Below are 90,334 nucleotides of genomic sequence, written 5' to 3'. Positions count from 1 at the left end.
CCTGCGGGCCAAGCGCGGCGAGAGCGCGACCTTCGCTGCTTTCCTCGGCCGCGCCCACACCGCGGGGGTGGACGTGGACTGGAACGCCTTCTACGCCAACACCGGTGCCCAGCAGGTGGATCTGCCCACCTACGCCTTCCAGCGCGAGACCTACTGGCTGATGCCGTCGGCGCAGGGTGATGTCGCGGCGGCGGGTCTCGACCAGGTCGACCACCCCGTCCTGGCCGCGGCCGTGCAGCTGGGCGACCGCGACGAGTGGCTGTTCACCGGCCGCTTCTCCGCCGAGTCGCAGCCGTGGGTGCGCGACCACGTGGTGCTGGGCGCGGTGATCGTGCCCGGTACGGCATGGGTGGAGCTGGCGTCGGTCGCCGGTCGCCGGGTGGGTGCGCCGGTGGTGGACGAACTGGTGATGGAGTCACCCCTGCTGCTGGAGGAGGATTCCGCGGTCCAACTGCGGGTCTCGGTCGGCCCGGCCGGTGAGGACGGCCGCCGCGAAGTGGCGATCTTCGCCCGCCCCGAGGCCGGAGACGGCGAGCAGGGTGACCTGATCTGCCACGCCCGAGGATGGCTGGCCGCGGAGGACACCACACCGGTGTCGTCGTGGCGCCCGGAAGCGTGGCCGCCCGCCGGTGGTGTGGAGATGACCGCGGACGCGCTGTACGCGGGCATGTCCGAGCTCGGGTTCGACTACGGACCGCTGTTCCAGGGCGTGCGTGCGGCGTGGCAGGCCGACGGCGTCTGCTACGCCGATGTCGCCCTGCCCGGCGACACCGGCGGCGAGGGCTTCGGTATCCACCCGGCGCTCTTCGACGCCTCCCTGCACGCGGGTCTGCTCCAGGACGACGGCCCGCGCGACACGGCCTTCCTGCCCTTCTCCTGGTCCGGGGTGCGCACCGGGCACCGCGGTCTGTCCCGGGTGCGTGTCCGCATGCGCCGGGTGGACGAGACGGCCTTCGGCCTCGATGTCGTCGGCGAGCACGGCGAACCGGTGCTGAGCCTGGCGCGGCTGGATATGCGTCCGGTCGACCCGGCCCAGCTGGAGCGGCTGCGGCACGGCGGCCGGCAGTCGGTCTACCGGCTCGACTGGGCCCCGGTCGCGATCGGGGCGGGGCAGCCCGTCCGAGCGGCCGTGCTCGGCGAACTGGCCGCCACGGGCGAACGGTTCCCGGACCTGGCCGCGCTGGAGACGGCCCTCGCCGACGGCAGCCCGGCGCCGCAGCTGGTGCTGGCCGCCGTCGACACCCCGGACGCAGACGTGCCCGGGGCAGCCAGGACCGCAGCCGCCGAGACGCTGAGCCTGGTACAGCGGTGGCTGGCCAGCGAGTGGCTGGGGGACACCCGGCTGGCCGTGATGACCCGGCGTGCGGTCTCCGTCGCCGGTGAGACGCCGGACATCGCCCAGGCGGCGGTCTGGGGTCTGCTGCGCAGCGCCCAGTCCGAGCACCCGGACCGGTTCGTCCTGGTCGACCTGGACGGCGACGAGCCGGACTGGGGCGCGTTGCTCGACGGGGACGAGCCGCAGCTCGCCGTGCGCGGGGAGCAGGTGTTCGCGCCGCGTCTGAGCGCGGCCACCGCTCCCGCCGACGACGCATGGCGGCTGTCCGTCACCCGCGAGGGCTCCCTCGAGGACGTGGAGATCGTGTCCTGCGACGCCCGCCGTCCGCTCGCCGCCGACGAGGTGCGGATCGGGGTCCGCGCGGCGGGGGTGAACTTCCGCGATGTGCTGATCGCCCTCGGTGTGTACCCCGACGATGTGCCCCTGGGCGCCGAGGCGGCCGGTGTGGTGCTGGAGGCCGGCTCGGACGTCACCGATGTCGCGCCCGGCGACCGGGTCTTCGGCATCGTGATGGAGTCCTTCGGCCCGGTGGCCGTCGCCCCCCGGGCCCTGGTGGCCCCGATGCCGGACGAGTGGTCCTTCACCCAGGCGGCGTCCGTGCCGGTGGCCTACGCGACCGCCTACTACGGCCTGGTGGATCTGGCCGGACTGCGCGCGGGGGAGCGGGTGCTGGTGCACGCCGCCGCCGGTGGCGTGGGCACGGCGGCCGTACAGATCGCCCGGCACCTCGGCGCGGAGGTCTTCGCCACGGCCAGTCCGGCCAAGCAGGACATCGTGCGGGCCGCCGGTGTCGCGGCCGACCACATCGCCACCTCGCGGGACACCGGATTCCGGGACGTGCTCCTGGACGTCACCCAGGGCGCCGGGGTGGATGTGGTGCTGAACTCCCTGGCGGGCGAGTTCGTCGACGCCTCCCTGGACCTGCTGCCGCGCGGCGGCCGGTTCGTGGAGATGGGCAAGGCCGACATCCGCGACGCGGAGGCGATCGCGGTGGAGCGCGCCGATGTCGCCTACCGGGCGTTCGACCTGTGGGAGGCGGGGCCACGGCGGCTGGGCGAGCTGCTGTCCGAGATCGTGGCCCTGTTCCGGCAGGGGGCGCTCGCGTTCACGCCGATCCGCACCTGGGACGTGCGGCAGGGCCGTGAGGCGCTGCGCCACCTGCGCGAGGGCCGCAACGTCGGCAAGGTGGTGCTGACCGTTCCGGCGCCCCTGGGGCCGGAGGGCACCGTGGTGGTCACCGGTGGTACGGGTGGTCTGGGCGCGCTGTTCGCCCGCCATCTCGCCGCCGCCCACGGTGTGCGCGACCTGCTGCTGCTCAGCCGCCGTGGCCCGGAGGCCGAGGGAGCCGCCGCGTTGGTGGCGGAGCTGGCGGCTCAGGGGTGCCGTGCCCGGGTCGTGGCATGTGATGTGTCCGACCGGGAACAACTGGCCGCCGCGCTCGGCTCGGTCGAGCGTCCGGTCAGCGCGGTGGTGCACGCGGCCGGTGTCCTCGACGACGGAGTGGTCGAGTCACTGTCGCCGGAGCACATCGAGCGGGTGATGCGGCCGAAGGTGGACGCGGCGTGGCATCTGCACGAGCTGACCGCCGGCGCGGACCTGTCGGCGTTTGTGCTGTTCTCGTCGGTGGCGTCGTTGATGGGCAGCCCCGGCCAGGCCAACTACGCGGCGGCGAACGCGACCCTGGACGCGCTGGCCGCGTCCCGCCGGGCCGCGGGCCTCCCCGCCACCTCCCTGGCGTGGGGTCTGTGGTCGGAAGCCGCGGGGATGGCCGCCGGGCTGGACGAGGCCGAACTGGCCCGTCTGGAGACGATGGGCATGAGCGCGCTCACCGCCGAGACCGGTCTCGCGCTGTTCGACCAGTCGCTGGATGTGGACGCGGCCGTGGTGGCCCCGGTTCGGCTGGAGACGGCCGCGCTGCGCGCCCAGGCCCGCGCCGGGATGCTGCCGCCGCTGTTGCGGGGGCTGGTCCGGACCCCGGCGCGGGTGGTCGAGGCGGGCGCGGGTGCGCTGGTCCAGCGGCTGGCCGGGGTGCCGGAGGCGGACCGGGAGCGGATCGTGCTCGACCTGGTCCAGACGCAGGTGGCGTCGGTACTCGGACACGCCTCGGCCGCGTCCGTCGACCCCGAACGGGCCTTCAAGGAGCTCGGCTTCGACTCCCTGAGCGCGGTGGAACTGCGTAACCGGCTCACCCAGGCCACCGGTGTGCGGCTGCCCGCCACCGTGGTGTTCGACCACCCCAGCCCGGCGGCCATCGCCCGCCATCTGCTGCCGGAGATCGTTCCGGACGCCGCCGCCACACCGCGGTCCGAGGAGGACGAGATCCGCGCGCTGCTCGTGTCGATCCCCATCGACCGGCTGCGCCGGGCCGGACTGCTCGGCACCCTGCGCGAACTGGCCGACAGCGACCCGCCGGAGGCGGTCGGCGAGGACGGGGACACCGCGTCGTTCGAGGACATGGACGCGGAGGCCCTGATCCGGATGGCTCAGGAGGACCTCGCATGACCCCGGCCGGGAACGCCGTCGCCGCAATGAGCTTGGAGTTGAAGGAATAGACATGGCCACCGATCAGAACCAGCTCGTCGAGGCGCTCCGGAAATCCCTCAAGGAGACCGACCGGCTCCGTCAGCTCAACAAGCGACTGCTCGCAAACGCCAGTGAACCACTCGCCATCGTCGGTATGAGCTGCCGCTACCCCGGTGGCGTCAGCTCCCCCGACGAGCTGTGGGAGCTCGTGGCATCGGGGCGCGACGCCGTCAGCGGGCTGCCCACCGACCGCGGCTGGGACCCGGAGCGGATCTACGACCCGACCCTGCGCCGGCCCGGCGCCGTGTCCACCAGCGGCGGTGGCTTTCTCGACGAGATCGCCGAGTTCGACTCAGAGTTCTTCGGGATCAGCCCGCGCGAGGCCCTGGCCATGGACCCGCAGCAGCGACTGCTGCTGGAGGCGTCATGGGAGGCGTTCGAGCACGCGGGCATCGATCCGACCTCGCTGCGCGGCAGCGACACCGGAGTCTTCTGCGGCGTCGGCACCAGCGACTACTGCACAGCGCCCGCGGGCAGCCTGCCCCAGATCGAGGGCATGCAGCTGACCGGTGGCGCGGCGAGCGTGTCCTCCGGCCGTATTTCCTATGTGTTCGGCCTGGAGGGCCCCGCGGTGTCCGTCGACACCGCGTGCTCCTCCTCCGCGGTCGCCCTGCACATGGCCACGCAGGCGCTGCGCGCCGGTGAGTGCTCCATGGCCCTCGTCGGTGGTGTGACCGTCATGTCCGGCCCCTTCCTGCTGGCGGAGTTCAGCCGTCAGCAGGCGGTGTCACCGGACGGCCGGTGCCGTGCGTACGCGGCGTCCGCCGATGGGACGGGGTTCTCCGACGGGCTCGGCCTGGTGGTGCTGGAGCGGCTGTCCGACGCCCGGCGCAACGGGCGGGCGATCCTCGGTCTGATCCGGGGCACGGCGGTCAACCAGGACGGTGCGAGCAATGGTCTGACGGCGCCGAACGGTCCGTCGCAGGAGCGGGTGATCCGTCAGGCGTTGTCCAACGCCGGGCTGTCGCCGTCCGAGGTGGACGCGGTCGAGGGCCATGGCACCGGCACCGTGCTGGGGGACCCGATCGAGGCCCATGCGCTGCTGGCCACCTACGGCCGCGAGCGGGACGGGGATCCGCTGTGGCTGGGGTCCATCAAGTCGAACATCGGCCACACCTCCATGGCCGCGGGCGTGGCCGGTGTCATCAAGATGGTGATGGCGATGCGGCACCGGGTGCTGCCGCGGACCCTGCACGTGGACGCGCCGTCCCCGCACATCGACTGGGAGGCGGGTGCGGTCGCGCTGCTGGCCGAGGCGCGGGAGTGGACCGCGGGGGAGAAGCCCCGTCGTGCCGCGGTGTCCTCGTTCGGCGTCAGCGGCACCAACGCGCACATCATCCTGGAGGAGGCACCGGCCGAGGACCCCGCCGGGACCGCCGCCGAGCCGCGGCCGATGACCGCCGTCCCCGTGACGGTGTCCGGCCGGACCGCGGCCGCGATGCGCGCCCAGGCCGACCGGCTCCGCGCGCACGCGCTGGCGCGCCCGGACCTGTCCCTGGCCGACCTCGGCCTCTCCGCGGCCACCACCCGGGCCCAGCTGGAGCACCGCGGTGTGGTGGCCGCCGCCGACCGCGACCAGCTGCTGTCCGGGCTGGCCGCCCTGTCTCTCGGCGAGCCGTCGCCCGTGGTCGTCGAGGGCCGTGCCACACCGGGCGCCAAGCCGGTGTTCGTGTTCCCCGGACAGGGTGCGCAATGGGTGGGCATGGCGGTCGAACTGCTCAACTCCTCCCCGGTGTTCGCAGCCGAGATCGCCGCCTGTGGCGAGGCGCTCGCCGAGTTCGTGGACTGGCGCCTCGAGGACGTCCTGCGTGGTGCGCCGGATGCGCCGTCCCTGGAGCGGGTCGACGTGGTGCAGCCCGCCCTGTTCGCGATGATGGTGAGTCTGGCGGCGCTGTGGCGCTCCTGCGGTGTGGAGCCCTCCGCGGTGGTCGGCCACTCCCAGGGCGAGATCGCCGCGGCGTATGTGGCCGGTGGTCTGTCGCTGCGGGACGCGGCCCGGATCGTGGCGGTGCGCAGCCAGTTGGTGCGCGACCGCCTCGCCGGGCTCGGCGGCATGATGTCGGTCGCGCTGCCGGTGGAGCGGGTCGAGGAGCTGATCGCCCCGTACCAGGGCCGGATCTCGGTGGCGGCGGTGAACGGCCCGGCGGTGGTCATCGTCGCCGGTGAGCCGCAGGCGCTGGACGAGGTGCTGGCCGCGTGCGAACGGGACGACGTCCGGGCGCGCCGGGTCAAGGTGGACTACGCGTCGCACTCGGCTCAGGTGGAGGCCATCGAGGCCGAACTACGCGAAGCCCTCGCCCCCGTGGCGCCCATGAGCGGGCGCGTCCCGTTCCACTCCACCGTCACCGGCGGCCTCCTCGACACCACCACGATGGACGCCGCGTACTGGTACACCAACCTGCGCGGCCAGGTCGGGTTCGAGCCCGCCATCCGCGCGCTCCTCGACAACGGTGCCGGGTGCTTCCTGGAGATGTCCCCCCACCCCGTGCTCGCCATGGCCGTGGAGCAGACCATCGCCGCCCACGGCCCGGCCCACCGGATCGGAGTGGTCGGCTCCCTGCGCCGCGACGAAGGCGGCCTGGCCCGCTTCCTGCTCTCGCTGGGCGAGGCGCACACCGCCGGGGTGAAGGTCGACTGGGCCGCCTGCTTCGCCGACTCCGGCGCCCGGCAGGTCCCGCTGCCCACCTACGCCTTCCAGCACAAGCGCTACTGGCTGGACGCCACCGGCCTCGCCGACGCTTCCGCGGTCGGCCTCGGCCGTGTTGAACACCCCGTCCTGGCGGCCGCCGTGCGGGTGGGCGACCGCGACGAGTGGGTCTTCACCGGCCGTGTCTCCCACCAGGGGCAGCCGTGGATCCGCGACCACGCTCTGTTCGGCACGGTCACCCTCCCCGGCGCCGCGCTGATGGAACTGGTCCTGTCCGCGGGCCGCCACGTGGGCTGCGACCTGATCGAGGAGCTCAGCCTCGACGCTCCGCTCGTCCTGGCCGCCGACATCGATGCAACGGTGCAGGTCACGCTCGGCCCGGCCGACGCCGACGGCCGCCGTGAAGTGGCGGTCTACGCACGGCCGGACACCGGCGACGAGCAGTCCACCGAGGCCGTCTGCCACGCCCGCGGCCGGATCGCCCCCGATGCCGAACCACGCTCCGCCCGGCTGGGCGAGTGGCCGCCCGCCGCGGCCGAGCCGATGTCGGTGGACGCCCTGTACGCCGCCCTGGCCGAACTCGGCCTCGACTGCGGTCCGGTGCTCCAGTGCGCGCAGTCGGCGTGGACGCTCGACGGCGAGGTGTACGCCGAACTCGCCCTGCCCGACGGCACCGAGCCCGGCGGATTCGCCATCCACCCGGCCCTGCTGGAGTCCGCGCTGCACACGGCCCCCCGGCCCGCCGCCGACAAGGCACCGTCGGTGGTGTCCTGGTCGGGCGTGCGACTGGCGGGCGCCCCGGTTTCCCGGGCGCGGGCGCGGATCGTACCCGTGGGCGAGGGCACCCTGCGTCTCGATCTCTTCGACGCCGAGGGCGCGCTCGTGGCACATATCGACCGGATCGTCGTACGGGCCGCCGACCCCGCCCGGTTCGGGGAGCTGCGCCGTGGTCAGAACGCGCTGTTCCGCCTGGACTGGATTCCCGTGACGGCCGGTGCGGCCAAGCCGGTGCGGATGGCCGCGCTGGGCGAGGTGGCCGGAGTGGCCGATGCCCACCCCGATCTCACCGCGCTCGAGCGCGCCGTGGCGGAGGGCGCGCCCGTCCCGCGGGCGGTTCTGGCCGCCATCGACGCCCCCGCCGGGGAGACGCCCGCGTCGGTGCGAGACGCTGCCGCGCGGTCCGTTTCCCTCGTACGGCAGTGGCTGGCCGCCGAGTCGCTGGGCGACGCCACACTGGCCGTGGTCACCCGCGGTGCCGTGGCGGTCGCGGACGAGGTTCCCGACGCCGCGCAGGCCGCGGTGTGGGGCGTCTTCCGCACCGCGCAGTCCGAACACCCGGGGCGCTTCCTGCTGGTGGACACGGACGCCGACGGAGAGCCGGACTGGGGGCCGCTGCTCGGCCTCGGCGAGCCGCAGTTGGCCGTGCGCGCCGGCAAGGCGCTGGCTCCCCGGCTCGCTGCCCGGGTCCCCGGCGGATCGGCGGAGCGGCCGGAGCCCCTGAACCCCGACGGCACCGTGCTGATCACCGGTGGCTTCGCAGCTCCGTTCGCCGAGCACCTCGTCACCCACCACGGCGCCCGCCACGTGGTGGTGGCCGCCCCCGGCGGCCAGGCCGACAAGCTCACCGCCGAGTTGGTGTTCCTCGGTGCGCGGGTGCGCGTCGTGCCCTGCGACATCACCGACCGGGACCACCTGGCCGCGCTGCTGGGCTCCCTGGAGCATCCGCTGACCGCCGTCGTGCATACCGCGGTGGTGCCCGGCGGGGGCCTGCTCGAGACCCTCTCCGACGAGCGGCTGGAGACGGCGCTGCGGGCCACCGTGGACACCGCCTGGCATCTGCACGAACTGACCGCGGACGCGGACCTCTCCGCCTTCGTGGTGTTCTCCTCCTTCGAGAGCCTGGTCGGCATCCCGGGCCAGGCGGCCACCTCCGCGGCGGACGCCGCCCTGGCGGCGCTCGCGAGCGCCCGCCGCGCGGCCGGGCTCCCCGGCACCGCGCTCGCCTGGGGCTTCTGGGCCGACGGCCGCGGCATCGACGCAACCGGCGTGGCCGACCCCGCGCTCGTCGCCCAGGCCGGAATCCTCCCGCTGCCCACCGAGCTCGGACTCGAGCTCTTCGACCGCGGTCTCACCGCGGACACACCGCTGCTGGCCCCGGTCGAGCTGGATCCGGCGGTTCTGCGCGAGCAGGCCCGCGCCGGTCTGCTGCCCGCCGTGCTGCGCGGACTCGTCCGGGTGCCCGCCCGGCGTGCCACGTCCGGCGGCACCCTGGCGCGGCGTCTGGCCGAGGTGCCGGAGGCCGAGCGCGAGGGCGTGGTGCTCGAACTGGTCCGGACACAGGTCGCGTCCGTGCTCGGCCACGACTCCGCCGACGAGGTCGACGGCGAACGCGCCTTCAAGGAGCTCGGCTTCGACTCCGTCAGCGCGGTCGAACTGCGCAACCGGCTCTCGCAGAGCACCGGGGTGGCGCTGCCGGCCACCGTCGTCTTCGACCACCCCACCCCGCAGGCCGTCGCCCGGCTGCTGCTCCAGCAGGTCGACGGCCCGGCCGACACCGACCTCCCGGCCACGCCGAAGCGGCGCGGGGCGGTGGACGAGCCGCTGGCGATCGTCGGCATCGGCTGCCGCTACCCCGGCGGTGTCACCTCGGCCGAGGACCTGTGGCAGCTCGTGGCCGACGGCCGCGACGTGATCGGCCCGCTGCCCGGCGACCGCGGCTGGGACCTGGAGCGGCTCTACAGCCCGGACCGCGAGCAGGTCGGCACGACCTACTCGTCCGGCGGCGGATTTGTCGCGGGCATGGGTGACTTCGACGCCGAGTTCTTCGGCATCAGCCCGCGCGAGGCCATAGCCATGGACCCGCAGCAGCGGCTGCTGCTCGAGACCTCCTGGGAGACCCTGGAGCACGCCGGGATCGACCCGACATCCCTGCGCGGCACCGACACCGGCGTCTTCGTCGGCATCACCGGCTCCGACTACAGCATGCTGGTGCCCACCGAGTACGAGGGCTACCGCGTCACCGGCACCATGTCGAGCGTCGCGTCCGGCCGTATCGCCTACACCCTGGGCCTGGAAGGCCCCGCGGTGTCGGTGGAGACCGCCTGCTCCTCCTCCGGGGTCGCGCTGCACATGGCGGCGCAGGCGCTGCGCGGCGGCGAGTGCTCGCTCGCGCTGGCGGGCGGCGTCACGTTCATGACGACGCCGATCACCATGACCGAGTTCAGCCGCCAGGGCGCCAACTCCCCGGACGGCCGGTGCCGTGCGTACGCGGCGTCCGCCGACGGGACGGGGTTCTCCGACGGGCTCGGCCTGGTGGTGCTGGAGCGGCTGTCCGACGCCCGGCGCAACGGGCGGGCGATCCTCGGTCTGATCCGCGGCACCGCGATCAACCAGGACGGTGCGAGCAATGGTCTGACGGCGCCGAACGGTCCGTCGCAGGAGCGGGTGATCCGTCAGGCGCTGGCGAACGCCGGGCTGGCGCCGTCCGAGGTGGACGCGGTCGAGGGCCATGGCACCGGCACCGTGCTGGGGGACCCGATCGAGGCCCATGCGCTGCTGGCCACCTACGGCCAGGAGCGCGACGGGGATCCGCTGTGGCTGGGGTCCATCAAGTCGAACATCGGCCACACCTCCGGGGCGTCCGGAGTCGCCGGGCTGATCAAGATGGTGATGGCGATGCGGCACGGGGTACTGCCGCAGAGCCTGCACGTGGACGCGCCGTCCCCGCACATCGACTGGGAGGCGGGTGCGGTCGAGCTGCTGACCGAGGCCCGGGAGTGGACCAGCCCGGGCCGTCCCCGCCGGGCTGGCGTGTCCTCCTTCGGTGTCAGCGGCACCAACGCGCACATCATCGTGGAGGAAGCGCCCGCCGAGCCCCCGGCGGCGGCAGTGGAGACCGCTGCCCCCGCCACGCCGGTGCTGCTCTCCGCGCGCACCGAGGCGGCCGTACGCGCCCAGGCCGAGCGGCTGCGGAGGCATCTGCTGGAGCACCCCGGGCTCTCGCTGTCCGACCTCGGCCACTCCCAGCTGACCTCGCGGGCGTCGCTGGAGCACCACGCGGTGCTGGTGGCCGCCGACCGCGAGGCACTGGTCCATGAGCTCGCCGCGTTCGCCGTGGGCGAGGTGACCGAGCAGACCGCCTTCGGCCGCCCCGCCACCACCGCCAAGCCGGTGTTCGTGTTCCCCGGACAGGGCGCGCAGTGGGAGGGCATGGCAGTCGAACTGCTGGACTCCTCCCCAGTGTTCGCCGCCGAGATCGCCGCGTGCGGTGCGGCGCTGGCGGAGTTCGTGGACTGGCGCCTGGAGGACGTGCTGCGTGGCGCCCCGGACGCCCCCTCCCTGAAGCGCGTCGATGTGGTCCAGCCCGCGCTGTTCGCGGTGATGGTCGGCCTGGCGGCGCTGTGGCGTTCCTACGGTGTCGAACCGTCGGCCGTGGTCGGCCACTCGCAGGGCGAGATCGCCGCCGCGTACGTGGCCGGTGGTCTGTCGCTGCGGGACGCGGCCCGGATCATCGCGGTCCGCAGCCGGATCGCCCACGAACAGCTCATGGACACCGGCTGCCTGGCATCGCTCGCCCTGCCGGTCGAGCGGGTCGAGCAGCTGATCGCGCCCTACGGGGACCGGGTGACCGTGGCGGCCGTGAACGGTCCGGCGGCAGTGATCGTCGCCGGTGACCTGGACTCGATCGCCGCCCTGCTCGAGCAGTGCGACCGCGAGGACATCCGGGCCAAGCGGGTCCCGGCCACCTTCGCCTCGCACTCGCCGCATGTGGAGGTGGCCCGCGCCGAGATGCTGGAGGCACTCGCCCCGGTCGAACCGCGCGGCGGCGGCGTCCCGCTGTACTCCACCTCACTCGGCGCGTTCGTCGACACCGCCACCATGGACGCCGCGTACTGGTACGGCAATCTGCGCAACCCGGTCGGCTTCGAGCCCGCCATCCGCGCGCTCATCGAGAACGGCGCCGGGTGCTTGCTGGAGATGTCCCCGCACCCGGTGCTGGGTGTGGCGATGGAGGAGACCGTCGCCGCCACCGGCAAGGCCCGGGTCGGCGTGGTCGGCTCGCTGCGCCGCCACCACGGGGGAATGAAGCGGTTCCTGCTCTCCCTCGCCGAGGCGCATATCGCCGGGGTGAAGGTGAACTGGGCCGTCTGCTTCGACGGTTCCGGCGCCCAGCGGGTGCCACTGCCCACGTACGCCTTCCAGCGCAAGCGGTACTGGCCGAGCACAAGCCCGGCCACCGTGGGGGACCCGGCCGTCTCCGGTCTCGACCGCGTCGAGCACCCGGTCCTGACGGTGGGTATGCAGCTTGCCGACCGGGACGAGTGGGTGCTCACCGGCCGGCTGTCCCACGAGTCCCAGCCCTGGCTGCGCGACCACGCCGCCTTCGGGCTCCCGGTCGCGCCCAGCACCACGCTGGTCGAGCTGGCGTTGGCCGCGGGCCGCCGGGTCGGGGCGCCGCTGCTCGACGAGATGGTGTTCGAGGCACCGCTGCTGCTGCCCGACGGCGCGGCGTTGCAGATCCAGGCGATCGTGGGTGCTCCCGGAGCCGACGGCCGCCGCCCGGTGGCGGTCCACTCGCGCCAGGACGGTGACCAGCGCGCCGAGTCCACCCGCCACTGCACGGGCTGGCTGACGCCGGACACCGAACCGGCCGTGGGCCGGGCGGGCCAGTGGCCGCCCGCCGGGGCCGAACCCGTGTCGGTGGACGGGCTCTACACCGCGCTGGCCGGCCTCGGCCTCGACTGCGGCCCGGCGCTGCACGGGGTGCGGGCGGTGTGGCGCTCCGGCGGCGAGGTGTATGCCGAGCTTGCGCTGCCCGAGGGCATCGGCACGGCGGACTTCGGCATCCACCCGGCCCTGTTCGAATCCGCCCTGCACACCGGCCAGTTGGGCTTCGCGGAGCAGGACACGCCGAAGCTGCCGGTCTCCTGGTCCGGGGTGCGGCTGGCGGCGACCGGCGCCACCGGCGGCCGCGCGCACCTCACCTCCGACGGTGACACCCTGCGGCTCGAGGTGTTCGGCGAGGATGGCGCGCTGGTGCTCGGCGTGGACCGGATCGCCTTCCACGAGGTCGATCCGGCCCATCTGGAGGAGCTGCGCCGCGGCCAGAGTTCGCTGTACCGCGTGGACTGGGCTCCGGTCGAGCTGGGCGCCGCCACCCCGGTGCGGCTGGCCGCGCTGGGTGCGGTGGCCGGGGGAGTGGCGGACCGGTACGCCGATCTGGCCGACCTGGAACGGGCCGTGGACGGTGGCGCGGCAGTACCGCAGGCCGTGCTCACGGTGATCGACACGCCCGCCGGGGACGGTCCGGCGGCGGTGCGGGGCGCGGCCGAGGCGGCCACGGCCCTGGTGCGGCGCTGGGTGGACCACGGGCCGTCCGCCGAGGCGGTGTTGGCCGTGGCGACACACCGCGCGGTCGCGGTCCGGGACACGGAGGTCCCCGACCCGGCGCAGGCGGCGGTGTGGGGCGTACTGCGGGCCGCGCAGTCCGCACACCCGGGCCGGTTCCTCGTGGTGGACACGGACGGGGACGCCGCGCCCGAGTGGGGCGCTGTGCTCGGCGCCGACGAGCCGCAACTCGCCCTGCGCGCAGGGCGGTTCCTGGCACCGCGGCTGGCGCTGGTACCGGTCGGGTCCGCCGACCGGGCGCTGCCGGTGGACTCCGACGGCACTGTGCTGATCACTGGTGGGGCGACCCCTCCGGGCGCGTCGCTGGCCAGGCATCTGGCCGCCCACCACGGGGTGCGGGACCTGCTGCTGCTCGGCGAGCCCGGCGCCGCCGCGGACGGGCTGGTCGCGGAGCTGGCGGAACTCGGTGCGCGAGCGCGTGTCGAGGCGTCCGTCCCCGATCGGCTGGCCGAGGTGATCGGGTCCCTGGAGCGGCCGCTCACCGCGGTCGTCCACACCGGGGGCGAGCCCGAGGGACTGGAGCTGGCCTGGCGGCTGCACACGCTGACCGAACGGGCCGACCTCGCCGCCTTCGTGGTGTTCTCCTCGTTCTCCTCGTTTGCCTCGTTCTCCTCCCTCGGCGGCGGCGCGGCCCAGGACCCGGCGGCCGACGCGGCCACCGAAGCACTGGTCCGCGCACGCCGCGCGGCCGGACGCGCGGGCACCGCGCTGGCGTGGGGGCCGTGGGAGGGCGAGGGCGCGTCCCCCGGGACCGCCGAACTGCCCGTCGGGCGCGGACTGGAGCTGTTCGACCAGGCCCTCGCCGCCGACGCCGCGCTGCTGGCGCCGGTGCAGCTGGATCTGGGCGCGCTGCGGGCGACGGCGCGCGAGCGCACCCTTCCGGCGCTGCTGCGCGGTCTGGTCCGGCTGCCCGCCCAGCGTGAGGCGGGCGGCGGGTCGCTGGCCCAGCGACTGACGGGTGTCTCCGAGGCGGATCGTGAGCGGGTCGTGCTGGAACTGGTCACGGCGCATGTCGCGGCCGTGCTCGGCCACGGCGCCGACGACCGGATCGACGTCGAGCGCAGGTTCAAGGAACTGGGCATGGACTCGATGAGCGCGGTGGGCCTGCGCAACCGGCTCTCGCAGGCCACCGGTCTGCGGCTGCCCGTCTCGTTCGTCTTCGAGCACCCCACCCCGGCGGAGATCGCCAGGCAGCTGCTCAAGCAGGTCGGCTCGGGGGCGCCGGACACCGGGGCGGCCGAGCCCGCGGGGGAGACGATCAGCCTGCGGCTCCGGGAGGCCGCCGGGAACGGGACGCTGCCGGAGGCGCTGCGACAGCTGCTGGACGCCGCGGACGGCAGGCCGGTCTTCTCCTCTTCCGCCGAACTGCCCGACAGCGACGGGCGGTTGGCGCAGCTGGCCTCCGGGCCGGGCCGCGTGAAGATCGTCTGTGTACCGTCCTATGTCTACGTGGTCGGCTCCGGCCAGGAGCAGTTCATGCGTCTGGCCGACCGCTTCGAGGGGGTGCGGGACGTCCACGTCTGCTCCCTGCCGGGCTTCGGGACCGAACTCTCCCCGAAGTCCCGGGAGGCCGCCGTGGAGGTCCTGGAGGGCGCGATCCGCGCGGCCGTCGGCGATGCCCCGTTCATCCTGGTCGGCTATTCGATGGGCGGTGTGGTGGCGCGCTCGCTGGCCGAGCGTCTGGAGTCCTCCGGCGCCGCGCTCACCGGAGTCGCCATGATCGACACATTGGCGCTCGACGGCGACGAGGTCGAGACGGGCCGGGCGTTCGCCGCTCTGCTGGCTCAGATCCTCACCCAGGAGCGGCGCGCGGTCTCCATCGACGACGCGAGCTGGCTGTCCATGGGCGCCTATCTGCGTCTGTTCACCGGTCTCCGGCCGGAGTCGGTGTCCGCCAGGACCCTGATGGTCCGGGCGGCCGAACCACTCGGCGCCGCAGCGGTGCCGGACGGCCCGCGGTGGGAGGCCACCGACGACCATGTCGAGGTCGCCGCCGACCACTTCGCCCTGATCGAGACCGCCGCCGCGGACACCGCGGACGCGATCGAAAGGTGGATCGAGGAATGAGCAGCGACCGAGTACGCCGGGGGATGTCCATCGCGGTCGTCCTGGTCGGGGTGTTCATCTCCGCGGTGGACATGCTGATCGTGAACATCGCCTTCCCGAGCATGCAGGAGTCCTTCTCCTCGGCGAGTCTGACCGATCTGTCGTGGGTGATGAGCGCCTACGCGATTACCTTCGCCGCCCTGCTGCTGCCCAGCGGCCGCTGGGCCGACCGGTCCGGGCGCAAGCGGGTCTTCCTGCTGGGCCTGGGGCTGTTCACCGCGGTGTCGGCCGCGTGCGCGGCGGCGCCGAACCTGGAGGTGCTCGTGATCGCACGGGCCCTCCAGGGCGTCGGCGCCGCGCTGATGGCGCCCAGTTCGCTGGGCCTGCTGCTCGGGCTGTTCCCGCCCGCGCGGCGCGGTATCGCCATCGGACTGTGGACCGCGGTCGGCGGTGTCGGCTCCGCCGCCGCGCTGCCGCTCGGCGGTCTGCTGGCGGAGATCGACTGGCGGTGGGTCTTTGTGGTCAACCTGCCCCTCGGCGCGGCCGCGTTGCTGATCGGCGGATGGACGCTGCGCAGATCCGCCACCGAGGGCGGTCCGGTCCCGGATCTGCTCGGTATCGCGGTGCTCGCGGCCTCCGTCGCCGCCATCGTCGCCACCATCTCCCAGGGGCAGGTGTGGGGGTGGGGCAGCGCCCAGGTCATCGGTCTGTCGGTGGCCGGCGCGATCGGCCTCGTCTGCACCGTGCGCCGTGGTCTGCGCCATCCCGCGCCGGTCATCGAACCCGCCATCCTCCGGATCAAGCCCGTGGCCCTGGGCAATGTCGCCACCGGTTGCTTCTTCGTCGGCGTCGGCGCGATGGCCATGTCCACGATCCTGTTCCTCACCCAGGTCTGGCGGCATTCGACCCTGCGCGGCGCCCTGGAGATCGCGCCGGGCCCGGTGTCGGCCACCGTGTTCGCCGTGCCCAGCGGCATCCTGGCGGTCCGCTACGGGGCACACCTGGTCGGTCTGGTCGGCGGTGTCTTCTTCGCCGCGGGCGGTCTGTGGTGGACGTTCGCGCTGGACGCCACCCCGGACTTCACCGGCCACTTCCTGCCCGGCGCGATTATCGGCGGGATCGGCTTCGGCCTCATTCTGCCGCCCCTGGCCGCGGCGGCGACGCTGTCCCTGCCACCGGAGCGCGTGGCCACCGGCACCGGGATGTCCTCCATGTCCCGTCAGATCGGCATGGCCATCGGTGTCGCCGTGATCGCGTCGGTGCTCGACGGTGTGCCGGACCTCGACGACTTCCGCACCGCGTTCCTGATCATGGCCGGCGCCGGCCTCGTCAGCGGGCTCGCCCTGTTCGCGATCGGCCCGGTGAGACCGTCCGCCCCGCCCGGTACGGGCGGAGACAACCAGTCAGAGCACGTGACCCAAGCGGCAACGAGATAAGGAAGCAAGGTAAATGGACCACTCCAGCAACGCTCACGACGCGGCGGTCGCATCCGGGGGCAAGTGCCCGATAGACCACTCCTCGCCCGCCCCGAAGGAGGTCATCCCGTCCTCCGCGCTGCCCGCGGTGGACATGGCGCGTATGCGGCAGGTGCTCAGCATCTGGGCCCGCCCGGAGCCCTTTCTGAAGAAGGCCCGCGCCACGCACGGCAGCCGGTTCCGCGTGACGATCATTCCCGGTGTTCCGCTGTACGTGATCTCGGCACCGGAGGACGTCAAGCAGATGTTCCTGGCGCCCCGGGACGTGCTGCACACCGGTTCCAGCAACACCCCCATCGAGAAGTGGACCGGTCGACACGGTCTGGCCTGGCTGGACGAGGAGGAGCACACCGCGCGGCGGCGCAGTGTGATGCCGAGCTTCCGCGGTGACGCGCTCAAGCGCGTGGAGAAGGAGGTGTACCGGCTGGCCAAGGAGACGGTCGCCTCCTGGCCGCGCGAGCGAGCCTTCGCGGTCCACCGCTTCGCCCACCACTACACCACCAAGGTGATCCTCGAAGTGCTCTTCGGCGAGCACCGTCCCTCGAGTGAGGACGAGATGTTCGAGGAGGTGATGAAGATGCTGGAGTTCAACTCCCGGCCGTCGACCATGAAGCCGTTCCACATGCTGCCGGAGCGCAAGATGAAGAGGATGCGGCTGTTCCGGCCCAATGGCGTCAATGAGTTCCTGACCCGCCGTGCCCGGATCCACGCGATGGTGGACTCGGCCATCGAGGAGCGCGAGCGGTCCGGCGCGTCCGGCGACGACCTGCTGGGTGTGATGCTGGGCATCACCAACGCGGATGGCACCAAGCCCAGCCGGGTCGAGATGCGCGACGAGATCATGACCCAGTTCCTGGCCGGTACCGAGACCACCGCCTCGGCCATCTGCTGGGCGCTGGAGTTCCTCACCCACGCTCCGCACGTGGTCGAGCGGCTGCGCGAGGAGATGGCGGAGGGTGCGGGCGATACGTACCTGACCGCCGTGGTGCACGAGGTGCTGCGGCTCGGCCCACCGATCCAGCAGATCGTTCCCCGCGAGGTGGTCAAGCCGATCGAGATCGGCGGTGTGCGCTACCAGTCCGGCGACCGGCTGTGGGCCAGCGCCTACCTGCTCAACCGGGACGAGCACAACTACCCGCAGCCCGATGAGTTCAAGCCGGAGCGCTTCCTCGGCGTCAAGCCCGCCTCGCACACCTGGATCCCGTTCGGCGGCGGCCACACCCGGTGCCTGGGCGACCGGATCGCGCTGATGGAGCTGAAGGCCACCCTGACCGAGATCCTGACCACCTGTGACGTCGAGCGTGCCGACGCCAAGCCGGAGTCGGCGCACAGCCGGACGGTGGTCAACATCCCGCGGAACGGCGCCCGCATGGTGTTCCGTCCGCGCAAGGTGACGGCCGGACTGGGCGCTCGTTGAGACCCGGGGGCCAGGCACCCCGGGTAGGTTGGTTCCGCCGCGCGCGGCCGGGGTTCGCCCCGGGGGTCCGCTCGCGACGCATGTGACATGGAGGTTTGCATGAGGCTCCCGAACACCGCGTTCACCGAGCGGCCGTGGCGGATCCACGAGTTCATCGGGGACTTCGAGGTCGAGGACGTTTGGGACCTGGACACCCCCGGAGGCCCCGACGATCTGGCGCTGCTGGTACGGCAGTTCGACGGTGACGGGTCCGACTTCACACCGTCGCCGATGTACAAGCTGCTGTTCGCGATCCGCTGGCGGCTCGGCGCCCTCCTCGGCTGGGACAAGGAGAAGCACGGCGTCGGCCCGCGCGACCCCTCCCTGCGGGACCGGCTGCCGGACGATCTGCTGGGCGGGCCGCGCGGCCCGGACCTGAAGACAGTGCCGATGAAGTCGGTCTTCCAGACCTCCGACGAGTGGGTGACCGAGGTCGTCAACAAGACCGTGCACGCGGCGATGCACATCGGCTGGGTGGACGACGGAAACGGCAGGCATCATGCGCAGATGGCCGTGCTGGTGCGGAAGAAGGGCCTGCTGGGGAAGGTCTATATGCCGGCCATCCTGCCCTTCCGGCGTATCTTCGTGACACCCTCCCTGGTCAGGGCGATCGGCCGGTCGTGGCACACGAGCACGTCCCGATGACACGCGCACACGAGCACATCCCGATGACACGCGACTGACAGCGCCCGAACGAGGTGGCCGCGCCGGATCCCGGCGCGGCCACACCCATGTGTGCGGCGGGACGACCGGCCGCCCCCGCTCCTGTCTCGCCGCGAACTCGCGCAGGGATCTGCGCCATGCATGCGAAAAAACGCCCCCTGGCGTATCCACGGGACCGGTTCGCGGATCGTGTAGTCAAAGGGGTAAGAGAGGGCTGGAGCTCTATGGTCGGGAACAAGTGCGGGCAGGGGCTCACCGGTGTGGGTCAGGATGCCGTCGCCGTCATCGGAATGTCGTGCCGGGTCCCCGGCGCCGAAAATGTGCGTTCCTTCTGGACGTTGCTGAGGGAGGGCGAGCACGCGATAGCGGACGGGCCCGCGGACCGGTGGCCCACGGACATCCCGGAACTCGCGCGGCACCCTCAGGGGGGTTTCGTCGACCGTGTCGGTGACTTCGACGCGGACTTCTTCGGCATCTCCCCGAGAGAGGCCGCGGTGATGGACCCGCGCCAGCGCATGGTGCTCGAGCTGGGCTGGGAAGCCCTGGAAGACGCCTCCCTCCCGCCGGAGAGCCTGCGCTCCAGCGCCACCGCGGTGTTCCTGGGCGCCACCGGTGACGACTACGCCTCCCTGGCGCACCGGCACGGCGGCGACGCGCTGTCCCACCACTCCATCGCCGGGCTGAGCCGCGGCCTGATCGCCAACCGGGTCTCCCAGCAACTTGGCCTGCACGGACCGAGCCTGACGGTGGACACCGCGCAGTCCTCCTCCCTCGTCGCGGTGCACATGGCCGGTGAGAGCCTGCGCTCGGGAGCGGCGCGCCTGGCGCTGGCCGGTGGTGTCCATCTGAACCTGGTGCCGGAGAGCACCATCGCCTTCGCCCGCTCCGGAGCGCTGTCGCCCGACTGCCGCAGCCACACCTTCGACGCCCGCGCCAACGGTTTCGTCCGTGGTGAGGGCGCGGGCGTGGTCGTGCTCAAGCGCCTGGCCGACGCGGTCGCCGACGGCGATGACGTGTACTGCGTACTGCTCGGTGGCGCCGTCAACCACGACGGACCGGGCGCGCTGACCGTGCCCAGCGCCGAGGCGCAGAGCGCGCTGCTGCGCGAGGCCTACCGCGAGGCCGGGGTGGCCCCCGGGCGGGTGGGCTATGTCGAACTGCACGGCACCGGCACCCGCGCGGGCGACCCGGTCGAGGCGAGCGCCCTGGCCGCGGTCTTCGGCGAGGGCCGCGACGCCGCGCGGCCGCTGCTGGTCGGATCCGTGAAGACCAACATCGGCCATCTCGACGCGGCCGCGGGTGTCCTGGGCCTGATCAAGGTCGCCCTGTCGATGCGGCACGGTCTGCTGCCCGCCAGCCTCAACTACCGGGAACCGAACCCGGACATCCCCCTGGAGCAGTGGAAGCTGCGGGTCAACGCCGCCGCCGCGCCGTGGCCGGACGCCCCCCGGCTCGCCGGTGTCAGCTCCTTCGGCATCGGCGGCACCAACTGCCACCTCGTCGTCGCCGCCCCCGAGCCGGAGCCCAAGCCCGAGCCGGAGCCGGACGCGGAGCCCGCTCCCGGCACCACGGTGCCGGTGCTGGTGTCCGCCCGTACCCCCCAGGCGCTGCGGGCCCAGGCCCGGCGGCTGCACGACTGGGTACGCGACGACCCCGCGCTGCGCCCGCTGGACGTGGGCCACTCCACGGCGACCACCCGGTCCTCGCTGAAGAGCCGGGGTGTGGTGCTCGCCGCCGACCGGGATGAACTGCTGGACGGCCTGGCCGCGTTGGCGGAGGGCAGGCCGTCGGCGCGGGTTGTCACCGGTACCGCCGCCGAGGGCGGCCGAGTGGTGTGGGTGTTCTCCGGCCAGGGCGCGCACTGGGTCGGCATGGCCAAGGGCCTGTGGGAGGCGAACGAGGTGTTCGCCGCCCGTATGGACCAATGCGAGGACCTGCTACGAGAGTTCGGCGGCTGGTCGCTGCGCGAGGTGCTCGGCGACGAGACCGCCCTCAAGCGCATGGACGTCGTACAGCCCGCGTTGTTCGCGGTCATGGTCTCGCTGGCCGAGGTGTGGCGTTCGGCGGGCCTGGAGCCGGACGCGGTCATCGGCCACTCCCAGGGCGAGATCGCCGCCGCCACCGCGGCGGGCATCCTCTCCCTGGCCGACGGCATCCGTCTGATCGTCGCCCGCGCGCGGATCATCACCGAAAAACTGTCCGGACGGGGCCTGATGGCCGTCTTGGACCGGCCCGCCGACCAGATCGACCAGTCCCGGGTCTCCGTCGGCGCGGTGAACTCGCCCGGCACCGTGGTGATCTCCGGTGACCCCGACGGCGTCCGCGCGGCCGTCGCCGACTGCCACGCAAGGGAGATCCGCGCCCGGATCGTCCCCGTCGACTACGCCTCCCACTGCGACCACGTGGAATCGATCCGGGACGAGGTGCTCAGCGGTGTGGCGGGCGCCGCGACCACCGACACCGGGGTGGCCTTCTACTCCACGGTCGTCGCCGGCCGGGTCGACCCCACCACGCTGGACGCCGATTACTGGTACCGGAACCTGCGCGAGCCGGTGCGCTTCGCCGACACCGTCCAGGCGCTGTCCGCCGACGGATACGGCGTGTTCGTGGAGGTCAGCCCGCACCCGGTGCTGACGATGCACATCGCGGCCACGGAGGGCTCCGCCGTGGTGCAGCCCACGCTGCGCCGCGACGAGGAGGAGACGCACCGCCTCCTGCTGTCCATGGCCGAGCTGTACACCCGGGGCGTGGACCTGGACTGGAGCGGAGTGTTCACCGGCGCCCGGCGGGTGCCGCTGCCGACCTACGCCTTCCAGCGCGAGACCTACTGGGTCGACGGGGCCGTCGTCCAGGCGCCCCGCACGCCGACGGCCCCCGCCGCCGCGGCGCCCGGGACCGCTCCCGCCAACCCCGGGATGTCCGAGCAGGAACTGTGGGCGCTGGTGCGCGGTGAGGCGGCGGTGCTGCTCGGCCACCCGGACACCGCGCGGATCGGCACCGACAACACCTTCAAGGAGCTCGGCTTCGACTCGGTGACCGCCGTGCAGCTGCGCGACCGGCTCAACACCGCGACCGGCTTGCAGATGCCCGCCTCACTGGCCTACGACCACCCGACCCCCGCCGCGGTGGTGCGGCATCTGCGCGAGCAGTTCACCGGGCCGGGGGAGGACGCGGCCGCCGCGCGGACCGTTCCCGTCTCCGCCGCCGACGACCCGATCGCGATCGTCGGCATGAGCTGCCGGCTGCCCGGCGGCGTCACCACCTCCGAGGAGCTGTGGCGCCTGGTCGCCGACGGGGCCGACGCCATCACCGGCTTCCCCGAGGACCGGGGCTGGCAGGTCGATGCGGGCGCCGACTTCGTTCCCGCCGGAGGCTTCCTGGACGGCGCCGCCGACTTCGACGCGGGCTTCTTCCGCATCAGTCCGCGCGAGGCCCTCGCCATGGACCCACAGCAGCGACTCGCCCTGGAAGCGGTGTGGGAGGCGCTGGAGCACGCGGGCCAGGACCCCGCCGCACTGCGCCGCAGCGCCACCGCGGTGTACCTGGGCGCCATGGCCCAGGACTATCTGCCGCGCCTCCAGGAGGTGTCCGGCAATCTCGCGGGCCATGCGCTGACCGGTGGCTCCGGCAGTGTGGTGTCCGGCCGGATCGCCTACTCCCTCGGCCTCGAGGGACCGGCCGTCACCGTCGACACCGCCTGCTCCTCCTCCCTGGTCGCCGTGCACCTGGCCGCCCAGGCACTGCGCTCCGGCGACTGCACCCTCGCCGTGGCGGGCGGCGTCACCGTGATGTCCACCCCGGGCATGTTCGTCGAGTTCGCCCGGCAGGGCGGGCTCGCCGCCGACGGCCGCTGCAAGGCGTTCTCCGACGATGCCGACGGCACCGGCTGGTCCGAGGGTGTCGGTGTGCTGGTGCTGGAGCGGCTGTCCGACGCGCGCCGCAACGGCCGCCGCGTCCTGGCCGTGCTGCGCGGCAGCGCGGTCAACCAGGACGGTGAGAGCAACGGCCTCACCGCGCCCAACGGCCCCTCTCAGGAGCGGGTGATCCGCCAGGCCCTCGCCTCGGCGGGGCTGTCCCCGGCCGAGGTCGACGCGGTGGAGGCACACGGCACCGGCACCGGCCTCGGCGACCCGATCGAGGCGCAGGCGCTGCTGTCCGTCTACGGGCAGGACCGCGAGGACCCGCTGTGGCTGGGGTCGTTGAAGTCCAACATCGGACACACCCAGGCCGCCGCGGGCGTCGCGGGCGTGATCAAGATGATCATGGCGATGCGTGAGGGTGTGCTGCCCAGGACCCTGCATGCGGAGGTGCCCTCGAGCCGGGTCGACTGGTCCTCCGGCGCGGTCCGGCTGCTGGCCGAGCAGCGCGACTGGCCGGGGGCGGACCGCCCACGGCGCGCCGGAGTCTCCTCGTTCGGAATCAGCGGCACCAACGCCCACGTGATCATCGAGCAGGGCGACCGCGTCGAGTCCGACGCGCCGTCCGCCACCGCGCCGCGGGGCGCGATGGTGTGGCCGGTGTCGGCGCACAGCGCCAAGGCGCTGGCCGGGCAGGCCCGCAAACTGGGCGCCGCGCTCGCCGCCGGCACCGCCGCACACCCGGCCGACGTGGCCGTGTCCCTGGCCACCCGGCGCTCCGCCTTCGACCACCGTGCCGTGGTCATCGGCGCGGACCGGGAGGAACTGCTCGCCGGACTGGACGCCCTGGCCGACGGCCGTCGCGAGTCCGGTGTGGTCACCGGCCACGCCTCGGCGCCGCCGAGTGTCGGCGTCCTGTTCTCCGGCCAGGGCAGCCAGCGCCTGGGCATGAGCCGGGAGTTGATCGAGACCTTCCCGGCCTTCGCCGACGCCTGGCGCGAGGTCTGCGCTGTGCTCGACCCCCTGCTGGAGCGCCCCGTCGACGCGGTCGTCTCGGCCGAGCCCGGGTCCGCGGAGGCCGGGCTGCTCGACGAGACCGCGATGACCCAGCCCGCGCTGTTCGCCTTCGAGGTGGCCGCCTACCGGCTGCTGACGTCCCTCGGGGTCGAACCCGCGGTGCTCGTCGGCCACTCCATCGGCGAACTGGCCGCCGCGCATGTGGCAGGAGTGTTCTCCCTGGCCGACGCGGCCCGTCTGGTCGCCGCGCGCGGACGCCTGATGGGGGCGCTGCCGCGCGGCGGGGCCATGGTGGCCGTGCAGGCACACGAGGACGAGGTCCGGGCCGCCCTGGCCGGACACGAAGAGGCCGTCTCCATCGCCGCCGTCAACGGCCCGGCCGCCGTGGTGATCTCCGGCGTGGAGGACGTCGTCACCGAGGTCGCCGCGGCCCTGGCCGCCGACGGACGCAAGACCACCCGGCTGCGTGTCTCGCACGCCTTCCACTCGCCGCTGATGGACCCCATGCTCGACGAGTTCCGGGCCGTCGCCGAGTCGGTCTCCTACGCGCCCGCGCGCCTGGCGGTCGTCTCCAACGTGACCGGCGCCATCGCCGAGCCGGGCGAGCTGGAGCAGCCCGGGTACTGGGTGCGCCATGTGCGCGACGCCGTGCGCTTCGCCGACGGGGTGGCCGCCGCCGTGAAGGCCGGGGCCGAGGCGCTGGTCGAGGTCGGCCCCGACGGTGTCCTTTCCGCCATGGCCGCCGAGACCCTCACCGACGCCAACCTGACGGCGATTCCCCTCGTCCGCAAGGGGCGTCCGGAGGCGCGTGCGGCGGCGGAGGCCCTGGCCCGTATGCACACCGCTGGTGTCCCGGTCGACTGGCAGGCTTACCTGGACGCCGTCGGCGCCGTGGGCCGCCCCGTCGACCTGCCCACCTACGCCTTCGACCACCAGCGCTACTGGGCGCAGCCGGCCAAGCCGCAGGGCGATGTCGCGGGCGCCGGTCTCGAGCCGGTCGGACATCCCTTCCTCTCCGCCGCCACCGAACTCGCCGTCGGCGACCAGGTGGCGTTCAGCGGACGGATCGACCTCGTCGCCGAGACCTGGCTGACCGACCACGCCATCTTCGGCAACGCCGTGTTCCCCGGCACGGCCGTGGTGGAGATGGCGCTGCGCGCGATCGAGGGAACCGACTGCCACGCCATCGAGGAACTGACCCTCCACGCACCGCTGACCTTCGCCGACGGCGCCGTACAACTCCAGGTCGTCGTGGGCGAGGCGGAGCAGAAGACGGGCAGGCGCCCCATCGGCGTCTACTCCCGTCCTGCCTCCGGGGTGTCCAGCGCCTGGATCCGGCACGCCGCCGGGCATGCGGTCACCAAGGCTCCCGCCCGCGCGGCCACCGAGGACGTCTGGCCCCCGCGGGACGCCATCCCGGTGGACCTGTCCGGCTTCTACCCGGAGCTGGTCGGCCGGGGCTACGGCTACGGTCCGGCCTTCCAGGGGCTGCGCTCGCTGTGGCGGCTCGGGGACGAGGTCTACGGCGAGGTCCAGCTGCCCGACCAGGTACCGCACGCCAAGGGCGGATTCGCCGTGCACCCTGCCCTCTTCGACGCCGCGCTGCATCCGATGCTGGCGCTGATGGTGTCCGACGACCCGGCACAGACCGTGCTGCCCTACTCCTGGGCCGGAGTTGTCTGCCACGCGCCCGCCGGAAGCCGTCTGCGGGTCCGCGTCGCCCGGATCAGCGACACCGAGGTGTCGCTGTCGATCAGCGGTACCGACGGTGCGCCCGTGCTGACCGTGGAGTCCCTGGCCGTGATGCCCGCGTCGGCGGACCAGCTCGCCCGAGGCTCCCTCGCCGACTCCCTGTTCGCGCTGCGCTGGTCGCCTGCTGAGCAGCACCCGGAGCGCCCGGCCCGCACGGCCGACATCGCGCATATCGAGGCGAACGGGCAGGGTGACGCCCCCGTGACGGCGCGGGCGCGCGCCCGCGAAGCCCTGGAGCTGGTGCGGCGGCGGCTGGACGCCCCGCACGACCGCCCGCTGGCCATCGTGACCACGAACGCCGTGGCGGCCCTCCCCGGAGAGACGCCCGATCTGGCCCTCGCGGCGGTGTGGGGCCTGGTGCGCTCCGCGCAGACCGAACACGACGGTCAGTTCGTCCTGGTGGACACCGACGGCAGTGAGGAGTCGCTGCGCGCGCTGGAGACCCTGGACGCCCGGCTGCCCCAGCTCGCGCTGCGCCGGGGCAAGCTCTACGCACCGGGACTGGTCTCCTCGCACGCCTCGACCACCACCCGGCAGACCTGGGACCCGGACGGCACGGTGCTGCTCACCGGCGCCACCGGGGGTCTGGGCGCCCTGCTCGCCCGGCACCTGGTCACCGAACACGGAGTGCGCAACTTGCTGCTCCTCAGCCGCTCCGGCGCGGCCGGACCGGCCGCCGAGCTGACCGAGCTGGGGGCCAACGTCACCCACGCGGCCTGCGATGTCTCCGACGCCGGGGCGCTGGCGGAGCAGCTCGCGAGGATTCCGCGGGAGGCGCCGCTCACCGCCGTCGTGCACATGGCGGGCGTACTCGACGACACCACCGTGGAGTTGATGACACCCGAGCGGATCGACCGCGTGTTCGCGCCCAAGGTCGACGCCGCATGGCATCTGCACGAACTCACCAAGGACATGGACCTGTCGGCCTTCGTGCTGTACTCCTCCGTCGTGGGTGTGGTCGGCAACGCGGGCCAGGCCAACTACGCGGCGGCCAACGCCTTCCTCGACGCGCTGGCCGAACACCGTGCCGGGGCCGGACTGCCCGCGCTCTCGCTGGCCTGGGGCCCGTGGGAGCTCGGCATGGCGAGCACCCTCGGCCAGTCCGACCTGGCGCGCTTCCGGCGCCACGGCATGACGCCCCTGACGGCGGCGCGGGGCACCGCCCTCTTCGACGCCGCTCTCGCCGCGGACGAGACGCTGCAACTGCCCGTGCAGATCGAGCGGGCCGCCCTGTGGCAGGACACCGTGCCCGCGCTGCTGCGCACCCTGGTGCAGCCCGCGCTGCCCGCGGCCTCCGAGCGGCCCGTCGCCGCCGAGGAGAGCGGGGAGTCGCCCATGGCGGGCAAGCTGGTCCGCCTCTCGCCGGAGGAGCAGCGCGAGGAACTGGTGGCCCTGCTGCTGGAGACCGCGGCCGTGGTGCTCGGCTATCCGTCCGCCGACGACATCGATGCCGAGATGTCGTTCCAGGAGATCGGTTTCGACTCCCTCAGCGGTGTCGAGTTCCGCAACCAGGTCAAGCAGGACACCGGAGTCCATGTCCCGGCCACGGTGATCTACAACTATCCGACGCCCGCCGCGCTGGCGGTACGGCTGCGGGAACTGCTGTTCCCCGAGCCGGAGCAGGTGGTCGAGGAGACCGCCGACCTGCCGGACGACGCGCTCGACGGACTGGACGAGATCGATGACCTCGACATCGAGGCACTCGTACAGCGGGCGAATTCCGAATGAGCACCGCGTGCCCTCGTGTGCTGACCTCGACAAGGGTGGAGAGATGAAACCGGAAGACCTGAAGGCGGTTCGCGCATTCGTCAAGGAGTGTCTGGCCGGCCCACACACGGAGACGGACGCGCTCGAGGACAAGCCCTCGGACGTCTACGAGAAGTTCCGGGAGACCGGACTGGCCAACTGGTGGCTGCCGGAGGAGCTCGGCGGCCGCGGCCTCAGCCTCGAGGACAGCGTCGAGATCGTCAACGAGATCGCCTACGGCGACGCCGGAGTGGCCTTCACGCTCTTCATCTCGGTACTCGGCACCAGCATCGTGCAGCTGTACGGCTCCGAGGAGCTCAAGGCCCGCTATCTCAAGCCCATGGCCGAGCGGGGCTCCTTCTGCGCGACACTGGGCAGTGAACGGAACGCGGGCAGCGAACTCGGCAAGACCGAGACGGTGGTGGCGACCGAGGGCGACGAACTCGTCGTCACCGGTGAGAAGTTCTTCTCGACCAACACCGACTTCGCCGACTTCCTCGTCGTGATCGCCCGGTCGGCCGAGGACTCCGAGGCATACCACGCCGTGCTGATCCCGCGCGACACCCCCGGTGTCGAGATCGTGAAGCGCTGGGACGTCATCGGTCTGCGCGCCTCGTACACCTACCAGGTCAGCCTGAAGGGCTGCCGGGTGCCCGCCGCCAACCGCCTCGAGGGGTCGGGCCTGCGGCTGCTGGAGATCGGCCTCAACGCCAGCCGCATCCTCATCGCCGCCACCGCGATCGGGGTCGCCCGCCGCATCCGCGACCACTGCATGACCTACGCCAAGACCAAGCCGCTGCGCGACGGCCTCCTCGTGGAGAGCCCCGTGTTCGCCCAGCGGCTCGGGCAGATGGAGATGCAGATCGACGTCATGAAGAGCCACTGTCTGCGCGCCGGCCGCGACTATGACGCGATCATGGCCGCCCCCGGCGCCGCCGCGAGCTTCCACCGGCAGGGCACCCTCAAGTCCGCCCTGACCGCCAAGATGTTCTGTGGCCAGGCCGGCTGGGACGTGGCCAGTGTGGGGTCCGAGATGTTCGGCGGGCTCGGCTACACCCACGAGATGCCCATCGGAAAGCTGATGCGCGACATCCGCTACGTCTCCCTCGTGGAGGGCGGTGACGACGTCCTGCGCGACCTGGTCTTCAACCGCTATGTGATCCCGGTGCCGCGCCGCTCCTAGGAACACGCGACCACCGGGCCCGGTGTGACACGCTGCCGTTGTGGCGCGTTGCACCGGGCCCTGTCGTGTACGGGATGTCAGGGGATCTCGGCCTCGAAGAGGGCGCCGCAGCCGTGGACGGTGAGCTTGTGGTCGGGGAAGCGGGCGGCCAGCTCGGTGCGCAGGTCCTCGAGGCTGTCCTCGGAGTTGTTCATCAGGCCGCGCTTGTTCCACATCCGGAAGTTCACCCGCGCGGCGGTCCCCACCGGTACCCCCTGGGTGAGCACCGTGGCGCCGAAGAGCCGCCCACCCGGCCGTACACAGGCCGCGACATGGTCCAGCACTTTCGCCTTCTCACGGATGCTGCCGGGAATGCAGTGCAGCAGGAAGTTCATCGACGCCGAGCCGAAGGTCGCCTCGGAAAGCGGTAGCGGTTCCAGCGCGTTGGCCCGGACCGTGGTGACGTCGAAGCGGGCCAGCCGACGGGCCGCGTGACGCAGCGAGTGCTCGTTCAGATCGGCCAGGGTGATGGACTGCCCCGGATGGGTGCGGCAGTTGTCCAAGAAGTAGCCGGTGCCCACGCCGAGGTCCAGATGCTCGGGGGAGACGTTGCGGTCGAACATGGCGACCACTTCGGACACCGGGACGCGGAAGAGGAACCGGCAGTTGATCTTGAAGGCCATCAGGTCGTAGAGGGGCAGTGTCCACGGCCCGTACATGGCCTGGCCGGCGTGCACCTTGTCTGAATGGGGCGAGGTGGTCACGTGGAACCTCCGGCCGACGGGGGCGAATGCGTCAGACCATGACTATACGGGGCGGGAGTGGCGTGCCCCACAGGGCAGTTGGGCAAGCGGCGCGCCGAACGGCATAGGCGCCGCCACTCATGGACAACTCAACCGCCCCGGCTCAACTGCACCATGAATACCGGGAGGTGTCTCGGAATTCTCACAGGCTATCCGAGGGTGATGATATGAGTATTGAAAGCTCAAGTGACACCTTGCCGGTCGATGGCCAGACTGGGAGGCACCTCGGCGGTGCGGCAGAGAAATTCCGCCGATGCACCCAACTTTCCACGGAGGCAAGCCATGTCCTGTTCCATTGATACCCGGAAGGCCCTGGAGTTCCTCCAGACCAGCGGACTCGTCCATCTCGAAATACCTCTGGAGCAACTGGTCCGCGCGACCACGACACTCGATGAGGTCGCGGGATATGTGTTGGCGTGGGAGAAGTACGTGCTCGTTGTCGCGGCCGAATGCGACGAGACAGCCGCGGCCGAGCAGTAGGGGCGACCTCGCGGCTTCCGCGGCCGCGCGAGGCCGACCCCATGGACACAGAATGACGAGGGGGCAGTTGTGGCACCGATGAACGCGGGGAGCGAGCTGCCCCCACCGTGGTGCGCGGTCGAAGAGCGAGCGGTCTCCTGGCTGGCCGCGCACCACACCCGGTTCGACCCGGACACCGCTGAAGAGCGATCCGTTCTCTTCGCCCGCAAGGCGCTGGTGGAGATGGCGCTGCTGGTCGGACTGCGCGCCCGGCTGGACCCCGCCCCTTTCGACGAGGACTATCAGCGGCTGTTCGACCGGATGGGTGCCGTCGCGAAGCGTCCGTCCTATCGGGAACTCGTCGGCCGGGATGAGCGCGCACTTCTGCTGTACGCCGGCACGCACGCGGCGCTCCGGTTGTGCGGACAGCACGACGAAGAATTCCACCACCTCATCGAGCAATCCGTGGCAGGTCGCTATGCGACCTCTTTCGAGCGCATCCCTTATCGGCAGCTGGATCTGCTGCACACCATGGAACTGGCCGGAGTCGAAAACCGGCTGCCCGCGGTCGAGGAGATTCTGCCCTTCACGCTGTTCTGCGCGGACCCATCGGTCCTCAGGCTCGGGGACCGCGATATCTACGCGATCACCCACACGATCTTCTACGCCACCGACTTCGGATTGCGCGTCCCGAAGTGGCGCGCCGATTTCGATCTGTCCAGCGCCATCGAACTGCTCGAAGCGCTGTGTCTGCTGTGCCGGCGCCGAGGGAACGCGGACCTCGTCGCGGAGCTGCTCTGTTCTCTGCTGTGCCTGGGCATCCGCGATTCGGCGGAGGCGGAGCGGGCCTGGGCCTTTCTCGCCGAGGTCCAGGAACCCGACGGCCGGGTCGCCGGTCCGGAAGGGATCGTCCACCCGGGGCTCGAAGGCGGCGACGAGGAGTACCGCTCCTGGGCCACCGCGTACCACACGACCATCGTCGCGGCGCTCGCCGGACTGCTCGCCAGAAGCTCGTCCGTCATCCGCCGTCAGCGGCCGTCACCCCCGGCGGCGCCCGATGCCGCACCGACCGCAGCCGCCCTTCGCCGGGCCACCGGCTGGCTCGCCGAAGCCGCCGTGACCGCCGACCTCGAGGCGGCTCTTCCCGCGGCGGCCGCTGCCGCACGTGGCGCCCGTTCGCTTCGTGAACCCGCACTCGCCCACTCCGCGCTCGCCTCGGTCGTCAAACGCGTCGAAGCCGAGCCGGGGCCGTCGTTGTGGCAACGCATCGGAGCCGACGTGGTGTTCGAGTGCGCCCACGGACTGAGGGCGACCTCCGGCGGCTGTGCGACGCTGGACCGCTTCCTCGACGACACCGCCACCGCGCTCTCCGGCCTCACGGCCATCCCCGCGGCCGCGGCCGGTGGTGTGGTGCAGCTGATGCGACTGGACCGGCTCTCCGAGGAGACCGCGCGCTCCCTCATCGACTCCGCGGACCCGGCACCACTGATGGCGGAGGGCAGCCCGCCCGCGATGACCGCGAGGGGGCTGGTCCAGTACGCCGGGGACGATCCGAGCCGTTTGTCCTCCCGCGGCTCCTCGGCCCATGCCGTCGCCGAACGACTGGCCGCGGCCCTTCCGGCCGCCTGCAAGGACTACAAGCTGGACGAAGTGGCCGTGCTCCTCCAGAGCCTGGCGCTGCTCGGCTGGGCCGGCCACCGTATCGTCCGCGACGGCCTGGAGTTCCTGCTGCGTCAGCAGAGCCCCTCGGGGGCCTTCGGCTATCCGGCCGTGGACGACCCCCAGCAGCGCGCAAGCCTGCGACGGCGGTGGACACAGAGCTGTGTGGTCGCCCTGTCCTCACCATGAGGTGGGCGGTTTCCGCTCAGCGCAGCTTCCGGCAGTACAGGGCGTCCGGGGTGCGGGACGAACCCAGGCGCCCGGTGTAGGCGATCCCGGCGGCGTACTCGTTGTCCGCACACTGCCCCTTGTAGTGGCCGTCCGCGAAGTCACCGCCCTTGGGAGCCGTCCCCCGGCTGTCGCCCCGGTCGAACCACACCGTGCGGCCGCCCGCACCGAGCTTCCCGGGGGAAGCGGCCACGCACAGGGCGGCCGACACCGCCGAGCCACGGACGCTGTAGCCCATCAGGAACTGACCGTCCGCACACTGGAGTTTGGTGTATCCGGACGCCCAGTCCTGGCCCGCCGCCACGTGCCGCTGATCCGTGACGACCTCGTGTCCACCGGAGGTGTCCGCCAGTGAAGCGGCGGACACGTCCGAGCACAGTCCGCGGTTGCCGGTGTGGCTCAGCCCCATCAGCCGCTGCCCGTCGGGGCAGGCGGCCTTGCGCGCCCCGCGGTCCCAGTCCGGCTCGGGCAGCGCGCGCATCCGCCGGGAGGCCACGAAGTCCCCGTGGTCTGGGCTGAGCATCGACCAGCGCGCCACCGGATCGATATGACCCGTCCGCCCCTCGGCGTTGATCAGCCGGGTCCAGGCCCCGGCCCGCCAGTCGTCCCCGTCGTACAGGCCCATACGGTGGCCCGCGGCGTCCCAGTGCAGCAGCCCCCAGCCGTTTCCCTTGCCGTTCTCGTGCAGTCCGACGAGTGGCCAGTAGGCGAAGTCCACGTCCGCGCGGATGAGTTCATCGACGAAGTTCTCGAACCAGGCCCGCTGCTTCGCCCCGGTCTCCTCGCGTCCTCCGATGCCGAACTCACTGATCCAGACGGGAGCCGTGAAGTGACGGTCGGATTCGGAAGCCACGTAGAACGCCTGGCGCTTGAGTGTGGCGGTCAGTTCCGCCGGGCTGAGATCACGGTAGCGAGGGTCGCTGGTCTCCCCGATGCCGGTGGCGCCGGTGTGGCGCGGACCGGTGTAGTCGTAGAAGTGCGCCGAGTAGACCAGCTTGCCGGAGTCGACGAGCGTGTGCGACAGCCGGCGCACGGGCTCCAGGGTGGGCCGCTCGTGGGGGAGGCCGTCAACGGGTATGCCGGTCCAGTTGATCCCCTCGACGATGATCAGCAGATTCGGGTTGGCCTCGGTCAGGATGCGGTCACCGGCGCGCTGGGAGGCGGCGTACCAGTCATGGTTGTCGCCGAGGCCCCAGTTGGGGTCGTCCCATACGGAGCGGCGCACCTCGTTGTAGAGATCGGCGCCGACCACGCGCTTGTTGTCCCGGTAGCGGCGCGCCATGAACAGCCAGTCGCTCTCCCAGGTGGCCGCGGACTGGCTCGCGTTCCAACGCTCGTTGCCGTCCACCGCGCAGCACCACCGTGTGGTGTTGGTGTGGTTGTTGAGGATCACAGCCAGACCCGCGCCGGTGAGTTCCCGTACCACCACGTCGTACACCTCGAGCGGCGTGCTGCCGCGCAACTCCGGATTGGCGGCGACCGAGTCGTCCGTCACGGGGCGGGTGTCATGGATCATCTCGTTGGAGAACGGCAGCCGGATGCTGTTGATGCCCAGTTCCTGGAATCCGGAGATGATCTCCTTGATGGACGCTCGGTCGAGACCGAGTGGCATCCGGCCGGAGTTCTCGCCCGAATGGTGATTGGCGTCCTCGTCCGGACTGCCGGATCCCGTCCATGTGCCGCTTGCGCCATGCCAGTTGCCCGACTTCAGCTTGAAGCGGTTGCCGTCGGCGTCGACGATCCAGCGGCCCCGGGTGCTCAGCGGGCCCTTCCAGTCGGCCGCCGCCGCGGTGTGGGCCGCCTTCCCCGCTGCCGGAGCGGCCCGCTGCCCCGGTTCCCGCTGGACGGCCGTGGCATCCGGCGCCGTCAGGCAGAGCAGCAGGAGGACGGTGGCCAGTAACGGTCTGACGAGGGATCCGTTCACGAAACTCCGTCCCAGGGTGGGTGAGTGCTGAGAGCGACGACTGCGTCATGATGACCGCTGCCACCGCAATCGGCCAGCCCTCCGTTGAGCCAACGCGTGTTCTGTGGGGTTTCTCCTACTCGCCGGTCACCTCTCTCCCGCTACGGGCGCCGCCGCCCGCGCGATCGCCACGGCCACTCCCGCTGAGCACCATGTGGTATCCATCCTTGTTGTCGCTTTTGTTGTAGTTTCTTCGTGAGCGGGATGGAGTCGGGGACATGGCGTTCGCGAAGTCGGCCGGTGGTGACGAGCCATCCGCGTCCAGGGGGTCACTGGTTCCGCTGCTGGCCGTGTGCGCCGGGTACTTCATGGTGATCCTGGATGTGACGGTCATCAACGTCGCCGTACCGGTGATCGGCCGGGAGCTGTCGGCCTCACTCACCGGCATCCAGTGGATCACCGACGCATACACCCTGGTCTTCGCCGGTTTCCTGCTGACCGGCGGCGCGCTGGGCGACAGACTGGGCAACCGCCGTATCTTCTGCGCCGGCGTGGCCGTGTTCACCGCCGCCTCGGCCGCGTGCGCGTTCGCGCCGAGCGCCCCCTTCCTGATCGCCGCCCGGGTGGTGGAGGGGCTGGGCGCGGCGTTGATCGTGCCCGGTTCGCTGGCTCTTCTCCAGCAGGCGTATCCGGATCCCCGCGCCCGCTCGCGGGCCTTCGGGCTATGGGGTTCCGTGGCAGGCATCGCGGCCTCGGCCGGGCCGCTGCTGGGCGGGCTGCTGGTCTCCACGGTGGGCTGGCGGTGGGTGTTCCTCATCAATCTGCCCGTCGGGATCGCCTGTCTGGCGCTGACACTGCGCCATGTGGCGCCCTCCCCGCGGCTCACCACCCGGGCCCTGGACTGGCCGGCACAGTGCGCGGTCGTGGCGGCGGTGGCCCTGCTGACCGCCGCGCTCAACGAGGCGGGCCGACGCGGATGGTCCGATCCGGCCGTCCTCGCCGGAGTGGGTCTTTCGGTGCTGGCGGCCGTGGCCTTTGTGGTGCGCGAGCGGCTGGCCCGCGCTCCCGCCCTCCCTCCGAGCCTGCTGCGCTCACGGGCGCTGGGCGGTGGCGCCGTCATCGGCCTGCTGTTCAACTTCGGCTTCTACGGCATGGTGTTCACCGCCAGCCTGGACTTCCAGCACCAGCGCGGCCTCAGCGCCCTCGCCACCGGGTTGGCGCTGTTCCCCGCGGTGGCGATGACGATGTTCGCCTCCGTCCTGTCCGGGCGGCTGACCCGGAGGACCGGGGATCGTCCGCTGGTGATCAGCGGCATGCTGCTGGCCGCCCTGGGTCTTGGCGGCTGGGTCGCCGCGGGCGACGATCCCGCCTACCCGCTGCTCGTGGCCCCGATGATGGCAGCGGGATTCGGCACCTCCTTCGCCCTCACCGGTTCCACCTCCACCGTCATGGGCGCCGCACCCCCGGCGTACGCGGGCACCGCCTCCGCCCTGTTCAACACCACCCGGCAGCTCGGCAGCGCCACCGGCGTGGCGCTCGGCGGCACCCTGCTCGCCACGGCCACCGACTACGGCGCGGGGCTGCGGGTCAGCATGGCCGTCGGCGCACTCGCCTACCTGATCGCCGCGGGTCTCGCGGGGTGGTGTGTGCCGTCCAGGAGCGGGAGCGGGGCACGCGCCGGGCACTGACGTGGTTGCCGTATAAGGTGACCCGAAGGTCGTCGGCCACGGAACCTCTGGCGCGGAGGGATCGGAGAGACACGTGCAGGACGCCATCCCCGTCGAGCACTCGACCGGCCCCGACGCCGCGCTGCGGAGTCGGCTCGCCGGTGGGCCCAACGCGCTGTTCGCCTACGGCACCCTCCAGTTCGAGGCCGTACTCACACCGCTGCTCGGACGGATGCCCCAGAGCTCACCCACGACCGCTCCCGGCTGGCGTGCCGCCGCTCTCGAACGACGTGTCTACCCCGGACTCGTGCCCGCTTCCGGTGCCGCGGCACCCGGTCTGCTGCTCACCGGGCTGAGCCCCAGGGAGTGGGAGATCCTCGACGCGTTCGAGGACGACGAGTACGAGTTGCGCCAGATCACCCTGGCCTCGGGGGACCGCGGATGGGCCTACCTCTGGCGCGAGGGCGAGGTCCGGGCGGAGACCTGGGACGCCGACGACTTCGCGGCCCGCCACCTTCCCGCATTCGCCGCCTTGTGCGCCCGGATCGCCCCGGACCTGGCCGCCGACGACAACCGCCCCGGCACAAGGCCGTCCCCGTAACGGCAACGTCCAGGCCGGCCCGTCACCGGGCCGGCCTGGACGTGGAGTGGTGGGATCAGACCAGGTCGAAGCGGTCCAGGTCCATGACCTTGGCCCAGGCGGCGACGAAGTCCTTCACGAACTTCTCCTTCGTGTCATCGCTCGCGTAGACCTCCGCGAGCGCGCGGAGTTCGGAGTTCGAGCCGAAGACCAGGTCGGCGCGGGTACCGGTCCAGGTGACCGCGCCGCTCGCGTCGCGGGCCTCGAACTCGTCCTGCGCCTCCGAGGTGGACTTCCAGGTCGTGCCCAGGTCGAGCAGGTTGACGAAGAAGTCGTTGGTCAGGGTGCCCGGACGGTCGGTGAGGACACCGTGCTTCGAACCGCCGTGGTTGGCGCCCAGCACGCGCAGACCACCGACGAGGACGGTCATCTCGGGGCCGCTCAGGGTGAGCAGGTTGGCCTTGTCGAGCAGCAGGTACTCGGCCGGCAGGCGGTTGCCCTTGCCCACGTAGTTGCGGAAGCCGTCGGCGGCCGGCTCCAGCGCGGCGAAGGACTCGACGTCCGTCTCCTCCTGCGCGGCGTCCACCCGGCCCGCCGAGAACGGCACCTCGACCTCGACACCGCCGTCCTTGGCCGCCTTCTCGACGGCCGCGTTGCCCGCGAGCACGATCAGGTCGGCCAGGGAGACCTGCTTGCCGCCCTTGGCGTTGAAGGACTCCTGGATGCCCTCCAGCGTGCGAAGCACCTGGGCGAGCTCGTCCGGGTTGTTGACCTCCCAGCCGCGCTGCGGCTCCAGGCGGACGCGGGCGCCGTTGGCACCGCCGCGCTTGTCGCTGCCGCGGAAGGACGAGGCCGAGGCCCAGGCCGCGGAGACCAGCTGCGAGACGGTCAGGCCCGAGGCGAGGACCTGCTCCTTGAGCGCGGCGCTGTCGGCGGCGTCGATGAGCTCACCGGTGCGCTGCGGCAGCGGGTCCTGCCAGAGCAGCACCTCGGAGGGCACCTCGGGGCCGAGGTAGCGGACGACCGGACCCATGTCGCGGTGCGTCAGCTTGTACCAGGCGCGGGCGAAGGCATCCGCGAACTGCTCGGGGTTCTCGTAGAAGCGGCGCGAGATCTGCTCGTAGACCGGGTCGAAACGCAGCGACAGGTCGGTGGTGAGCATCATCGGGAGGCGCTTCTTCGACGGGTCGTGCGCGTCGGGGATGATCGCCTCGGCGTTCTTCGCCACCCACTGGTTGGCGCCGGCCGGGCTCTGGGTGAGCTCGTACTCGTACTCGAAGAGGTTCTTGAAGAACTCGTGGCCCCACTGGGCCGGGGTGCTGGTCCAGGTCACCTCGAGGCCACTGGTGATGGCGTCGGCGCCCTTGCCGGTGTTGTACGTGCTCCGCCAGCCGAGGCCCTGCTCCTCCAGGCCGGCGGCCTCGGGGTCGTCGCCGACGTGGTCGGCCGGGCCGGCGCCGTGGGTCTTGCCGAAGGTGTGACCACCGGCGATCAGGGCGACGGTCTCCTCGTCGTTCATCGCCATGCGGCGGAACGTCTCACGGATGTCGCGGGCCGCGGCGATCGGGTCCGGGTTGCCGTTGGGGCCCTCCGGGTTGACGTAGATCAGACCCATCTGGACCGCGCCGAGCGGGTTCTCCAGCTCGCGCTCGCCGCTGTAGCGCTCATCGCCGAGCCAGGTGGTCTCGGGGCCCCAGTAGACGTCCTCCTCCGACTCCCAGACGTCCGCACGGCCACCGGCGAAGCCGAAGGTCTTGAAGCCCATCGTCTCCAGGGCGACGTTGCCGGTGAGGATCATGAGGTCGGCCCAGGAGATGGCCTGGCCGTACTTCTTCTTGACCGGCCACAGCAGACGGCGGGCCTTGTCCAGGTTGCCGTTGTCCGGCCAGCTGTTCAGCGGGGCGAAGCGCTGCTGACCGGCCCCGGCGCCACCGCGGCCGTCGCTGATGCGGTAGGTGCCCGCGCTGTGCCAGGCCATCCGGATCATCAGCGGGCCGTAGTTGCCGAAGTCGGCCGGCCACCAGTCCTGCGAGGTGGTCAGCACCTCGGCGATGTCCCGCTTCACGGCCGGGAGGTCGAGGCCCTTGAACGCCTCGGCGTAGTCGAACTCCGCACCGAGGGGGTTGGCCACGGCGGGGTTCTTGGCGAGGATCTTCAGGTTCAGCCGGTCCGGCCACCACTGGCGGTTTCCGCCGCCCTGCGTCGGGTGCGGGGCACGCCCGTGTGCGACCGGGCAGCCACCTCCGCCTTCCGTCTTCGCGTCTACGACGATTGCGTCATGGTTCTCAGACATGGGAATCCTTCCGGACCAGGCGGATCACGGTGCTCATGAACTGCGGATGGTGGAACGGTCGGGGCACGGCCCCGGGAGATGGCCTCGGCCTCGTCGATCGAGGGGACGATCGGGAAGCCGTGGTTCGTCGGACGCGGTAAGGCAGAGGTCCTCGTGTACGACGTGGAGGGAGACGCGGGAGGCCTTCACCGGAGGGCCTGCACCGCGGAGCCGCTCGGCGGTGGTCCCGTCACGTCTCTGTCTCCTGTCGTACTGGAGTCTTCCTGTCTCTTGGCTCTCGCCGGAACCGATCCTACGATGGACAGAATCTAAGTCAAGAAGTGCGCCAAACCCATATCCGATCGGATCCCGGATGTCCATTGGTAAACTTCGGGAGTCCCACCGAACCTGAATAGGTGAACCGATATGAGTGACCTGCTGGAGCGACTGCGAGGGCGTGGCTGGCGGATGACCTCCCAGCGACGTGTCGTTGCGGAGGTCCTCGACGGCGATCATGTGCATCTCACGGCCGATGAAGTGCACGCCCGTGCGGCAGATCGGCTGCCCGAGATCTCCCGCGCGACCGTCTACAACACCCTGGGGGAGATGGTCTCGCTCGGTGAGGTCATAGAGGTCTCCACCGACGGCCGCGCCAAGCGCTACGACCCCAACGCACACCACCCGCACCAGCACCTGGTGTGCTCCGGCTGCGGCACCATCCGCGATGTCCATCCGACCGGCGATCTGCTGGCCGGTCTCCCGGCGGAGGAACGGTTCGGCTTCACCGTGTCCGCGGTCGAGGTCACCTACCAGGGGCTGTGCCCGTCCTGCGCCTAGGCAGGCGGGCGGTCGTTCACCGTCCGGTGCGTCCGGTGCGTCCGGTGCGTTGATCGGCCGCAAGCCATGCCCCCGGACGGACGGGTGCCCGGGACATCGCCAACGCGGGCCGCGGCCCCGCCCGTTGACACACAGGTGTCCGGGCAGGGCCGTGTACGGGGACGGCGGACGTCATGCGCCCCGTCAGGCATCACGCCGGTTGGTCAGGACCATCGCGACGACGAGTGCGACGACCGTGGTGACCGCGAAGTAGCAGAGCCCCGGGACCGGTGCCAGATCGGTGGAGGACGGTGACACCTGGAGGATCTGCCGTCCGGCCTGGGTCGGCCACCACTTGAGCAGGGCATCGCCGAGCATGTGGAACACCGTGGGAAGGATGAAGGTGATGCTGACGGCGGCCGTGATGCCGCCCGCGGAGGCGCGCAGCACCAGGCCCAGGGCGAGCGAGAACACCCCGAGCAGGGCCAGATAGCAGCCTCCGCCCACCAGTGCACGCAGCACCGCGTCCTCCGACAGGGACGGGACCGGGACACCCGACCCCAGCGTGAGGGTCCCGGCGGCGAAGGTGGCGAAGACGATGGCCGTTCCCGCCACCAGGGAGACGGTGAAGACGACCAGGGCCTTGGCGGCCAGCAGCCGCAGGCGGTCGGGTACCGCCGTGAACGTACTGCGGATCGAGCCGGTGCCGTACTCCGACGTGGCCGTCAGCACGCCGAAGACGCAGATCGCCATCTGTCCGAGCGAGAGACCCACGAGGATCTTCTCCATGACGAACGCCGTGGTGTCCTGCGGAAGCGCCTCGCGGCCGCCGATCATGCCGATGCCGATGCTGATGCAGGCGGCGGCCGCCAGCGTCCACCACGTCGACCGGATCGACCGCATCTTGATCCACTCGAAGGCGACCGCATCGGCGAATCGCGGCTGCATGCTCCGGTTGTCACCCGGCAGCGCACGGGGGACCGCTCGGTGTTCCGCCCCGGCGGTATGCGTCCTGACCATGTTCATACGGCAACTCCGTTGTGCTCGGCGGCTCCGCGCCGCCCCACCCGGTACTCGACGGCATCCGCGGTGAGCTCCATGAAGGCTTCCTGGAGTGACACCCGCTGTGGTGCCAGCTCATGCAGCCACAGGCCGTTCTGCCCGGCCAGTTCCCCGATCCGCCGGGCGTCGAGCCCCTTCACGATCAGGGGAGGTTCCTCGACCGCATCGTGCCCGCGCTCGCGCTCGCGGTCCACGAGGGCGTCGACCGTTGCCCCGCTGCTCCGCAACACGGACACCAGTTGCGCCGTGTGCGGTGTACGCACCACAACACCGTTGTGCGAACTGCGCGCCAGGAAGTCGGCCATCGAACTGTCGGCCGCCAGACGGCCACGGCCGATGACGATCAGATGGTCCGCGGTGTCCTGCATCTCGCTCATCAGATGGGAGGAGACCAGAACGGTCCGGCCGTCGTCGGCCATGCCGCGCATGAACTCGCGCACCCACTGGATGCCCTCCGGATCCAGGCCGTTGACCGGTTCGTCGAGGATGATGACCTCGGGGTCCCCCAGCAGCGCGGCCGCGATGCCCAGACGCTGGCCCATGCCGAGCGAGAAGCCACCGACCCGCCGCCGGGCGGGGTCGGTCAGGCCGACCAGCTCCAATACCTCGTCAACTCGCCGCTTGGGGAGGCGGTTGGAGGCAGCCAGCCCCCGCAGATGCTCGCGCGCGGTACGCCCGCTGTGCACGGCCTTCGCCTCCAGCAGCGCACCGGCGGTGCACAGTGGACGGGCGAGCTCCCGGTAGGGGCGGCCGCACACCGTCGCCGTACCGGAGGTCGGCTGGTCCAGGCCGACGATCATCCGCAGTGTGGTGGACTTCCCGGCCCCGTTCGGCCCGAGGAAGCCGGTGACGAGTCCGGGCCGGACCGTGAAGCTCAAGTCGTCCACGGCGATCTTGTCGCCGTAGCGCTTGGACAGTCCCTTTACTTCGATCATGTGGGTTCCTTTCGCGGCGCCCCTCTGGGGACGGGAATCACGCTAAGTCGCCCCGCTCCGGGGCCGCGTCAGTCCAAAGCGCCGCTCTCGGTACGCCGCGGGTATCAGCGGAGGGCCCGCCGTGCTACCTGAGAGGTAGCGGACGTTCGGCGTCGAATCGGGCACCGTGTCCTCGCCCATCGAGGTGTCCTCCGGTCGGACACAGACGGAAGAGAAGGCGGCCGTACGCCTCAGGTCGCATACGACGTGGTGGCTTCAGTAGTCGCAGCCGTTGAGGCCCCGGTAGAGAAAACGGGTCAGGGCCTCGATCAGCTGTGTGTCGTCGAGGTCGATCTCGCCCTGCTGCCGGCTCTCCAGGGCGGTGTCGAGCATCGCGAACGCGATCCGCAGAGAGTTCTCCGGTGATGCGGGCAACTGCCGTCCGGCGGTGGCGACGCTGGTGATGTGATCCAGGATGTCGCTCAATGCACTGCTGCGGAACTCGGCAAGGCGTGCCGCGAACTGCTCGCTCACCAGAAGGGCCTGCTGCATGGCGCGCACGGTCTCGGAGTGACGGCGGTAGACGCTGATGTAGGCGGCCACATGGAAGCGGATGGCATCCGGGTCGGTGAAGTCCGCCGAGTGGTCGGCGTCGTGGGACATCATGTCGCTGTCGGCGCCCATGTCTGCCATGAGGGCTTCGAGGAGCGCTTCCTTGCTGCTGAAGTGGCTGTAGAAGGAGCCCGTGGAGCGGCCGGCCTCGGCGGTGATGTCTGTGATCTTCGTGTTCAGATAACCGCGCTCGGCGAAGACCCGCTTCGCCGCGGCCTTCAGGGCGGCCTCCGTTTCCGCGGCCTTCTCCTTGCGTCCCACAGTCACCTCCTTGTGCCGAACCGTATCAACCGGCAAGATGAATCCTGATTCAGTGAATGGAGATTCACCTATGACAGTTGTGCTCATCGCCGGAGCGGGCCCCACCGGTCTGACACTGGGTATCGAGCTGGCTCGGCGCGGAGTGGACATCCGTGTCGTCGAGCAGAGGGACACCTTCTTCGCGGGCTCGCGCGGCGACAGCCTCCAGCCGCGCACCCTGGAGGTGTTCGAGGACCTCGGTGTGCTCGACGAGGTTCTGCGGCAGGGGTGTCCGCTGCCGACGATGCGCGTTCATCTCGACGGGGCCCATGTGATGGACCGGCGGATGGCCGAACCCCTCGAGCCGACCCCCGATGTGCCCTACCCGAACGCCTGGACCCTCGGCCAGTCGCAGACGGAGGGCATCCTGCGCGACCGCCTCGCCGAGCTCGGCACCCGTGTCGAACTCGGCACGGCGCTCACCGGCTTGACCCAGGACGGGCACGGCGTAACGGTGCGGCTGTCCACGGGCGAAAGCGTGCGCGCCTCCTACCTCGTGGGCGCCGACGGCGGACGCAGCACCGTGCGCAAGGCGCTGGCGGTGAGGATGGACGGCACCACGGACGAGTCGCTACGGGTGCTCATCGGGGATGTGGCCGCCGACGGGCTGGACCACGCGTGGGGCTACTGGTTCTGCCGCGCCGAGAACCCGCGCGACGGCGTGGCCATGAGTCCGCTGCCCAGCACACCGGGGCTGTTCCAGTTCAACACTCCGCTGGCGGACGACGACACCAACGCTTCGCTGCGCACCCTCCAGCGCAGACTGGACGCGCAGTCAGCGGACGTCCGGTTGACCCGCCTTGCCTGGGCGACGGTCTGGCGGCCCAACATCCGGCTGGCCGAGCGTTTCCAGGTGGGCCGGGTGTTCCTCGCGGGCGATGCGGCCCATGTGCACCCGCCGACCGGCGGACAGGGGCTGAACACCGGCGTGCAGGACGCCTACAACCTCGGCTGGAAACTGGCCGACGGCTCACCCGCCCTGCTCGACACCTACGAGATCGAGCGGCGCGCCACGGCCGCCCGCGTACTGGAGCTGTCCACCCGGCTGCTGGAACGCCACAAGGAGGGCGCCGAGGACGCCCACCGCCGTGACGCGAGCACCCGCCAGCTGGATGTGTCCTACCGGACGACCCAGGGGCGTATCGTCGCGGGCGACCGGGCCCCGGACGCCCCGGTCACCGGCGCCGACGGGCGGGCGCTGCGCCTCTTCGACCTCTACCGCGGGCCCCATGCCACCCGCCTCACCTTCGGCGCGCCCGGCCCGGACGAACCGCACTCCTGGACCGTTCTCCCCCCGGGGCGGTCCGCACCCGGCCGGTACGTCATGGACAGCCACGGCCACGCGCGCCGCCTACGACGCCATGGACGGAACCTCCGTTCTGGTGCGCCCGGACGGCTACATCGGCCGCATCGGGCCTCACGGCTCGTAATCCTCCATCAGCCGGCTGATGACCTGGTGCAGGACATCCGCTCGCCGCCGGTCCTCCCGCTGATCGCGCAAGGCGCGTTCGGTGGTCCGGAGCATGCGCCAGGCTGCCGCGTCCTGGTCCATCACCTCGTCCACGAGCGGGGAGGAGACCAGGTCCAGGCACTCGGCCAGCCGGCGCCGGGTGGCGGGGGAGGGTGCGGTGGCCTCGGGCTCCGCGAAGCCGTCGGTCAGGTAGCGGGCGGGATCGGTGAGGCTCCAGCCCGCCACCGCGCCCTCCTGTACGAGGAGGGTCACATCGGGGGCGATGCCGATCCGGGCGTCCAGCGGCCGGTCGAGCACACCGAGGTCCCTCACACACCTCAACTCGGCGGCTTCGGGGTCGCAGCAGAACACCGTCGTCTGCGGCAGGGCGAAATTCTCGGCGGTGTCCGCGCGCAGCCCGCCCGGCAGCGGGTCCGGCCCGTCGGGCACCCGGCGGCAGGAGTCGGCGGGAGCGGACTGCGGGGGCACGGAGAACGTGGCGTGGGACAGCTCCCGGCCGGCCTGGTCGAACCGGAACTCATCGTCCTCCGACCACAGCCACGGTGCGCTGCCGAAAGTGTGCGCCAGTTGCCGCTCACGCCCTTCCGGGTCCGTATATCCGGCGACGATCACCTGGGGACCGGAGAAGTCGAAACGCGGTGCGAAGGTCAGCGGAGTTCGCGTCGTTTCGGCACTCATGGTGTCACCGACCGAGAATTTCACCATGGGTCGCCTCATTTGATCTGCTTCGCGGGGTTCAAATATCCACCCTTCGTGTTCGGAATCTTACCGTTCACGATGTCGTCGTGTGAGATAGGGGTTCCGGGGTCGTCCGGTGATCCGCCCGTCGCGTCGACCCCGCTGGTTCCCTTGCGGCCGGACGGTCCGTAGCCCGTGATGACGTCGCCCGCACCGGCGCCGGCTCCCTTGGTGACCACGATGTCGTCGCCCTGCCGGAAGATGAGGTTTCCCTTCTGGCCTTCGGAGAGATAGACCGCGTCCGGATTCTTCAGAATTTCCAGCACGCGTTCGTCGTTGTCGAAGTGCGGATGATAGTTGCTGGCCTTTCTCATCTTGCCCTGTGCGGCACTGTCGATGATCTTGTCCGCCGCGCCCTGGGCCTTCGCGGTCGGGCACTTCGCGAGGCCGAGCGGGTCGCTCCAGGTGTGCGGGTTGTGGACGTAGGCGCCGGGGTTGGGCGCCGGACCGAGGCCGAGCGGATCGGTGGTGACGTAGCGGGCGGTTTCCGGGTCGTAGTGGCGGAAGTAGTTGTAGTGGAGGCCGGTTTCGGCGTCGGCGTACTGGCCGGGGAAGCGGAGCGGGCACTCCACGTCGCCGGACGGGGCGGGGAGCGGTGTGCCCCATACGGTGGTGCGGAGTTGCCAGTCGAGGGTGCCGTCGGGGGTGACCAGTTCGGTGGGCATGCCGACCAGGTCCGTGATGATGGCGTGGAAGCGCGCGTCGTACTCGGACTGAGGTACGTCGGCGAGGGCGAGAACCGCGTTGGCGCTCCCGGGAACGGCCTCAGCTGTCCGGTGTGTGGTCTGCGCTACCGGGCGATGGGTGAGCGGGGCGTAGTCCCACGTCGTCACCGTGCCGCCCGAGGTGATCTGTTCCACCAAGTGGGCGCTGTCCCAGGTGAAATGGACTTCCTCGGCGACCGTACCGTCGTCCAGGAGGTGGCGTTTCGCGGTGCGGCGGCCGAGCGGGTCGTAGGTGTAGCACCAGCGGTCGCCCTGCGGGGTGGTGACCTCGGTGAGGCGGTCGTGGGTGTTCCAGGTGTAGGTCCAGGTGCGGGTCCGGCCGTTGAGGAGTCTGCGGGTCCTGCGGATGAGGCGGCCCGCGGCGTCGTGTTCATAGCTGGTGCGGCCCGCGTGGCGGATGAGGGTGCCGTGGTAGGCGCGGTCACCGGACGCCGCGTGGTCCGGAGCGGTGGCGTGTGTCTGGTTGCCCGCGCTGTCGTAGGCGTACTTCTCGGTCCAGCCGTGTGCCTGGACCCCGGTCACCCGCCCCATGCTGTCGACGGTGAAGTCACGGGTTCCAGTCGTGAGTTCGCGGATCTGTGTGACGTAGCCGTCGGTCCGGTAGGTGTAGCTGCGGTGCTGGAGAAGGCCCTCGGGTGAGGTGGTGAGGCTCTGCGAGGTCAGGCGGCCCACCGTGTCCCAGCCCTGAGCCAGGGTGACCGCTCCGGTGGCGCGCTGTGTCTCCCGGCCTGCCGCGTCATAGGTGAAGGAGAGGGTGTTGCCGCCGGTGGTGAGCGTGGACGGGTACCCCGTCGCCTCCCATGACCAGTCGGAGGTGCGGGCCGAGGGGGTGGTACGCCGGGTACGTCTGCCCAGGGCGTCATAGGTGTGTCTGATGGTGCGGCCGTTGAGGGTTTCCGCGATGAGGCGGCCGAGCGGGTCGTGTTCCCGGGTGAGCTCGGTCGTGGGGTTGGCCGCCTGGATCAGAGCGCCGTTGGCGTCGTAGGCGAAGGTGGTCTCTTCGCCGGTGCTCTCGTCGTGCTGGGCGAGGACGCGCCCGGCGGTGTCGAGGGTGTAGCGCAGTGTTTCGCCCAGTGCGTTGGTCCGTGCGGTGAGGCGGCCCGCGGCGTCACGGGTGTAGGTGCGGGTGGCGCCGTTGAAGTCGGTCTCGGCGACCAGATGGCCTGCCGGATCGTAGTCGTAACGCCACTGGCGGCCCTGGGGGTTGGTGACGGTGGTCAGGCGAAGTTCGGTGTCGTAGCCGAAGGTGTAGCGGGCGCCGTCGGGGTCGGTGCGGGTGACCGGCTGGTCGAAGTAGGTGTGGGTGTAGGTGGTGGTGTGTCCGGCCTGGTCGGTGTGGTGGGCGAGGTTGCCCTCGGTGTCCCACTGCCACACCTCGCGGGCGCCATCGGGGGTTTCGCGCCAGGCGGGTCGGCCTTCGATGGTCCAGCCCTGCCGGGTGGTCCCACCGAGCGGGTCGGTAATCGCGGTGATCTGGCCGTGGGGGCCCCGGCCGACATGGGTGGTCCGGCCGAGGGGGTCGGTGACGGTGACCGGCAGACCGGCGCCGTTGGTGGTCACCTCGATGGTGTGGCCCAGCGCATCGGTGATCGCCGAGAGGTGACCCTTGTTGTCGTATGTGTAGTAGGTGGTGGCCCCGCTGGGGTCGGTGGTGGAGGTGTGCGCCCCGCGTGCGTCATAGGTGTGGCGCCATACCGCGCCGCCCCGTTCATGGATCTCCAGCGGCAGGCCCCACGCGTTGCGGACGGCTCTGCTGACGGTGCCGTCGGGGTGCTCGATGGTGGTCAGGCGGTCGTGGTTGTCGTAGTGATAGCGGGTGGTGTGGCCCAGTGGGTTGGTGATGGCGATGGGGTGGCGGTTGTTGGTGTCCCATTCGGTGTGGGTGGTGTTGCCCAGCGGATCCGTCTCCGCGATCACCTTGTAGGCGTTGTTGTGGGCGTAGGTGGTGGTGTTGCCGAGAGAGTCGGTGTAGCGGGTGGTGCGGCCGTCGGTGCTGTAGTGGAGCCGGCCGGAGAGGGTGCCGTCGGGGCCGATGCCGCGCAGGACGCGGCCGCGGTGGTCGTAGACGTAGGCGTAGGTGGTGCCGTTGCGGTCGGTCCAGGACGTGATGCGGTGTGCGTCGTCGTACTGGTAGCGCAGTGGTTTCCCGGTGGAGTTGATGATCTCGCTGAGGTCTCCGGCCTGGTTGTAGCCGTAGGAGATCAGGGTGGTGCTGTGCTGGTGGTCCTCGCCGTGGAGCATGCGCAGGGCGGTGATGCGCAGCAGTTGTGGGTCGGTGTCGATGGCGATGCGGTAGCCGCCGGAGTGGTTGATCTCCGTTGGGGTGCCGTCTGTGGTGTAGGTGATGGTGATGCGGTCGCCGTCGTTGTCGCCGGTGCGGTCGGTGATCGCGGTCAGGGCGAGCTCCCGGCCGGCTGCCGGGAGCGGGCTGAAGTGGAGGGTGCGGTGGTGTTCCGGGGCGGTGATGGTGAACGTGCCGTCCGGCTTGCCGTCCCAGCACAGCGGCCAGCGGGGGCCGGAGGCGGGCAGCGTGGGGACACCGGGCTCCGGTATCGGGTACGCCAGGAGCATGCCGTCGTCGGTGATGTAGACGACACCCTCGTCGTCGATCTCCAGGCGCTGGTCGAGGGTGCCCGCCCAGGTGCGGCCGAACCACCCGCCGCAGGGGTGCCCGGAGACGTAGTGGCGCTCCAGGACCAGCGGGAGCACTCCGGGCAGGGCGACGTCGGTGGCGGACATGACCATCTCGCCGGTGGCCACATCGATCGGCTCACCGGTGGTGGGCCGCTCCCCGTTCGGTGTGCTGTTGTTGTCCGGATCGCTGTTCGTGCGCCCGCGGGCTCGGCCGTCGCGGCAGAGGGCGCGTTCGCGGTTGAGGAGGCGTTGCGCGGCGTTTTTGGCCGCGGAGCCGCCCCGTCGGATGGCGCCTGAGCCGCCGGATGCGAGGGCGAGGAGGAGTTCGGGGGTGAGCTGGCCGGCGGCGCGGGCAGGGTTGCGTTGCCATTCGTCCCAGTTGACGACGGCCTTGGCGAACTCTTTGGGGTGGTCGGCGGCGTAGGCGGCGCCGTCGACCATGCCCGCGAGGCGCAGTCCGGCGCCTCCTATGCCGTCGTTGACGAGGTCGTCGAAGTCGTTGTACCAGCCGCTGACGGTCTCGCCCGCGCCGCCGAAGAAGTCCCCGAGGCCCTTTTTGAACGTGTCCCAGCCGGAGGGGGCGGGGGGTTTGTCCGGGGCCTCTTTGGCCGCGGTGTCCAGTTTCTTCTTCGACGCGGAGACGACGAGCTGGAGTTCGTGCTCCAGTTTGTCCAGGCGGCCGTAGCAGCTGTTCAGCGCGGCGAGTCCGGGGTCGTCCTCCGGCGGGCGCTCGGGCAGGGTGTCGTCCTTGCGGTCCACCGCGGCGTTGTATTCCTTGACCCGAGCCCAGTAGCGCTTGGAGGCGGCGCGGGCCTCGTCGGCGTCATCGATGATCGGTTTGACGCGCTTTTGCACCGACCGCAGTTTGGCGGCGTAGGAGTCCAGGGCGCTTGCGGCGGAGGTGAAGTAGGTCTGGGCGGACTCCAGTTCTTTGGGGAGTTTGTCGGTGGCGCCTTTGAAGCCTTCGTTGGCGGCGCCGGTCCAGTTCATCAGGGACAGGACGCCGAGCTGGTCCTCTCCGTCCTTGAACGCGCCGGAGTAGGCGCGGAGTTTGACGGCCAGGTCCTCGATGGTCTTCGGTGAGCCGGGTATGACCTCAGAAGGCTTGGCGCCTTGCGGTATGCGCTCGGTCGCGCCGCCTTCGATGGCGTCCTTGTGCGTCACGCGATGTTCCCTTCCCCCGTCGTCGGCTTCCCAGCCGCCGTCGTACCGAAGCCGCGGCCCGGTCGGTACGTCCTGATGACTACCGCCGCAGCTGTTGCGGTTCCCCTTGGGCTCGCTCCGGCATCCGCCTGGTGGTTTCTCGGCACACCAGGTCCGCCGATATCGGCCTGCCCCCGTGCCCGGGTGGACCCGACCTTCCCCATCTCCCGGACATGGGGGGCATCTTCGCATGTGGCGGCGGGGATATGAGCGCTGCGACGATCACCACCACGCGCCGGGCGGGGGCCCGGGGGTGGTGTGCATCGCACTGCGCGCGCACGGTGTCATGCCACCGGTGCGGAGCGCGACGGTATGGGCGTCCACAAGGCGGTGCACAAAGGGTATATCGGTCCAAAGTGATGCCCTGGCCCGGCGATGAGACCCCTCACAGGATCCCGCCCGAGGGGGGCGTTTGAACGATCATCGTGAGGGCGGGGGTAGCATATGAGCACCGCCTAGCTCGAAAGATGCGCTGTGACTGTCAACGAGGACTCGTTCACCAACTGGAAAAATCGCGAGGAGATCGCGGAGTCGATGATCCCGATCATCGGGAAGCTGCATCGGGAGCGGGACGTCACTGTCCTGCTTCACAGCCGCTCCTTGGTGAACAAGTCGGTGGTCAGCATCCTCAAGACCCATCGATTCGCACGGCAGATCGCGGGTGTCGAACTCTCGGTCACCGACACCCTGCCGTTCCTTCAGGCTCTGACCACGCTCGATCTCGGCCCGTCCCAGATCGACCTCGGCCTGCTCGCCGAGACGTACCGCACCGACGACCGCGGTCTGTCGGTCGAGGAGTTCACCGCCGAGGCCGTCGCGGGCGCCACCGGCGACAACAAGATCGAGCGCAGCGAGCCGCGCGATGTGGTCCTCTACGGGTTCGGCCGTATCGGCCGCCTCGTGGCCCGGCTGCTCATCGAGAAGGCCGGTTCCGGCAACGGCCTGCGGCTGCGCGCCATCGTCGTCCGCCGGGGCGGTGACCAGGACATCGTCAAGCGCGCCTCGTTGATGCGCCGTGACTCCATCCACGGCCAGTTCCAGGGCACGATCACCGTTGACGAGGCGAACAGCACGATCGTCGCCAACGGCAACGAGATCAAGGTGATCTACGCCAACGACCCGTCGGAGATCGACTACACGGCGTACGGCATCAACAACGCCATCCTGATCGACAACACCGGCAAGTGGCGCGACCGCGAGGGTCTGTCGCAGCACCTGCGCCCCGGCGTCGACAAGGTCGTTCTGACCGCGCCGGGCAAGGGTGATGTCCCCAACATCGTGCACGGCGTCAACCACGACATGATCAAGCCGGATGAGCAGATCCTGTCCTGCGCGTCCTGCACCACCAACGCGATCGTCCCGCCGCTGAAGGCGATGGCGGACGAGTACGGTGTGCTGCGCGGCCATGTGGAGACCGTTCACTCGTTCACCAACGACCAGAATCTGCTGGACAACTACCACAAGGCCGATCGCCGCGGCCGCTCCGCGCCGCTCAACATGGTCATCACCGAGACCGGTGCGGCTTCCGCCGTGGCCAAGGCGCTTCCCGACCTCAAGGCGCCCATCACCGGCAGCTCCATCCGCGTGCCGGTGCCGGATGTCTCCATCGCGATCCTCAATCTGCGGCTCGCACGCGAGGCCACCCGCGAGGAGGTTCTCGACTACCTCCGTGATGTCTCGCTGACCTCGCCGCTCAAGCGCCAGATCGACTTCACCAGCGCTCCCGACGCGGTCTCGAACGACTTCATCGGCTCGCGCCACGCCTCGATCGTCGACGCGGGCGCCACCAAGGTCGACGGCGACAACGCGATCCTCTACCTCTGGTACGACAACGAGTTCGGCTACTCGTGCCAGGTCATCCGCGTTGTCCAGTACGTCTCCGGAGTGGAGTACCCGACGTACCCGGCCCCGGTGGTCTGACCCGGGCGGACGGTCCGATCCGTCGTTCTGTGGTGGGGGAGCAGCCGATCCCGAGGGGGATCCGGTTGCTCCCCCACCGCCGTTCGCGGCCGTGGCGCGCCGACGCGGGCGTCAGCGGGTGTCGGTGGCGATCCGCGCCCCGAAGCCGATGAGCACCACACCGGTCACACGGTCCAGGGCACGGCGGATCCGGGGCCGCTGGAACACTCCGCGTGCCCTGGACACGAGGCAGGCGTAGCCGCCGAGCCGGCTCAGGGTCAGTGCCGCGTGCAGTGTCACCAGCAGGCCGGCAGGCCGCTCATGCGGCCATCGGGTGCGCCGCGGTCACGGGCAGGGTGGCGCGGACCCAGTGGCCATTGTCGTGGTGGCGGGTTTCGACCCGGGTGGCGAGGGTTTCCACGAGGGGGATACCGCGGCCGTGTTCGTCGGGGTCGGGGGCGGTGTGCGGCCGCCTGGGGCGGGGGAGCAGACCGTGGTCGGACACGACGAGCTGGAGGGCGCCCGGGCCGAGGGTCAGCCGGAGTGTCATCCTGCTGCGTCCGTGCCGGGCCGCGTTGGCGGCCAGCTCCCCGACGACGAGGACGGCGGCATCGCGTTCGCCGGACGGCAGATGCCACTGGGTGAGGACGTTCTCGGCGAAGTGGCGGGCGCAGCCGACCAGGGCGGCTTCGGCGGGCAGGGCGAGCAGGGCGTCGCATCCGGAGACCGGGGTGGGCGCCATCGGCGGGGGCTCCGCCGGTCGGGGGCCGACCGGCGAGGCAAGCAGGCTGGCGGTAACACACATGGGTTCGGGTCGCTTCCGGGCGGGGGTCGGCGGCTTGCTGATGCCCTTAGTTCCGGTGTACGCCCGGCCCATCGATATTACAAGAGATTCAGGGCAGAAATCCCATAAATTTAGCTAAAAGATCTCTATTTATGTGATACATCTATGTGGTCAGTCGGCGGCAAGGCGTGACCACGTCGGTCCCAGCGCCTCCAGCGCCCCCAGATACACCTGGTACGCCTCCTCCAGCACCGCCACCCGCCCCTCATCCGGCTCATGCCGTCTGCTGACCGCCACCCGGGCGCGGGGGTCATCGAGGCCGTCCAGCAGTCCGACCGCGGTGGCGGCGAGCAGGGCCGCGCCGCGGGCCGCACTCTCCGCCACATCCGTGATCTCGACCGGCCGGGCCAGCGCGTCGGCGAACATCTGGCTCCAGATCTCGCTGCGCGCGGCGCCGCCGGTGAGCCGTACGGGGCCGGTGACGGGCAGCGTCGAGCACAGGGCGTCGACATGCCAGCGGTGGTTGAGCACCACGCCCTCCAGCAGCGCCCGCAGTACATGGCCCCGCGTGTGCCAGCCGCGCATACCGAGGAAGGTGCCCGAGGTGGGCCGCCCGTGCGGGGACCCGTAGAGGAAGGGGTGGAACACCATCTCCGACGGTCCGCCGAGGTGAGTGGCGACCTCCCGGGCGATCACATCGTGCACACGCTCCCCCGCTCCGGTGGTCACGCCCATGACCCGCAGGAACCACTCGAGGTTGGCCACCGACGACGGTGAGGTGGACATGATCATCCACTGATCCGGCCGGACAAAACCACGGACCTGCCAGCGCGGGTCGAGCACCACCCGATCGCTGATCACCTGGTTGACGCTGAACGTCCCGGCCACCAGGGACAGTTCACCCGGATCCAGCCGCCCCACCCCGATCGAGGCGGCGTCCACATCGTGCGCACCGGTGACCACCGGGGTACCGGCGGTGAGCCCGGTGGCCGCGGCGGCCTCGGGTGTGACCGTTCCGGCCAGGGCGTCGGAGGCCAGCACCGGCGGCAGTTTCCCGGCCAGATCACTGACGCCGTACAGCTCCAGCAGCTCCGGCGAGTAGGCCCGGGTGCGGACATCGGTGAACGAGGCGCTGGCGTCCGTGGGATCGGTCGTGGGTGTGCCGGTCAGCTTCAGCCGGAGCCAGTCCTTGCAGAACAGCAGCCACCGGCTGCGCCGCACCGCGTCCGGGTCGTGGCGCACGAGCCAGGGCAGCAGGGCCGCCGGAGAGCCCGCGAAGGGCACCTGACCGGAGCGGTACAGGGCACGCTCCCACAGCGGGGTGTCCCGCCAGTCCTCCAGCAGGGGTTCGGCCCGGGTGTCCAGCGCGAGGATCGCCGTGCGCACCGGTCGCAGCCGCCCGTCCACGGGATAGACACCGTCGCCGTGTCCGGACAGCCCCACCGCCGCCACGGCCCGGCCCGCCTCCTCGCCCGCCGCCTCGAGGCAGTCCCTGATCGCCAGCCGTGCCGCGTGCCACACCTCGTCCATATCGCGTTCGACCCAGTGCGGCCGGGGGCTGCTCAGCGGCACGGTCGCGCTGCCGCGCGCCACCTCGTGCCCGGTGGCGTCGAACAGCAGCGCCTTGGTCACGGTCTGCCCGGCGTCGATACCCAGCAACAGTTCACGCACGGGGTGTTACATCCATTCCAGTTCACGGGCGTTGACCGCGCCCGGACAGCGCCCGGTCGCCGCCAGCTCGGCGATGACCTCGGCGACCAGCCGGGCCGAACGCACATTGGTGGTGACCGTGTCGCCGCCGTAGTGGGTGGTGAGCGTGACATTGTCCAGCGCGCGCCACGGGCTGTCGGCGGGCAGGGGTTCCTCGTCATGCACATCGAGCCCGGCCCCGGCGATCCGGCCGGCCGCCAGCACCTCGTACAGCGCGTCGGTGTCCACCAGACGGCTGCGCGCGGTGTTGAAGAAGTACGCGGTGGGCTTCATCAGCGCGAAGTGCCGCCGCCCGATGAACCGTTCGGTCTCCGGTGTCAGCCGGGCGAACACATGCACGGCGTCGGACTCCCGGAACACCGTGTCCAGATCGGCCGCCCGCTGTGCACCGTGGCGCCCCAGCACCGCGTCCGGCACATACGGGTCATGGACCAGAACGCGCACATCGAAGCCGCGCAACCGGTCGGCCAGCTCCTGCCCCACATGGCCCATGCCCACCATGCCGACGGTGCTGCCACCGATCTCGTCCCCGGGGCCGCCGAAGTCCTTGCGCCACCCTCCGGCCTTCACCGACGCATCCGCGCGCGCGATGTCGCGCGCCTCGGCGAGCATCAGCCCCAGGGCGAGTTCGGCCACGGCCGAGGCATTGCGTCCGTAGACCGGTACGACGGCGATACCGCGTTCGGTGGCGGCGGCCACGTCCACGTTCTCCAGCCCGGTCCGGGCGACACACACCGCACGCAGCGTCGGCGCGGCCCGCAGCATCTGCGCGGACACCGGCGCGAAGTGCACGGCGAGCACCCCGGTGTCCCCGAGCGCCTCGACGATCTCACCGGGCACCGGCACCGCCTCCGGCCCCCGCAGCTCCATCTCCTGCTGCGCGGCGTGCTGCTCGGCCTTGGTCCCGGACCAGTCGACACTGCGGACCGGGCCGATGTCCGGGCCGGTGTCCCGCCCGGACACCTCGGCCAGGGCCTCGACATAGCAGGCGGCCGGGATGAAGTGGTCGCCGACGACTAGGACACGCACCGCTGCTCCTCTCTGTCCTGCTCGGTGTTTTCGCAACGGGTCTCGGCGGTCACCGGCTATTTCACCGCCCCCATGGACAGGCCGCGGGCGAGCTGGCGCTGAGCCAGCCACCCCATCAGCAGCACCGGCAGACAGGCCAGTGTGGCCGCCGCGGCCAGCCTCGCCCAGTACAGCCCCTCGCTGGTGATGAAGCCGACGAGGAAGACGGGCATCGTCGCGGACCGGACCGACGTCAGGTTCAACGCCAGGAAGAACTCGTTCCAGGAGAAGATCACGCAGATCAGCGCGGTGGCGGCGATACCGGGCGCCACCATGGGAAGCAACACCCACATCACCTCCTGACGCGCTGTCGCCCCGTCCACCCGTGCCGCCTCCAGCACCTCGCGCGGAATCTCCAGGAAGAACGAGCGCAGCATCCACACCGCCACCGGCAGGTTCATCGCCGCGTACAGCACGATCAGGGTGCCGATGCTGTCGAGCGCGCCCAGGCCGCGCGCGGCCAGATACACGGGAATGATCGCGGCGACCACCGGCAGCATCTTGGTGGAGAGGAAAAAGAACAGCACATCGCGCCATCGGCCCACGGGCCGGATGGACAGTGCGTACGCCGCCGGTGTCGCAAGCAGCAGCACGATGGCGGTGGAAGCCGCGGCGGCCAGCGCGGAGTTGCCCAGATAGAGGCCGACGCCCTCGGCGAACACCGCCCGGAACTGCTCGAGCGTCGGTGCGAACACCACCTTGGGGGAGGCGGTGTAGGCGTCCGCCTCGGTTTTGAACGCGGTGAGCACCATCCACAGCACCGGGAAGAAGAACACGGCGGTCACCAGCCAGGTTCCGGTGGTCCACAGCCACCGGCCGAACCGGCGGCGGTACGGCGGGCGGAGCGTGGCGGGGATCCTCATCGGTCGCCCGCCCCGGTGCCGGTGAACGCCGTGAACAGCAGTCGCAGCGCCAGTGCGGCGGCCACCAGTGTTCCGGCGACCGTGACCACGCCCAGCGCGGAGGACTGCCCGACGTCGAAGCCGAGGAACGCCCGCTGGTAGATGTAGTAGGGCAGATTGGTGGTCCGGGTGCCGGGGCCGCCCTGCGTCATCATGTAGATCACATCGAAGGTGTTGACCAGGTGGATCGCACCGAGCAGCACACCCAGTTCGATGTAGCGGCGCAGATACGGCAGGGTGATCCAGCGGAAGGTGGCCCAGGGCCCGGCGCCGTCCACTCGGGCCGCCTCCAGGATCTCGGTCGGCTGGCTCTGGAGCCCGGCGAGGACGATGAGCATCATGAACGGTGTCCATTCCCAGACCAGGACCGTGACCACCGACGCCACGGGGAAATGGTTGACGAAGTCGGTGCCCTGGACGCCGAACCAGGACGCCGTGTAGTTGACGAGCCCGAAGACCGGGTCGAACATGGCGGTCTTCCACAGCAGCCCGGCGACCGCGGGCATCACCAGGAACGGCGAGATCAGCAGGGTGCGGGCCAGGCCCCGGCCGGGGAAACGGCGGTCGAGCAGCACCGCCAGCGCCACCCCCAGCGCCATGGCGAACGCGACCGTCAGAACGGTCAGCTCGATCTCGGTGAGCAGCGCCGCGCGGAACACGTTGTCGGTGAACACGTTCGTGTAGTTGGCCAGGCCCACCCAGTGCTCGGACCCCGGCCGGAGCAGATTCCTGGACTGGAAGGAGAAGACCACGGTGAAGACGAAGGGCAGCTGGGTGAGGACGACCAGCCACAGCAGGGCCGGAGCCAGCGGCCAACCGCGCCGCCCTGCCGCCCGCCGCGGCGGGCGCCGTGCGGGGAGCGGCCCGGCGGTTGCCGTCGGGCCCGCGGGTGGGAGAGAGCCGACTGCCATGGCGGTACCTAGCGGCCCAGCCGCTGCTGATCGCGGCCGACGGTCCGGGCGTAGCGCTGGGACTGCGCCAGTGCGGTGCGCACCGATTCCTGTCCGCTGATGGCCGCGTTGATCTGCTGGCTCACCCGGGTGCCCAGATCCTGGAACTCGGGGATGTCCAGGAACTGCACACCGGTGTACGGCACGGGCAGCACGGTGGGGCGCTGCTGGTCGGCGTGGCGGATGCCCTGCAACGTGGGGCCCGCGAACGCCCGCGCGATCCGCCGGTACTGCGGGATGGCGTAGGTGGAGTATCTGCTGCCCGGCGGCAGCCGGGACCACCCCAGCCGCCGCCCCACCAGCTCGATGTACTCCCGGGAGGTGGCCCAGGACATGAACGTCCAGGCGGCGTCCTGATGGGTGCTGGTCCGGGGAATGCCGAGCGACCAGGAGTACAGCCAGCCCGACCACGCCATGCGCTCCACCGGTGCCGCCACATATCCCGTTCTGCCGACCACCTTGCTGCTCGCGGGATCCTCCAGCACACCCGCCGCCGAGGTGGCGTCGTACCACATGGCCGCCTTGCCCTGGGCGTAGTGGGTGGCGCACTCGGTGAAACCCGCGTTGGCCGCCCCCGGCTCTCCGTGCCGGCGCACCAGGGAGACGTAGAACCCGACGGCCCGCTCCACCTCCGGGGTGGTGAGCTGGGCGTTCCACCGCAGGTCGTACCAGCGGCCACCGAAGGTGTTGATCACGGTGTTCAGCGGTGCGAGCACCTGGCCCCAGCCCGGGGCCCCGCGCAGACAGATCCCCGCCACCCCGTGCCCGGGGTCGTCGAGCGCCTTCGCGAAGCGCGCCACCTGCCGCCAGGTGGGCCGCTTCGGCATGGTCAGCCCCCGGGCCGCGAAGAGGTCCTTGCGGTACATCAGGAACGACGACTCGCCGTAGAAGGGGACCGAGTAGAGGTGTCCGCGGTAGGACAGCGCGGCGCGGATCGGGGCGATGAAGTCGGACGGCGCGTAGCCGGGGGTGCGGTCGGCCCGCCCCTGGAGGTCGGCCAGCCAGCCGTTCCGCGCCCAGATGGGCGTCTCATAGTTGCTGATCATGACGATGTCGAACTCACGGCCACCGGTGGCCACCGACTCGGTGATCTTCTGTCGTGCCTGGTTCTCCGGCAGTGTCACAAAGCGCACCCGGATGTCCGGGTGGGACCGTTCGAAGGACGGGGTCAGCGCCTCCATGTCCTTCATCTGCGGATTGGCCACCACGGCCACCGAGACGGTGGTGCCGTCACCGGCCCCCACCCCGCCGAATCCACCACAGCCCACCGCCAGCAGCCCCGCCGCGCAGATGCCGGCCGCGACACCGGTCACCCGCCGCCCCAGCGGTGGTCGCGACATACCGGATCCCTCTCCGCCGTCGGCGTGCCTGCCGGACCAGCACGGCGTTGTCCACGGTCGGCACGAGCATGATCGCGGGCCTTCATCGTGATGCTCTCACCTTCCCCGGGGGCGCGCGCGGCAACGGCCGGTGACGGGGTGACCGCCTTCAGTCCCGCCACCGGTGACGCGGGGGCCGTATCGCCTTGCGCGAGCAGGGGCATATGGGAACCTCGACATCGAGGTCACCGAGGTGTGCCGACCGCGGTCGCGCCGTGGCGATCGCGCCACGAGAACCGGCCGCCGGAGCCGGTACCGCCAGCGAGGGAGGACAGGTGCCCGCCAAGGTTCGGTCGTCGCAGGCCACCGTGGAACAGCGCCGTCAGGCCGTCCTGCGCCATGTCGCCGAGCACGAGGAGGTCCGCATCGACGACCTCGCCGCCCACTTCGGCGTCAGTCTGATGACGATGCACCGCGACCTCGACGACCTCGCGGCGCGCCATCTGCTGCGCAAGGAACGCGGCCGGGCCGTCGCCTTCCCCGCCCTGACCATGGAGACCGCCACCCGCTTCCGCGAATCGGAGAACCTCGCGGCCAAGCAGGCCGTGTGCGAGGCCGCGGCGGGCTGGATCCGTCCCGGTGACACCCTCGTCATGGACGACTCCACCACTCTGTATCCGCTGGCCGACCTCCTGGCCGGGTCCGAACAGCTCTCGGTGGTCACCAACTCGGTCGGCATCGCCCAGCGTCTGGCACCGGCCACCGGGGTGGACATCACCTTGCTGGGCGGCCACTACCGGAGTGAGTTCAACTCCTGCACCGGCCCCGAGGTCACCCGCGTTCTGTCCCGGATCCGCGCCGATCTGTGCCTGATGTCCGCCACCGCGATCCTCGAAGGCAGCCTCTTCCACCCGCTGCGCGAGTACGCGGATGTGAAGGAGGCCATGATCGCCTGCTCCGAGCGTTCGCTGCTGCTCGCCGACCACACGAAGTTCGGCAAGACCGCCACCTACGCCTTCGGTGACATCGGCTCCTACGAGGCGGTCATCGTCGACTCGGGCACACCGGAGCACGAGATCGACGCGATCCGGGGCCACGGGGTCCGGGTGGAGACCGTGGCCCCGGCCGTTCCGTAGCCGCGGAGGGGGCAGCAAGCGCGGTCGGGTCAGGAGACGCGGACGGGTCAGGAGGGTTCTTCGGGGGCGACACTCTCCACACGCACCCCGAGACCACGGATGGCCGCGATCTCCTCCTCCGGTGTACCGGTGTCGGTGACCACCGCGTCGTAGACGGCGGCCGTGCCGTACCCGTACGTGGCCGTCCTGCCGAACTTGGAGTGGTCGGCCAGCAGCAGCGACTGGTTCGCGGAGGCGAGCATGGCCTCCTTGATCTCCGCGTACTCGCGCAAGGGATGGAACAGCCGCCCCTCGAGGATCGCGGTGGCGGATGTCAGAGCGAGATCGGCGCGGATCCGGGAGAGGGCGCTGACGACATCCGGGCCGGTGCAGCAGTTGAACTCGCCGTTGTAGCGCCCGCCCAGCAGCGTGATGTCCACCTCCGCCGCGCCGCTCAGCCGCTGGGCGAGGCCCACCGAGTTGGTGACGACGGTGAGTTGGCCGACCGACGCCAGGACGTCGGCCAGCGGGTAGAGGGTGGTGGAGTCGTCGAGCAGCAGGGTGCTCCCCGGGGTGATCCGGTCGGCCACCGCCGCGCACAGCGCGGTCTTCGCCGCCAGCCGCGCGCTCTCCCGGAACCGGGTGGCGGTCTCCATGGTCAGGGCGGGGAAGGCGACGGCGCGACCGCGCTCCTTGCGCAGCAGATGGCGGGCGGCCAGGTCGTCGAGATCGCGGTGCATCGTCATCAGGCTGACGTCGAAGCGCGTAGCCAGATCGTCGATGCGGATCTCGCCGTGCTCGACAACATGGCGCAGGACAGCCTGCCGCCGCTCCTCGACGGCGGCCTGCGACAGCCGTGCCTTGGCCGGCATACGGCCTCCTTCCCCTCCGCGCCCGGCGCGGTTCGGCCCGTCCCCGGGCACACCAGCGGCTTGATCGTCGTACGGACGTGAGCGGCCTCGTCCGGTGTCCCGGTCGGTGTCCCGCTCCGCTTCCTTCCGTTCTTCCCGATCCTCCGGTCGCTCCAGACCGTACCGGTGCGGTGACCGGCGCCTCCACCTCCACCTCGGTCTCCACCTCACCGGACGCGGTCAGGGAGGCGTTCATGGCCGGTCCGCCTGTCCGCGGGCCGTGATGCGGTCGACGCGATCGGCCGCGGCGCGCATCGCCCCGGCGGGTGAGGTGTCCCCGGCGAGCATCCCGGACAACTCGTCGTAGATGGCCGTGTCGCACTCCGCCCACAGGGGGATCTTCGGCCTGAGCCCGATGTTCTGGGGATCCCACACCTGCCGTACGGCACGTGTGGAGAGCATGGTGGGCATGGGGGAGGGCCGGCGCTCGGCCGCGGTGACACGTGGCATCGCGTACACGGAGCCGCGGGTGGGAGTCCCGCCGCCCACTTTGCTCGCGAGGACGGCCAGCTGGGTCCTCGGGGCGGTGGCCCAGTTCAGGAACAGCCAGGCGGCCTTGCGGCGCCGGGCCGGAACGAGGTTCGAGATGGCGATACCGGTGCCGCCGTACATTCCGGCCGAGCGGACCGGGCCCTTGGGCAGCCGGGCGTAGCCGACCTTCCCGGGGAGGGCGGCTTCGTTGGACGCCGCGTACTCGTGCCAGTTGGGGCACATGGCGATGCGTCCGGCGCGGAAGGCGGCGCCGAGCCCGTCCCAGTCCCAGGTGCGGGAGCCGGGGTCGGCGATCTTCAGCAGCCGCTGGTAGAAGGCGGCCCCCTCGACCGCCGCGGCCGAGCGCAGCTGACAGGTGCCGGGGTCCTGAGTGCCCAGACGGCCGACGCGTGATCCGTCGAGGAAGTAGTCGCCGCCGTAGGACCAGAGCAGATTGGAGAAGTCGCACATCAGGGAGTCGTGCCGGTTGGCCTGGTGTCCGGTGCCGTAGCGCACCTCGTCGGTCTGGTCGTTGAACCACCGGGCGATGGCGTAGTACTGCTCCCAGGTGGTGTTCTCGGCGGGTGTGGGATCGAAGCCGAGGTCGTCGGCCATCCGCGCCCGGTGCTTCGTGAACAGATCGGCGCGGTACTGCCAGACCATGGTCGGGCAGTCGTACGGCAGCGCCAGCACGGTGGTGTCGTCCTCGAAGCGTCCGGCCGCGTCCAGGTGGGTGGGGATGAAGTCGCGGAAGCCGCCCGCCAGATGCGGCATCGCGCCGTCGTCCTCGAACTCCCGCAGATCGGTGAAGGCGGAGGCGTAGGGGGCCAGCACCAGATAGGGGTCCGCGTACACCACGTCGTACGCCCCCTCCCGGGAGTCGATGTCGCGGGCCACCCTCCGCGCCAGGGCCGACAGTTTCAGCGTGACGATGCGGACCCTTATCCCGGTCAGCTCGGTGAACGGCTCGAGGTGGGCAGCGATCGCGGCGGTCGGTGCGGTGTTCTCGGAGAGGAAAGTCAAGGTGGTACCCGCGGACGACTGCCACGGCACGGTGTCGGCGAGGGAGTCCGCGTCCAGGTGGTCCGCGAAGGCGGTGAGCAGACCCGCCGCCCCGGCGATGGCGGCGCCACCCAGGAGGGCGCGGCGGCTGATGCGGGGCCTCGGGGGTCTGAGAGGAAGGAGAGAGGGCATGGGAGTGCGTCGTCCCTTGAAGTCGTCGAGTCGTGGGGCGCGAACGATGGTGTACAGCATTCTTAGTAGAAGATCAGCAGTTTGTTAACGCATCTTGCGTGATATTTATGGCTGACCTATCGTTTCACCGGCCACGGAGGACACCTTTCCCACCTCCACCGTCAGGAGCGCAGACATGCGAGCAGTGGTCTTCGATCGGCCCCACCACTTCCGCGTCATGGACGTGGACGATCCGCGGCCGCGCCCGGAGCAGGTCCGCCTGCGCACCGTGGCCACCGGGATCTGCGGTACCGACCGGCATCTGCTGGCCGGCGGATTCATGGCCCGCTTCCCGCTGATCCCCGGACACGAGATCGTCGCCGAAGTGGAGTCGCTCGGTGAGTGCGTCGCAGGACTGTCGATCGGTGACCTGGTGGCCGTCGACAACACGGTGCTCTGCGGCCACTGCGCGCCCTGCCGACGCGACCAGCCCCTGTACTGCGACCACTTCTTCTCGCTCGGCGTCAACGGCCCCGGTGGCTTTGCCGACTTGCTCGTGGCACGGGCCGAGAAGTGCTTCCCCCTCGACGGTCTGGAGCCGATGACGGCCGTCCTCACCGAGCCCCTGGCCTGTGCGATACACGGGGCCGATGTGCTGGCGCTGCGCCCGGGGTCCGATGTACTCCTCTTCGGCGCGGGCCCCACCGGTCTGCTGCTCGCCCAACTCCTCGTCCACGGCGGCGCGGCCCGTGTCACCGTCGCCGCGCCCAGCCCCCATAAACTCGACGTGGCCCGGCACCTGGGAGCCGACGAAACGGTGCGGATGGACCGCTCGGATCCACAGGCGTCGCTACGACGGCTGCGCGCACTGGCCCCCTCCGGATTCGACGCGGTCATCGAAGCCACCGGGGCTCCCGCCGTGCTGGCCATGTGTCCGGAGATGACCCGCACCGGCGGAACCGTGCTGGTCTACGGGATGGCCGGGGCCGACGACACCGTGCCCTTCTCTCCCTACGAGATCTTCTCCCGCGAACTCACCATCAAGGGCTCCTTCGCACAGACCCACCGCTTCGACCGCGCCCTGCTGTTCCTGCGGACCGGCCGCATCCGCACCGACGGCATCATCACCGACCGCTTCCCGCTCGAACGGTTCGGCGACGCACTGTCCGCGGTCGCCGGCTCGACCAGCGTCAAGGCCGTTGTCATGGGGTGACGGACGGTGGGGCGAGGCCATCACTCAGGGATGGGCGGGGCGTGGGCCATGGGTGTGGAGGAAGAGCGCGGGGCCCGTGCCCAGGCGGCCGTCGGCCGCGAGGGCGAGCAGCGCGGCCATGGCCTTCGCCGTGTACACGGGTTCCAGTCGCAGGGACGTGGCCTCGTCGGCGAGGTGTTGGGCGCGCAGGGCCTCCGGTGTGGGGTGGCCGTAGCCGGGGCCGAGCCAGTGGCGTACCAGGGTCAGGTGCTCCGGTCCGATGCGGATCGGCGGGAGGTCGGCGCCGCGTGACCGGAGGAGGCGTACGGTCCTGTGGGCCAGACCGGCCACGGTGGGTGGGTCCAGGCGGAGCGTGTCATTGACCACCACGCCCACGACACGGGTACGGAGCCCGGCGAGACGCAGGCCGAGGACAAGCCCGGCGGCGGTGCCTCCGCTGCCGACGGCGGTGATGACGTGGGAGGGCTCGGGGAGGGAACCCGCCGCGATCTGCGCCGCGAGTTCGAGGGCGGCTTCGACATAGCCGAGCGTGCCGACCGGGGTGGAGCCGCCCGCGGGGAGGTAGTGCGGCGGCCGTCCCGCGGTGGTGTGGCGCAGGAAGAGCCAGGGGGCGGCGGCCATGGTGCGCAGCTTGGTGCGGGTGAAGTGGAGCGTGGCCCCGGACCGGCGCAACCGCACCAGCTGGGCCCGGACATGGTCGTCGACCGGCTGGTCGATGAGGGCCAGGGCGGTGGCCAGACCCTGCTCCCTGGCGTACAGCGCGGTGGCCAGGCCCCAGTTGGTGCCGAGACCTCCGACGGTGAGGAGGGTCCGCGCCCCGCGACGTTGTGCTTCGGGCAGCAGCCATTCGAGTTTGCGCACTTTGTTGCCGCCCCAGCCGCCGTGGCCGTAGCCGCTCTCGTCCTTGCACCAGAGTGAGAGGCCGGGTACCAGATCTGGCAAATCCCGTACGGGCGTGGGGGCTTGGCCGAGCGGCAGGTAGGGGACGGTGGCCGCGGGTGCGGGAAACCGGTCATGGAGCTCGGGGTGGCGGGGCATGACGGGGCGCACCATTCTGCGGTCCTTTCGGCGGTCGGCCGCTCGTGGTCGGGGCGGCTGGTGGGCACCGCCAGCGTCCCCCGGAAACGTCCTCGGCACACCCTGTGGGCGCTCGCGACGGCGTGCGCGCGCCCCTCGGCCTCCGGGGAGAACGAGGGGCGCAGGAAGGGGCTTCCGGACGCGCGAGCGGACTGGTGCGTTACGCGATGGTTCCCTTTCCTCCGCCGTCGACTTCCCAGCCGCCGTCGTATCGAAGCCGCGGCCTGGTCGGTACGTCCTGATAACTACCGCTACTGCCGCCACTCCCACTGCCACCGCCGTTGTCGTCCAGCCACGGCTCCTGGTAGATCTCCGGTGGCGGGTCGAACGTGGGGCGGTAGCCGTCCTTCCATGCCTTCATCCCGTGCTCGCCGAAGGGCAGCTTGGCGATGTTGTGCTCGGTCGGCGCGAAGTCCTTGATGCGCAGCAGGTCAGCGAGCATATAGGCAGCGATCACCTGCCGCAGTGTTTCCACCACGACCTTGGCCTGGTCGGCGACCCGGCCCATACCGAAGCCCCAGGAGGAGAGCATCTTCTCCGAGGAGGAGTAGATGTCGAATGCGGCGGCGTTCTGGATGTTGTCCGCCAGGGATTTCCAGTCTTTCTTGATCTTCCCCGCGGCGACGACCGACTCCTCCAGCGGAATCAGCACCTTCTGCACCGACGTGATCTCCACCCGGTAGCCGTCACCGGGCTTTGGGCCGTTCCCGGCCGAACCGCCCTTGTCGTGGCTCCCGCTCACGTGGCGTCCTCCGGCCCCTGCTCGTCGGTGTCCTCCAATGACCGCGCGTCCAGCACAACGGTCCGCGGGCCCAGCGGGTCGACCAGCGCGCGTACGCCCTCGGGCAGCAGCTCCACCACGTCCTCGAGCGTCGTGGAGGCCCATGGGCAGACGCCCGCGAACAGCGCGAGCCGTTCCAGGGAGGTGAAGACCGGGACGACCGGGCCCTCTTCCGTCTCGGAGACCAAGAAGCCCGGTTCATCCGGCCGTTGGAAGTACAGACGCACCGACCGCAGCGCTGTCAACCGGTCCGAACGAGACATCGAGGCAATTGCCTCATCGCGCACCAAATCGCGCAACGACATGTCTTTCCCCCGTATCGCTCCGTGGCCATGAGGTGTGACCACCCATCGGAGATCGTCGCACATCAGGTCCACGATCCGGACGGGAGCGAGCCGTTCGCGCCCATGATGAAGCCCACAGCCACCCCGCTGTCACCCCCACTCCGCCGGTGGCTCAAATGGGATCTTGGCTTCATGGCCATCCCGCCCAATGTGATGCTTCGCTCACAAGGCGGAGGGTGCCCTACGGCTTGCCGAAGGCCGGCGGCGGCACCAGCGTCGTCGGCGGGCTCGCGGTCAGCACCTCCAGCCAGGGGTCGGGCCGCCGCGGCCGGGCGGCCGACCGGGTGTACTGCTCCACCAGGCGCCGGGCCACGGACGGCGCGAGCAGGGAGTCGCCCCAGGCGCAGCTCCGCCATGGCGCCCCGGCCCGTTTCGGAGATCGCGTCGAAGGCGGCCTCCGCCCGCTCCGGCGCCGTACGCACAGCCACCGGTCGCGGGCTCCAGCTCGGGCCCGCGGGGCACGACGAACGGCATCGTCATCGCCGCCTGGACCAGGAGCGCGATGCCGAGGTCCACCGCCAGGGGGTTGGCCGTCCCCAGTGCGACGACCGGCCTCCCATCACCGCCGTAGGCGTCCGTGCGGGTCCATCACGGTGTGCCGTCCCAGCGCCAGGTGGTGCGCCGGGGGTGTCCGGGCAGGTCGATACGGCCGGTGGCCCACAGCAGCGTGGGCCACGGTTCGGCGATGGTGGCCGGGACGTCGGGGAACAGCCGGGCGAGCACCCGTGTGCACAGTCCGGCGGGCGGCTCCCAGCCGAGCCCGAGCCCCTCGGCCATGTCATGGGTGTGCACCAGGGTTTCCACGATGCCCATCGCGGCGAAGCCTTCGGGGTCCGCGGTGCCGAAGACGTGGTAGGCGCGGGTGTGCGGGGACGCCGTACGCACCATGGCCACCAGCAGTGCGCCGCTCGCCTCGAGTACGCGCAGCAGCCCGACGGGCCCCGCCGTGCGGTCGGCGTGGATGGCGTTCGCCGGGCCACCGGGGCGGCGGCTCTCCCATACGAAGGGCACCTCGCCGTCCAACGGCGGCGTGGCGGGGCCCAGTTGGGCGGCGTACGCGAAGAGGTCGTCGCTGAGGTGCTCTGCCGTCTCCCAGCAGTCCCACTCCAGCGCACCGGCCCTGCCGTCCCAGGCGTCCGGGGGTGCCGTGCGCAGCACATCCACGGCGAGCCGTACGGCGAGGCCGAGGTCGTCCGCGGTGACGGGGGAGGGGCGGGGGCTGGTCTCTGATGATCCAGGCATGGGCGGACCGTACCCCGGGTGCGGGAACCGCGCCCACACCCTTTCCGCCCGGGTGCCCGAGCCGTCCGGTCGCCGGGTACGCACGGCGCCCGGACGGCCCCGCACTCGTCCTCAGACCGTCCGGTGTTCCTCCTCCAGCGCCTCCTTGAGCCGTTGCAGGGTCTGCCGCATGCCGCGCCGGTTGAACTCGGCCCGGTCGCGCACCCCGGAGACCACCGGGCTGATGAGGCGCATCAGCCCTCCGCGCTGGTCGATCCAGGTTTCGGTGACCTGGGTGGCCCGGCCCTCGTCGAGCGGTTCGAAGCGGTAGCTCCAGACCGCGATGCGCAGCCCCGCGGCGCGGACCACGAAGGTGAAACGCTCGCCGGGGTCGGCCGCGGTAACGGTGCACGCGGTCGACCACGGGCGCCGGTCGGAGCGGTTGTGCCCGGTGAACCGCGTCCCCGCACGTATCTCCGTGGCGACGCCGCCCTTGACTTCGCCCCCGGTGCACTCGGGGCTCCAGCGGCCCATGTCGGCCACCCGCGTCACCGTGTCGTACACCGCCCGCGGCGGGCGGGCGATCCGGATGGTCTCGGACACCATGTCATCCGTCATCGGCCTCTCCTCATCGGCTCCTCCATCGTTGCTGCCGGTCAGCAGACCAGGTTCAGCACATCTCGTTCAGCAGAGCAGGTGCAGCGCCTCCGGCAACACCCGTGCCGTCACCGGCAGTTCGGCCTCCACCTCGCCGTCGGCGCCGTAGGGCAGCGCCCGGTCGGCCTCGATACGCACCTCGCGTCCGTGCAGGATCTCCACCTCCGGCCGCCGGATGTGCCGTCCGGTCTTGAGCTCGTTCATCATGCTGAAGAACAGCAGCCGTGAGGCATGGTGGATGACCACCACATCGAGCACACCGTCGCGCACCGAGGCGCCGGGCGCGATCTGCCGGCCGAAGCCGTAGTAGCCGGAGTTGGCCGCCACCACGGTGTATCCGGTGCGCTCGTGCGGGGTTCCGTCGATGGTGATGCGGTAGTGGGCGGGCCGCCAGGTGGTGACGGCCCGCAGTCCGCCCATGTAGTACGAGGCGGCGCCGCCCAGCGCACGGTAGTCGTCGGCGTGCCGGTTGGCCAGGGCGTCGACGCCCGCGTACACACTGCCCAGGACCGCCATCCGCTGGTGGACGGCGGACTCGATCTCGATGGCATCGGTCTTCACGGGTTCGGCGTGCAGCAGCACTTCGGCGAGGTCCGCCACCTTCTCGGGCAGTCCGAGCGCGCGGGCGAAGTCATTGCCCCGGCCCGCGGGCACGATGCCCGCGACGGCGTCGGTCCCGGCCAGGGCGCCGACGACCCGCCCCGCCAGCCCGTCGCCGCCCACACCGAGGACCACCCGGCCCCGCTCGGCCGCGCGCAGGGCGAGGTCCCGCGCATGGCCGAGACTGCGGCTGTACTCGACTTCGAGCTCCGCGCCCCCTTCGCGGAGGGCGCGGGCCAGCGGGACCAGGGACTCGCTGCCCGAGCTGCCCGAGGTGGGTTTGACGACGGCGGTGAAGTGGCGCATGGCTACGCTCCGGGGGACGTCAGGGGCGGCAGGAGAATACCCGGGTTGAGGATGCCGGACGGGTCGAGCCGGTTCTTCACGGCGTGCAGTACCTCCACACCCAGCGGACCGATCTCCTGTGCGTACCAGTCCCGGTGGTCGGTGCCCACCCCATGGTGGTGGCTGATGGTGCCGCCGGAGGCGAGGATCGCGTCGCACGCCGCCCGCTTGGCGGCCGCCCAGTGCTCCTCGGGCTTGTCGCCCTGGGCGCTGAGCACGGTGAAGTACAGCGACGCGCCCGCGGGATAGACGTGCGAGACATGGCACAGCACCACCGGCGGGGTGCCCGCGTCGGACAGGGCCGTGGTCAGCGCGGTGCGCACGTTCTCGTACAGCGTGGGGATCTGCGACCAGTACGTGGCGGTCTCCAGGGTCTCCGCCAGCGCGCCCACGTCGAGCAGCGCGTCGCGCAGATACGGGGCGGAGTAGCGGCCGTGGTTCCACTTCTCGCCGGGCTCCTCACCGAGGAAGGTGCCGTCATGGGCGCGCAGCGCGGCGTGGGCGCGTTCCCTGCGGGCCGCCACCTCTTCGACACTGCCCTCGTATCCGGCGACGGCCAGACATCCCGACTCCGAGGCGCCCTTCCCGATGGCGGCGGGGTCGGCCAGGCCCACCAGGGTCTCGGTCTCGTCGGACAGCCGCAGCACGGTGGGCAGCGGGCCGTCCTGGGCCAGGGCGCGCAGCGCGTCGCGGCCCGCCTCGAAGGAGGTGAAGCGCCAGCCCTCGTAGACGCGGGTGGCGGGGCGTGGCCGGATCCGCACGGTCACCGAGGTGATCACGCCGAAGGCACCCTCGGAGCCCAGCACCAGCTGGCGCAGATCCGGTCCGGCGGCCGAGCGCGGCGCGGTGCGGCCGGTCTCCCAGGTGCCCTCGGGGGTGGCCACGCGCAGGGCGGTCACCATGTCGTCGAAGCGGCCGTAGCCCGCCGACGCCTGGCCGCTGGAGCGCGCGGCGGCGAATCCGCCGATCGTCGCCCACTCGAAGGACTGCGGAAAGTGGCCCAGGGTGTAGCCGTGTTCGGCGAGCAGGGCCTCGGCCTCGGGACCGCGCAGGCCGGGTTCGAGCACCGCGGTGCGGGAGACGGTGTCCACGTCGATCAGCCGGTTCATCCGGCGCAGGTCGAGCGTGACGAAGCAGTCGTGGCCGCCGGGGGCGAGCCCGCCGACGACGCTGGTGCCGCCGCCGAACGGGACGACCGCGATCCGGCGCTCGGCGCACAGCCGCAGAACGGCGACGACCTCGTCGTGGCTGCCGGGCCGCACCACCGCGTCGGGGGCGTCCTCGACGGCGCCGGACCGCATGCGCAGCAGATCGGGCGTGGACTTGCCACGGGTGCGGCGGACCCGGCTCTCGGCGTCGGTGCGGACGTGCTCCGCGCCGACGATCCCGGCGAACGCCTCGCGGGCGCCCTCGGTCAGCCGGGAGGCGCGGGGCCGGGCGGCCTCCAGGGCGACGGAGCGGCCGTCGGACGGCCGTACGCCGAGCAGTTCGCCCAGCAGGCCGACGACCGGCTCGGGCAGCGGCTCCGCCCGGTCCGGATCGCCCCAGCCATTCCACAGCATGTCTGTCGACTCCACCTGATTCCTCGCTTCTCCGTGCGGCTCAGCCGTGCTTCTCGGCGCGGTTCGACCGTGCTTCGCGGTGCGGATCACTCGCGCCCGGGGCGGGGCCCGGCCTTCGCCTGGCGCCGCTTCCGCCGTTACACTGTGACAGATGACGTCCAAACGCAACACCTCTCGGGATGACGACGCCGTGCTCGACGCCGCACGGGACTGTGTGCTGGCGGTCGGCGTCCGGCGCACGACCCTGACCGACGTCGCGCGCCGCGCGGGCGTATCCCGGATGACGCTCTACCGGCGCTGGCCCGATGTACGGGGGCTGGTCGGCGACCTCATGACCCGGGAGTGGCTGGCCGTCACCGTGGGCGCCATGCCGCACCCGGGCCCGCTCGGGACGGCGGACGCGCCGCTCGTCGACGCCCTCATGAGCGGGCTCCAGGCGCTGCGCGCCCACCCGCTGCTCCGCAAGATCCTCGACGTCGACCCCGAGCTGATGCTCCCCTACCTCTTCGACCGCCGGGGGGCGAGCCAGAACCGGGTGCTGGAGTTCATCGAGGAAGCACTGCGGCGCGGCCACGCGGACGGCACGGTCCGCGAAGACCACCCGGTGCGCCAGGCCCGTGCCCTGGTGCTGGTGCTCCAGTCGTTCGCCCTGTCCTTGCAGACCATGACCGACGACACCGATCCCGAACTGGACGACACCGCCTTCTACGCGGAAGTCCGCCTCATCCTGGAAAGGATCCTCGCCCCATGAGTGCTGCCGCGGGTCCCCGCCCCGACTACTCCCTCAACGCCACGCGCCGCTCCCGGGAACTGGAGGAACTGGCCGCGGGCGGCGCCGGTGCCTGCGTTGATGTACTCGTCGTGGGCCTCGGCGTCACCGGCGCCGGAGCCGCCCTGGACGCCGCCTCACGGGGCCTGTCGGTCGCCGCGGTGGACGCCCACGACCTGGCCTTCGGCACCTCCCGCTGGAGCTCCAAGCTGGTCCATGGCGGACTGCGCTACCTGGCCACCGGTGATGTCGACGTGGCCTACGAGAGCGCGGTGGAGCGCGGCGTGCTGATGGAGCGCACCGCCCCGCACCTGGTGCGCGCCCAGTCCTTCGTCATGCCGCTGACCGCCCTCACCTCGCACCGCAACGCCGCCCTGGTCCGGGCCGGGCTGCGCGCCGGTGATGTGCTGCGGCTGTCCGCGCGCACCGGCCGCGCCACCCTGCCCGGCCCCCGGCGGCTGTCCGCCGTCGAGACCCTGGCCGCGGCGCCCGGCCTGCGGCGGCAGAGCCTGCGCGGCGGGCTGCTGTCCTGGGACGGCCAACTCGCCGACGACGCACGGCTGGTGACCGCCATCGCGCGCACCGCCGCCGGACACGGCGCCCGGGTGCTCACCCGCACCCGCGCCCTGTCCCTCGCCGGTGGAGAGGCCCTGGTCCGCGATGAACTCACCGGGCAGGAGATCCGCATCCGGGCCCGGACCGTCATCAACGCCACCGGGGTCTGGGCCGCCGAGCTGACCGAGGGCATCCGGCTGCGCCCCTCCCGCGGCACCCATCTGGTGCTGCGCGCGGAGAGCCTGGGGGGCTTGCGCACCGGACTGCACATCCCCGTCCCCGGCGAGACCAACCGCTTCGTCCTGGTGCTCCCCCAGGACGACGGCCGGGTGTACGTGGGGCTGACCGACGAGCCCGTGGACGGCCCGCTGCCGGACGTGCCCGAGGCGCCGGAGTCCGACATCGGTTTCCTGCTGGACATCCTGGGGTCTGTGCTCGATGTGCCGGTCCGCCGCGAGGACGTGGTGGGCGCCTTCGCGGGGCTGCGTCCCCTGCTGGAGACCGAAGGCACCACCCGCACCGCCGACATCTCCCGCCGCCACGCCGTGCTCACCTCGCCCGAGGGCGTGGTGACCGTTGTCGGCGGCAAGCTCACCACCTACCGCCGGATGGCCCAGGACGCCGTGGACGCCGCGCTCACCGCGGGCCGCCTGGACGCGCCCCGGCCCTGCCGCACCTCCCGGCTCCCCCTGGTGGGCGCCGCACCCCGGTCCGCCCTGGCCACCCTGGCCGCGCCCCGCAGGCTGGTCGAGCGCTACGGCACCGAGGCCCCCGCCGTGCAAGCCCTCGCCGACGCCGACCCCCAGCAGGCCGAACCGGTGGCCGCCGGGGTGCGGACCAGCCGCGCCGAACTCCTGTGGGCCGTACGCCACGAAGGCGCCCTCGACGAGTCCGACCTGCTGGACCGCCGCACCCGGATCGGCCTGGTCCCCGAGGACCGGGCCGCGGCGATGGACGCGGCCCGCGAGGCACTGGCGGCGGTGGCCGACCGGGTGTGACGGCGTGGGCAGTCCGACCAGGGAGCCGTCTGGCCAGGGCAGCGGCCGTCACGGACCCGTCGCCCTCCCTCCATTGAATGAGTCGGGATCGTTCGATTGGTGCACCGAAATTTCGGCTAGGCGTACGAAGCCGCAGGCCAGACCGGTTCCCTAGGGTCTGGCGTATGGAAAAAGCCGTTGAGGGGTCCGAGTCGCACGTGCGGGACATCCACCGCTGACATAGCGCGACGCATCCGTAGTGTCGCACACGGTGACGTTCACGAGATGTCCCGTGAGTCCTCGGACCCTCTTCGGCGAGCAGCGGAACGGTGGCTGCCGTACTGCTGCACTGCCTCTGCCCCCGCTTCGGAAGTACTGACGCCTTGATTCACTCTGCTCCCCGGACACGTCCTGCCCTCGCCCGCACCGACCGCCGCCGGCGCACGCTGGGTGCGGCGGTCGCCGCGGGGCTGGCCCTGGGCGCTCTGACCGCACCCGCGGCAGTGGCCGCGGACCACTCCGGTCCGCGTGGCGCCGGGGCGGCCCGCCCCAAGGTCGACACCGGCTCCCCGGTGCGCGTGAACCAGGTCGGCTACCCGACGCACGGACCCAAGAAGGGCACCGTCGTCACTCCTGCCACCAAGCCCCTGACCTGGACCCTCCGGGACGCCGACGGCATCAGGCGGGCCGGTGGGACCACCACCCCCGCCGGGGTCGACCGCAGCTCCCGGCAGAACGTGCAGACCATCGACTTCAGCGAGGTCACCGCCCCGGGCACGGGATACACCATCACCATCGGCGGGAAGAAGAGCGAGCCGTTCACCATCGGCGACAACCTCTACGGCTCGCTGCGCTCCGACGCGCTGGCGTACTTCTACCACAACCGCAGCGGTATCAAGATCGACAAGAAGTTCGTGGGCGACGCCTATGCCCGGCCCGCGGGCCACGACAAGAAGGCTCCGCACCGCGGAGACACCGAAGCGCGCTGCACGAAGGGCGTATGCGACTACCGGCGCGATGTCTCCGGTGGCTGGTACGACGCCGGTGACCACGGCAAGTACGTCGTCAACGGCGGCATCTCCGTGGCCCAGCTGATGTCCATGTACGAGCGGACCCTCACCGCCCCGGGCGCCGACGCCGCGCCGCTGGGCGACGGCCGGCTCCGGGTGCCCGAGCGTGGCAACGGCACCCCGGACGTCCTCGACGAGGCCCGCTGGGAGATGGACTTCCTGATGCGCATGCAGGTGCCGAAGGGCAAGCCGTTCGCCGGAATGGCGTTCCATAAGGTGCACGACAAGCAGTGGACCGGGCTACCGACCAGGCCGGACCAGGACAAGCAGCCGCGTGAGCTGCGCGCCCCGTCCACCGCGGCCACCCTCAACCTCGCGGCCACCGCCGCGCAGGCTGCCCGCCTCTTCCAGCCGTACGACGCGGAGTATGCGGCCCGGTGCCTGGAGGTGGCCCGGACCGCGTGGGACGCGGCCAAGGCACACCCGAAGAAGTACGCCGGCGACAAGGATTCCGTCGGGGGCGGCGCGTACGGCGACCGCGACGTCCGGGACGAGTTCTACTGGGCGGCGTCCGAGCTGTTCATCACCACCGGCGAGGACACCTACCGCAAGGCGTTCCTCACCTCGCCGCTGCACGGCGACACCGACGCGCTCTTCCCGCGCGTCAGCGGGGTGTCCTGGGCGTCCGTGGCGGGGCTCGGCGCGCTTGACCTGGCCACCGTGCCCAACAGCCTCACCGGCGAGCAGCGCGCCGCGGTCCGTTCGACGGTCACCAAGGCCGCCGACCGCTACGCCTCGTTCTCCGCGAAGTCGGCCTACGGCGTTCCCTACGCGCCCAAGGGCGGTGCGTACGAGTGGGGCTCCAACAGCCAGGTGCTGAACAACATGGTCGTCCTCGCCACCGCGCATGACCTGACCGGCAAGCCCCGCTACCGTGACGCGGTGCTGCGCGGCATGGACTATCTGCTGGGCGGAAACCCGCTCAACCAGTCCTACGTGACCGGCTACGGCGAACGGGACTCGCACAACCAGCACCACCGCTTCTGGGCACATCAGCTCGACCCCAAGCTGCCGCACCCGGCGCCTGGTTCGCTGGCCGGTGGGCCGAACTCCGGTCTTGAGGACCCGATTTCGAAGAAGCGGATGAAGGGCTGTGCCCCGGCGATGTGCTACACGGACGACATCATGGCGTTCTCCACCAACGAGATCACCATCAACTGGAACGCGCCGCTGGCCTGGATCTCGTCGTACGTCGCCGACCAGGAGCGGTAATTCCTCGTATGGCGTGGTGGTCATGCCGACCGTGATAGCACCTGCTACCGACAGGCATTCTCAAGACTTTCGTGAGCAATATCCTATGGTCGACGGTTCAGAGAATAGGGGCGATGGGCAACTTCCTGTCATTCCCCTCCGATTAGCTGGCATTAAGAGGACACGGATGCTTTCCTGGATTCCGTCTTACGGCCGCTAGCGTGGTTGTCGACAGAGTGACTCCAAGCGCCAGTCAGATCCACCCCAGTCGTGAGACAGGCACCCCGCCTTCGTTCGCCGACCGTTGGGAGATTGCGCAGATGGCTGAGGTGGAACTCTCGGCAGGGACCATCGAGTACGAGGACACCGGTGGCGACGGTCCGGTGGTAGTCCTCCTGCACGGCGTGGCCATGGACGGTTCGCTGTGGCGGAATGTGGTCGCCGAGCTGCGCGACGACTTCCGGTGCGTGGTGCCCACACTGCCGCTGGGCGGACACCGGCGTCCGATGCGCCCCGACGCGGATCTGTCGATCCTGGGCGTGGCGCGGCTGGTCGCCGAATTCCTGGAGCGGCTCGATCTGCACGACGTCACCCTGGGGATGAACGACTGGGGCGGCGCGCAGGCCCTGGTCGCCGACGGCCGTGACCAGCGGATCGGACGCCTTGTCATCACGTCCTGCGAGGCCTTCGGGAATTTCCCGCCGGGGCTGCCCGGCAGCAATTTGTACCTGTCGGCCAAGATGCCCGGCGGCATCAACCTCGCATTCAAACTGCTGAAGCTCACACCGATGCGGCGGATGCCGATGACCTGGGGGAGGATGAGCAAGCGGCCGGTACCGCACGAGGTCATGAACCAGTGGTTCCAGCCGCTGTGGAACTCCAAGGAGATCCGCCGGGATCTGAGGAAGTACGTCCTCGGCGTGCCCGCGAAGAGCGAGCTCCACAACTGGGCCGAGAAGCTGCGGGACTTCGACCGCCCCGCGCTGGTGGCCTGGGCCGCGGAGGACAAGGTCATGCCACCCGAACACGGCCGCAGGCTGGCCGCGTTGCTGCCCAAGGGGCAGCACATGGAGATCACCGACAGCTACACCCTCATCCCCGAGGACCAGCCGGGACAACTCGCCGCCGCGGTGAAGGCGTTCCTGCTGGAGGGGTCCGCGACAGCGGAGTAGCACATGGTTCAGGACAGGGATCCACGGACGAGGTCCGCACGCTCCGTGTCCCAGCTCTCCCGGAAGTGAGGAAACCATGGACGGTAGGGAACACCGCTGGTTCATGCTCATCGCGTCGGTCGTGCCGCTCGTGGCCGTCCTGGGCGCGATGGTGCTGCTGTGGAACCGGATCTTCTCCTGGTCCGATCTGGTGGTCACGCTGGTGATGTACGTGATCTCCGGCTTCGGCATCTCCACCGGATACCACCGCATGCTGACGCACCGTTCGTTCGAGACCTACAAACCCATCCGCTACGGCCTGGCCACGGCCGGAGTCCTGGCCGGTCAGGGCCCGCCGATCATCTGGGCCGCACACCACCGCAAGCACCACCGGGTCGCCGACAAGCCGGGCGATCCGCACAGCCCGCACCTGGACTTCGAGCCCGGGTTCATGGGCATGATGAAGGGCCTGTGGCACTCCCACCTCGGCTGGCTCTTCGACACCGGCCTCACCTCCGACCCGATGCGGTACTGCCCCGATCTGGTCCGTGAGAAGCCGTTACGCTGGCTGAGCGAGAATCTGCTGCTGGTCACCGCGGCCGGTGTGGTGGCCCCGGGGCTGCTGGCGTTCGCCATCACCGGAGGCGATGTCCAGGCGCTGTTCACCGGCATGCTGTGGGGCGGTCTGGTCCGTATCTTCCTGATCAACCATGTGACCTACGCGGTGAACTCCATCGGCCACTACTTCGGCCGCCGCCGCTTCGAGACCACCGACCACTCACGCAATGTCGCCTGGCTGGCCATCCCCTCCTTCGGCGAGGCGTGGCACAACAACCACCACGCCTTCCCGCGCTCGGCGCGCCACGGTATGAAGTGGTACGAGGTCGACCCCAGCGCCATCCTCATCTGGAGCCTGGAGAAGACCCGCCTGGCCTGGAAGGTCATCCGGATCGACACCGAGCGGATGGAGATGCGCGAGGCGGGCGTCAGCCGGGTCTCCAGCGCCTCGGCCGACAAGAAGGAACTGCTGGAGGGCCAGCAGAAGATCGTGCCGATGGCCGAGCGCGGCCGGGACGGCCAGGAATCCCTGGTGGATGTCGAATAGTTGGTCGTTGCGGAATGCTTCCTCACGTCGCGGGCACGGCCTCCGGAGCGGAGAACTTCGCACGGAGGCCGCTGCTGTAGCCGCGGAGGAGCAGGCGATGGACACCCCTCCGGAATCTGTCACGCCGCACGTGCGGGCCGTGACACCGCACCCCGTTACCCTACGGATCGATGGTGAGGAACAACGGTCGGCGCGGGACCGGAGGAGAGGAAAACCCATGCATGTGGTGAGCGAGGACGAACTCCACGACGAGTTCTTCCCGTCCATACCACCCCCGGAGCGCGCCACCCGCTGGCAGGCGCCCACCGATCTGGAACAGCATCTGTACAAGCTGACCCGGTCGGACAACGCCTACGCCTATCTGCGCACCCTCGCGACCGAGGGGGTGTACTACCCGGTCCGTCTCGACCACGCCCGCGAGGCCGCCGAGGACGAGTATCCGATGCTGACCGTCGACACCTCCGACGGCCGGGTCGTGGCGCAGGTCTACACCGCCGGTGTGCTGCCCCGGCCGCATCCGTACCTCGTCTACGAGTACGCCACACTCGGTGCCCTCGCCCATATCGTCCCCGAGCAGGTGGACGTCCTGGTGGTCAACGCGGCCACCCCGTGCGAACAGTACTTCCTCACCGACGACGAGGAACGGGACGTCTGGCTCGACCTGCACCACGAACTCTTCGAACCGGACGAGCTGATGGACCGGGTGATCACCCGGCGCACCCGGGCCCCCGAACCCGGTCCGCTGCTGCACGGCCTGGCCTGCGGTGCGCATCTGTGCTTCCGCAACGGCGACCCCTGGAACACCCCGCACTGGCACGGCATGGGCTACCAGGGTGAGAGGGAACGGATCTCCCGCGACTGGGGCGTGAACAGCCGGGAAGACTGGCTGGAGATGCAGAAGGAGCTCCTGGACCAGGAGGTGAGCCCCTGGTACTGGGACTTTGTGCTGGGAGCGCGTAACGCGCTGCTCCGCGGCGGCAACGGCTACCCCGACCAGTGGCGCGACTGTGTGGAGGCGACCCTGCGCGCTCGCGCCCGGGAGTCCCGCACCCCCACCGACCCCGACTTCGACGCGTTCGTGGGGCGGATGCGGGACCTGGTGGGCGAGATCCTGCGGTACGAGGCCCGCTTCCGCGCCGACGGCCTGCTGCCGCCGGACGGGATCGTCCGCTCGGTCGCCGCCTGGGACATCGGCCGCGCGTCCAAGATGGCCCGCTGGGGTCTGGGCGCGCGCTACGCCACCGAGACCGAGATGCATACCGCGCTGGAAAGCGCGTCCAGAAGCGCCCAGGCGGTGTACGGCTCATGGGAGGAGTTCTCCGTCGGCTACATCCTCGGGCGGTGTCTCCACTTCGACGAGGAGCACTTCGGCCCCTGGTACACCACCGTCCTGGACGCGCACCGGGAGCTGACCACCGACCCCGACAGCCCCTGGCTGACGGTCACGTTCACCACGCCCTGACCTTCAGCGTCCACTGCCTTCCGGGGTGTACTCGACGCCGATGGCGGTCTCCAGGGTGCGGTGGAACGTCTCGGCCTCGGCGGTGGTGGTGTGCCGGGAGAGCACGAACGCCGGATATCCGGTGAAGTCCGGGTAGGGGCGCACCACATCGCCGGGGAAGAGCATCTGGACGACATGGTCCACCCGCGGATCGTCGTGCAGCTCCGCCAGGCCGTGAACGACGGCGATCCGCCCCGAACCACCGCACGGCACAATGTAGTTGGCCGCGGCCCCGGTGGCGGCGGGAATACGGCCGCCACCGAAGGAGAGCGGTGGCAGCCCGGCGGCGATCCGCAGCGCGTCCGCGGCGAAGTCCCGTCCGGTGACGTGCTGGACGATGTACTGGGAGACCCCCGAACCCCCGATCCGGGCGCCCAGCTCCAGCAGATAGGGCCGTTCGCCACCGCGCAGCCGCAGCTCGGTGTGGGTGGGGCCGTCGGTGATACCGAGGGCGGTGTGCGCGGCGGTGACCTCGCGCCGGACGGCATCCTCGACCGCGGCGGGCAGCACGGCGGGCGCGCGGTAGACGCTCTCCTCGAAGTAGGGGCCTTCCGGCTCGCCTTTGTAGCCGATGGTGCACACCGTCACCTCGCCCCGGTGGACGAGGGATTCCACCGCGAACTCGGGCCCGTCGAGATACTCCTCCACGACCAGCCCCTCGATCCGTCCGAGCTTCTCCCGGCAGATCTGCCACACTTCCTCGACCGCGGCCTTCAGCCGCTCCGGGCGGTCCACCTTGGCGACACCGAGGCTGGAGAAGCCGTGGGCGGGTTTGACCACCACGGGGAAGTCCAGGTGTGCGGCCTCCTCCCAGCCACCCGGATCCTCCAGCCGTACAAAACGCGGCACATGGAGCCCCGCCGCGGCCAGCCGCTCGCGCATCACCCGCTTGTCCTGGGCCCCGAGCGCCGCGTCCCGGCCGATACCGGGCAGCCCGAGAAGCTCGGCGGCCTCGGCGACGAACGGCACCAACGGATCGTAGAGGGTGCAGATGCCCTGGAACGGAGTGCTCTCGTACCGCCTCCGCAGCGCGGCCAGAGCGCCCGCCCGGTCCCCGTCGACGTCCAGCCGCAGGACGCCCGACACGGCCGGGGGCAGCCGGTCCGGTGCCACGTCCTCGTCGGGGCGGGGGACCAGGATCAGCCGGATCCCGGCGCGCTCGGCACTGTCGAAGACCCAGGGCAGCGTGGTGCGCTGGTACACCAGTACGACGGTGGGTGGCGATGTGTTCACGAGGTTCCTTGTTCCTGATGGTGTGCGGGCCGTTGTTCGGTACCACCGGGGCCGTCAGCCGCCCGCGGCCCGGACGGTGTGGCTCAGCAGCAGGGCGGTGGTCACCGGCCCGACACCACCGGGCACAGGGGTCAGCGCGCCCGCCTTCCCGCTGACGGAGTCGGCGTCCACGTCTCCGGCCAGTCCGCCGTCCTCGGTGGGGTTGGTGCCCACGTCGATCACCACGGCGCCGGGCGCGACATGGTCGGCCGTGACCATCCCGGCCCGGCCGACGGCGGCCACCACCACATCCGCCGCAGAGGTGACCGCGGCCAGCTCCCGGGTGCGTGAATGGCACACGGTGACAGTGGCGTTGGCGTTCAGCAGCAGATGTGCGACGGGCTTGCCGACCACCATCGAACGGCCGACCACGGCGACATGGCGCCCGGTGAGCTCGATCGTGTGGTGCTCCAGGACGCGCACCACGGCCTCGGCCGTCGCGGGGGCGAACGCGGGCAGCCCGGCAGCGAGCCGGCCCAGGGAGACCGGGTTGGCCCCGTCGACGTCCTTCTCGAACGCGATGGCCCCGGCCAGCTCCTGGAGCGACGCCCCCGCGGGCAGCGGCGTCTGGAGGATGATGCCGTGCACCCGCTCATCGGCGGACAGCTCCGCCAGCCGCGCCCGGATGGACTCCGGCGAGGCCGTGGCCCCCAGATCGACGATGTCGCAGGTGATGCCGGCCTTCCCGGCCGCCTTGGCGATCGACCGGACGTACCATGCGCTGGACTCGTCCGCGGTGGCCACCACGACCGCCAGCCTCGGCTCCGTACCGGCGGCGGTGAGTGCGGCGGCGCGTTCGGCCGTCTCGGCCCGGATCGCGGCCGACAGCTCCTTGCCGGAGAGCACCGCGGCGCTCATGCGGCGATCCGCTCACGCACGGCGGCGGTCACCCGCTCCGCCCGCGCCACCAGAGTGGGGACCCACGCCGCCGCGGCGGTCAGCTCCCCGTAGACCATCTCGTCCCGTACCCCGCCGAGGTTGATCTCGATATTGACCCGGGCCGTGGTGGCCGCGGCCCGGGCGGCCTCCGCCGCGGCGGCCACATCGGTGATGACATTGCGGTTGCCGAACGGCAGCAGCTCCTCGGCCAGCTCGATCACCACCTGCGCCACCCCGACCACCTCGGCCGGTGGCCTGCCCGCGTCGGCCAGCGCCCGCGCGATCGCCGCCGACCGCGCGGCCTTCGCCTCATCGGTGTCCTTCGGCAGCTGGTACGCCTCGGCCACCGCCGCGAACGCCGTGACGTCGGCCTCCGCCAGCCGCAGCGCCTCGTTGCGCAACCGGTCCGACTCGGCCGTGACCCGCTCGATGATGTCCTGGTGCTCGGCGTACTTCTCACCCGTGCTGTAGCGGGCCACCATCCCGACCAGCGCCGCGGCCTGCGCCGCGTGCAGCGCGGCGACCGCTCCGCCACCGGGTGCCGGTACCCGGGCGGCGAGTTGGGTCAGGAAGTCCCCGATCGTCTCATCACGCATGAACGCTTCGTCCTCCGTCACGGATACGAGTCGCGGATTCAGCTCACGGATCCAGCTCACGGATCCGGGCGCATACCAGCCGCCCGAGAATCCTCCCACGCGGGCGGGGGCCGCCGTCGGGAAGGGCACGGGGCGCGCCGCCCGACAGCCGCAGTGCTCAGCCGGGAATCCGGGCCGACCGCGGCGGACCGCCCCGTCCACCGGCCGATCTGCTCACCGGCACTGGGCGAACCGGGGTTGACCTGGTACAAAGGCCACTCGATCCGGCACCACCGCAAGACCGAGAAGAGGCACCCTCCATGACGACGTGTCGATTCTGCGATGACCCGTCATGCTCCGGCACCGCAGGGTGCGAAGGGCCGTCACCGTCCCCTGCCGACCCGCCCGTCTTCCTGCCGTCGGCTCCGGCCGTGCCCGACCCCGCCGCGGTGGCCGCGTTCGACCAGGAGCGCATACGGGCCTCCGACCCTCCGGGAGCGCGGTCCGGCAACGCACCGGATCCGCCCGGTCGCGCGTCCCGCGGGATGGGCCGGGGACGGATCGTGGCCGCGGTTCTGATCGGCGCCACCGTCACCGCCGCCTTCCTCGCCTATCCGGAGGAAGAGACACAGGACACCTCCTCGCCGACCCGTGCCGCAACGGCGATCCCCCGTCTGCCCCGGGACACCGCTCCCGCCACCGCCACCGCCACCTCGCCCGCCGACCACCGGCCGTCGCGCTCGGCGAGCCCGTCGGCCACACATTCCAAGAAGGCGGAGCACAAGCGCGCCAGTCCCACGGCGTCGAAGCCTCCCAAGCCCAAGCCTCCCCGCGCACCCGGCGCTGCCGGCTACGCCTATGTGGGGGTCCGATCGGGGCTCTGTGTCGATGTCCCGCACCAGGAGGGCATGCAGTTGCGGCTCGCGCCCTGTGCGGGATCGGGCGGTCAGAGTTTCACCTACACTCCCGCCGGGGAGCTGCGGGTGTACGGGGACGCCTGTGTGACGGGGACGGGTCCGGAGGGCGCGCAGGGGACACCGGTCGTCATCGCCTCGTGTGGAGGTGGCGACCGCCAGCGATGGCAACTCGAAGGCGACGGCACCATCCGGCAGGACGGGATCTGTGTCGACGCGTTCAACGGCTACAACGACCCCGGGACCCCCTTGCAGCTGTGGGAGTGCGCGGCCTCCACCAACCAGCAGTGGGCACGGGCGAAACCGTCCACCTGATCCGCACGCGCGCCCGCTACCCCACCGCCACCGAGGTGGTGACCGACCGCCACGCCCCGATGAACCGCTCCCCGTCGTAGACCGCCTCCACCACCGCGGGGCGGCTCAGGAAACGGGTCAGGCTCGCGCTCAGCCCGTACGCCCCGACGTTGGGCACGCACAGCAGATCGCCCTCGCGCGGGGCGGGCAGGGAGGTCCGGACGGCGAGCCGGTCCAGCGGGGTGCAGAGCGGCCCGACCACATCGGCCGTGACCGGTTCAGGGTCCCCAGCCGGGAACGGGTCCCCGTCCTCCGGCAGCGGGTCCCCGGTCCGCAGCGGGAGAAAGCCGGTGGCGGGGCGGAGCACCCGGCCCAGCCCGCTCATCCCGCCCAGCACGTTGATCCCGGCGTCCAGCACGACGACCGTGCCCTCCGGGCGCTCCTTGACGTCCCGCACCGTGGTGACCAGATGGCCCGCCGACGCCACCAGGCGGCGGCCGGACTCGAAGGACACCTCGGGCGCCGGGCCGGTGGCCCAGTCCGACAGCAGCGTCTCCAGCCCCGCGCGCAGTCCGGTCAGCGCCGGGCCCGCCCCGGCCGTGGCGTACGGCCAGGGGAAACCGCCGCCCAGATCGACCGCCCGGGGGGTGATCCCCGCGGTCCGGCTGACCTGCTCGATGGTGTTCTTGGCGGTGGCGAAGCCGTCCAACAGCGCTGTGACATCGGGGAACTGCGACCCGAGGTACACATGGCAGCCGCGGAGCGCGATCCCGCGCGGCAGGACCGCACAGGCGCGCGCGGCGTCGTCGGGCGTGAACCCGAACTGGCGGCCGTCGCCCATGGACAGGCCCGCCTTGCTCACGGTGGGCGGCTGGAGCCGGAGCAGCACCTCCGCCGTACCTCCGGACCCGGCCACCGCACGGCCGAGACGACGCAGTTCGGCAGCCGACTCACAGGAGAACCACACCACGTTCCGCGCGAGTGCCTCCTCGATCTCGGCAGGTGATTTGCCGGGGCCGGTGTACAGAACGTCCCGCGGGCGGTATCCGGCCTCGAGCGCCGCGGACAGTTCCCCGGGGGAGGAGACCTCGGCCCGGCATCCGGCCTGCCGGAGTTCGGCGGCGACCGAGGGATGCGGGTTGGCCTTGAGCGAGTAGAACAGCCCCGCCGACGGGAGGAGGGCCGACCGCAGATCCGCCACCCGCTCGCGCAGTTCGGCGAGATCGTAGACATAGAGCGGAGTGCCGAACCGCTCGGCGGCCCGGCGGAGAATGCGGTCGATCACGTCGCAGCGTCCGTTCCTGGTTCGTCGCGTACGGCAGCCGCGGTGGTGCCCCGGCGGATGCCCCGATTCCGCGGGCCGGTCGCCTGCCGCGCCCGTCGGCCCAAGCTTGCAGCGGGTAGATCGCGCGCTTACTGTACTCCCATTCGCCGTCCGCGGAAGTCGGCCCAAGTCCGTTACGGAACAGGGCCGTTGAGCCTCCTGGGGCTCGATGTGACACGGGCGCATCGCAGAGAGAGGGGGGTCTCTTGAGCGGGATCGACACCACCGGCCCGGCCATCACCGACCGACTGGTGGAGACACTCAACAGCCATCTGCGGAACGTGCCGCCCGACGTGGACTGGGCCACCGTCCGGCTGCCCGATGTCGGCCTGGACTCGATGTCCGCAATCGAACTGGTCATCACTCTCGAGGAATCCTTCGGCGTGCAGTTCCCCGACGAACTGCTGGTGCGGGAGACTTTCGCCTACCTGCCGTCGCTGGAGGCCGCCGTCCGCTCCCTGCTGGGTGAGCGGGCCTGAGCCCGCGCGGCGTCCGGACGCGCCACCGTCCCGACCAGACGGGAGACACCCACCGGGATGAGCACCCACGTACCCACGTTCGAGGAATTCGTCCGCCCCCTGCTCGCCACCGCCGTCACCCAGGACTACGAGACCACGCCGCTGAGCCGGCTGACCGCCGGGGACTTCGCGGTCCTGGCCTGGCTCGACGACCTCGGCGTCGACCTCCCCGCCGATGTGGAGGCGGAGCTGGTGGCCCGCTGGGACACCGCGACGCTCCGTGATGTCTACGAGATGGTCTTCTCCACCACCCCGGGAGCCGCGTCCTCATGACCGTGACCACGGAGCTCGAACTGAGCGCGGTGCGACGGCTGTTCGATGCCGAGATCGACCGCGGAATCGAGACCGGAGTGCAGCTCTCGGTGTCCTGCCGGGGACAGGTCGTCGACCTCGCCGTCGGTGACAACGGCGCGGGCCACCCGATGACCAGCGACACCTTCGTCCCCTGGACCTGCTCCTCCAAGCCGGTCGGCGCCCTGGCCTTCGGCCGGGCGTGGGAGTCCGGGGCCGTCGACCCCGACACTCCGGTGTGCAAGGTCCTCCCGGAGTTCACCGGCGGCGGCAAGGAGCGGGTCAAGGTCCGCGATCTGCTCACCCACACCGTGGGCATGCCGGACCCGGTGCTGGCCGTGAACACCGGGGACACCGATCTCTCCGCGTTCACCTGGTCCGATATCGAGGCGCTGATCTGGGCGGTGATCTGCGACGCCGGCACCGGGCCGCTGCCCGGCGCCGCGATGGTCTACAACCCGGTGACCACCTGGTTTGTGCTGGACCGGCTGCTCACCACCCTCAACGGCGGCCGGTCCGGGGACAGTTACCGCGACCTCTTCGACCACCTCGGCCTCACCGCCACCCTCGGCCTCGACCCCGGCGTACCCGCCGACCGTCAGGTGACCGTCACCGCCTCGGCCGACCAGGAAGCGGGGCTGGCCTATATGCGGCTGGCCAGTGCGCTCCCGCTGCCCGGTGTCGGCGTCTGGGGCGCGGTACGGGATCTGCGCGTCGTCGGTGAAGTGCTGCTGGCGAAGGGCGTCCACCAGGGTGTTCCGCTGGTCGGGCCCGCCACGGTGGAGGCGCTGACCTCCACCCACTGGCCCGGTTCGCCGGACCGTTCCATCTGCGACACCGACTTCCCCTACGGCCTCGGCGTGATGACCCTCCCGGCCATCTTCGGCCGCCGCACCTCCGCACGGACCTTCGGCCACGCCGGTGGCAACACCTCCACACTGCTGGTGGACCCGCTGTTCGACCTGGTGGTGGCGGTCTACTGGAACGGCCGGCTCGACGACGTCAGAACCTTCGCCCGTCGCTACGCACTGGTTCGGGCGCTCTACGACGACCTCGGACTGCCCCGGCTGCCCGGCGCGGCACGGCCGGTGGCACCGGCCGGGACGGAATAGGGGCGGACATGGGCAGCGCCCGCACCAGGGCCCTGGTGAACCGGCTGCCGGGCCCCACCCCGCTCGGCCACCTCCGCTACCTCAAGGGGCTGCTCGGCAAGCCCTACGACGCCCTGCTCGATCTGCACCGCGGCTACGGGCGGGTGTGCGCGTTCGGCGTCGGTGGCCAGAAGTATGTGCTGCTCTTCGGCGCCGAGGCCAATGAACTGCTGCTCACCGACTCACCGCGCAACCCCAAGTTCCTCTCCCGCGACGTCCTCACCCTCCTCATTCCGGTGGTCGGCGCCAACGCCATGGTCGTCAGCGACGGGGAGGACCACCGGCGGCGCCGTGCGCTGGTTCGTCCCGCCTTCGTCCGCAAGCGCATCGAGGGCTATGTCCCGGTCATGGTGGACGAGATCCACCGCATGATCGACGGATGGCGGCCCGGACACACCGTGGACGCCTTCGCCGATGTGCGCTCCTGCATCCGGCGGATCGCCATCCGTTCGCTCTTCGGCGACCGGCTGAAGGCCCACACCGACGAGATCGGCCGTGAACTCCAGACCGCCCTGAACTACATCAACCGCTCCCCGTTCCTGCGCTTCGACCACGATCTGCCCGGCACCGCCTACCATCGGGCGATGGCCGCGCGTGAGCGCGTCGACCGGTATGTACGGGCCGAGATCGCCCGGCGGCGGGCCGAACCCAACGACCAGGGCGATGTCCTCGACGCCCTGCTCGCGTCGTACTTCGAGGGCGACCACCTCGCCGACCTCGAGGTGCGCGACCAGGTCATCAGCCTCATCGCCTCCGGCTACGACTCCAGCAGCTCGGCGGCCGGATGGGCGGTGTACGCCCTGCTGAAACACCCCGAGGTGCTGCGCCGCGTCCGGGAGGAGGTGGCGTGGACCGCGGGGGAGGAGCCGCTGACCGCGGAACTGATCGGCAGGATGGACTACATCGGCTGGACCGTCTCCGAGATCCTGCGCCTGTACACCCCGGGTGTGCTCACCGGCAGGACCTCGGTGGAGGACTTCGAGTTCGGCGGACACCTCATCCCCAGGGGCGCCCAGGTGCTCTACTCGCAGTACGTCACCCACCGGATGCCCCGGCTGTGGACCGACCCGCTTCGGTTCCGCCCGGAGCGCTGGAACACCGCCGCCCCGGACTACCGCGAACCCGTGCCCTACAGCTTCGTCCCGTTCGGCGGGGGCTACCGTCGATGCATCGGATACGCCTTCGCCGAGCTGGAACTTAAGCTGCTCATCGCCGAGTTGGCCCGCCGCACCGATCTCGCTCCGGTCCGCAGCACGGTCCGGCCCACCGGGGTGGCCACCATGTGGCCCGACGGCGGGGTCCCGGTGGCGGTGCGGGAGATCAGACCGCCCGTGGGTGTCGGATGACATTCACCGAGCCCGAGGAAGGGGATCGGCCCGTGCCGTCGTGGCCGCTGACACTGAGCTTCATCGTCCCTCCGCACTCCGCGCAGTTCGGCTACGGCGGCACACTGGAGCCCTCGGACTACCTCAAGCGGCTCACCGCCTATATGGACGCCGCCGAGGCGATCGGGGTCACCGGAGCGTTCGTCTACGACTTCCCGGTGGCCATGGACCCCTGGCTCGCCGGCTTCGACGTCCTCGCGGGCTCCACCGCGCTCGAACCCATCGTCGCCGTCCGCCCCCACCAGGAGAGCGCCGCGTCGGTGGCGCGCCGCGTCGCCGACCTCGGCTACCGCTTCGGCCGCCCCACCCATGTCAATCTGGTCGCCGGGGCCACCCGCCCCTCCCGCGCCGCGGCCGACGACCACGGCGACAAGGTCGCCGCCCGCGCGGAACTGGGCCGTTACGCCGAGCGGTTGCGGACCGAACTGGACCAGCGCTGCGACCCCGCCACCGGACGCTCCCTCCTCGTCACCCCCTCCTCCGCCACCCCGGGCCTGGTCCCGGCCGACTGCGTGCTGATGATGGCCCGGCCGCGGACCGCACTCGCCGAGAGCGTCGACCGGGCCCGCGAGGAACAGCACACGGACCGGGTCTCCATGCTCGTCGGCGTGGTCGCCCGGGATACCGAGGACGAGGCATGGGCGGCTGCCCACCGCCTCGGCACACCCGACCGGCGGCAGCAGATCGCCGGGCGGATGTTCATGTCCCAGGTGGTCTCCAGCGAGCACCTGGCCAGTTACGCCCTCGCCGAGGAGGAGGAGATCCACGACGAACGCCTCTGGTACGGGGCACCGGCACGGGGGATCGACGCGCCGAAACTGGTGGGCTCGGTGGACCAGGTGGCCGCATGGCTGATGTCGTGCCGGGCCCTGGGCGTCACCGACCTCATCATCGACCTGGCCCCCGACAGCGCCGAGTACGCCCTCGTGGGCCGGGTGGTCCAGGCGTGCGTATGCCCCTGACCACCGCACCGGCGCCCGCCCGGCAATCCGGTCAGCTCACGGCACAACCCGGCAGGAGTACCCCATGAAGAGGTGGACGGCCTCGACCCGGCTGCTGCGCGACCCCCGGTTCCGGCGCTTCTACATCGGCTACTTCGCCTCCCTGTTCGGCACCGGCATGGAGGCCGTCGGCGTGGCGTTCGCCGTCCTGGACAGCGGTCACTCCGCCGCCGGGCTCGGCTACGTCCTGACCGCCGGGGTCGCCGCCAATGTCTGCTGTCTGCTGGCCGGCGGCGTGATCGCGGACCGCTTCAGCCGCCGTACGGTGATGCTCTGCTGCGACACCGTCCGCTGTGCGGGGGAGGCGTCGTTCGCCGCGCTCATCCTCTTCGGACATCCGCCGCTGTACTGGCTGATCATCCTGTACATGGTGCAGAACGCCGCGGCCGGGTTCTACATGCCCGCCCTCGGTGGCCTCACCCCACAGCTGGTCGCGGCCGACGATCTGCACGACGCCAACACCTACCTCGGGCTGGCCAGGGACATCGGCCGGGTGCTGGGACCCGCCGCGGCGGGCGCCGTCGCCGCCGCGCTCGAACCCGGCGCCGTCCTGGCCATCGACGCCCTCACCTTCGCCGTCAGCGCGATCACCCTCGTCTCGATCCGGGTGCCCGCGAAACGAGGGAAGGAACGCCACTCACCGGTGCGCGACCTCGCCGATGGCTGGCACGCCTGGCGGTCACGCCCCTGGATCTGGATCACCAGCGCGCGGTTCGCCCTGTTCAACTCCGTCGTCTACGCACCGCTCATCGTCCTCGGCCCGGCGCTCGCCAAGGAGCGCTTCGGCGGGGCGGACGACTGGGGGATCGTGCTCACCGCGCTCGGCATCGGCGCGGTGGCCACCGGACCGGTCATCATGGGCCGCAGCCCCTCCCGGCCGCTGGTGGTGCTCACCGCCTTCCATGTGACCTGGGCGCTTCCGCTGCTGGCCCTCGCCCTGGACCTGCCGCTGGCCGTCATCGCCGGAGGCGCGTTGCTCGCCGGGACCGGCTCCGCCGTCTTCAACGCCGTGTGGTCATCGACACTGCAACGCCATGTCCCCGCCGAGGTGATGGCCCGGATCACCTCGCTCAGCACCCTGTGCTCCTACGCGCCGGCACCCCTCGGCCTCGCGGTCGCCGCCTCGGTGGCGGACGCCGTCGGGGCCGACAACGTCCTGCTGTTCGGCGCGGGCTGGCATGTGCTCAGCGTGCTGGTGGTGCTGGCGCTGCCGACCGCGCGGCGCTTCACCGGTGAGACACCGACACCTCCCGCGCGGACCGCCGAGCCGGTCGGGACGAAGAGCGAGACCCCCTGACCCCACCGCGGACCGGTCGCTCCCCTCCGGCCGCCGCCTCAGGCATACACCGTCCACTCGTCCTCGTCCAGCGCGCCCTTGACCGCCGGGACCGACGCGCGGAGCTCCTCGGCGAAGGCACGGTTGTGCGTCCGGACCGCGTCGTCATGGCCGCGCAGCACACTGTCCTCCGACAGATCCAACAGCCACAGCGGGCTCAGCCGGGCGCCCCGCAGCACCTTGGCGCCGGGCGAGGACATCCCCAGATGCAGCCGGCGCACCCCCGGCAGGCCCAGCAGCCGGTAGTACGTGAGGTTGGCGTACTCCGCCGCGCCCCGCAGCCTCGGATAGTCGAACCCCACGGCCCGGGCGTACACGGTGTCGCCACTGCGGCAGTACATACAGCAGCCGATCGCGGCCCCGTCGTCCGGGGCGCGCAGCAACAGCACCTCGGCGACCTCGCCCGCCAGCTCGCCGTGGCGGCGGAAGCCCTCGGTGAACGCGTCCAGGTCCACCGTATGGCCGTACCGCCGCTGGGTCCCGGCGGCCAGCCGGGCCACATCGCCGTACACCTCGGGCAGCAGATGGTGCTCCACCCGGTATCCGGCCCGGTCGAAGTCGGACAGCTCCCGGCGTACCGTCTGCCGCCGCTTGGAGGTCAGCGAGGCCAGCCAGGCGTCCCAGCCGCCTTCCGGTACGTCGATCGCGGCGTCCGCGGCCAGCACGACCGGCAGGGTGTCCACCCCGGCGGCACGCAGCGAGGCCACGTCCTCGCTGGTGAAGTACATCGCCACCCGGGTGCGGGTGTCCTCCAGCGGCGACCCGGCCGCGCGGACCCCCGCCAGCAGGCCCTGCGCCGCCTCAGCGGTGTGCGCAGCGTCCGACGTGTGCCGTGCCCCGGTGAGCAGATGGCCGAGATAGCCACGCCGCTGACCCACCAGGACGCCCTGCGGCGGGGGCTGGGGAAGGCCGTGCCGGGCCAGCACATCGCTCCAGCGGTAGTTGGTGTTCTGCTCGCCCGTCACCGCGGAGACCGGCACCGCGGCCCGCCCGCCGCCCGCGAGCCGGGTGTGGACCGCCCCGGACACACCGCCGGGCTCCAGCGCGCACAGCCGCAGCCACAGGGCGGAGGAGTAGAAGCGGTCGGCCGCCAGCTCGTCCCAGGTGGCGTCGTCCAGGCCGCCCAGGGGATCCGCGAAGCAGCCGGTGGTCGTCGACGGATTCGTTGCGTGGGCCATATAGGCAGCATACAAAGGCAGTTGACGCGAATCACGGATGTCGTGGCGTCCTCGACCCGATAGCGGCAGCCGCCGTAGACTCGGCTGACGATCTGACAGATGGCGCCGTTCCGCGCAGTGTCGGTGCCCGCTCGGAAGGCGGACATGATCCGTACCCCTGCCCGCTCCGATGGCTACCTCCTGGCGATCGGGGCCCATATGGCCCTGCGGGAGCGGGCGCTGGTGTCCGCGATCCGCCTCTTCCCGGGGCCGATTGCCACCATCTTCGCCGCCCCCGGCGCCCGCTCGGCCAAGTTCTTCGATCACATCATCACCGGAGACCCCTTCGCCCCTCGGGCGGCCCTCGAAGCGGTCCAGGAGTTCGAGCGGGAGAGCGGGCTGCGCCCGGCGGCCGTCGTCCCCTTCATCGACGGCGGTCTCTGGGCGGGCTTCGCGATCGCCGAGCACTACGGGGTCCCCTACCTCTCCCGCGAGGCGATCGAGAACTCCTCCATCAACAAGGACCGGATGAAGGATGTGCTGCGGGCCGCCGGGGTGCGGACACCGCGCTACGTCAAGGTCGCGGACGCCGCCGAGGTGGAGGCGGCGGTCGCCGAGCTGGGGCTGCCCTGTGTGATCAAACCGGCCGCGTTCGGCGGCAGCCTGGGCGTCCGGCTGGTCAGCTCGACGGCCGAGGCCCAGGAGGCGTTCCAGTACGTCATGGAGATCATCGACCGTAACGCCGCCACCTTCTCCGTCGTCAACCGGAGCGTCCAGGTCGAGGAGTTCTGCGACCTCACCGAAGAGGTGTCCGTGGAGGTGCTCAACCACGGCGAGCGGCGTGAAGTACTGGCCGTCGTGGACAAGGCGCTGGGCCCCCATCCGCACTTCGCCGAGATCGGACACCGTGTGCCCAGTGTCCACGTGGACGACACGGCGCTGCGTGACCTGGCCGTCAGGGCGTGTGAGGCGATCGGGCTCGACCGTGGACTGGCCCATGTGGAGATCCGGCGGCAGGACGGGCACGAACCGGTGGTCATCGAGGTGGGCGCCCGGACGGCCGGTGGTGGCATCCTGGACCAGGTGGAACGGGCCACCGGGCTTTCCCCGTACGCCCTGCACATCGCGTCCTACCTGGACCTTCCCGACCCGGGGCCGACGAGCCCGGAGGCCAGGGGAGTGGCCGCCATCGCGGTGCTCAAGGCAGCCAACGGCACGATCACCGGGATCGGGGCACCCACCCGCGTCCCGGAGGCGGTGACCGGCTACGAGGTCTCCGCCACCGTGGGCGCCGTGTCCGAGCCTCCGGCGAACTATCTGACCCGTGAGGGATACGTGGAGTGCTTCTGGCCCGGCCGCAAGGCACAGGACGTCCCGCCCGCGGAACACCTGGAGATCGCGGACGACCTGGCCGCTCAGATCTTCCGGGTGGGCTAGAAGCCCGGCGGTGGGCCGGGGCCTTCGGGCCCCGGCCCACGGCATGAGGTGTTCGACCGCACCTACCGTGCGTTGAAGTACGTGGCCTCGGGGTGGTGGATGACGATGGCGTCCGTGGACTGCTCGGGGTGCAGCTGGAACTCCTCGGAGAGCTTCACACCGATGCGCTCCGGCTGGAGGAGTTG

The 90,334-nt window shown here is 71.2% G+C and carries 57 protein-coding genes and 3 pseudogenes; 30 read left to right on the top strand and 30 right to left on the bottom strand.

Features of this window, described 5'->3' with window-relative positions:
- From JK363_RS36220 to JK363_RS36190, 7 genes are all read left to right on the top strand, one after another.
- On the top strand, window positions 1–3,838 hold a 3,838-nt coding region (locus JK363_RS36220; RefSeq protein ID WP_201882048.1), incomplete at its 5' end, for an SDR family NAD(P)-dependent oxidoreductase.
- Window positions 3,839–3,890: 52 nt separating this feature from the next.
- On the top strand, window positions 3,891–15,041 hold the full coding sequence (locus JK363_RS36215; RefSeq protein WP_201882043.1) for a type I polyketide synthase: 11,151 nt from the start codon (window positions 3,891–3,893) through the stop codon (window positions 15,039–15,041).
- Window positions 15,038–16,456 (top strand): MFS transporter, encoded by a 1,419-nt coding sequence (locus JK363_RS36210; protein ID WP_201882028.1) that lies wholly within the window; start codon window positions 15,038–15,040, stop codon window positions 16,454–16,456. The genes JK363_RS36215 and JK363_RS36210 overlap by 4 nt, the downstream gene beginning before the upstream one ends.
- A 13-nt stretch (window positions 16,457–16,469) precedes the next feature.
- Window positions 16,470–17,912, top strand: a complete 1,443-nt coding sequence (locus JK363_RS36205; RefSeq protein WP_201882026.1) for a cytochrome P450 — start codon at window positions 16,470–16,472, stop codon at window positions 17,910–17,912.
- A 99-nt stretch (window positions 17,913–18,011) separates the two neighbouring features.
- On the top strand, window positions 18,012–18,596 hold the full coding sequence (locus tag JK363_RS36200) for a DUF2867 domain-containing protein (protein ID WP_201882024.1): 585 nt from the start codon (window positions 18,012–18,014) through the stop codon (window positions 18,594–18,596).
- A 242-nt stretch (window positions 18,597–18,838) separates the two neighbouring features.
- Complete coding sequence (locus tag JK363_RS36195; RefSeq protein WP_201882022.1) at window positions 18,839–26,968, top strand: type I polyketide synthase; 8,130 nt, start codon at window positions 18,839–18,841, stop codon at window positions 26,966–26,968.
- A gap of 43 nt (window positions 26,969–27,011) precedes the next feature.
- Window positions 27,012–28,169, top strand: a complete 1,158-nt coding sequence (locus tag JK363_RS36190; protein WP_201882014.1) for an acyl-CoA dehydrogenase family protein — start codon at window positions 27,012–27,014, stop codon at window positions 28,167–28,169.
- Window positions 28,170–28,246: 77 nt separating this feature from the next.
- Here JK363_RS36190 and JK363_RS36185 read toward each other — a convergent pair whose 3' ends face one another.
- Complete coding sequence (locus JK363_RS36185; RefSeq protein WP_201882012.1) at window positions 28,247–28,912, bottom strand: class I SAM-dependent methyltransferase; 666 nt, start codon at window positions 28,910–28,912, stop codon at window positions 28,247–28,249.
- Window positions 28,913–29,233: 321 nt separating this feature from the next.
- Here JK363_RS36185 and JK363_RS36180 point away from each other — a divergent pair, with 321 nt between their 5' ends.
- Together JK363_RS36180 and JK363_RS36175 are read left to right on the top strand one after the other, a co-directional pair.
- A complete protein-coding gene (locus tag JK363_RS36180) occupies window positions 29,234–29,431 on the top strand; it encodes a hypothetical protein (RefSeq protein ID WP_201882010.1) in 198 nt (65 codons plus the stop codon).
- 78 nt (window positions 29,432–29,509) lie between these two features.
- A complete protein-coding gene (locus JK363_RS36175) occupies window positions 29,510–31,258 on the top strand; it encodes a DUF6895 family protein (protein ID WP_372444919.1) in 1,749 nt (582 codons plus the stop codon).
- 16 nt (window positions 31,259–31,274) lie between these two features.
- On the opposite strand, the gene JK363_RS36170 is transcribed toward JK363_RS36175, so the two are convergent.
- On the bottom strand, window positions 31,275–33,221 hold the full coding sequence (locus JK363_RS36170) for a glycoside hydrolase family 5 protein (protein ID WP_201882006.1): 1,947 nt from the start codon (window positions 33,219–33,221) through the stop codon (window positions 31,275–31,277).
- Between the two features lie 257 nt (window positions 33,222–33,478).
- Here JK363_RS36170 and JK363_RS36165 point away from each other — a divergent pair, with 257 nt between their 5' ends.
- Both JK363_RS36165 and JK363_RS36160 read left to right on the top strand, forming a co-directional pair.
- Window positions 33,479–34,888 carry an MFS transporter gene (locus JK363_RS36165; RefSeq protein WP_201882004.1) on the top strand — a complete coding sequence of 470 codons (1,410 nt, stop codon included), beginning with the start codon at window positions 33,479–33,481 and terminating at the stop codon, window positions 34,886–34,888.
- A 73-nt stretch (window positions 34,889–34,961) separates the two neighbouring features.
- Window positions 34,962–35,468 (top strand): gamma-glutamylcyclotransferase family protein, encoded by a 507-nt coding sequence (locus JK363_RS36160; protein WP_201882002.1) that lies wholly within the window; start codon window positions 34,962–34,964, stop codon window positions 35,466–35,468.
- Between the two features lie 55 nt (window positions 35,469–35,523).
- Here JK363_RS36160 and katG read toward each other — a convergent pair whose 3' ends face one another.
- Window positions 35,524–37,740, bottom strand: coding sequence for a catalase/peroxidase HPI (katG, locus tag JK363_RS36155; RefSeq protein WP_201882000.1), 2,217 nt, complete (start codon window positions 37,738–37,740; stop codon window positions 35,524–35,526).
- Between the two features lie 405 nt (window positions 37,741–38,145).
- Here katG and JK363_RS36150 point away from each other — a divergent pair, with 405 nt between their 5' ends.
- Window positions 38,146–38,556, top strand: coding sequence for a Fur family transcriptional regulator (locus JK363_RS36150; RefSeq protein ID WP_201881996.1), 411 nt, complete (start codon window positions 38,146–38,148; stop codon window positions 38,554–38,556).
- Window positions 38,557–38,739: 183 nt separating this feature from the next.
- On the opposite strand, the gene JK363_RS36145 is transcribed toward JK363_RS36150, so the two are convergent.
- The 3 genes from JK363_RS36145 to JK363_RS36135 all read right to left on the bottom strand — a co-directional run bounded on the left by JK363_RS36145 (window position 38,740) and on the right by JK363_RS36135 (window position 41,384).
- Window positions 38,740–39,483: an ABC transporter permease gene (locus JK363_RS36145; protein ID WP_201881994.1), complete on the bottom strand. Its 744-nt coding sequence runs from the start codon at window positions 39,481–39,483 to the stop codon at window positions 38,740–38,742.
- Window positions 39,484–39,557: 74 nt separating this feature from the next.
- A complete protein-coding gene (locus JK363_RS36140) occupies window positions 39,558–40,532 on the bottom strand; it encodes an ABC transporter ATP-binding protein (RefSeq protein ID WP_201881991.1) in 975 nt (324 codons plus the stop codon).
- 255 nt (window positions 40,533–40,787) lie between these two features.
- Window positions 40,788–41,384 carry a TetR/AcrR family transcriptional regulator gene (locus JK363_RS36135; RefSeq protein WP_201881983.1) on the bottom strand — a complete coding sequence of 199 codons (597 nt, stop codon included), beginning with the start codon at window positions 41,382–41,384 and terminating at the stop codon, window positions 40,788–40,790.
- Window positions 41,385–41,421: 37 nt separating this feature from the next.
- Between JK363_RS36135 and JK363_RS36130 the strand changes: the two are divergent.
- A pseudogene (locus JK363_RS36130) lies at window positions 41,422–42,636 on the top strand (FAD-dependent monooxygenase); the annotation flags it as partial.
- Window positions 42,637–43,607: 971 nt separating this feature from the next.
- Here JK363_RS36130 and JK363_RS36120 read toward each other — a convergent pair.
- On the bottom strand, window positions 43,608–48,155 hold the full coding sequence (locus JK363_RS36120; RefSeq protein ID WP_307822006.1) for a DUF6531 domain-containing protein: 4,548 nt from the start codon (window positions 48,153–48,155) through the stop codon (window positions 43,608–43,610).
- Window positions 48,156–48,668: 513 nt separating this feature from the next.
- Here JK363_RS36120 and JK363_RS36115 point away from each other — a divergent pair.
- The gene (locus JK363_RS36115) at window positions 48,669–50,114 is read left to right on the top strand and encodes a glyceraldehyde-3-phosphate dehydrogenase (protein WP_201881970.1); all 1,446 of its coding nucleotides are present in this window, start codon (window positions 48,669–48,671) and stop codon (window positions 50,112–50,114) included.
- Between the two features lie 111 nt (window positions 50,115–50,225).
- Here JK363_RS36115 and JK363_RS36110 read toward each other — a convergent pair whose 3' ends face one another.
- The 7 genes from JK363_RS36110 to JK363_RS36080 all read right to left on the bottom strand — a co-directional run bounded on the left by JK363_RS36110 (window position 50,226) and on the right by JK363_RS36080 (window position 56,847).
- Complete coding sequence (locus tag JK363_RS36110; RefSeq protein WP_201881967.1) at window positions 50,226–50,393, bottom strand: hypothetical protein; 168 nt, start codon at window positions 50,391–50,393, stop codon at window positions 50,226–50,228.
- 19 nt (window positions 50,394–50,412) lie between these two features.
- Window positions 50,413–50,835, bottom strand: a complete 423-nt coding sequence (locus JK363_RS36105) for an ATP-binding protein (protein WP_201881965.1) — start codon at window positions 50,833–50,835, stop codon at window positions 50,413–50,415.
- A 213-nt stretch (window positions 50,836–51,048) separates the two neighbouring features.
- Complete coding sequence (locus JK363_RS36100; protein ID WP_201881963.1) at window positions 51,049–52,548, bottom strand: FGGY-family carbohydrate kinase; 1,500 nt, start codon at window positions 52,546–52,548, stop codon at window positions 51,049–51,051.
- Between the two features lie 6 nt (window positions 52,549–52,554).
- Window positions 52,555–53,616 (bottom strand): 2-hydroxyacid dehydrogenase, encoded by a 1,062-nt coding sequence (locus JK363_RS36095; RefSeq protein WP_201881961.1) that lies wholly within the window; start codon window positions 53,614–53,616, stop codon window positions 52,555–52,557.
- A 56-nt stretch (window positions 53,617–53,672) separates the two neighbouring features.
- Window positions 53,673–54,518: a carbohydrate ABC transporter permease gene (locus tag JK363_RS36090; RefSeq protein WP_201881959.1), complete on the bottom strand. Its 846-nt coding sequence runs from the start codon at window positions 54,516–54,518 to the stop codon at window positions 53,673–53,675.
- The gene (locus JK363_RS36085; RefSeq protein ID WP_201881957.1) at window positions 54,515–55,468 is read right to left on the bottom strand and encodes a carbohydrate ABC transporter permease; all 954 of its coding nucleotides are present in this window, start codon (window positions 55,466–55,468) and stop codon (window positions 54,515–54,517) included. Before JK363_RS36085 ends, JK363_RS36090 begins: the two co-directional genes overlap by 4 nt.
- Window positions 55,469–55,476: 8 nt before the next feature.
- A complete protein-coding gene (locus tag JK363_RS36080) occupies window positions 55,477–56,847 on the bottom strand; it encodes an ABC transporter substrate-binding protein (protein ID WP_201881955.1) in 1,371 nt (456 codons plus the stop codon).
- A gap of 314 nt (window positions 56,848–57,161) precedes the next feature.
- Between JK363_RS36080 and JK363_RS36075 the strand changes: the two genes are divergently transcribed.
- Window positions 57,162–57,962, top strand: a complete 801-nt coding sequence (locus tag JK363_RS36075) for a DeoR/GlpR family DNA-binding transcription regulator (protein WP_307822004.1) — start codon at window positions 57,162–57,164, stop codon at window positions 57,960–57,962.
- A 47-nt stretch (window positions 57,963–58,009) separates the two neighbouring features.
- Here JK363_RS36075 and JK363_RS36070 read toward each other — a convergent pair whose 3' ends face one another.
- Together JK363_RS36070 and JK363_RS36065 are read right to left on the bottom strand one after the other, a co-directional pair.
- Window positions 58,010–58,813: a DeoR/GlpR family DNA-binding transcription regulator gene (locus JK363_RS36070; protein WP_201881953.1), complete on the bottom strand. Its 804-nt coding sequence runs from the start codon at window positions 58,811–58,813 to the stop codon at window positions 58,010–58,012.
- Between the two features lie 231 nt (window positions 58,814–59,044).
- Complete coding sequence (locus tag JK363_RS36065) at window positions 59,045–60,517, bottom strand: extracellular solute-binding protein (RefSeq protein ID WP_201881952.1); 1,473 nt, start codon at window positions 60,515–60,517, stop codon at window positions 59,045–59,047.
- Between the two features lie 175 nt (window positions 60,518–60,692).
- On the opposite strand from JK363_RS36065, the gene JK363_RS36060 reads away from it, so the two are divergent.
- Entirely contained in the window at window positions 60,693–61,709 is a 1,017-nt protein-coding gene (locus tag JK363_RS36060) for a zinc-dependent alcohol dehydrogenase family protein (protein WP_201881946.1), read from the top strand.
- Between the two features lie 24 nt (window positions 61,710–61,733).
- Here JK363_RS36060 and JK363_RS36055 read toward each other — a convergent pair whose 3' ends face one another.
- The 8 genes and pseudogenes from JK363_RS36055 to JK363_RS36020 form a co-directional block, all read right to left on the bottom strand.
- Window positions 61,734–62,762 (bottom strand): 1-aminocyclopropane-1-carboxylate deaminase/D-cysteine desulfhydrase, encoded by a 1,029-nt coding sequence (locus tag JK363_RS36055; protein WP_236076382.1) that lies wholly within the window; start codon window positions 62,760–62,762, stop codon window positions 61,734–61,736.
- A 184-nt stretch (window positions 62,763–62,946) separates the two neighbouring features.
- Window positions 62,947–63,528 (bottom strand): hypothetical protein, encoded by a 582-nt coding sequence (locus JK363_RS36050; RefSeq protein WP_201881944.1) that lies wholly within the window; start codon window positions 63,526–63,528, stop codon window positions 62,947–62,949.
- Window positions 63,525–63,830, bottom strand: coding sequence for an SseB family protein (locus tag JK363_RS36045; RefSeq protein WP_236076381.1), 306 nt, complete (start codon window positions 63,828–63,830; stop codon window positions 63,525–63,527). Before JK363_RS36045 ends, JK363_RS36050 begins: the two co-directional genes overlap by 4 nt.
- 289 nt (window positions 63,831–64,119) lie before the next feature.
- A pseudogene (locus JK363_RS36040) lies at window positions 64,120–64,263 on the bottom strand (DNA-binding response regulator); the annotation flags it as partial.
- A gap of 236 nt (window positions 64,264–64,499) precedes the next feature.
- A complete protein-coding gene (locus tag JK363_RS36035) occupies window positions 64,500–65,153 on the bottom strand; it encodes a hypothetical protein (protein WP_201881937.1) in 654 nt (217 codons plus the stop codon).
- Between the two features lie 111 nt (window positions 65,154–65,264).
- Entirely contained in the window at window positions 65,265–65,750 is a 486-nt protein-coding gene (locus tag JK363_RS36030; protein ID WP_201881936.1) for an SRPBCC family protein, read from the bottom strand.
- 66 nt (window positions 65,751–65,816) lie between these two features.
- The gene (locus tag JK363_RS36025) at window positions 65,817–66,695 is read right to left on the bottom strand and encodes a diacylglycerol/lipid kinase family protein (RefSeq protein ID WP_201881935.1); all 879 of its coding nucleotides are present in this window, start codon (window positions 66,693–66,695) and stop codon (window positions 65,817–65,819) included.
- A 2-nt stretch (window positions 66,696–66,697) separates the two neighbouring features.
- Window positions 66,698–68,296, bottom strand: a complete 1,599-nt coding sequence (locus JK363_RS36020; RefSeq protein ID WP_201882052.1) for an FAD-binding oxidoreductase — start codon at window positions 68,294–68,296, stop codon at window positions 66,698–66,700.
- 151 nt (window positions 68,297–68,447) lie between these two features.
- On the opposite strand from JK363_RS36020, the gene JK363_RS36015 reads away from it, so the two are divergent.
- From JK363_RS36015 to JK363_RS35990, 6 genes and pseudogenes are all read left to right on the top strand, one after another.
- Window positions 68,448–69,047, top strand: a complete 600-nt coding sequence (locus JK363_RS36015; protein WP_201881933.1) for a TetR/AcrR family transcriptional regulator — start codon at window positions 68,448–68,450, stop codon at window positions 69,045–69,047.
- Window positions 69,044–70,618, top strand: coding sequence for a glycerol-3-phosphate dehydrogenase/oxidase (locus JK363_RS36010; RefSeq protein WP_201881932.1), 1,575 nt, complete (start codon window positions 69,044–69,046; stop codon window positions 70,616–70,618). The genes JK363_RS36015 and JK363_RS36010 overlap by 4 nt, the downstream gene beginning before the upstream one ends.
- Before the next feature lie 389 nt (window positions 70,619–71,007).
- Window positions 71,008–72,879, top strand: a pseudogene (locus JK363_RS36005) (glycoside hydrolase family 9 protein); the annotation flags it as partial.
- Between the two features lie 299 nt (window positions 72,880–73,178).
- Window positions 73,179–74,030, top strand: coding sequence for an alpha/beta fold hydrolase (locus tag JK363_RS36000; protein ID WP_201881931.1), 852 nt, complete (start codon window positions 73,179–73,181; stop codon window positions 74,028–74,030).
- A gap of 76 nt (window positions 74,031–74,106) precedes the next feature.
- Window positions 74,107–75,114: an acyl-CoA desaturase gene (locus JK363_RS35995; protein WP_201881930.1), complete on the top strand. Its 1,008-nt coding sequence runs from the start codon at window positions 74,107–74,109 to the stop codon at window positions 75,112–75,114.
- A gap of 217 nt (window positions 75,115–75,331) precedes the next feature.
- Entirely contained in the window at window positions 75,332–76,576 is a 1,245-nt protein-coding gene (locus tag JK363_RS35990) for a DUF1266 domain-containing protein (protein ID WP_201881928.1), read from the top strand.
- Between the two features lie 3 nt (window positions 76,577–76,579).
- On the opposite strand, the gene JK363_RS35985 is transcribed toward JK363_RS35990, so the two are convergent.
- Genes JK363_RS35985 through JK363_RS35975 form a run of 3 tightly spaced genes read right to left on the bottom strand, consistent with a single transcriptional unit; the run spans window position 76,580 to window position 79,362 of the window.
- Window positions 76,580–77,848, bottom strand: a complete 1,269-nt coding sequence (locus JK363_RS35985; RefSeq protein ID WP_201881926.1) for an ATP-grasp domain-containing protein — start codon at window positions 77,846–77,848, stop codon at window positions 76,580–76,582.
- 54 nt (window positions 77,849–77,902) lie between these two features.
- Entirely contained in the window at window positions 77,903–78,745 is an 843-nt protein-coding gene (locus tag JK363_RS35980) for a bifunctional 5,10-methylenetetrahydrofolate dehydrogenase/5,10-methenyltetrahydrofolate cyclohydrolase (protein ID WP_201881924.1), read from the bottom strand.
- Window positions 78,742–79,362, bottom strand: a complete 621-nt coding sequence (locus JK363_RS35975; protein ID WP_201881922.1) for a cyclodeaminase/cyclohydrolase family protein — start codon at window positions 79,360–79,362, stop codon at window positions 78,742–78,744. The genes JK363_RS35980 and JK363_RS35975 overlap by 4 nt, the downstream gene beginning before the upstream one ends.
- Before the next feature lie 410 nt (window positions 79,363–79,772).
- Here JK363_RS35975 and JK363_RS44025 point away from each other — a divergent pair, with 410 nt between their 5' ends.
- Window positions 79,773–80,570, top strand: coding sequence for an RICIN domain-containing protein (locus JK363_RS44025; RefSeq protein WP_201881920.1), 798 nt, complete (start codon window positions 79,773–79,775; stop codon window positions 80,568–80,570).
- 16 nt (window positions 80,571–80,586) lie between these two features.
- Here JK363_RS44025 and JK363_RS35965 read toward each other — a convergent pair whose 3' ends face one another.
- Entirely contained in the window at window positions 80,587–81,834 is a 1,248-nt protein-coding gene (locus tag JK363_RS35965; RefSeq protein ID WP_201881918.1) for a type III PLP-dependent enzyme domain-containing protein, read from the bottom strand.
- Window positions 81,835–82,079: 245 nt separating this feature from the next.
- Here JK363_RS35965 and JK363_RS35960 point away from each other — a divergent pair, with 245 nt between their 5' ends.
- The 6 genes from JK363_RS35960 (at window position 82,080) to JK363_RS35935 (ending at window position 87,516) form a co-directional block, all read left to right on the top strand.
- Window positions 82,080–82,352, top strand: coding sequence for a phosphopantetheine-binding protein (locus JK363_RS35960; protein WP_201881916.1), 273 nt, complete (start codon window positions 82,080–82,082; stop codon window positions 82,350–82,352).
- Window positions 82,353–82,409: 57 nt separating this feature from the next.
- Entirely contained in the window at window positions 82,410–82,664 is a 255-nt protein-coding gene (locus tag JK363_RS35955) for a hypothetical protein (RefSeq protein ID WP_201881914.1), read from the top strand.
- Entirely contained in the window at window positions 82,661–83,794 is a 1,134-nt protein-coding gene (locus tag JK363_RS35950; protein ID WP_201881912.1) for a serine hydrolase domain-containing protein, read from the top strand. The genes JK363_RS35955 and JK363_RS35950 overlap by 4 nt, the downstream gene beginning before the upstream one ends.
- 8 nt (window positions 83,795–83,802) lie before the next feature.
- Window positions 83,803–85,179 (top strand): cytochrome P450, encoded by a 1,377-nt coding sequence (locus JK363_RS35945; protein ID WP_201881910.1) that lies wholly within the window; start codon window positions 83,803–83,805, stop codon window positions 85,177–85,179.
- Entirely contained in the window at window positions 85,176–86,180 is a 1,005-nt protein-coding gene (locus tag JK363_RS35940) for an LLM class oxidoreductase (protein WP_201881909.1), read from the top strand. The genes JK363_RS35945 and JK363_RS35940 overlap by 4 nt, the downstream gene beginning before the upstream one ends.
- A 64-nt stretch (window positions 86,181–86,244) precedes the next feature.
- Window positions 86,245–87,516, top strand: a complete 1,272-nt coding sequence (locus JK363_RS35935) for an MFS transporter (RefSeq protein ID WP_201881907.1) — start codon at window positions 86,245–86,247, stop codon at window positions 87,514–87,516.
- A 38-nt stretch (window positions 87,517–87,554) separates the two neighbouring features.
- Here JK363_RS35935 and JK363_RS35930 read toward each other — a convergent pair whose 3' ends face one another.
- Window positions 87,555–88,733 (bottom strand): GNAT family protein, encoded by a 1,179-nt coding sequence (locus tag JK363_RS35930; protein WP_201881905.1) that lies wholly within the window; start codon window positions 88,731–88,733, stop codon window positions 87,555–87,557.
- A gap of 144 nt (window positions 88,734–88,877) precedes the next feature.
- Between JK363_RS35930 and JK363_RS35925 the strand changes: the two genes are divergently transcribed.
- A complete protein-coding gene (locus JK363_RS35925) occupies window positions 88,878–90,149 on the top strand; it encodes an ATP-grasp domain-containing protein (protein WP_201881904.1) in 1,272 nt (423 codons plus the stop codon).
- Between the two features lie 62 nt (window positions 90,150–90,211).
- On the opposite strand, the gene JK363_RS44850 is transcribed toward JK363_RS35925, so the two are convergent.
- A partial coding sequence (locus JK363_RS44850) for a vitamin B12 dependent-methionine synthase activation domain-containing protein (RefSeq protein WP_201881903.1) occupies window positions 90,212–90,334 on the bottom strand: 123 nt, incomplete at its 5' end.

It is taken from the genome of Streptomyces coffeae (assembly GCF_016741875.1).
GTDB classification, from domain to species: Bacteria; Actinomycetota; Actinomycetes; order Streptomycetales; family Streptomycetaceae; genus Streptomyces; species Streptomyces coffeae.
The sequence above is the reverse complement of the archived record's forward strand: the minus strand, read 5'-3'. Positions and strand labels throughout refer to the sequence as shown.

Coding starts and splice junctions, on each gene's coding strand:
- JK363_RS36215 (WP_201882043.1), top strand. CDS start 3,891: ATGGCCACCGATCAGAACCAGCTCGTCGAGGCGCTCCGGAAATCCCTC.
- JK363_RS36210 (WP_201882028.1), top strand. CDS start 15,038: ATGAGCAGCGACCGAGTACGCCGGGGGATGTCCATCGCGGTCGTCCTG.
- JK363_RS36205 (WP_201882026.1), top strand. CDS start 16,470: ATGGACCACTCCAGCAACGCTCACGACGCGGCGGTCGCATCCGGGGGC.
- JK363_RS36200 (WP_201882024.1), top strand. CDS start 18,012: ATGAGGCTCCCGAACACCGCGTTCACCGAGCGGCCGTGGCGGATCCAC.
- JK363_RS36195 (WP_201882022.1), top strand. CDS start 18,839: ATGGTCGGGAACAAGTGCGGGCAGGGGCTCACCGGTGTGGGTCAGGAT.
- JK363_RS36190 (WP_201882014.1), top strand. CDS start 27,012: ATGAAACCGGAAGACCTGAAGGCGGTTCGCGCATTCGTCAAGGAGTGT.
- JK363_RS36180 (WP_201882010.1), top strand. CDS start 29,234: ATGTCCTGTTCCATTGATACCCGGAAGGCCCTGGAGTTCCTCCAGACC.
- JK363_RS36175 (WP_372444919.1), top strand. CDS start 29,510: ATGAACGCGGGGAGCGAGCTGCCCCCACCGTGGTGCGCGGTCGAAGAG.
- JK363_RS36165 (WP_201882004.1), top strand. CDS start 33,479: ATGGCGTTCGCGAAGTCGGCCGGTGGTGACGAGCCATCCGCGTCCAGG.
- katG (WP_201882000.1), bottom strand. CDS start 37,740: ATGTCTGAGAACCATGACGCAATCGTCGTAGACGCGAAGACGGAAGGC.
- JK363_RS36150 (WP_201881996.1), top strand. CDS start 38,146: ATGAGTGACCTGCTGGAGCGACTGCGAGGGCGTGGCTGGCGGATGACC.
- JK363_RS36145 (WP_201881994.1), bottom strand. CDS start 39,483: ATGCAGCCGCGATTCGCCGATGCGGTCGCCTTCGAGTGGATCAAGATG.
- JK363_RS36140 (WP_201881991.1), bottom strand. CDS start 40,532: ATGATCGAAGTAAAGGGACTGTCCAAGCGCTACGGCGACAAGATCGCC.
- JK363_RS36105 (WP_201881965.1), bottom strand. CDS start 50,835: ATGGCGCCCACCCCGGTCTCCGGATGCGACGCCCTGCTCGCCCTGCCC.
- JK363_RS36090 (WP_201881959.1), bottom strand. CDS start 54,518: ATGAGGATCCCCGCCACGCTCCGCCCGCCGTACCGCCGCCGGTTCGGC.
- JK363_RS36085 (WP_201881957.1), bottom strand. CDS start 55,468: ATGGCAGTCGGCTCTCTCCCACCCGCGGGCCCGACGGCAACCGCCGGG.
- JK363_RS36080 (WP_201881955.1), bottom strand. CDS start 56,847: ATGTCGCGACCACCGCTGGGGCGGCGGGTGACCGGTGTCGCGGCCGGC.
- JK363_RS36070 (WP_201881953.1), bottom strand. CDS start 58,813: ATGCCGGCCAAGGCACGGCTGTCGCAGGCCGCCGTCGAGGAGCGGCGG.
- JK363_RS36065 (WP_201881952.1), bottom strand. CDS start 60,517: ATGCCCTCTCTCCTTCCTCTCAGACCCCCGAGGCCCCGCATCAGCCGC.
- JK363_RS36060 (WP_201881946.1), top strand. CDS start 60,693: ATGCGAGCAGTGGTCTTCGATCGGCCCCACCACTTCCGCGTCATGGAC.
- JK363_RS36055 (WP_236076382.1), bottom strand. CDS start 62,762: ATGGTGCGCCCCGTCATGCCCCGCCACCCCGAGCTCCATGACCGGTTT.
- JK363_RS36045 (WP_236076381.1), bottom strand. CDS start 63,830: ATGTCTCGTTCGGACCGGTTGACAGCGCTGCGGTCGGTGCGTCTGTAC.
- JK363_RS36035 (WP_201881937.1), bottom strand. CDS start 65,153: ATGCCTGGATCATCAGAGACCAGCCCCCGCCCCTCCCCCGTCACCGCG.
- JK363_RS36030 (WP_201881936.1), bottom strand. CDS start 65,750: ATGACGGATGACATGGTGTCCGAGACCATCCGGATCGCCCGCCCGCCG.
- JK363_RS36025 (WP_201881935.1), bottom strand. CDS start 66,695: ATGCGCCACTTCACCGCCGTCGTCAAACCCACCTCGGGCAGCTCGGGC.
- JK363_RS36020 (WP_201882052.1), bottom strand. CDS start 68,296: ATGCTGTGGAATGGCTGGGGCGATCCGGACCGGGCGGAGCCGCTGCCC.
- JK363_RS36015 (WP_201881933.1), top strand. CDS start 68,448: ATGACGTCCAAACGCAACACCTCTCGGGATGACGACGCCGTGCTCGAC.
- JK363_RS36010 (WP_201881932.1), top strand. CDS start 69,044: ATGAGTGCTGCCGCGGGTCCCCGCCCCGACTACTCCCTCAACGCCACG.
- JK363_RS36000 (WP_201881931.1), top strand. CDS start 73,179: ATGGCTGAGGTGGAACTCTCGGCAGGGACCATCGAGTACGAGGACACC.
- JK363_RS35995 (WP_201881930.1), top strand. CDS start 74,107: ATGGACGGTAGGGAACACCGCTGGTTCATGCTCATCGCGTCGGTCGTG.
- JK363_RS35990 (WP_201881928.1), top strand. CDS start 75,332: ATGCATGTGGTGAGCGAGGACGAACTCCACGACGAGTTCTTCCCGTCC.
- JK363_RS35980 (WP_201881924.1), bottom strand. CDS start 78,745: ATGAGCGCCGCGGTGCTCTCCGGCAAGGAGCTGTCGGCCGCGATCCGG.
- JK363_RS35975 (WP_201881922.1), bottom strand. CDS start 79,362: ATGCGTGATGAGACGATCGGGGACTTCCTGACCCAACTCGCCGCCCGG.
- JK363_RS35955 (WP_201881914.1), top strand. CDS start 82,410: ATGAGCACCCACGTACCCACGTTCGAGGAATTCGTCCGCCCCCTGCTC.
- JK363_RS35950 (WP_201881912.1), top strand. CDS start 82,661: ATGACCGTGACCACGGAGCTCGAACTGAGCGCGGTGCGACGGCTGTTC.
- JK363_RS35945 (WP_201881910.1), top strand. CDS start 83,803: ATGGGCAGCGCCCGCACCAGGGCCCTGGTGAACCGGCTGCCGGGCCCC.
- JK363_RS35940 (WP_201881909.1), top strand. CDS start 85,176: ATGACATTCACCGAGCCCGAGGAAGGGGATCGGCCCGTGCCGTCGTGG.
- JK363_RS35935 (WP_201881907.1), top strand. CDS start 86,245: ATGAAGAGGTGGACGGCCTCGACCCGGCTGCTGCGCGACCCCCGGTTC.
- JK363_RS35930 (WP_201881905.1), bottom strand. CDS start 88,733: ATGGCCCACGCAACGAATCCGTCGACGACCACCGGCTGCTTCGCGGAT.
- JK363_RS35925 (WP_201881904.1), top strand. CDS start 88,878: ATGATCCGTACCCCTGCCCGCTCCGATGGCTACCTCCTGGCGATCGGG.